Annotated in this window: 113 protein-coding genes and 2 pseudogenes (2 of these 115 running past the window's edge); 70 read left to right on the top strand and 45 right to left on the bottom strand. The window is 71.0% G+C overall.

The genetic code is table 11. From position 1 onward, the window contains the following. On the top strand, positions 1-1,406 hold the 3' portion of the coding sequence (gene miaB, locus CHC05_RS13840) for a tRNA (N6-isopentenyl adenosine(37)-C2)-methylthiotransferase MiaB (protein WP_089248547.1). Its footprint begins 82 nt before the window's first position; only the last 1,406 of its 1,488 coding nucleotides appear in the window; its start codon lies beyond the left edge, outside the window; the stop codon is at positions 1,404-1,406. Between the two features lie 52 nt (positions 1,407-1,458). Here the strand turns inward: miaB and CHC05_RS13835 are convergent, their stop codons facing one another. Beyond that, on the bottom strand, positions 1,459-3,045 hold the full coding sequence (locus tag CHC05_RS13835; RefSeq protein ID WP_089248545.1) for a cellulase family glycosylhydrolase: 1,587 nt from the start codon (positions 3,043-3,045) through the stop codon (positions 1,459-1,461). Positions 3,046-3,180: 135 nt separating this feature from the next. Between CHC05_RS13835 and CHC05_RS13830 the strand changes: the two genes are divergently transcribed. Beyond that, a complete protein-coding gene (locus CHC05_RS13830; protein WP_179266167.1) occupies positions 3,181-4,041 on the top strand; it encodes a DUF4262 domain-containing protein in 861 nt (286 codons plus the stop codon). A 665-nt stretch (positions 4,042-4,706) separates the two neighbouring features. On the opposite strand, the gene CHC05_RS13825 is transcribed toward CHC05_RS13830, so the two are convergent. Then, positions 4,707-5,915, bottom strand: a complete 1,209-nt coding sequence (locus tag CHC05_RS13825; RefSeq protein WP_089248541.1) for a DUF349 domain-containing protein — start codon at positions 5,913-5,915, stop codon at positions 4,707-4,709. Between the two features lie 239 nt (positions 5,916-6,154). Here CHC05_RS13825 and CHC05_RS13820 point away from each other — a divergent pair, with 239 nt between their 5' ends. The 4 genes and pseudogenes from CHC05_RS13820 to CHC05_RS42465 form a co-directional block, all read left to right on the top strand. After that, entirely contained in the window at positions 6,155-6,835 is a 681-nt protein-coding gene (locus CHC05_RS13820; protein WP_179266175.1) for a class III extradiol ring-cleavage dioxygenase family protein, read from the top strand. Continuing rightward, a complete protein-coding gene (miaA, locus tag CHC05_RS13815; RefSeq protein WP_089248537.1) occupies positions 6,832-7,749 on the top strand; it encodes a tRNA (adenosine(37)-N6)-dimethylallyltransferase MiaA in 918 nt (305 codons plus the stop codon). The genes CHC05_RS13820 and miaA overlap by 4 nt, the downstream gene beginning before the upstream one ends. Then, positions 7,746-8,354, top strand: a pseudogene (gene dapF, locus CHC05_RS13810) (diaminopimelate epimerase); the annotation flags it as partial. The gene miaA and the pseudogene dapF, both read left to right, overlap by 4 nt. A gap of 465 nt (positions 8,355-8,819) precedes the next feature. Next, a pseudogene (locus tag CHC05_RS42465) lies at positions 8,820-9,059 on the top strand (diaminopimelate epimerase); the annotation flags it as partial. Between the two features lie 1,231 nt (positions 9,060-10,290). Here CHC05_RS42465 and CHC05_RS13800 read toward each other — a convergent pair. Next, on the bottom strand, positions 10,291-11,718 hold the full coding sequence (locus CHC05_RS13800) for an NAD-dependent malic enzyme (RefSeq protein ID WP_089248535.1): 1,428 nt from the start codon (positions 11,716-11,718) through the stop codon (positions 10,291-10,293). A gap of 169 nt (positions 11,719-11,887) precedes the next feature. On the opposite strand from CHC05_RS13800, the gene hflX reads away from it, so the two are divergent. Beyond that, a complete protein-coding gene (gene hflX / locus CHC05_RS13795) occupies positions 11,888-13,288 on the top strand; it encodes a GTPase HflX (protein ID WP_245870826.1) in 1,401 nt (466 codons plus the stop codon). A gap of 55 nt (positions 13,289-13,343) precedes the next feature. Beyond that, positions 13,344-14,972 carry a hypothetical protein gene (locus CHC05_RS13790; protein WP_089248533.1) on the top strand — a complete coding sequence of 543 codons (1,629 nt, stop codon included), beginning with the start codon at positions 13,344-13,346 and terminating at the stop codon, positions 14,970-14,972. Positions 14,973-15,397: 425 nt separating this feature from the next. On the opposite strand, the gene lexA is transcribed toward CHC05_RS13790, so the two are convergent. Further along, positions 15,398-16,186, bottom strand: a complete 789-nt coding sequence (gene lexA / locus CHC05_RS13785) for a transcriptional repressor LexA (RefSeq protein ID WP_245870825.1) — start codon at positions 16,184-16,186, stop codon at positions 15,398-15,400. A gap of 237 nt (positions 16,187-16,423) precedes the next feature. On the opposite strand from lexA, the gene CHC05_RS13780 reads away from it, so the two are divergent. The 3 genes from CHC05_RS13780 (at position 16,424) to CHC05_RS13770 (ending at position 21,142) form a co-directional block, all read left to right on the top strand. Beyond that, the gene (locus CHC05_RS13780) at positions 16,424-16,702 is read left to right on the top strand and encodes a LysM peptidoglycan-binding domain-containing protein (protein ID WP_179266166.1); all 279 of its coding nucleotides are present in this window, start codon (positions 16,424-16,426) and stop codon (positions 16,700-16,702) included. A gap of 994 nt (positions 16,703-17,696) precedes the next feature. Further along, positions 17,697-18,200 carry a transcriptional regulator NrdR gene (gene nrdR, locus CHC05_RS13775; RefSeq protein WP_089248529.1) on the top strand — a complete coding sequence of 168 codons (504 nt, stop codon included), beginning with the start codon at positions 17,697-17,699 and terminating at the stop codon, positions 18,198-18,200. A gap of 38 nt (positions 18,201-18,238) precedes the next feature. Continuing rightward, positions 18,239-21,142: a vitamin B12-dependent ribonucleotide reductase gene (locus CHC05_RS13770; RefSeq protein ID WP_089248527.1), complete on the top strand. Its 2,904-nt coding sequence runs from the start codon at positions 18,239-18,241 to the stop codon at positions 21,140-21,142. A gap of 363 nt (positions 21,143-21,505) precedes the next feature. Here CHC05_RS13770 and CHC05_RS13765 read toward each other — a convergent pair whose 3' ends face one another. Continuing rightward, positions 21,506-22,243, bottom strand: coding sequence for an SDR family oxidoreductase (locus CHC05_RS13765; RefSeq protein WP_089248525.1), 738 nt, complete (start codon positions 22,241-22,243; stop codon positions 21,506-21,508). Between the two features lie 102 nt (positions 22,244-22,345). Here CHC05_RS13765 and CHC05_RS13760 point away from each other — a divergent pair, with 102 nt between their 5' ends. After that, positions 22,346-23,209, top strand: coding sequence for a LysR family transcriptional regulator (locus CHC05_RS13760; protein ID WP_425426746.1), 864 nt, complete (start codon positions 22,346-22,348; stop codon positions 23,207-23,209). Between the two features lie 56 nt (positions 23,210-23,265). Here the strand turns inward: CHC05_RS13760 and CHC05_RS13755 are convergent, their stop codons facing one another. Continuing rightward, positions 23,266-23,568 (bottom strand): DUF6582 domain-containing protein, encoded by a 303-nt coding sequence (locus CHC05_RS13755; RefSeq protein WP_089248677.1) that lies wholly within the window; start codon positions 23,566-23,568, stop codon positions 23,266-23,268. A 29-nt stretch (positions 23,569-23,597) separates the two neighbouring features. Further along, positions 23,598-23,897, bottom strand: coding sequence for a hypothetical protein (locus CHC05_RS13750; protein ID WP_089248521.1), 300 nt, complete (start codon positions 23,895-23,897; stop codon positions 23,598-23,600). 172 nt (positions 23,898-24,069) lie between these two features. Here CHC05_RS13750 and CHC05_RS13745 point away from each other — a divergent pair, with 172 nt between their 5' ends. The 3 genes from CHC05_RS13745 (at position 24,070) to CHC05_RS41445 (ending at position 27,310) form a co-directional block, all read left to right on the top strand. Further along, positions 24,070-24,249, top strand: coding sequence for a DUF5522 domain-containing protein (locus CHC05_RS13745; RefSeq protein ID WP_089248675.1), 180 nt, complete (start codon positions 24,070-24,072; stop codon positions 24,247-24,249). Positions 24,250-24,258: 9 nt separating this feature from the next. After that, a complete protein-coding gene (lhgO, locus tag CHC05_RS13740; RefSeq protein WP_089248519.1) occupies positions 24,259-25,443 on the top strand; it encodes an L-2-hydroxyglutarate oxidase in 1,185 nt (394 codons plus the stop codon). 1,240 nt (positions 25,444-26,683) lie between these two features. Continuing rightward, a complete protein-coding gene (locus CHC05_RS41445; RefSeq protein WP_089248517.1) occupies positions 26,684-27,310 on the top strand; it encodes a hypothetical protein in 627 nt (208 codons plus the stop codon). 457 nt (positions 27,311-27,767) lie between these two features. Here the strand turns inward: CHC05_RS41445 and CHC05_RS13730 are convergent, their stop codons facing one another. Continuing rightward, positions 27,768-28,451, bottom strand: coding sequence for an iron-dependent transcriptional repressor DtxR (locus CHC05_RS13730; RefSeq protein WP_089248515.1), 684 nt, complete (start codon positions 28,449-28,451; stop codon positions 27,768-27,770). Between the two features lie 90 nt (positions 28,452-28,541). Here CHC05_RS13730 and CHC05_RS13725 point away from each other — a divergent pair, with 90 nt between their 5' ends. Genes CHC05_RS13725 through CHC05_RS13715 form a run of 3 tightly spaced genes read left to right on the top strand, consistent with a single transcriptional unit; the run spans position 28,542 to position 31,186 of the window. Continuing rightward, the gene (locus CHC05_RS13725) at positions 28,542-29,402 is read left to right on the top strand and encodes a sulfurtransferase (RefSeq protein WP_089248513.1); all 861 of its coding nucleotides are present in this window, start codon (positions 28,542-28,544) and stop codon (positions 29,400-29,402) included. 25 nt (positions 29,403-29,427) lie between these two features. Continuing rightward, positions 29,428-30,606 carry an acetoin utilization protein AcuC gene (locus CHC05_RS13720; protein ID WP_089248511.1) on the top strand — a complete coding sequence of 393 codons (1,179 nt, stop codon included), beginning with the start codon at positions 29,428-29,430 and terminating at the stop codon, positions 30,604-30,606. 40 nt (positions 30,607-30,646) lie between these two features. Next, positions 30,647-31,186: a hypothetical protein gene (locus tag CHC05_RS13715; protein ID WP_144022581.1), complete on the top strand. Its 540-nt coding sequence runs from the start codon at positions 30,647-30,649 to the stop codon at positions 31,184-31,186. Between the two features lie 62 nt (positions 31,187-31,248). Here the strand turns inward: CHC05_RS13715 and CHC05_RS40705 are convergent, their stop codons facing one another. The 3 genes from CHC05_RS40705 to CHC05_RS13705 are packed head-to-tail and all read right to left on the bottom strand — an operon-like array spanning position 31,249 to position 33,755. Beyond that, on the bottom strand, positions 31,249-32,358 hold the full coding sequence (locus CHC05_RS40705) for a prenyltransferase/squalene oxidase repeat-containing protein (protein WP_144022580.1): 1,110 nt from the start codon (positions 32,356-32,358) through the stop codon (positions 31,249-31,251). A gap of 27 nt (positions 32,359-32,385) precedes the next feature. Beyond that, entirely contained in the window at positions 32,386-33,066 is a 681-nt protein-coding gene (locus CHC05_RS13710) for a class I SAM-dependent methyltransferase (protein ID WP_089248507.1), read from the bottom strand. Next, positions 33,066-33,755 carry an HIT family protein gene (locus CHC05_RS13705; RefSeq protein WP_179266165.1) on the bottom strand — a complete coding sequence of 230 codons (690 nt, stop codon included), beginning with the start codon at positions 33,753-33,755 and terminating at the stop codon, positions 33,066-33,068. Before CHC05_RS13705 ends, CHC05_RS13710 begins: the two co-directional genes overlap by 1 nt. Positions 33,756-33,949: 194 nt before the next feature. Between CHC05_RS13705 and CHC05_RS13700 the strand changes: the two genes are divergently transcribed. Beyond that, positions 33,950-36,505 (top strand): bifunctional acetate--CoA ligase family protein/GNAT family N-acetyltransferase, encoded by a 2,556-nt coding sequence (locus tag CHC05_RS13700; RefSeq protein WP_425426745.1) that lies wholly within the window; start codon positions 33,950-33,952, stop codon positions 36,503-36,505. A 183-nt stretch (positions 36,506-36,688) separates the two neighbouring features. Here CHC05_RS13700 and sigB read toward each other — a convergent pair whose 3' ends face one another. After that, a complete protein-coding gene (gene sigB, locus CHC05_RS13695; RefSeq protein ID WP_089248501.1) occupies positions 36,689-37,645 on the bottom strand; it encodes an RNA polymerase sigma factor SigB in 957 nt (318 codons plus the stop codon). 196 nt (positions 37,646-37,841) lie between these two features. Between sigB and CHC05_RS13690 the strand changes: the two genes are divergently transcribed. After that, a complete protein-coding gene (locus CHC05_RS13690) occupies positions 37,842-38,630 on the top strand; it encodes a sporulation protein (RefSeq protein WP_089248499.1) in 789 nt (262 codons plus the stop codon). On the opposite strand, the gene dtd is transcribed toward CHC05_RS13690, so the two are convergent. Both dtd and CHC05_RS13680 read right to left on the bottom strand, forming a co-directional pair. Beyond that, positions 38,627-39,049 carry a D-aminoacyl-tRNA deacylase gene (dtd, locus tag CHC05_RS13685; RefSeq protein WP_089248497.1) on the bottom strand — a complete coding sequence of 141 codons (423 nt, stop codon included), beginning with the start codon at positions 39,047-39,049 and terminating at the stop codon, positions 38,627-38,629. The genes CHC05_RS13690 and dtd overlap by 4 nt on opposite strands. Then, positions 39,046-40,506: a DUF7782 domain-containing protein gene (locus CHC05_RS13680; RefSeq protein ID WP_089248673.1), complete on the bottom strand. Its 1,461-nt coding sequence runs from the start codon at positions 40,504-40,506 to the stop codon at positions 39,046-39,048. Before CHC05_RS13680 ends, dtd begins: the two co-directional genes overlap by 4 nt. Before the next feature lie 106 nt (positions 40,507-40,612). Here CHC05_RS13680 and CHC05_RS13675 point away from each other — a divergent pair, with 106 nt between their 5' ends. Beyond that, entirely contained in the window at positions 40,613-41,749 is a 1,137-nt protein-coding gene (locus CHC05_RS13675) for a Fic family protein (RefSeq protein ID WP_089248495.1), read from the top strand. A 39-nt stretch (positions 41,750-41,788) separates the two neighbouring features. Here the strand turns inward: CHC05_RS13675 and CHC05_RS13670 are convergent, their stop codons facing one another. Then, positions 41,789-43,399, bottom strand: coding sequence for a M28 family peptidase (locus tag CHC05_RS13670; protein ID WP_144022578.1), 1,611 nt, complete (start codon positions 43,397-43,399; stop codon positions 41,789-41,791). Between the two features lie 112 nt (positions 43,400-43,511). Then, positions 43,512-43,940 carry a cupin domain-containing protein gene (locus CHC05_RS13665; RefSeq protein WP_089248491.1) on the bottom strand — a complete coding sequence of 143 codons (429 nt, stop codon included), beginning with the start codon at positions 43,938-43,940 and terminating at the stop codon, positions 43,512-43,514. Between the two features lie 59 nt (positions 43,941-43,999). Between CHC05_RS13665 and CHC05_RS13660 the strand changes: the two genes are divergently transcribed. The 4 genes from CHC05_RS13660 (at position 44,000) to CHC05_RS13645 (ending at position 47,012) form a co-directional block, all read left to right on the top strand. Then, on the top strand, positions 44,000-44,635 hold the full coding sequence (locus tag CHC05_RS13660; protein WP_089248489.1) for a PadR family transcriptional regulator: 636 nt from the start codon (positions 44,000-44,002) through the stop codon (positions 44,633-44,635). Continuing rightward, positions 44,635-45,294: a class I SAM-dependent methyltransferase gene (locus tag CHC05_RS13655; RefSeq protein WP_089248487.1), complete on the top strand. Its 660-nt coding sequence runs from the start codon at positions 44,635-44,637 to the stop codon at positions 45,292-45,294. The genes CHC05_RS13660 and CHC05_RS13655 overlap by 1 nt, the downstream gene beginning before the upstream one ends. 588 nt (positions 45,295-45,882) lie before the next feature. Beyond that, entirely contained in the window at positions 45,883-46,455 is a 573-nt protein-coding gene (locus CHC05_RS13650) for an HhH-GPD-type base excision DNA repair protein (protein WP_179266164.1), read from the top strand. Between the two features lie 311 nt (positions 46,456-46,766). Next, a complete protein-coding gene (locus CHC05_RS13645) occupies positions 46,767-47,012 on the top strand; it encodes a DUF7455 domain-containing protein (protein ID WP_089248483.1) in 246 nt (81 codons plus the stop codon). Positions 47,013-47,144: 132 nt separating this feature from the next. Here CHC05_RS13645 and CHC05_RS13640 read toward each other — a convergent pair whose 3' ends face one another. The 3 genes from CHC05_RS13640 to CHC05_RS13625 form a co-directional block, all read right to left on the bottom strand. Then, on the bottom strand, positions 47,145-48,833 hold the full coding sequence (locus CHC05_RS13640) for a DEAD/DEAH box helicase (RefSeq protein ID WP_425426744.1): 1,689 nt from the start codon (positions 48,831-48,833) through the stop codon (positions 47,145-47,147). A 597-nt stretch (positions 48,834-49,430) separates the two neighbouring features. Continuing rightward, on the bottom strand, positions 49,431-50,063 hold the full coding sequence (locus tag CHC05_RS13630; RefSeq protein WP_089248477.1) for a trimeric intracellular cation channel family protein: 633 nt from the start codon (positions 50,061-50,063) through the stop codon (positions 49,431-49,433). 14 nt (positions 50,064-50,077) lie between these two features. Next, a complete protein-coding gene (locus tag CHC05_RS13625; RefSeq protein WP_179266163.1) occupies positions 50,078-50,353 on the bottom strand; it encodes a DUF3039 domain-containing protein in 276 nt (91 codons plus the stop codon). 58 nt (positions 50,354-50,411) lie between these two features. Here CHC05_RS13625 and CHC05_RS13620 point away from each other — a divergent pair, with 58 nt between their 5' ends. Both CHC05_RS13620 and CHC05_RS13615 read left to right on the top strand, forming a co-directional pair. Continuing rightward, positions 50,412-51,311 (top strand): pseudouridine-5'-phosphate glycosidase, encoded by a 900-nt coding sequence (locus CHC05_RS13620; RefSeq protein ID WP_089248475.1) that lies wholly within the window; start codon positions 50,412-50,414, stop codon positions 51,309-51,311. Beyond that, positions 51,308-52,198: a carbohydrate kinase family protein gene (locus CHC05_RS13615; RefSeq protein WP_089248473.1), complete on the top strand. Its 891-nt coding sequence runs from the start codon at positions 51,308-51,310 to the stop codon at positions 52,196-52,198. The genes CHC05_RS13620 and CHC05_RS13615 overlap by 4 nt, the downstream gene beginning before the upstream one ends. 470 nt (positions 52,199-52,668) lie before the next feature. Here the strand turns inward: CHC05_RS13615 and CHC05_RS13610 are convergent, their stop codons facing one another. The 3 genes from CHC05_RS13610 to CHC05_RS13600 are packed head-to-tail and all read right to left on the bottom strand — an operon-like array spanning position 52,669 to position 53,926. Further along, positions 52,669-53,328, bottom strand: a complete 660-nt coding sequence (locus tag CHC05_RS13610) for an NAD-dependent epimerase/dehydratase family protein (protein WP_089248471.1) — start codon at positions 53,326-53,328, stop codon at positions 52,669-52,671. After that, positions 53,328-53,639 carry a hypothetical protein gene (locus CHC05_RS13605; protein WP_089248469.1) on the bottom strand — a complete coding sequence of 104 codons (312 nt, stop codon included), beginning with the start codon at positions 53,637-53,639 and terminating at the stop codon, positions 53,328-53,330. Before CHC05_RS13605 ends, CHC05_RS13610 begins: the two co-directional genes overlap by 1 nt. 2 nt (positions 53,640-53,641) lie before the next feature. Then, entirely contained in the window at positions 53,642-53,926 is a 285-nt protein-coding gene (locus CHC05_RS13600) for a hypothetical protein (protein WP_239083819.1), read from the bottom strand. 73 nt (positions 53,927-53,999) lie between these two features. Between CHC05_RS13600 and CHC05_RS13595 the strand changes: the two genes are divergently transcribed. Then, positions 54,000-54,356, top strand: a complete 357-nt coding sequence (locus CHC05_RS13595; protein WP_089248467.1) for a DUF3099 domain-containing protein — start codon at positions 54,000-54,002, stop codon at positions 54,354-54,356. A 10-nt stretch (positions 54,357-54,366) separates the two neighbouring features. On the opposite strand, the gene CHC05_RS13590 is transcribed toward CHC05_RS13595, so the two are convergent. Next, positions 54,367-55,938: an RNA polymerase sigma factor gene (locus tag CHC05_RS13590; RefSeq protein ID WP_089248465.1), complete on the bottom strand. Its 1,572-nt coding sequence runs from the start codon at positions 55,936-55,938 to the stop codon at positions 54,367-54,369. A gap of 269 nt (positions 55,939-56,207) precedes the next feature. Between CHC05_RS13590 and CHC05_RS13585 the strand changes: the two genes are divergently transcribed. Continuing rightward, positions 56,208-57,017 carry an inositol monophosphatase family protein gene (locus CHC05_RS13585; RefSeq protein WP_089248463.1) on the top strand — a complete coding sequence of 270 codons (810 nt, stop codon included), beginning with the start codon at positions 56,208-56,210 and terminating at the stop codon, positions 57,015-57,017. 28 nt (positions 57,018-57,045) lie between these two features. Here CHC05_RS13585 and CHC05_RS13580 read toward each other — a convergent pair whose 3' ends face one another. Beyond that, a complete protein-coding gene (locus CHC05_RS13580; RefSeq protein ID WP_179266161.1) occupies positions 57,046-57,561 on the bottom strand; it encodes a LytR C-terminal domain-containing protein in 516 nt (171 codons plus the stop codon). Positions 57,562-57,964: 403 nt separating this feature from the next. On the opposite strand from CHC05_RS13580, the gene CHC05_RS13575 reads away from it, so the two are divergent. Next, complete coding sequence (locus CHC05_RS13575) at positions 57,965-58,261, top strand: DUF4193 domain-containing protein (RefSeq protein ID WP_089248459.1); 297 nt, start codon at positions 57,965-57,967, stop codon at positions 58,259-58,261. A 123-nt stretch (positions 58,262-58,384) separates the two neighbouring features. Then, positions 58,385-59,233: a hypothetical protein gene (locus CHC05_RS13570; RefSeq protein ID WP_089248457.1), complete on the top strand. Its 849-nt coding sequence runs from the start codon at positions 58,385-58,387 to the stop codon at positions 59,231-59,233. On the opposite strand, the gene CHC05_RS13565 is transcribed toward CHC05_RS13570, so the two are convergent. Next, complete coding sequence (locus CHC05_RS13565) at positions 59,211-59,687, bottom strand: DUF3093 domain-containing protein (protein ID WP_089248667.1); 477 nt, start codon at positions 59,685-59,687, stop codon at positions 59,211-59,213. The two genes, CHC05_RS13570 and CHC05_RS13565, sit on opposite strands and share 23 nt — an antisense overlap. Before the next feature lie 85 nt (positions 59,688-59,772). Between CHC05_RS13565 and dut the strand changes: the two genes are divergently transcribed. The 4 genes from dut (at position 59,773) to CHC05_RS13545 (ending at position 62,170) form a co-directional block, all read left to right on the top strand. Then, entirely contained in the window at positions 59,773-60,258 is a 486-nt protein-coding gene (gene dut / locus CHC05_RS13560) for a dUTP diphosphatase (RefSeq protein ID WP_245870822.1), read from the top strand. Continuing rightward, positions 60,255-60,983, top strand: a complete 729-nt coding sequence (locus tag CHC05_RS13555; RefSeq protein WP_089248453.1) for a DUF3710 domain-containing protein — start codon at positions 60,255-60,257, stop codon at positions 60,981-60,983. The genes dut and CHC05_RS13555 overlap by 4 nt, the downstream gene beginning before the upstream one ends. A gap of 123 nt (positions 60,984-61,106) precedes the next feature. Continuing rightward, on the top strand, positions 61,107-61,487 hold the full coding sequence (locus tag CHC05_RS13550; protein ID WP_089248451.1) for an OB-fold nucleic acid binding domain-containing protein: 381 nt from the start codon (positions 61,107-61,109) through the stop codon (positions 61,485-61,487). Beyond that, the gene (locus tag CHC05_RS13545) at positions 61,484-62,170 is read left to right on the top strand and encodes a DUF3159 domain-containing protein (protein WP_089248449.1); all 687 of its coding nucleotides are present in this window, start codon (positions 61,484-61,486) and stop codon (positions 62,168-62,170) included. The genes CHC05_RS13550 and CHC05_RS13545 overlap by 4 nt, the downstream gene beginning before the upstream one ends. Here CHC05_RS13545 and CHC05_RS13540 read toward each other — a convergent pair. Both CHC05_RS13540 and CHC05_RS13535 read right to left on the bottom strand, forming a co-directional pair. Then, on the bottom strand, positions 62,167-62,859 hold the full coding sequence (locus CHC05_RS13540) for a potassium channel family protein (RefSeq protein ID WP_179266174.1): 693 nt from the start codon (positions 62,857-62,859) through the stop codon (positions 62,167-62,169). The genes CHC05_RS13545 and CHC05_RS13540 overlap by 4 nt on opposite strands. Then, positions 62,856-63,539: a potassium channel family protein gene (locus CHC05_RS13535; protein WP_342745636.1), complete on the bottom strand. Its 684-nt coding sequence runs from the start codon at positions 63,537-63,539 to the stop codon at positions 62,856-62,858. Before CHC05_RS13535 ends, CHC05_RS13540 begins: the two co-directional genes overlap by 4 nt. Before the next feature lie 99 nt (positions 63,540-63,638). Here CHC05_RS13535 and CHC05_RS13530 point away from each other — a divergent pair, with 99 nt between their 5' ends. From CHC05_RS13530 to CHC05_RS13490, 9 genes are all read left to right on the top strand, one after another. Then, on the top strand, positions 63,639-65,726 hold the full coding sequence (locus CHC05_RS13530; RefSeq protein ID WP_218824528.1) for an APC family permease: 2,088 nt from the start codon (positions 63,639-63,641) through the stop codon (positions 65,724-65,726). Next, on the top strand, positions 65,723-66,928 hold the full coding sequence (locus CHC05_RS13525; RefSeq protein WP_089248445.1) for a class I SAM-dependent RNA methyltransferase: 1,206 nt from the start codon (positions 65,723-65,725) through the stop codon (positions 66,926-66,928). Before CHC05_RS13530 ends, CHC05_RS13525 begins: the two co-directional genes overlap by 4 nt. A gap of 122 nt (positions 66,929-67,050) precedes the next feature. Continuing rightward, positions 67,051-69,012 (top strand): 1-deoxy-D-xylulose-5-phosphate synthase, encoded by a 1,962-nt coding sequence (gene dxs / locus CHC05_RS13520; RefSeq protein WP_089248443.1) that lies wholly within the window; start codon positions 67,051-67,053, stop codon positions 69,010-69,012. Positions 69,013-69,023: 11 nt separating this feature from the next. After that, positions 69,024-70,268, top strand: coding sequence for an outer membrane protein assembly factor BamB family protein (locus CHC05_RS13515; RefSeq protein WP_089248441.1), 1,245 nt, complete (start codon positions 69,024-69,026; stop codon positions 70,266-70,268). 7 nt (positions 70,269-70,275) lie between these two features. Next, complete coding sequence (locus CHC05_RS13510; protein WP_089248439.1) at positions 70,276-71,658, top strand: outer membrane protein assembly factor BamB family protein; 1,383 nt, start codon at positions 70,276-70,278, stop codon at positions 71,656-71,658. Between the two features lie 44 nt (positions 71,659-71,702). Continuing rightward, positions 71,703-72,374, top strand: a complete 672-nt coding sequence (locus tag CHC05_RS13505; RefSeq protein WP_089248437.1) for a response regulator transcription factor — start codon at positions 71,703-71,705, stop codon at positions 72,372-72,374. Beyond that, positions 72,371-73,582 (top strand): sensor histidine kinase, encoded by a 1,212-nt coding sequence (locus tag CHC05_RS13500; RefSeq protein ID WP_089248435.1) that lies wholly within the window; start codon positions 72,371-72,373, stop codon positions 73,580-73,582. The genes CHC05_RS13505 and CHC05_RS13500 overlap by 4 nt, the downstream gene beginning before the upstream one ends. A gap of 31 nt (positions 73,583-73,613) precedes the next feature. After that, on the top strand, positions 73,614-74,000 hold the full coding sequence (locus tag CHC05_RS41440) for a VOC family protein (RefSeq protein ID WP_089248433.1): 387 nt from the start codon (positions 73,614-73,616) through the stop codon (positions 73,998-74,000). 114 nt (positions 74,001-74,114) lie between these two features. Next, complete coding sequence (locus CHC05_RS13490; RefSeq protein ID WP_179266160.1) at positions 74,115-75,134, top strand: hypothetical protein; 1,020 nt, start codon at positions 74,115-74,117, stop codon at positions 75,132-75,134. Positions 75,135-75,189: 55 nt separating this feature from the next. Here CHC05_RS13490 and CHC05_RS13485 read toward each other — a convergent pair whose 3' ends face one another. Both CHC05_RS13485 and CHC05_RS13480 read right to left on the bottom strand, forming a co-directional pair. Then, positions 75,190-77,184: a 3-hydroxyacyl-CoA dehydrogenase NAD-binding domain-containing protein gene (locus CHC05_RS13485; RefSeq protein ID WP_089248431.1), complete on the bottom strand. Its 1,995-nt coding sequence runs from the start codon at positions 77,182-77,184 to the stop codon at positions 75,190-75,192. Further along, positions 77,181-78,374 (bottom strand): thiolase family protein, encoded by a 1,194-nt coding sequence (locus CHC05_RS13480; protein ID WP_089248429.1) that lies wholly within the window; start codon positions 78,372-78,374, stop codon positions 77,181-77,183. Before CHC05_RS13480 ends, CHC05_RS13485 begins: the two co-directional genes overlap by 4 nt. A 105-nt stretch (positions 78,375-78,479) precedes the next feature. Between CHC05_RS13480 and galE the strand changes: the two genes are divergently transcribed. The 3 genes from galE to CHC05_RS13465 are packed head-to-tail and all read left to right on the top strand — an operon-like array spanning position 78,480 to position 80,233. Beyond that, a complete protein-coding gene (gene galE, locus CHC05_RS13475; protein WP_089248427.1) occupies positions 78,480-79,481 on the top strand; it encodes a UDP-glucose 4-epimerase GalE in 1,002 nt (333 codons plus the stop codon). Between the two features lie 51 nt (positions 79,482-79,532). After that, positions 79,533-79,904 (top strand): type II toxin-antitoxin system RelE/ParE family toxin, encoded by a 372-nt coding sequence (locus tag CHC05_RS13470; protein WP_089248425.1) that lies wholly within the window; start codon positions 79,533-79,535, stop codon positions 79,902-79,904. Continuing rightward, positions 79,901-80,233 carry a helix-turn-helix domain-containing protein gene (locus tag CHC05_RS13465; protein WP_089248423.1) on the top strand — a complete coding sequence of 111 codons (333 nt, stop codon included), beginning with the start codon at positions 79,901-79,903 and terminating at the stop codon, positions 80,231-80,233. The genes CHC05_RS13470 and CHC05_RS13465 overlap by 4 nt, the downstream gene beginning before the upstream one ends. Before the next feature lie 5 nt (positions 80,234-80,238). On the opposite strand, the gene CHC05_RS13460 is transcribed toward CHC05_RS13465, so the two are convergent. After that, on the bottom strand, positions 80,239-81,594 hold the full coding sequence (locus tag CHC05_RS13460) for a ribonuclease D (RefSeq protein WP_089248421.1): 1,356 nt from the start codon (positions 81,592-81,594) through the stop codon (positions 80,239-80,241). Between the two features lie 112 nt (positions 81,595-81,706). On the opposite strand from CHC05_RS13460, the gene CHC05_RS13455 reads away from it, so the two are divergent. From CHC05_RS13455 to hemQ, 5 genes are all read left to right on the top strand, one after another. Continuing rightward, positions 81,707-82,876, top strand: a complete 1,170-nt coding sequence (locus CHC05_RS13455) for a S1C family serine protease (RefSeq protein ID WP_089248419.1) — start codon at positions 81,707-81,709, stop codon at positions 82,874-82,876. Positions 82,877-82,944: 68 nt separating this feature from the next. After that, on the top strand, positions 82,945-83,994 hold the full coding sequence (gene hemE, locus CHC05_RS13450) for a uroporphyrinogen decarboxylase (protein ID WP_089248417.1): 1,050 nt from the start codon (positions 82,945-82,947) through the stop codon (positions 83,992-83,994). Between the two features lie 92 nt (positions 83,995-84,086). Further along, a complete protein-coding gene (locus CHC05_RS13445) occupies positions 84,087-84,650 on the top strand; it encodes a DUF3000 domain-containing protein (protein WP_089248415.1) in 564 nt (187 codons plus the stop codon). A gap of 25 nt (positions 84,651-84,675) precedes the next feature. Further along, entirely contained in the window at positions 84,676-86,073 is a 1,398-nt protein-coding gene (gene hemG / locus CHC05_RS13440) for a protoporphyrinogen oxidase (protein WP_089248413.1), read from the top strand. A 15-nt stretch (positions 86,074-86,088) separates the two neighbouring features. After that, positions 86,089-86,790 carry a hydrogen peroxide-dependent heme synthase gene (gene hemQ / locus CHC05_RS13435; protein ID WP_089248411.1) on the top strand — a complete coding sequence of 234 codons (702 nt, stop codon included), beginning with the start codon at positions 86,089-86,091 and terminating at the stop codon, positions 86,788-86,790. Here the strand turns inward: hemQ and CHC05_RS13430 are convergent. The 3 genes from CHC05_RS13430 to CHC05_RS13420 are packed head-to-tail and all read right to left on the bottom strand — an operon-like array spanning position 86,787 to position 87,978. Then, positions 86,787-87,248, bottom strand: a complete 462-nt coding sequence (locus tag CHC05_RS13430; RefSeq protein WP_089248409.1) for a group II truncated hemoglobin — start codon at positions 87,246-87,248, stop codon at positions 86,787-86,789. The two genes, hemQ and CHC05_RS13430, sit on opposite strands and share 4 nt — an antisense overlap. 10 nt (positions 87,249-87,258) lie before the next feature. Next, positions 87,259-87,702, bottom strand: coding sequence for a GNAT family N-acetyltransferase (locus CHC05_RS13425; protein ID WP_089248407.1), 444 nt, complete (start codon positions 87,700-87,702; stop codon positions 87,259-87,261). 15 nt (positions 87,703-87,717) lie between these two features. After that, positions 87,718-87,978, bottom strand: coding sequence for a Prokaryotic metallothionein (locus tag CHC05_RS13420; protein ID WP_089248662.1), 261 nt, complete (start codon positions 87,976-87,978; stop codon positions 87,718-87,720). Between the two features lie 188 nt (positions 87,979-88,166). On the opposite strand from CHC05_RS13420, the gene CHC05_RS13415 reads away from it, so the two are divergent. Both CHC05_RS13415 and CHC05_RS13410 read left to right on the top strand, forming a co-directional pair. Then, complete coding sequence (locus CHC05_RS13415; protein WP_089248405.1) at positions 88,167-88,454, top strand: isoamylase early set domain-containing protein; 288 nt, start codon at positions 88,167-88,169, stop codon at positions 88,452-88,454. A gap of 20 nt (positions 88,455-88,474) precedes the next feature. Then, complete coding sequence (locus CHC05_RS13410; RefSeq protein WP_089248403.1) at positions 88,475-89,383, top strand: aminoglycoside phosphotransferase family protein; 909 nt, start codon at positions 88,475-88,477, stop codon at positions 89,381-89,383. On the opposite strand, the gene msrB is transcribed toward CHC05_RS13410, so the two are convergent. Beyond that, the gene (msrB, locus tag CHC05_RS13405; RefSeq protein ID WP_089248401.1) at positions 89,370-89,801 is read right to left on the bottom strand and encodes a peptide-methionine (R)-S-oxide reductase MsrB; all 432 of its coding nucleotides are present in this window, start codon (positions 89,799-89,801) and stop codon (positions 89,370-89,372) included. The two genes, CHC05_RS13410 and msrB, sit on opposite strands and share 14 nt — an antisense overlap. 68 nt (positions 89,802-89,869) lie before the next feature. On the opposite strand from msrB, the gene CHC05_RS13400 reads away from it, so the two are divergent. The 5 genes from CHC05_RS13400 to CHC05_RS40690 all read left to right on the top strand — a co-directional run bounded on the left by CHC05_RS13400 (position 89,870) and on the right by CHC05_RS40690 (position 93,833). After that, on the top strand, positions 89,870-90,409 hold the full coding sequence (locus CHC05_RS13400) for a hypothetical protein (RefSeq protein WP_144022576.1): 540 nt from the start codon (positions 89,870-89,872) through the stop codon (positions 90,407-90,409). A gap of 110 nt (positions 90,410-90,519) precedes the next feature. Continuing rightward, positions 90,520-91,233 carry a chaplin family protein gene (locus CHC05_RS13395; protein WP_089248397.1) on the top strand — a complete coding sequence of 238 codons (714 nt, stop codon included), beginning with the start codon at positions 90,520-90,522 and terminating at the stop codon, positions 91,231-91,233. A gap of 455 nt (positions 91,234-91,688) precedes the next feature. Further along, entirely contained in the window at positions 91,689-92,744 is a 1,056-nt protein-coding gene (locus CHC05_RS13390) for a hypothetical protein (protein ID WP_089248395.1), read from the top strand. 21 nt (positions 92,745-92,765) lie between these two features. Beyond that, a complete protein-coding gene (locus tag CHC05_RS40695) occupies positions 92,766-93,440 on the top strand; it encodes a hypothetical protein (protein ID WP_144022575.1) in 675 nt (224 codons plus the stop codon). 27 nt (positions 93,441-93,467) lie between these two features. Further along, complete coding sequence (locus tag CHC05_RS40690; RefSeq protein WP_144022574.1) at positions 93,468-93,833, top strand: hypothetical protein; 366 nt, start codon at positions 93,468-93,470, stop codon at positions 93,831-93,833. 202 nt (positions 93,834-94,035) lie between these two features. On the opposite strand, the gene CHC05_RS13380 is transcribed toward CHC05_RS40690, so the two are convergent. Further along, positions 94,036-94,770: a phosphotransferase enzyme family protein gene (locus CHC05_RS13380; RefSeq protein ID WP_089248391.1), complete on the bottom strand. Its 735-nt coding sequence runs from the start codon at positions 94,768-94,770 to the stop codon at positions 94,036-94,038. Between the two features lie 54 nt (positions 94,771-94,824). Here CHC05_RS13380 and ligD point away from each other — a divergent pair, with 54 nt between their 5' ends. Beyond that, positions 94,825-95,859, top strand: a complete 1,035-nt coding sequence (gene ligD / locus CHC05_RS13375) for a non-homologous end-joining DNA ligase (RefSeq protein ID WP_089248389.1) — start codon at positions 94,825-94,827, stop codon at positions 95,857-95,859. On the opposite strand, the gene CHC05_RS13370 is transcribed toward ligD, so the two are convergent. Then, positions 95,856-96,314, bottom strand: a complete 459-nt coding sequence (locus CHC05_RS13370) for a GNAT family N-acetyltransferase (RefSeq protein WP_179266159.1) — start codon at positions 96,312-96,314, stop codon at positions 95,856-95,858. The two genes, ligD and CHC05_RS13370, sit on opposite strands and share 4 nt — an antisense overlap. A 46-nt stretch (positions 96,315-96,360) precedes the next feature. Between CHC05_RS13370 and CHC05_RS13365 the strand changes: the two genes are divergently transcribed. Further along, a complete protein-coding gene (locus tag CHC05_RS13365; protein ID WP_089248385.1) occupies positions 96,361-96,810 on the top strand; it encodes a potassium channel family protein in 450 nt (149 codons plus the stop codon). Here CHC05_RS13365 and CHC05_RS13360 read toward each other — a convergent pair. From CHC05_RS13360 to CHC05_RS13340, 5 genes are read right to left on the bottom strand one after another with little or no spacing between them, the layout of a single operon-like run. Further along, positions 96,764-98,335, bottom strand: coding sequence for an alpha/beta hydrolase (locus CHC05_RS13360; protein WP_425426743.1), 1,572 nt, complete (start codon positions 98,333-98,335; stop codon positions 96,764-96,766). The two genes, CHC05_RS13365 and CHC05_RS13360, sit on opposite strands and share 47 nt — an antisense overlap. Further along, complete coding sequence (locus CHC05_RS13355) at positions 98,332-99,450, bottom strand: ATP-dependent DNA ligase (RefSeq protein ID WP_089248381.1); 1,119 nt, start codon at positions 99,448-99,450, stop codon at positions 98,332-98,334. Before CHC05_RS13355 ends, CHC05_RS13360 begins: the two co-directional genes overlap by 4 nt. A 20-nt stretch (positions 99,451-99,470) precedes the next feature. Further along, entirely contained in the window at positions 99,471-99,971 is a 501-nt protein-coding gene (locus CHC05_RS13350; RefSeq protein ID WP_089248379.1) for a DUF456 domain-containing protein, read from the bottom strand. 40 nt (positions 99,972-100,011) lie between these two features. After that, on the bottom strand, positions 100,012-101,523 hold the full coding sequence (locus CHC05_RS13345) for a deoxyguanosinetriphosphate triphosphohydrolase family protein (protein ID WP_089248377.1): 1,512 nt from the start codon (positions 101,521-101,523) through the stop codon (positions 100,012-100,014). A 9-nt stretch (positions 101,524-101,532) separates the two neighbouring features. Further along, positions 101,533-102,006, bottom strand: coding sequence for a GNAT family N-acetyltransferase (locus CHC05_RS13340; RefSeq protein ID WP_089248375.1), 474 nt, complete (start codon positions 102,004-102,006; stop codon positions 101,533-101,535). Between the two features lie 121 nt (positions 102,007-102,127). Between CHC05_RS13340 and CHC05_RS13335 the strand changes: the two genes are divergently transcribed. The 4 genes from CHC05_RS13335 (at position 102,128) to CHC05_RS42460 (ending at position 104,454) form a co-directional block, all read left to right on the top strand. Next, positions 102,128-102,319, top strand: a complete 192-nt coding sequence (locus CHC05_RS13335) for a hypothetical protein (protein ID WP_089248373.1) — start codon at positions 102,128-102,130, stop codon at positions 102,317-102,319. Positions 102,320-102,325: 6 nt separating this feature from the next. Continuing rightward, positions 102,326-103,021: an alpha/beta fold hydrolase gene (locus tag CHC05_RS13330; RefSeq protein ID WP_089248371.1), complete on the top strand. Its 696-nt coding sequence runs from the start codon at positions 102,326-102,328 to the stop codon at positions 103,019-103,021. Further along, a complete protein-coding gene (locus CHC05_RS13325; RefSeq protein WP_245870820.1) occupies positions 103,018-103,752 on the top strand; it encodes a class I SAM-dependent methyltransferase in 735 nt (244 codons plus the stop codon). Before CHC05_RS13330 ends, CHC05_RS13325 begins: the two co-directional genes overlap by 4 nt. Positions 103,753-103,839: 87 nt before the next feature. Next, positions 103,840-104,454 carry an excalibur calcium-binding domain-containing protein gene (locus CHC05_RS42460; protein WP_245870819.1) on the top strand — a complete coding sequence of 205 codons (615 nt, stop codon included), beginning with the start codon at positions 103,840-103,842 and terminating at the stop codon, positions 104,452-104,454. Between the two features lie 43 nt (positions 104,455-104,497). Here the strand turns inward: CHC05_RS42460 and CHC05_RS13315 are convergent, their stop codons facing one another. Next, positions 104,498-105,415, bottom strand: coding sequence for an AraC family transcriptional regulator (locus CHC05_RS13315; RefSeq protein ID WP_089248367.1), 918 nt, complete (start codon positions 105,413-105,415; stop codon positions 104,498-104,500). A gap of 123 nt (positions 105,416-105,538) precedes the next feature. Here CHC05_RS13315 and CHC05_RS13310 point away from each other — a divergent pair, with 123 nt between their 5' ends. Continuing rightward, on the top strand, positions 105,539-105,964 hold the full coding sequence (locus CHC05_RS13310; protein WP_089248365.1) for an organic hydroperoxide resistance protein: 426 nt from the start codon (positions 105,539-105,541) through the stop codon (positions 105,962-105,964). On the opposite strand, the gene CHC05_RS13305 is transcribed toward CHC05_RS13310, so the two are convergent. Next, positions 105,961-106,896: a hypothetical protein gene (locus CHC05_RS13305; RefSeq protein WP_089248363.1), complete on the bottom strand. Its 936-nt coding sequence runs from the start codon at positions 106,894-106,896 to the stop codon at positions 105,961-105,963. The two genes, CHC05_RS13310 and CHC05_RS13305, sit on opposite strands and share 4 nt — an antisense overlap. 92 nt (positions 106,897-106,988) lie before the next feature. On the opposite strand from CHC05_RS13305, the gene CHC05_RS13300 reads away from it, so the two are divergent. The 4 genes from CHC05_RS13300 to CHC05_RS13285 are packed head-to-tail and all read left to right on the top strand — an operon-like array spanning position 106,989 to position 109,992. Then, positions 106,989-107,918 carry an ATP-binding cassette domain-containing protein gene (locus CHC05_RS13300; protein ID WP_089248361.1) on the top strand — a complete coding sequence of 310 codons (930 nt, stop codon included), beginning with the start codon at positions 106,989-106,991 and terminating at the stop codon, positions 107,916-107,918. Between the two features lie 11 nt (positions 107,919-107,929). Further along, on the top strand, positions 107,930-108,706 hold the full coding sequence (locus CHC05_RS13295) for an ABC transporter permease (protein ID WP_089248360.1): 777 nt from the start codon (positions 107,930-107,932) through the stop codon (positions 108,704-108,706). An 11-nt stretch (positions 108,707-108,717) separates the two neighbouring features. After that, entirely contained in the window at positions 108,718-109,488 is a 771-nt protein-coding gene (locus tag CHC05_RS13290; protein ID WP_245870818.1) for a MerR family transcriptional regulator, read from the top strand. 15 nt (positions 109,489-109,503) lie between these two features. Next, a complete protein-coding gene (locus CHC05_RS13285) occupies positions 109,504-109,992 on the top strand; it encodes a DUF1990 domain-containing protein (RefSeq protein WP_089248356.1) in 489 nt (162 codons plus the stop codon). Here CHC05_RS13285 and CHC05_RS13280 read toward each other — a convergent pair. Together CHC05_RS13280 and CHC05_RS13275 are read right to left on the bottom strand one after the other, a co-directional pair. Then, on the bottom strand, positions 109,989-110,900 hold the full coding sequence (locus CHC05_RS13280; RefSeq protein ID WP_425426739.1) for a DNA-3-methyladenine glycosylase family protein: 912 nt from the start codon (positions 110,898-110,900) through the stop codon (positions 109,989-109,991). The two genes, CHC05_RS13285 and CHC05_RS13280, sit on opposite strands and share 4 nt — an antisense overlap. Next, on the bottom strand, positions 110,897-111,383 hold the 3' portion of the coding sequence (locus tag CHC05_RS13275) for a spermidine synthase (RefSeq protein ID WP_089248354.1). Its footprint extends 386 nt past the window's final position; only the last 487 of its 873 coding nucleotides appear in the window; its start codon lies off the right edge, out of view — the gene reads right to left on this strand; the stop codon is at positions 110,897-110,899. The genes CHC05_RS13280 and CHC05_RS13275 overlap by 4 nt, the downstream gene beginning before the upstream one ends.

Here is a 111,383-nt window from a genome sequence, read left to right as displayed (position 1 = left end):
CCGGGCTGCTCGAGGCGGCCGGCTATGTCCGCGCCGAGGCTGATGACGCCGACGTGGTGGTCTTCAACACCTGTGCCGTCCGGGAAAACGCCGACAACCGCCTCTACGGCAACCTCGGCCACCTGCGACCGACCAAGATGCGCCGGCCCGACATGCAGATCGCGGTCGGCGGCTGCCTCGCCCAGAAGGACCGCGGCGAGATCGTCAAGAAGGCGCCCTGGGTCGACGTCGTCTTCGGCACCCACAACATCGGCTCGCTGCCGACGATGCTGGAGCGCGCCCGGCACAACGCCGAGGCCGAGGTCGAGATCCTCGAGTCGCTCGAGGTCTTCCCGTCGACGCTGCCGGCCCGGCGCGAGTCGACGTACGCCGGCTGGGTCTCGATCTCGGTCGGCTGCAACAACACCTGCACCTTCTGCATCGTGCCGTCGCTGCGCGGCCGCGAGAAGGACCGGCGGCCGGGGGAGATCCTGGCCGAGGTCGAGGCCCTCGTCGCGGAGGGTGTGCTGGAGGTGACGCTGCTCGGGCAGAACGTCAACTCCTACGGGGTCGAGTTCGGCGACCGGCTGGCGTTCGGCAAGCTGCTGCGCTCCTGCGGGTCGATCTCGGGCCTGGAGCGGGTGCGGTTCACCAGCCCGCACCCAAAGGACTTCACCGACGACGTGATCGCGGCGATGGCCGAGACGCCGAACGTCTGCCACTCGCTGCACATGCCGCTGCAGTCGGGCTCCGACGCGGTCCTGAAGGCGATGCGCCGGTCCTACCGCCAGGAGCGCTACCTCGGGATCATCGACAAGGTACGCGCGGCGATGCCCGATGCGGCGATCACCACGGACATCATCGTGGGCTTCCCGGGCGAGACCGAGTCCGACTTCGCGCAGACGCTGGACGTGGTGCGGCAGGCCCGGTTCTCGTCCGCCTTCACCTTCCAGTACTCGCCGCGTCCCGGCACCCCGGCGGCCACAATGGACGACCAGGTGCCGAAGGCGGTGGTCCAGGAGCGTTACGAGCGGCTGATGGAGGTCGTCGAGGAGACGACCTGGGCGGAGAACCAGGCCCTGGTCGGCTCGCGCGTCGAGGTGCTGGTCGCGGTCGGCGAGGGGCGCAAGGACGAGCGCACCGGGCGGATGTCCGGCCGGGCCCGCGACGGGCGGCTGGTGCACTTCGCGACGGGTTCGTTGGACGGCATCCGGCCGGGCGACGTGGTCGAGACCGTGGTCAGCTACGCGGCGCCGCACCACCTCAACGCCGACGGAGAGCCGTTGTCGCACCGGCGCACCCGGGCGGGGGACGCGTTCGAGGCCGGTCGGGCGCCGCGCACACCGGGCGTCAGCCTGGGCATGCCGTCCGTGGGCCGCCCTCCGATCCAGCCGCTGCCGACCGAATCGGCCTGCTCGGTGCAGTGAAGGCCCGGGCGGCGGCGGGCCGTTGGCTACCCGCCGCCGCGGTCCGGTTCCTTCAGCAGGCGACGCCGTTGAGCGCCGGCGCGCCTGGTGCGGCCGCCGTGCCGTTGGCGGTGAAGCCGATCGTGACCGACGCGCCCGGTGCGAGCGCCGGGGACCACGTCGGCGCCGCCGCCGTGATCGTCGTGCCGGACTGGGTGACCGTGGCGTTCCAGCCACTGCCCAGCGTGACGCCCGACGGCCAGGTCCAGGTCACCCGCCAGGGGTTCACCGGCGCGGTGCCGCGGTTGGTCACGGTGAGCTCGCCCTGGAAGCCGCCCTGCCAGGCGTTGGTCTGGCGGTAGGTGGCGTCGCAGTCACCCTGGGCCGGGGGCGTGCTCGGCCCGCCGGTCGGGCCCGTGGTTGGCCCGCCGCCTCCCGTGGGCGCGATCAGATAAGGCGAGATGATCGACTGTTTCGCCTGGTTGATGGTCGTCCAGTCGTCGTTGGCGATGCCGCCCGTGTCACCGGAGTTGGGGTTCCACGACCAGTAGGTGAACGACATGCCGTTGACCCCACTGCCCAGATAGGACATCAGGTTCGTGAGCCAGACGCGGTCCTTGGGATCGGCCAACGTCGTGCCGAACTCGCCCAACATGATCGGGGCGGTGTTCTGCTTGAACAGGTAGCCCCAGTACTTGTCCCAGATCGCCGGCAGGTTGGCGGGGTAGTCCGGCGCGTCGAACCAGCTCTGGTGGTAGACGGAGATCGCGTAGTCGTGCGGCGAATACACCAGCCGGTTGGCCACCGAAAGGCGCACCGGGAACTGGCCGGCCCTGCTCAGGTTGCCGCCCCACCAGCCGCAGTCCTCGTCGTTGCTGGTATCCCCGTCCCACACATTGGACAGTCCGCCGCTCGGGCAGCTCACCCCCTCGACGAAGATCAACCAGTTGGGCTGCACGCCGAGGATCGCGTTGCCGGCCCGCTCGGCGGCCAGCCGCCAGTCGCGGTTGGTGTCACCGCAGCCCCAGCAGGCTCCGGTCGCGGCCGGGTTGGTGCCCTCGGCGTGTGGCTCGTTGTGCAGGTCGGCCCCGATGACGGTCGGGTTGTTGGCATAGCGTTGGGCGAGCATCCGCCAGTCGCTGATCCACGTGCTCTCCGGCACCGCGGCCGTGTACCAGAGCGCCGTCTGCTGCGCGCTCGTCGGCCGGTGGCGGTCGAGGATCACCCGCATGCCCTTGCTTCCGGCGTACGCGATGACCTTGTCGAGGATCTGCAGGGGTGAGTTGCCGACCAGGTCGGGGTTGACGAAGTCGTTGATGCCGGTAGCGGTCGCCCCGGCCTTGAGCGCGTCGTTGGAATAGGGAATGCGCAGCGTGTTGTAACCGAGGTTGGCCATCGTGTCGACCTGGTTGCGCCACGGGTTGCTCGACCACAGGCCGTGGAAGGTCCGGTTGTCGGTCTCCATGCCGAACCAGTTGATGCCGGTGAGCCGCACGGTCGCACCGGTGCTGTCGACGATCTTGTTGCCGCTCGTCCGCAGGTAGCCGGTCCCGGTGCCGGCGGCGAGCGCCGGTCCGGAGGTCAGCCCGACGGCGACGAGGACGGTCGCCGCCGCGACCAGAACCGCAACGAGCGCGGCGCGAACAGGTTTGCGTTGCATGTGCCAGGGCTCCATTTCGCGGGGGTACGAATTCCGCGCGCGCCGTCATCGGCGCCTCTCGCGGTGCGTGCCCTGGCTCCGCCGCCCATTCTGATCGCGATCGATGCGTCTGGTCAAGGGTTGTACGATCCCCGCGTGCAAGATCCCGCCTGCCCGTGCGTGATCTGCGGCGGGGTCCGCCGCGGCCGTGACACGGAAACCATCGCGACCGTCGAGAAGCACGGTTGGTGTTCGCTGCTGGTGCCGGGCACGGTCGACTTCGCGTACACGGTCGGTCTGTGGCACTCCTTCCAGATCCCCGAGATCGTCATGTTCGGCCTGGCCGGCGAACACATGCAGCTGTGGCTCAACACCTGCGTGGAACGCCTGCGCGACATCGGCTGGCCAGCCGCCGAAGCCCCGTTCACCGGCGTCATCGAAGGCCACGAGACGATGCTGCGCCCGGTCGACGAGTCCTGGCGCGCCGCCCTGTTCGGCACGGCCTACAGGTTCTATGGCGGCTGGTCCGTCCCCGTCTGGCAGCTCGTCTGGCCGGATGGTGCAGGCCGGTGGCCGTGGAACGACGAGGCCACCGTGAGCAGCCGCACCCGGCAGGCGTTCGGCTGGCTGCCGGTCTCGGCACACCCGGCTGGAAGCTGGCGCCTCGTAGGCACGTTCGGCAACGACTTCCCGCTGCCGGCCGAGCCGGACAGTTGGGCCCTGACCACACGCTCCCTTCTGGCCGGACGGACCTCGCCGGCCGTGGTCGCCTTCGACGACGGCAGGTTCGACGTGCTGGACGCCCGCGGCTACGCGGCAGACGACCTGTGCCTGGCCTACCTGGGCCACGCCGTCGAACAGCACCCGTCACTGAACGCGCTCTCGGACCTCCCCACCGGCCACGTAGCCACCCTCGCCACCGACGGCACCTGGCAACGCACACCGTCGTCGGACCCGCAACGCACCGAAAGCACCGCAGCCTGGCGCACCAGCCAACCGCTACGCGTCACCAGCTGACGTGCCCCTGCCCGCGTTGCGGCCAACCGCTTGGCGTCGCCGGTTGACGTGGCGTGTTGCGGTGCGGGCAAGCGGTCCGCGTCGCGGCTTGAGGTGCTGCGTTGCGGTGCAGTCAACCGCTTCGCTTCGCGTCGCGTCGCCGGTTGTCGTGGCCTTGCGGTGCGGTCAACCGCTTCGCGTCGCCGTTGGCGTGCCGCGTTTGGTGTGCGGTCGACCGCTTCGCGTTGCCGTTGGCGTGCCGCGTTTGGTGCGATCAACCGCTTCGCGTCGCAGCTTGAGGCGGCGCGTGGGCGGTCCAGCCAACCGCTATGCGTCACGGCTCATAGTGCCGCGCTGCCAAGCGGCCAACCACTACGCGTCACGGCTCGAGGTGCCGCGCTGGCAGGCCAGACGACAGTTGCGCGGTGCCGGGCGGGCCGCGGGTCCGTGCCGCTAAGTCGTAGCTCATGCACGGAGTGTGCCAGCCACCACCGACAATTCTTTGTGGGTCCGCTGACCCACTGCGGACCTGGCAGGGACGGGCCCCCTAGGGCCCGGCCCGTTCTCCGGCGGGAGCAACGGTCCGGGCCACCGCGGACCCGGGACCAAGCCTTAGGTCTGAAATAGACCTTGATCTTGCCTGGCAGATCCCCCTGGGCCCGGGACCAAGATTTGTCCTTAAGGATTTAGCTGGCTTGCTCTGCGAGGTTGAGGAACTGGCGCTTCTGGTTGAGGGCGTTCTCGGCCTCGCGGATGCGCTTGGCGTCGCCGGCGTTGCGGGCGCGTTCGAGGCGCTGCTCGGCCTCGGCGACCTGCTCGCGCATCTGGACCAGCAGCGGGTTGGCGGACGGCTCGGTGCGGCGCCACGCGGAGTCCATCGCGAGCCGGACCTTCTCCTCCACCGCGCGGATGCGGCGGTCGAGTTTGGCGGCGTCGTCGCGGGAAACCCGGCCCGCGTCGTGCCACTGGGCCTGGATGTCGCGGAGCTTCGCCTGCGCGGCCCGCGGGTCGGAGTCGACGTCGATCGACTCGGCCTCGGTGACCAGCGCCTGCTTGCGCTCCAGGTTGCCGCGCTGCTCGGCGTCGCGGGCGCTGAACACGGCGCTGCGGTTGGTGAAGAAGGCGTCCTGGGCGGCGCGGAACCTCTCCCAGAGGCGCTGCTCGGCCTCCTTCGAGGCGCGCGGCGCCGCCTTCCACTCGGTCATCAGGTCCTTGAGCCGGGCGGCGGTGGGGCCCCAGTCGGTTGACTCCTGCAGCGACTCCGCCTCGGTGACCAGGTCTTCCTTGGCCGTCTGCGCCGTCTTGCGCTGGGCGTCGAGGGTCGCGAAGTGCGCGCCGCGGCGGCGGGTGAAGCCGTCCCGGGCGGCCGCGAAACGCTTCCACAGCTCACCGTCGGACTTCTTGTCGACGCCGCGGATCGTCTTCCACTCGTCGAGGATCTCCTTGAGCCGGTCGCCGGCGGACTTCCAGCCGGTGGACTCGGCGGCGATCTTCTCGGCCTCTTCGACGAGTTGCGTCTTGCGGACCAGCGCCTCGGCCCGGGCGGTCTCCCGGGCGGCACGGGCCTCGCCGGCCTTCGCCTCGGCGGACTCGGCCAGCTTGTCGAGCCGGGCGACGAGCCCGTCGATGTCGCCGACGACGTGCGCTTCCGGCAGCGAGGCGCGGATGCGGCGGATCGTGGCGAGGGAGTGCGCCGCGTCGGCGGCCCCGGAGCCCATCCGGGCCTGCACCAGGTCGACCTCGGTGACCACGTCGGCGAACCGCCGGGCGAAGTGGGCCAGGCCCTCCTCAGGCGACCCGGCCTGCCAGGAGCCCACCACCCGCTCCCCATCGGCCGTCTTGACGTAAACCGTGCCCTCCGCGTCCACGCGTCCGAAGGCCGTCCAGTCGCTCATCTGCCCATCCTCGTTCGTCCGACTCCGTCGGGAATGCAAGGAATGCACCCTTCGGGCGTCGCCATAGCGCAGTATTGTTACCGCTGCATTGTCACAGGTCCCACCCCGTCAGCGTCGAGTGCCTATTGGCGACCGTGACCATACGGAGACCGGGGCGGGAATCCGGCGGGTACGGACCGCACCCCCGATACCGTTATGCCGTGACCCTCGTAGCTGTCGCGGTCTGTCCTCATCCGCCCATGATCGTCCCGGAGGTGGCCGGCGCCGCCGCCGCCGAGCTCGACGACCTGCGTTCCGCCTGCGCGAGCGCGGTCACGACGCTGGGCCAGGCCGGTGCGCGGCAGATCGTGGTGTTCGGTGCCGATTCGGCCATGACGTCCTATGACCCGCCCCAGCGCGGCTCGCTGCGCCCGTGGGGCGTCGACCTCGACGTCTCGCTCGGCCCGCACGACCCGCTGGAGAGCCGCGAGTTGCCGTTGAGCCTGGTGATCGGCGCGTGGCTGTTGCGGCAACACCCGCCGCGGCAACCGGTCATGGTCAACATGCAGGGCATCGCCGCCGACGCATCGCCCGACGCGTGCCGCGCCTTCGGCGAATGCTGCGCCCCCGACGGCCCGTGGGGGCTGCTCGTGATGGGCGACGGGTCTGCGTCGCGCGGCGTGAAGTCGCCGGGGTACGACGACCCGCGCGCGGAGCCGTACGACGACGCGCTGGCGGCGGCGCTGGCCGCGGTCGACCTGCCGGCCCTGCACGACCTCGACCCGGCCGTCTCCGCGGAGCTGGGCGTGGCGGGGCGGCCGGCGTTCCAGGCCCTGGCCGGGGCGGTGGGCGCGGCCGGCGGCACGTGGCAGGGCGACCTGTCCTACTACGGCGCGCCGTACGGCGTCGGGTACTTCGTCGCCAGCTGGACCCCGGCATGACCGTTGTCGCTGTGGTCGGCCCGACCGCCGCGGGCAAGACCGCGCTCAGCCTGGCGCTCGCCGAGGAGCTCGGCGGCGAGGTGGTCAACGCCGACTCGATGCAGCTTTACGTCGGTCTCGACATCGGCACCGCCAAGCTGCCTGTCGGCGAGCGGCGGGGCATTCCGCACCACGTCTTGGACATCTGGCCCGTGACCTCGCCGGCGAGCGTGGCCGAGTACCAGCGCCTGGCCCGTTCCGCGATCGACGACATCCTCGCCCGGGGCAGGGTGCCGCTGCTGGTCGGGGGCTCCGGCCTTTACGTGCGGGCGGTTCTGGAGGAGTTCGACTTCCCGGGTACGGACGCCGCGCTGCGCTCGTCCCTGGAGTCGGAGCTGGCGGCGGTCGGTGCGGTGACCCTGCACGAGAGGTTGCGCGCTGCGGACCCTGTCGCGGCCTCTCGAATCCTGCCGACCAACGGCCGCCGGATCGTTCGTGCGCTCGAGGTGATCACCCTCACGGGCCAGCCGTTCGCGGCCGCCCTGCCGTCCGCGCCGGTGCCGTTTTATCCCTCTGTGCAGATTGGGGTCGATGTGGCCGGCGAGACACTTGATGCCCGAGTGGCGTCGCGGGTCTCGGCCATGTGGTCGGCGGGCCTGGTCGCGGAGACCCGCGGCCTGGTCGCGGAAGGCCTGCGCGAGGGCCGCACGGCGAGCCGCGCACTCGGATACCAGCAGGTCCTGGCGTTTCTGGCCGGAGAGTCGACGGAACAGGAAGCGCACGACGAGACGATCCGGGCGACCCGGCGCTTCGTCCGCCGCCAGCGCACCTGGTTCCGCCGCGACCCGCGGATCACCTGGCTGGACGGCGCGGACCCGTCCCTGGTCCCCACGGCTCTGCACGCGGTCCACGCGGAGCGGGCGGGTGCGCCATGATGGTCGGCGTATCTGTTGGGGGGCGGTTCGACAAGGGGGCAGTGGTGCGGTTCGTCAAGGGGCACGGCACCGGCAACGACTTCGTGATCCTCCCGGACCCGGACGGCGTGCTGGGCCTGACACCGGAGACGGTGGCGGCACTGTGCGACCGCCGCTTCGGGATCGGCGCCGACGGCGTCCTACGGGTGGTCCGCGCGGCCAAGCACCCCCACGCGGTCGACCTGGCCGGCGAGGCCGAGTGGTTCATGGACTACTGGAACGCCGACGGCTCCATCGCCGAGATGTGCGGCAACGGCGTACGCGTCTTCGCCCGCTTCCTGGCCACGGAGGCCCTGGTCGACGGAGCGACGTTCCCGATCGCCACCCGCGCGGGCGTGGTCCAGGCCACGGTCACCCCGACCGAGGTCTCGGTGATCCTTCCGCTCCCGCGCGTGGGCCCGGGTTCCACCGCCACCGTCAACGGCCTGACCTTCACCGGCACGTCAGTAGACGTCGGCAACCCCCACCTGGTCTGCGCCCTGCCGTCGGGCATGTCGCTAGGAGACCTGGACCTGACCACGGCCCCGTCGTACGACCGGGCCGCCTTCCCGACGGGCGTCAACGTCGAGTTCGTCGTACCGGGCGGCAGCGAGTCAGCCACCTTCGGCCACATCGCGGTAGACCGCCGCCCCGGCCCAGACCGCGGTCACATCGCGGTGGACTCGCCGCCGGTGGACGGCCCGGATCGCGGTCACATCGCCGTGGACTCGCCGCAGGCGGACCGGCGGGAGCAGGGTCACATCGCGGTGGACTCGCCGCCGGTGGACAGCCCGGACCGTGGCCACATCGCCGTGGACTCGCCGCCGGTTGATCGGCGGGAGCAGGGTCATATCGCTGTCGACTCGCCGCCGGCGGGCCGACCGGAGCGCGGTCACATCGCGATGGACACCCCGCCGGCTGATCGGCGCGAGCAGGGTCACATCGCCGTCGACTCGCCGCCGCCGACTCAGCCGGACCGCGGCCACATCGCCGTCGACCGCCGAGGCGGGGAGTTCGGCCACATCGCCGTCGACAAGCGCCCGGTCCCGGTGGGAGTGGACGCGCACGTCGCGATGCGGGTCTACGAGCGCGGCTCAGGCGAAACCCTGTCCTGCGGCTCGGGCGCGATCGCGGTAGCGGCGGTCGCCCTACGCGACGCGGGCAAGCAGACGGGCGTGGTAGCGGTGGACGTACCCGGGGGCCGGCTAACGGTCGCCCTGGACGGCCAAACCTGCGTCTTCACGGGCCCAGCCGTCCTGGTAGCCACAGGCGAAACCCTTCCGACCGCCTAACCAGCTACCCACGCGAGCCCGTCCGGCCCGCGCCAAATCCGTCGCGCCGCGATGAAGCCACCGACGGACTGCACGGCGCGGGCAGGACCGGCCCAGTGAGGCATCGAACTCCACCCGACAGTTGATCTTGCTCGGGTGAAGCGGCCAGCTGGACACAGACCGATGACACCAACGGCCAAGAACGCGGGAGGTGCGCGCGAGGCGTGCGGACGTAGCCCGCCCGTCGAGCAGAACGTAGGTGCATGGCCGCCGCCGTTACCGCCGCGACGACGAAGGCGAGTGCCAGAAGGCGTCCCGCAGCGCGCGGATACGCCATTGCCGCGCTCCCAGGCCGAGCGAGCTGATCGCACAAACTCGTCGAACCTCGGCCCGCCGACTACCAGCAACGGCTGCTTGCATGGAACGTCGTGGACCAGCTCGACCAGGTGGCTTACACGCATCTCCGACGCCCTGCACGCGCCGCGCCGCCCAGACCCTTTGCCCCGCCCAGCACCCCGCCCGGAGGCGAACGAGGATGCAATCCAAAGTGTCCTCAAACGCGAGCTGAGCCGCGGCAAGCCAACCGGCCGGGCGCCCCGGGTCATCGGCGGCGGGCCAAGCGGAGGGGCCCGCACCGCCGAATCAGTCGTCTCGGCCAAGCGACGCGTGCCGAAGGAAGCCATCCGAACGCCGCCATACCCCAGCCAACAGCATGGTCAACCCCAGCGAAGATCAGCCAATGGACTGTGTCCCACGGCAGAAATCGCAGTCGGCAGGCTGGCGTAGGTCAGGGCGGGGGAGGATGTCGTGCGCAAAGCCATAAGAGGCGCGCCCTTTGCGCCTAGGCACTGCGCACGACATCCTCCCCCGCCCAAGACCGCAACCTACAAATGCGCGACCCCCTGCCACGCGAACGGCAACCGGTCGTGGGACGGCCCAAAGCCGCGCCAACCGACGACCTGGCCGTGTTGATGGTTCGCGGGGGCCGCGTGGCCGAGCGAGGGTGTGGTCGTGGTGATGGTCCGGGTTCGCGGGGGCCGCGTGGCCGAGCGAGGGTGTGGTCGCGGTGATGGTCCGGGTTCGCGGGGGCCGCGTGGCCGAGCGACGGCGTCGCCGCGGCGATGGTCCGGATCCGAGGCCGCGCCCAACCGAAACCTGGCCGTGACCCCGGACCGCGTCCAACGACCGCGACCAACGACGAACAAGGCTTGCCCGGCGGGAGCGACGGTCCGGACCACCGCGAACCCGGGACCTAAGGCGCGGAAGTGTCAACCGCGGCAATAGCCGCACTGCTCTGAGCCGCAGCCCGCACCGCGGCCGCAACAGCCACCGCCACGCGAGCGTCGAACACGCTGGGCACGATCACCGTCGGATTGATCTTGTCCTCGCCCACCACGTCCGCGATGGCACGGGCCGCGGCGATCGCCATTTCCTCCGTGAACTCCTCCGCGTGCGCGTCGAGCATGCCGCGGAAGACGCCCGGGAACGCCAGCACGTTGTTGATCTGGTTCGGCTGGTCGGAGCGGCCCGTGGCGACGACGGCGGCATACTTCCGGGCCTCGCGCGGGTCGACCTCTGGGTCCGGGTTGGCCAGCGCGAACACGATCGAGTTCTCGGCCATGCCCGCGATGTCGTCGCCGGTCAGCAGGTTGGGCGCGCTGACGCCGATGAAGACGTCCGCGCCCCGCAGCGCCCCGGAAAGATCGCCCTGGTAGCCGTCGCGGTTCGTGTGCTCGACCAGCCACTGCCACGACGCGGGCAGATCCTTCAGGCCGGCGTGCAGCACCCCGGGCCGGTCGTACGCGATGATGTCGCCCACGCCCTGCCGGAGCAGCAGCTTCATGATCGCGGTGCCGGCCGCACCGGCGCCGCTGACGACGACCCGGACGTCCTGCATCCGCTTGCCGACGACGCGCAGCGCGTTGGTCAGCGCGGCCAGCACACAGATCGCCGTGCCGTGCTGATCGTCGTGGAAGACCGGAATGTCCAGCAGCTCCCGCAGCCGCTCCTCGATCTCGAAGCAGCGCGGTGCCGCGATGTCCTCCAGGTTGATCCCGCCATAGGCCGGCGCGATCGCCTGCACGATCCGCACGATCTCGTCGGTGTCCTGGGTGTCCAGCACGACCGGCCAGGCGTCGACCCCGCCGAAGCGCTTGAACAGCGCGGCCTTGCCCTCCATCACCGGCAGCGAGGCGGCGGGCCCGAGGTTGCCCAGACCCAGCACGGCCGAACCGTCGGTCACGACCGCGACCGTGTTGCGCTTGATCGTCAACCGGCGGGCATCGGCGGGGTTCTCGGCGATCGCGAGACAGACCCGGGCCACACCCGGCGTGTACGCGCGGGAGAGCTCGTCCCGGTTGCGCAGCGCCACCTTCGGCGTCACCTCGATCTTGCCGCCGAGGTGGAGGAGGAACGTCCGGTCGGAGACCTTGCGGACGTCGACCCCTTCGAGCGCTTCGAGCGCCTTGACCACCGAGTCGGCGTGGGTGGCGTCGGCGGTGTCACAGGTGAGGTCGACGACAACGGTCGTGGGGTCTGAGTCGACGACGTCGAGCGCCGTCACGATGGCGCCGGCTTCCCCGACGCAGGTGGTGAGTCGGCCGATCGCCGACGCGTCGGCGAACACCCCGATCCGGATCGTGATCGAAAAGCCAGCACTGGGCAGGCGGGTCGTCGCCACGTGGTCCTCCGTCGTCCTACGGCGCGGGCCACGGCGCCGGCGCCGTAGCGCATTCTTGCCCACGTAAGAGCGGGTCGGCCAACCGCCTGCGCGATTTGTGGATGCGCTCGCGCTGCGGGCGTGTCACGATCGGTGTTCAAGGAGGCTTGTTTTGCGCACATTCCACGCTGTGGATGATCTTGCCGACATCGAACCCACCACCGGCGAGCTGGAGCTGGAAGACCGACACGCGATGCGTCGTGTCGCAGGTCTGTCCACGGAGCTCACCGACATCACCGAGGTCGAATACCGGCAGCTCCGGCTCGAACGCGTCGTCCTGGTCGGTGTCTGGACCGAGGGCTCCGTCACCGACGCCGACAACTCCCTGATCGAGCTCGCGGCCCTGGCCGAGACGGCGGGCTCCCAGGTGCTCGAGGGGCTGATCCAGCGCCGCGGCCGGCCCGATCCCGCGACCTTCATCGGCCGCGGCAAGGTCGACGAGCTGCGCGCCGTGGTCACGTCGTCCGGCGCCGACACCGTCATCTGCGACGGCGAGCTGTCTCCGTCGCAGCTTCGCAACCTGGAGCAGCGCACCAAGGTCAAGGTCGTCGACCGCACCGCGCTGATCCTCGACATCTTCGCCCAGCACGCCAAGAGCAAAGAGGGCAAGGCGCAGGTCGAGCTGGCCCAGCTCGAATACCTGCTGCCGAGGCTGCGCGGTTGGGGCGAGACGCTGTCCCGGCAGACCGGTGGTTCCGGGCGGGGCGGCGGCGCCGGTGGCGGCGTCGGCGTGCGTGGTCCCGGTGAGACCAAGCTGGAGACCGACCGCCGGCGGATCAACCATCGGATCGCCCGGCTGCGGCGTGAGATCAAGAGCCTTCGCACGGTACGCGCGACGAAGCGCGCCCGCCGCAACCGCAACGGGATCCCGGCCGTGGCGATCGCCGGCTACACCAACGCCGGCAAGTCGAGCCTGCTCAACCGGCTGACCGGCGCGGGTGTGCTGGTCGAGGACGCGCTGTTCGCCACCCTGGACCCGACGACCCGCAAGGCCCGCGACGCCGACGGGCGGATCTACACGCTCTCCGACACGGTCGGTTTCGTCCGGCACCTGCCGCACCAGATCGTCGAGGCGTTCCGCTCGACGCTGGAGGAGGTCGCCGACGCGGACCTGCTGGTGCACGTCGTCGACGGCGCGCACCCCGATCCGGAGGAGCAGGTGCGCGCGGTCCGCGAGGTGCTCGCCGAGGTCGGTGCCGACAGCGTTCGCGAGCTGCTGGTGGTCAACAAGATCGACAGTGCCGACGAGGAGACGCTGCTCCGGCTCAAGCGGTCCTGGCCCGAGGCGATCTTCGTGTCGGCCCGTTCCGGGCGGGGCATCGACGAGCTGCGCGCGACGCTCGAGGCACACCTGCCGCGGCCGGCGGTCGAGCTGCGCGTCGTGGTGCCTTACGACCGCGGTGAGCTGGTTGCCCGGTTGCACCGCCGCGCCAAGGTGCTGAGCACGGCCCACATCGCCGAGGGCACCGCGCTGCACGTCCGCGTCGATCCGGCGCTGGCGGCTGAGCTCGTGCCCTACGTGTCGGCATAGGGCGGAGATCACGAGGGGGAGGCGCGGGGCCGGTACGACGTGCGACACTGGCCCGATGCCGCGCGCTTCCTCTTCGATCACGGTCGTCCTGGGCGTGGTCGCAGCGGCGCTCGGTGCCGGATTTGGCACCGCATGGGCCGCTCCATCCCCCACGCCCGCCGGCGCAGCCGGCGCCGCGGCGGTCGTCGAAGGCAAGAAGGTCTGCGCGATCACCGACTCGAAGCTGGTCGAGCTCTCGGGACTGGTCGCCACCAAGGCGGGCTACGTCACCGTCAACGACAGCACCGACGTGTCGAGCCGCGAGAAGGTCTTCTTCCTCGACAAGAAGTGCAAGGTCACCGACTCCGTCTCGTACCCGGGTGGCGGCCCGCGCGACACCGAAGACCTGGCGCTGTCGCCGGACGGCAAGACCCTCTGGGTTGCCGACACCGGCAACAACATCACCAGCGACGACCTGCGCGAGAGCATCGTGCTCTGGAGCCTCCCGGCCGACGGCAGCAAGCAGCCGACGCTGCACCGCTTCGTCTACCCGGACGACAAGCCGCGCGACGCGGAGGCGCTGGTGATGACCGGCACCGGCGCCGGCACCCCGCTGGTGATCACCAAGTCGGCGGGCCCGGCCGAGCTGTTCGTCCCCGCCTCGGCGATCAAGAGCGGCAACTCGACCGGCGTGCCGATGAAGAAGGTCGGCGACGTCACGGTCCCCAAGACCGAGACGCCGAACCTCCTCAACGCGGCCGGGCGGCTCACGGTCACGGGCGCGGCCCGCTCCGCCGACGGCACGAAGGTCGTTCTCCGCACGTACGCCGATGCCTTCGAATGGGACGTCGCCGACGGTGGTGACGTGGTGGCCGCCCTGACCGGTGGCACCGCGCCGCGGATCACCGGCCTGACCGACCCGTTCGGCGAGGCGATCTCGTACACCACCGACGGCAAGCAGTTCGTCACGGTCTCCGACGGCGGCAACCTGGGCGACGACCCGGAGATCAACATCCTCAGCTACGTGCCGGCGACTCCGACCCCGCCCACCGCGGGCGCGAAGACCGACGGCGCGGCCGGCGGTGGCGGCGGGTCCTTCCTCGACAACCTGTCGCTGAAAGACATCACGACGCTGATCGCCGCGATCGGTGTGATCGGCCTGATCCTGGTCGGCGCCGGCGTCGCGGGCATCATCGTGGCCCGCAAGAAGAAGGCCGCGGGCGGCGGTGCCGAACCGCCGGCGGGTGGCGCGCGGGTCGGCCGCCAGGTGGCGCCGGACCAGGCCACCTGGGACAAAGACGGCAACAGCGGCAACGTGTACGGCGGCCAGCCCGGCGGCGGCGGTGTCTACGGCGGCCAACCGGCCCCGGCCGGCGGCGTCTACGGCGGCCAGCAGGCAGCCCCGGGTGGCGGTGTCTACGGCGGCCAGCCGCAGCGCGGTGGCGGTGGCGGCGTCTACGGCGGCGGCGGCCAGCGCGGTGGCGGCGTCTATGGTGGCGGGCCCGGTGGCCAGGGTGACGGATACGGGCCGCCGCAACAGGGCGGGCAGCCGGGGTACGGGCCGCCGCAGCAGGGCGGGCAGCGCGGGGCCGGCTACGGCCGGCAGCGCAGTGCACCGGACGACTACGACTACGGCCCACAGGACCAGCGAGGCCGAGACGGCTACGACGGAAACGGCTACGTCGGTTCCGGTTACCGGGGCTGAGCTCTCGTTCTTGCTCGCCGTTGCCGCGGTCGTGCCTGTAACGGCTCGGGTCCGCCTCTAAACCCGCAGCGCGGCAGCTTGCGATCGAGGCCCGCCGGCCCCCGACGCGGGCGCCCGCAAACGGGATGCGTCACCTGCCAGCCCGCAGCGGTGTGGATCGCCGCTTGGACGCAGTATTCCGCGGGTCTGGATCAGCTGGCTGGGTGCACGCCGCGTCTCGGTGCACACGCTGTTCCGGTGGGTCTGCTCGGCCGCGCGAACGCCTCGGCCTTGCTTGTGCGTTGCCCTGCTGGCTCGGATCGGGTGGCGCGTACTCCGGCCTTGCTTGTGCGTTGCCCTGCTGGTCTGGATCGGGCTGGCGTGTGCCCCTTGGTCTGGCTTGTGCGTTGGCCCGCCGGTTTGGGCCGGCGGGCCGCGCTGTTTCGTCAGATGCGGCGCAGGACCGCCACGACGCGGCCCATGATGGTGGCCTCGTCGCCGTTGATGGGGTCGAACGCCGGGTTGCGGGGTAGCAGCCAGACGTGGCCTTCCCTGCGCTGGAAGGTCTTGACCGTCGCCTCGCCGTCGAGCATGGCTGCCACGATCTCGCCGTTGTTGGCGGTGGGCTGCTGTCGCACGACCACCCAGTCGCCGTCGCAGATCGCGGCTTCGAGCATGGAGTCGCCCTTGACGTGGAGCATGAAGACCTCACCCTCGCCGACGAGCTCGCGGGGGAGGGGGAAGACGTCCTCCACGGCCTGCTCGGCGAGGATCGGGCCACCGGCGGCGATCTGACCCAGCATCGGCACGTAGGCGGGCGCGGGACGCTGGGTCCGCGCGGCCTCGTCGTCGAGGTCGGCCGGCGGTCGCACGTCGACCGCCCGTGGCCGGTTGGGGTCGCGCCGCAGGAAGCCCTTCCGCTCGAGCTCCTTGAGCTGGTAGGCGACGCTCGACGGCGACACCAGCCCGACCGCCTCGCCGATCTCGCGGACGCTCGGTGGGTAGCCGTATCGCTCCACCCAATCTCGGATGAACTCGAGGATTCGTCGCTGCCGAGCGGTGAGCTCGGAGGCGGTCACATCGGGGAAGCTGCTGACCACGGGCGCGACGGCTCTGACCTCAGACGTCGCGGCGCGTGCCCGCGCTGCGCCTCGCTTGCGCGCGCTCGGCGACGCGGCCTCGGACGCGATCTTCTGCGGTTGGTGCTGCCGGCTCGCCCGGTCGTCGGTCGACACGTCCGTCCTCCCTGGTCGGCTGTGATGCCCTAATTCGCGGTTGGGGTGACCATGACCGTATCGGTGGGTTGAGACAGTTTCAAACATCTGTACGAGATCCGTGTCCGGCGTGTCGCGCGTGCTGGGCTCGACATCCGAACGCCTGTTCTGATACACCATCGTACGTCCGTACTATCGAACTGGCGTTCGATCTTGGGGGTCGGGATGAGCGCGGTAGCGAGCAGACCGAAGCCACGCTTGCGTCTGACGCGGCGTGGCCGGCTGGTCCTGGTTGTTCTTTTCCTCGTCGCGGTCGGTGGGTTGGCCGCGATCCTTTCGCCGGCGTCCCGCGCCGCTGATCACGCACAACCGCCGCCGGTCGCGGTGGTCCAGCCCGGCGACACCCTCTGGTCGGTGGTCGCCCGGCACCGGCCGAGCAACAGCCCGTTCACGGTGATCGCCGAGGTGCGCCGCCTGAACGGCATGGACGACTTCACGGTCCACGCGGGCCAGAAACTCGTCCTACCACCAGACTGAGCAGCGGGCGCCACGCGGCGGCCAGGGGTCGTGGGGTTGGGGGACCCGGCGATCGCGGTGGCGACCGACCCACGTGGCGGTAGACCGGGCTGAACTTGTCGCGCGCTGCGGCCGCGACCCGCGCTCTGGGGGTTGCGCGCCGCAGGCCCCGTGCGGCGGGCTGCGGGTCGCGGGCTGCGGGTCGCGCGCGGCGGCTGCGGGTCGCGGGCTGCGGGTCGCGCGCGGCGGCTGCGGGTCGGGGGCTGCCGGTCGCGGGCTGCGGGCTCCGGGCTGCAGGGCTCAGCGCTGGGGCCCGCGGGCTCTGCGCTGCGGGCGACCCGCAGCGCCGAACCTGGCGGGTCTTCCGCCCGCGATGTGGCTCGGACGGCGGAGCGCTCTTCGCCGGCCTGTCCGGCTGCTCACCCTCGCCATGCGGCGGGTAGCGCTTCGTCGGCGCGTCCCTCTTCCACGAGGGCGCCGCTTGTTAGTTGCCGCAAGGGCGGGGAGGGCGTTGTTCCGGGTGGTCGTTTCGCTGGATTGGGGGTCCGCGTCGCCGGATCGGGTGCTTCGGCCCGATGTTTGCGTCGGCCCGTGGCGCGGGCTCATGATTGGCGGCTTGCGGGCCGGCCGGGCGGTCGGGAACCGCCCCCGGCGGCGACCGCCGGAGGCCCGTGTGGCGAGTCACAGGAGCCACTCCAGCCTCGTTGCGACAGAAACGTGGCAGTCGCGACACGCCCGCCCAACTTGACCCCGGGACGCGGGCGGCCTACGGTCGAACCCCTAGATGTAGTAGTTACAGGCATGTAAGTTGTCCACAGGTAGGGGTAGACTCGACAGAGTTACCCACACCTTGCCCACAAGTTGTGCACAGCGGCATCCCCGACGGGTGGTTCGCCGTTGTCCACAGGCGTGCGCGAGATCGGCTGCGGGAGCGGCCCGTCCGGCGCCGCCAAAAAGTGTCAGAGGGTCGCACTAACGTGACCCGCGAGATCAGTTCAAGAGAGGAGGGTCGGCGATGCGCTGTCCTTACTGCCGACACCCCGACTCGCGGGTCGTCGACTCGCGCGAGGCCGACGACGGCCAGCTGATCCGGCGGCGGCGTTCGTGCACCGAGTGCAGCAAGCGGTTCACCACCGTCGAGGAGGCCGTGCTCGCGGTGGTCAAGCGCAGCGGCGTGACCGAGCCGTTCAGCCGCACAAAGATCGTCACTGGCGTGCGCAAGGCCTGCCAGGGGCGGCCGGTCGATGACGACTCCATCGCGCTGCTGGCCCAGAAGGTCGAAGAGACCGTTCGGGCCAAGGGGGCCGCCGAGGTCCCCAGCCACGATGTGGGGCTGGCCATCCTCGGCCCGCTGCGCGACCTCGACGAGGTGGCCTACCTGCGCTTCGCCAGCGTCTACCGGTCGTTCGAGTCGCTGAGCGACTTCGAGCGCGAGATCGAGACGCTCCGCGCGGCCGCCGCCGCGCGACTGGACAGCACCGCCGTCGCGGCTGTCAACGCGGAAACGCGTACCAAGTAAAGCTTTTGAAGGTGTTCGTTAACGAGGGGGCGGGTGACATGGCGGGCGACGTTGCCGCTGGCAAGAGTCGAGCACGGGCCGTGGGGGCGACCGGGCTCAAGGTCGAGCGGGTGTGGACGACCGAGGGTGTCCACCCTTACGACGAGGTGGCGTGGGAACGCCGCGACGTGGTGATGACCAACTGGCGTGACGGCTCGATCAACTTCGAGCAGCGGGGGGTCGAGTTCCCGGAGTCGTGGAGCGTCAACGCGGCCAACATCGTCACCACGAAATACTTCCGCGGCGCCGTGGGCACCGAGGAGCGTGAGTGGTCGCTCAAGCAGCTCATCGACCGGGTCGTGAAGACCTACCGCAAGGCCGGCGAAGACAACGGCTACTTTGGCAACGCCGCCGACGCCGAGCTCTTCGAGCACGAGCTGACCTACATGCTTCTGCACCAGGTGTTCAGCTTCAACTCGCCGGTGTGGTTCAACGTCGGCACGCCGTCGCCGCAGCAGGTCAGCGCCTGTTTCATCCTGGCTGTCGACGACTCGATGGACTCGATCCTCGACTGGTACAAGGAAGAGGGCCTGATCTTCAAGGGCGGCTCCGGGTCCGGGGTCAACCTGTCCCGCATCCGCTCGTCCAAGGAGCTGCTGTCCTCCGGCGGCACCGCGTCCGGGCCGGTCAGCTTCATGCGCGGCGCCGACGCGTCGGCGGGCACCATCAAGTCCGGTGGCGCCACCCGGCGTGCGGCCAAGATGGTCATCCTCGACGTCGACCACCCCGACATCGAAGAGTTCGTGCAGACCAAGGCCCGTGAGGAAAACAAGATCCGGGCGCTCCGCGACGCCGGCTTCGACATGGACCTGGGCGGCGCCGACATCGTCAGCGTGCAATACCAGAACGCCAACAACTCGGTGCGGGTCACCGACGAGTTCATGCGCGCCGTCGAGGAGAACGGCTCCTTCGACCTGCGCGGGCGGCTCGACGGCTCGGTGATCGAGTCGATCGACGCCAGCAAGCTGTTCCGCACGATCGCGCAGGCCGCGTGGGAGTGCGCCGACCCCGGTCTGCAGTACGACGACACGATCAACGACTGGCACACCTCCCCCGAGACCGGTCGGATCACCGCGTCCAACCCGTGCTCCGAATACCTGCACCTCGACAACTCGTCGTGCAACCTGGCGTCGCTCAACCTCATGAAGTTCCTCCGCGCCGACGGTGGCTTCGAGGTCGAGCGGTTCGTCAAGTCGGTCGAGTTCGTCATCACGGCGATGGACATCTCGATCTGCTTCGCCGACTTCCCGACCGAGAAGATCGGTGAGACCACCCGCGCCTACCGCCAGCTCGGCATCGGCTACGCCAACCTCGGCGCGCTGCTGATGGCGTCCGGCCTGCCCTACGACTCCGACGGCGGGCGTTCGCTGGCCGGGGCGATCACCTCGCTGATGACGGGCACCGCCTACCGGCGCTCGGCCGAGATGGCCGGCGTGGTCGGCGCGTTCGACGGCTACGCCCGCAACGCGGAGCCGCACAAGCGGGTCATGCGCAAGCACGCCGCGGCCAGCGACGACATCAAGGCGTCCGGCACGGTGGCCACCGCGATCACCCGCGAGGCCTCGAAGCAGTGGCAGCAGGCCATCAAGATCGGCGAGAAGTCGGGCTGGCGCAACGCGCAGGCCTCGGTGCTCGCGCCGACTGGCACGATCGGCCTGATGATGGACTGCGACACCACCGGTGTCGAGCCCGACCTGGCGCTGGTCAAGTTCAAGAAGCTGGTCGGCGGCGGCTCGATGCAGATCGTCAACCAGACCGTGCCGCGCGCGCTGCGCAGCCTCGGCTACCCCGAGGAGCAGGTCGAGGCGATCGTGGAGCACATCGCCGACCACGGCCACGTCGTCGACGCGCCCGGGCTCAAGACCGAGCACTACGCGGTGTTCGACTGCGCGATGGGCGAGCGGTCGATCGCTCCGATGGGCCACGTGCGGATGATGGCGGCCGTGCAGCCGTTCATCTCGGGCGCGATCTCCAAGACGGTCAACATGCCGGAGTCGGCGACCGTCGAAGACGTCGAGAAGATCTACTTCGAGGGCTGGAAGCTCGGCCTCAAGGCGCTCGCGATCTACCGCGACAACTGCAAGGTCGGCCAGCCGCTGTCGGTGGCCAAGCCGGCCAAGGCCGCGGCCGAGGCTCCGGCCGAGGTGGCGGTCGTGGCGGAGAAGACGGTCGAGAAGGTCGTCGAATACCGCCCGGTCCGCAAGCGCCTCCCGAAGAAGCGCCCGTCGGAGACGGTGTCGTTCTCGGTCGGCGGCGCCGAGGGCTACCTCACCGCGTCGTCCTACCCCGACGACGGCCTGGGCGAGGTCTTCCTCAAGATGTCCAAGCAGGGTTCGACCCTGGCCGGCGTCATGGACGCGTTCTCGGTGGCGATCTCGATCGGCCTGCAATACGGGGTGCCGCTCGAGACCTTCGTCGCCAAGTTCACCAACATGCGGTTCGAGCCGGCGGGCATGACCGACGACCCGGACATCCGCATGGCCGCGTCGGTGATGGACTACATCTTCCGCCGGCTGGCGCTCGACTTCCTGCCCTACGAGCGTCGCGCCGAGCTCGGCATCTTCACCGCCAAGGAGCGCGCGGCCCAGATCCGCGCCGAGGCGGAGGCCGAGGCCGCGATCGACCTGACCCAGATGGCGTCGTCCGCGCCGATCGAGGCCAAGCCGACCGAAGAGAAGGCGACGGAAGAGAAGACCGATCAGCCGCCGACGGCCCAGGCCGCCGACATCCCGGTCCAGATCGCGGCGCCGTCGCCGCGGGCCGGCTCCTCGATCGAGCTGCTCGAGTCCGTGATCGGCAAGGCCGCCGACGCGCCGCTCTGCTTCACCTGCGGCACCAAGATGCGCCCGGCCGGCAGCTGCTACGTCTGCGAAGGCTGCGGCTCGACCTCCGGCTGCAGCTGAAACCGGGCCGCATCGCGTCGGACGCGATGGTCGGCCTGAGCTAGGCAAGAGCGAAAGCGCAACGAGAAGGGGAGCCGGCCGCCAGCCGGCTCCCCTTCTGCTGTGCGCCGGCATCGCTCAGCGCGGTCAACGATCGGTAGTCGCCTCTGGCCGGCGGCGGGGAGGCGTGGTTCGGCATCGTTGGACGCCGCTGCCGCCTCCCGCGGCATCGCTGCCAGGCGCTGCTGACCCTGGTCGGGGTCGCGGTCTCCTTCGGTCCCGGGGTTGGCACGGGAGGGACCTCGGCCGCCGGCGGCTGAGCGATGGCAAGGCCGGCGGCAACGACCCGGTCCTGTCCGCTTCGGCACGCGGTAGAGATCGTCACTACCAGGGGACGATGCCTTCGTCGTCGAAGAACGCGCCGGACGGGCCGTCGTTGGGCAGCGTGGCGAGCCGGATCGCCGTGGCGGCGCCCTGCTCGGGGGTGCGGGAGCCGTGGAAGCCGTTGAAGGCGGTCGCGACCAGGCCTGGGCAGCTGGCGTTGATCAGGATGTTCGTGTCGGCGAGTCGCCGGGCGTACTGGACGGTCACGGCGTTGAGGAACGACTTCGACGGCGCGTACGCGGCCATCACCGGGCCGATCTCGATGTCCGGGTCGGCTTGCAGAGTCACGGAGCCGACGCTGCTGGAGATGTTGACGATCCGCGGCGACGACGAGCGCCGCAGCAGCGGGAGCATCGCATTCGTCACCCGGATCACGCCGATGACGTTCGTCTCCACGACCGTGCGGACCAGGTCCAGGTCGAGCGTGGTCGGGTCCTGCGCCCAGTCCGCACCCAGCTGGCCGGAGATGCCCGCGTTGTTGACCAGAACGTCCAGCCGACCGGCTTCCCGCGCGATCATCTCTGCGGTCTCCGCGACGTGCCGCTCGCCGGTGACGTCCAGCGGCACGCCGAAGACGTCGGCCCCTGCGGCGCGCAACTTCTCGACGGCGGTCTCGCGCCGGCCCGCGTCCCGCGCTCCGACGGCCACGCGGTATCCGAGTGCGCCGAGCCCGGTGGCGATCGCGTATCCGATCCCCTGGTTCGCGCCAGTGACCAGCGCGATCTTTGCTTCGTTCATGCCGTACAGGCTCGGTCTCAGGTGGGCGCGCCGGCCAACACCGATCCAGTGCGCTGTCATACCCGGTAGGTATCGTGGGCGTACTCTGCGGCAATGGATACCTTGGAGACCCGCGAGCTGAGGTACTTCGTGGCCGTCGCCGAGGAGCTGCACTTCGGCCGGGCAGCCGAACGCCTCGGCATGGCCCAGCCGCCGCTGTCACGCGCCATCCAGCAGCTCGAACGTCGCCTCGGCGTCTGCCTGCTGGAACGCAACCGCAGGGGCGTCGCGCTGACCGCTGCCGGGCAGGTGCTGCTGTCCGAGGGCCGCGCGACACTCGACGCGGCCACCGCCGCCGCCCGCCGTACCCGCCGCGCCGGCGGAGCCGACAACCCGGGTGCTGCGCGCAACCGTCTGGTGCTGGCGGTGAAGACCGCCGCGGTGCACGAGCTGCTCCAGCAGCTCCTCGACGCGTACGCGGCCCAGCCCGACGCCGCCGAGGTCGAGGTCCTGCAGTGCTCGATGACCGACCAGGAGGCACGGCTGCGCGACGGTAGCGCCGACGTCGCACTCATGCACGTGCCGTACAACTCCCTCGCCGGGTTCGACAGCGAGGAGCTCATGTCGGAGGGTCAGCTCGCCGTCCTGCCGGCCGGACACCCGCTCGCCGCACGCAAGACCCTGGCCATGGCCGACATCAGCGACCTCCCCGACCTGCCACGGGCGCGTTGGCCCAGACACGGCGTCTACGCGCCCGGCCCGGGCCCAGAGATCCACGACCAGACGCAGCTGGCCCAGCTGGTCGCCCTGGGCCGCACGGTCGGGGTGGTGCCGGAATCCGCGCGCGCCTGGCTGTGGTCCGAGCATGCCGCGATCCCGCTGACCGACGCGCCCCCTGTCGTCACGCACATCGCATGGCCCACCCACAGCCGCTCACCGGGCGTGGCGAGCCTGATCAGGACCGCCGCACAGCTGGTGCCGCGTTAGCGCGGCAACAGCGAGCGGCGACCGCCGGGTCGGGCGGTCGCCGCTCTGAGACGCTGTCACTGCGTCGGGTTGTCGGTGTGCGGGTGCTTGCCGAGCTGGTGCCAGTCGGTCTCCGACATGTCGATGTCGAAGTGCTTCGCCGCCTTCTTGAGGTTGCCGAACGCCTGCTCGCGCTCCTTGTCCGTGACGCCCTTGACCTGGTCGAAGCGCGCGATCGCGTTCCGCACGTGATCGGCGTCGACCAGCGGCTCCTTGCGCCTGTCCGGAAACGCGAACGCCGAATCCGGGAGGCTGCGCTTCTCGCCGCTCGACAGGGTTCCTTCGTCGCCCTCGTTCACGGGCTTCCAGGTGGTCTCCATGAACCGACGGTTACCCACCCGACCTGGGGCTATGCGGCGCAGGCGGTCCAGTCGACCAGCACCCGATCCGGACGTTGCGGATCAATTCGGGCGGCGAAGGCCAGGCCGTCTTGCGCGCGGCCCAGGAAGGGCTCGGCGATCGGGCCCAGGTACAGCGCCGGGTACGGCGGCCCGCCGTCCACGCGGCGCACCGACATCAGCACCTCGAGCACCGGCTCCCGGTCGACGAACGCGCCGGTCTCCCGCAGGTCGAGCGGCTGGGCCTGGGCCGGCACGCCGATCCGTGCGAGGTCGGTCAGGTCGTCGCGCAGAAGCTCGGTGGTGGTCATGCCGGTGGCGCCCTCTCCTCGTGCGGATGATGCCTCTTGGGATATAACCGGCGAAGGTCATTCAGGCAGCGGACGACCGGTCCGATAGGTCCGATAGGGTACGGGTGGTGGCGTGGCGACAGCCGAGAGTGAGCGTGCGCCGAGGCCGTTGGGTCAGCCGCACGTGAGCCGGATGCCCGCCGATCCCGCGTACCAGGCGGAGATCATCAAAGCCCACGACGCCGCGCTGGCCGCCGGCTCGGCCGGCTACCTCGACCCGCGGACCGGGTTGTTCGTTCTTTCGGCCGGGTTCCTCGCGGCCCGCGGCACGTGTTGCGGTCGAGGCGGCCGGCACTGTCCATATGTGAAATAGGGTCGCGCCATGACTCGGTACGTCGTGATCGGCGCCGGCATCGTCGGCCTGGCGACCGCGCACCGGCTCACGCTGGACCACCCGGACGCGTCGGTCACGGTGATCGACAAGGAGCCGCGGGTCGCCGCCCACCAGACCGGGCACAACTCGGGCGTGATCCACGCGGGCGTCTACTACAAGCCGGGCAGTCTCAAGGCGCGGCTCTGCGCTGCCGGCCGCACCTCCATGGTCGACTTCTGTGCCACCCACGGCATCCCGCACGAGGTCTGCGGCAAGATGATCGTGGCGGCCGACGAGTCCGAGGTCCCGCGCCTGCACGCGCTGCACGAACGGGCGGTTGCCAACGGCCTGCCGGCCCGGCTGGTCAGCGCCGCCGAGGCCAAGGAGCTCGAGCCCGAACTGCGCTGCGTCGAGGCGCTGCGGGTCGAGTCGACCGGGATCGTCGACTTCGCCGCCGTCTGCATCACCCTCGCCGACCTGGCCGGGCGTGCCGGGGCCACGCTCCGGCTGGGCACCGCGGTGACCGGCATCGAGACGCGCGGCCACGACCAGATCGTGCGAACGACAACCGGCGACCTGACCGCCGACGTCCTGGTCAACTGCGCGGGACTGCACGCCGACCGGGTGGCCCGCCTCGCGGGCGTCGAGCCGCCGGCCAGAATCGTCCCCTTCAGGGGTGAATATTACGAATTGACGCCCTCGCGACGCGGCCTGGTCCGCGGCCTGATCTACCCGGTGCCGGACCCACAGTTCCCCTTCCTGGGCGTCCACCTGACCCGCATGATCGACAACACGGTCCACGCCGGACCCAACGCGGTGCTGGCGCTGGCCCGCGAGGGCTACCGCTGGAGCACGATCAACCCAAAAGACATCGCGGACTTCCTGGCGTACGCGGGCCTTTGGCGCCTGGCCCGCCAGCACATCGGGTACGGCCTGACCGAGGTGCGCCGCTCCCTGAGCCGCCGCCTGTTCGCCGAAAGCCTGGCCCGCCTCGTCCCAGCGATCACCGAAGCCGACCTGACCCCAGCCGGCGCCGGCGTCCGTGCCCAGGCGATCACCCGCGCCGGCACCCTGGTCGACGACTTCCTGATCGTCACCCGCGACCGCCAGGTCCACGTCCTGAACGCCCCATCGCCCGCCGCGACGAGCTCCCTGGAGATCGCCAAACACATCGTGGCCCAACTCCCGGCCTGACCGGGACGACGAGGACCACACCGCGCGCTGGCTTCCCTGCGGACGCCTCCGAAGGGTCGCGCATTCTGCGGGGCCGCGCGGCCTCGGGCCTCGCACCGAGCACGCCCCGGCCGACCATCGAAGCGTCAGACGTTGTTCCGCGAGGCCGGCGTCACGTCGGGCCGTTTTTGTGCGGTCTGGGGCACCGCGGGGTCGCACGTGCTTCGGGCACCGGGCGGCGACGGTCCGGACTGCGCACGCACCGGAAGGCGACATTCCGGACCGGGCACCTGGCGGCCTGGGGCGGTCGCCGGGAAGTCGCAGCTGCCGTTCGAGCCGATGCGGCGCAGAAGATCATCCGCGTGGGTTTGTGCGCGTCAGGCGAAGGCGGGCCGCACTGCGGACCGCATCGGGCGGCAGGGGAGGTCGCCGGTGTTTCCGGGTGGCGTGGCCCCACCCCGGACCGTGTACCAGGCGGCGACGCTCCGGACCGCGCAACGGGTGGCGACGCTTCGGACCGGGCACCTGGCTGCCCGGGGCGGTCGCCGGGAAGTCGCAACCGCTGTTCGAGCAGAGGACCATCCGCGTGGGTTGTGCGCGTCAGGCGAAGGCGGGCCGCGCTGCGGACCGCATCGGGCGGCCGGGCAAGGTCATCGGTGTTTCCGGCCGGCGCGGCCTCGACCGTGCATCGGGCGGCCCAACCCGGACGGTGCGCCGCGCGGCGGCGCTCCGGACCGTGCGCCGGGCGGCCTCACCCCGGACCGTGCGCCGGGCGGCGACGCTCCGGACCGTGCGCCGGGTGGCCCCACCCCGGACCGTGCGCCAGGCGGCGAAGCTCCGGACCGGGCACGCGGCGGCCCGGAGCGGTGGCCGGGAGGTCGCAACTGCCGCTGCAGCCGACGCGGCGGAGAAGATCATCCGTGCGGGTTGTGCGCATCAGGCGAAGGTGGCCGCACTGCGGACCGCATTGGGCGGCGGGGAAGGTCATCGGTGCTTCCGGGCGGGGCGGCCCCAACCCGGACCACATACCGGGCGGCTTGGGGCGGTCACCGAACGCTCGCACCTGGTTTCAGCCAGGGTCGCCCCCTCCGACCCCGCACCCGGCGGCCCAGAGGGTGGTCACCGGGAAAGTCATCGGCGCTACCAGACCTGGGCGACCTGGCTCCGGCGGACAACCCGGACTTCCGCACCGTCCGGCGAAGCCGTATGTTTTCGGGCGGCGCACTCCTGTGCTGATCCGAGCGTCGATCGAGGAGTTGTTGTGGTCCTGCCGCGTAGCCGCCACAGCGACCTGGCCGCCCGACCGTCCAGGGTGGATGGCCGACGGGCGTCCCGGCTGGTCTGCCTCGGCGCGGCTCTGAGCCTCGTCGGCGCCGTCGCGGGTTGCGGTGACGAGCCGGTTCCGCAGCAGACGCTCCCGCCGGTCCGGGCCGACTTCCCCGCCGCGACCGCGGGAGGGGCCTGCGTCTACTTCGACTACGAGGCGATCGAGAAAGCGATCGGTGTGCGGTTCGGGATCTCCGCCGCCAGTCGCAGCGGGGAGACCACCACCTGCGTGGTCCAACCGGAGCAGGGCGAGCTGCCCGACCTCGCCCTCACGATCAGCAAGACCACGGCCGACGCCGCCGTCTTCAAGGAGGACGTCGTTCCTGACAAGGGTGCGACGGCGGTCAAAGGGTTGGGGCTGGCGGCCTACCAGGCCCCGTTCGCGGCGACGGAAACGGCTGGGCCGGGGCTCGAGCTCTGCTGGCTCACCAAGGACAAGCGCCTTATGTCGTTGCGCTTCACCGACCTCCTGGACGCCCCGGCGCCGGCGAAGGAGCTCGGGCCGCAAATGGTCGCGCTGGCCAAACAGGTCGAATCGGTGAAGCCGCCCAAGAAGTCCTGATCGACACGGCCGGCGGACGCCTAACGATCGGCCGCGAACGCGCCGCGTCGCGCGCGTGACCGAGCCGTCGTAGGCCAGACGGTAGATCTGGTCGTCGGCAGGTATCGCGCCGACCTCGGGCACGCAGATCGACCTCGAACGGCTTCTGCAGGTTCGGCCACGACGGTGCCGCCCTGCGCGTGTACATCCCTATCGGCGCCAAGGCAGAGCTGCCTCTAGCAGCTCTGACCGGGCGGGACCGTCTCTGGTCTTGGACCGCATAGATCTCGCCCGAAAAGGCAGAATTCACCGCTTGGAGTGACAAGCCGAGCGCGAAGGTCGCACGGTTCGACCTCGCGAGCGCGAGCATCAGGGACGAAGCCCCGGGGCCGCCCCGCCGTGGGCGAAAGCCGGCCGAGCAGGGCCGACCAAACGCGAAGGCCGGCCCCAAAAAAGGGGACCGGCCTTCGAAAGATCGTCAGTGGGCCGCGACGAACACCCGGGACGCGACCTCGCGCGGCAGGCGGACCTGGTCACCCGACCGGTCGATCATGACGCCGTCGCGCTCCTGTGCCACCGTCACCGTCGCGCCGGGGTCGACCCCTGCCGCGTGTAGCTGGCGGAGCACGTCGGCGTCGGTCTGGACGCTCTCGCAGATGCGGCGGACGATGACCTGGCCGGTCAGGCCCGGGAACGCCAGGTTGCGCTCCTTGTTGTCGAAGCCGTCGGCCTCGGCCGGCAGGTCGCCCAGGGCGTCGAGGCCCGGGATCGGGTTGCCGTAGGGGGAGCGGGTCGGGCGGTTGAGCAGGTCGTAGACCTTCTGCTCGACCGCGTCGCTCATCACGTGCTCCCAGCGACACGCCTCTTCGTGGGCCTCCTCGTAGGGCATGCCGATCACGTTGACGAGCAGCAGCTCGGCGAGCCGGTGCTTGCGCATCACGGAGACGGCCTGCTCGCGGCCGAGGCCGGTGAGGTGCAGGTGGCGATCGCCCTCGACGGTGAGTAGTCCGTCACGTTCCATGCGGGCCACCGTTTGGCTGACGGTCGGGCCGCTCTGGTGCAACCGCTCGGCGATCCGGGCGCGCAGCGGTGGCACACCTTCCTCTTCCAACTCGAGGATGGTGCGCAAATACATCTCGGTCGTGTCGACAAGGTGATTCACGGCAGAAGGCCCTCCTAGCTGTCGATATTACCTCGCCACACCGACAACCCGGCGCCACGAAGGGCGTCGGGCGGGTGTTCACTGGAGCGCGTGGTTTCCGCCGATGATCTCACGATCGACCCTGACGGGTTGCGCTCCGGCCTCGAAGGCCCCGAAGGCCGCGAAGGCCTCCCCGGCATAACGGTGCTCGACGCCCGCTGGCGGCTCTCCGGCCGGCCGGGCCGCGCCGACTACGTCGAGGGTCACATTCCCGGCGCCGTCTTCATCGACCTCGACACCGAACTGGCGGGCGAACCCGGGCCCAACGGCCGGCACCCGCTGCCCGACCCGGCCAAGCTCCAGGAGCAGCTTCGGGCCAAGGGCGTCAGGAACGACAAACCAGTCGTCGTGTACGACGCCGGGGACGGTCAAGCCGCCGCCCGCGCCTGGTGGATCCTCCGGTGGGCCGGCCACCGCGACACCAGGGTCCTCGACGGTGGGTTCGCGGCCTGGACCAACCAAGGTCATCCGGTCACCACCGACGAGACAACGCCCACCGAGGGCGATATAGAGGTCAAACCCGGCAACCTGCCCAGCCTGACGGCGGAGGAAGCCGCCGCGCTGGCCGAGCAGGGCACCCTGATCGACGCCCGGGTCGCACCGAGGTTCCGCGGCGAGGTCGAGCCCATCGACCCGGTCGCCGGCCACATCCCGGGTGCCGTCAACCGCCCGACGACAGAGAACGCGAAGGACGACGGCCGCCTGAAGACGGCCGAGGAGATCAGGGCGGGCTTCGCCGAAACAGGGGTCCGCGACGGCCAACCCGTCGGCGCGTACTGCGGATCCGGCGTCACCGCCGCGCACACCGTGCTGGCGTTGCACCGCGCCGGGCGTACCGACGCCGCTCTGTATGTCGGCTCGTGGAGCGACTGGGTGACCGACCCGAACAGGCCGGTGGCGACCGGCGAATAGCAGGACCGCATGGCACGATGGCGCCATGCCGGACGGCGCCGTGGTGGTGTGGGACGAAGACCTGCTCGGGTACGACCTGGGTGATCATCCGTTGAACCCGGTCAGGGTCGAACTGACCATGGCATTGGCCCGTGAGCTGGGCGTCCTCGACCGCGCGGGCGTGAAGGTGGTCAAGCCGACCCCCGCCGACGACGCGGCGCTGGCCCGGGTGCACCGCGCCGACTACATCGACGCGGTCAAGGTCGCCCCGCACGACCCGTTCTTCCGGGGGTACGGCTTCGGCACCCCCGACAACCCGGTCTTCGACCACATGCACGACGCCTCGGCCCTGGTCGCCGGCGCGACCATCGCGGCCGCCGAGGCGGTCTGGCGGGGTGAGGCCCGGCACGCGGTCAACGTGGCCGGCGGCCTGCACCACGCGATGCCGGGCCGGGCGTCGGGCTTCTGCGTCTACAACGACCCGGCGGTCGCCATCGCCCGCCTGCTCGACCAGGGCGCCGAGCGCATCGCGTACGTCGACATCGACGTCCACCACGGCGACGGCGTCCAGGCGATCTTCTACGACGACCCGCGCGTCCTGACGATCTCGCTGCACGAGTCGCCGCTGGCGCTGTTCCCCGGCACGGGCTTCCCGGACGAGATCGGCGGCCAGGGCGCCGAGGGCACGTCGGTCAACATCGCATTGCCACCGGGTACGGGCGATCGCGGCTGGCTGCGCGCCTTCCACGCGGTGGTGCCGAGCGTCCTGCGCGCGTTCGGTCCGCAACTGCTGTTCAGCCAGTGCGGCGCCGACAGCCACCGGCTCGACCCGCTCGCCGACCTACGGCTGACCGTCGACGGCCAGCGGGCCGCACACCTGGCGATGCGCGACCTGGCCGAGGAACTGTGCGAGGGGCGCTGGGTGGCCACGGGCGGCGGCGGGTACGCGCTGGTCGAGGTCGTCCCACGCACCTGGACCCACCTGCTGGCCGCGGCGACGGGCGACCCGCTCGACCCGCTGACGCCGACCCCGCCCGGCTGGCGGGCGCTCGCCAAGACCCGACTGCCCGACCGCGAGATCCCGCTGCGCCTGACCGACGACGGCGACACCACGTTCGAGCCCTGGCAGCCAGCCAGCGAAGACGCGGTAGACCGGGCGATCACCCAAACCCGCACGGCCGTCTTCCCGCTGCTGGGCCTGGACCCACTCGACCCGCGCGACTGAAGTGCCTAGGGGCGAGGCCGGATTCCATTAAAATAGTTAGATGTCTCGGCCGATGGTCTACTTCGCTCGTGCGGTCGACGGACTGCCTCGTGACGAGGTTCTGCGGCTGGGCGAAGAGGTCGCGGACGAACTCGGCAGGCACGGTCTGGCCATGGCGGACCCGGTTGCCGTCTGGACGGACACGTCCGGACCGGTGACCGACTACATCGCGCTGGTGGAATCCGACCTGGCAGTTCTTCGAAAGTGCGACGGTGTCCTCGTTGACATGACGATTCCGCGACGCAGTTACGTGGGATGTGTCGGTGAGTTGATGTATGCCCACCTCTGGCGCAAGCCGGCAGTGGTCTGGGTCGGTGACACGGGCCTCGAGGACCGGCCGTGGCTGCGGTACCACGCGTCGGCCGTGGTGCGTACGCGCGATGAAGCCGTCTCAGCCATCATCCGGCTGCTGGCGTCTGGAGCGCCCGATCGAGAGCTGGAGGACGAGGAGCACGACCGGCACCAGAAGGCCGAAAGCGAGTTCCCGCGGCGCGAGTGCTCCGGTGCCGAGCAGGACGACTCCCGTCGCGATCAGCGCTAGCAACGCGCCCGCCGCCCACCGGCGACGAGCCAACAGCCGAATGCGCTCGCCACGCACACCGATCAGGAGCCGCTCGGGAGCGATCTGGAGATCGGAGCCGCCCTGGATGACTGCCGTGTGCCGGGACAGCGGAGTGATGAGGCGGCCCGCACGCAGCGGCAGGTACGTTCGTGCGTCCGCCAGCGCGTCGAGGAACGGCGCGACACTCCATACGGAGAACGTGGCGGAGCCGTCGGAACTCGGCCAGCGTCCCTCGGCGGATTGTGTCGCTCGCATGGTCGCCAGGGCCTCGGCGACCAGGTCGAACCGGACCGCTCCAGGTTGTCGCACCAACGCCGACAGCACGAAGGGCAGGCGCCCGGGTGCCAAATGGTGCTCTGCCAGGTGAACGGCCTCCCGTCGGGAGCGACGCCGACGACGTTGTAGCTCTCCATCCGAGCTCGATCGTCGTGCACCACGCCCGGGTCGAAGGCCAGCCCGAGCCAGTCGTAGGCAGCATCGATCGCCTCTGCCGCCGCCCTGTTCTCATTGCCGACGCCACTCTCGACCAACGCCGTTAACGCGTACGCGGTGTGTGTGACCGAAGGCGGCTGGCGGTCCACCTCTCCCCACGCACCCGTGGTCGGGTCGCGGGCATTCAGCAACCAGGCGACTGCTGCGGGCAACGCGGCGGATCGCGGGTCGACCGTCGCGACCGCACGTGTCGCCATCGCCGTGAGCCAGACCCGGGAGTCCTGAGCAGCGAGCGGACCCCAGCCGCCGTCGTCGTTCTGGTTCGCGTGGATCCACTCGCTAGCGCGTTTGACGTCGGGTCCTTCAGCGGCAAGGACCAAGCCGCACCGCACGAGCAGCCTGGTCACCAGGCCGGTGGCCTCGATCACGGGTTGACCGAAGCTGGTGTTGACCGCCCAACCACCGTCGAGCCGACGGTCTGCCGAAGCGATCTGACGATGACGAAGGAACCGCAGGCACGCCGTCTCGTGCTCGAACGAGTGGCCATGGACCCGGAAGCCGGCCAGGCCCGATGCGGTAGCCGACGGCCCGGGGTTAGGGCTGTCGAGCCGGTGATACCAGCCGCCGCGGTGCTCGGTCGACGCCTGATAAGTGCGGGTGAGCAGACGCAAACCGCGGTCCACCATCGTCTCGATGACGTTCCCGTCGATTCGCTCCACGTCAGCTCCGAGATCGGTGGGACCGGCTCAGACCGCTGTGCGCGCCACCGCCCGGATGAACGCGCTCGGCTCGGAACTAGCGTAAGTTCCGCCGTAGGCGTCCGTCGATATGTCTGTCCAATCGACGAGAAGTTTCCGAACGTACTCCTCATCGAAGAAGTGTCTTACGTGTCCTTTCCGGGCAAAGATGTGATCGCCCAGTCGTTGGCCCCTGCCGTAGTAGGGATCCTTCGTGGACTTGACCGCGAAAACGAGGACTCCTCCCGGGCGCAGCACGCGTCTGATCTCGTCGAACACGAAAGCGGTCACGTCCGGCTCGAAATAGTGCAGCGCGAGGTGGGAGAAGACACCATCGAAGATATGGCCAGCGAACGGCAGCCCTTGCGTCATGTCATGCTCGCGCAAATCTGGCTTTGTCAGACGCAGTGCTCCGCAACGGGGAACCGTCGCACGGGCGTGTTGGATCGCGACCGCCGAGAAGTCGAGGCCGGTAACGCGATGCCGTGACCTGGCCATGACGGCCAGATCATGACCTTGACCGCAACCGATGTCGAGAACGTCACATCCGCGCCGGCGTCGGGGAAGCTCGGTGAGGAAACGTTCACGGGTTTCCACATGAACTGGGTCCTCGCCGGTGGCGCCGCGATCGCGGTGCCAGCCGTTCCAGAAGGTCAGCTGGTCGGGCAGGCGTTGAATGACTCGTGGCATCAGGCGCTCAGCAGTTCGTCGGTCTCGCGAGCACGCACGAACTGCTGAGGTGCCGAGCCGGACCCGAGCGCTTCCTGTGTGGCACGGAGATTGGCCCAGTCGGGAAACAACGCATAATCCCACTCGTCGGGCCGGCCCAACATCTTGGCGATGTGGCGCCGGAAGAATTGAGAGATTCCCGCGTCAGGTGCGTAGCAGACCATGCCATCCGGCTCGCGGTACATGAGGTAGCCCTGGTTCCTTTCCGTTGGGGGTATGTCCACGATTCCGGTCAGCGTCTCGAAGCGACGAACTGGCAGACCGAGCTGCTCGAGTGCGTAGCGACCCGGCACGAGGTGCACGTGAGAGTGGGAGATACACGCGGAGCGGCGCCGTTCTTCGGACCGGCACGATCCGTGCTCGAATATCGTAGTGGGGCCGAAATGCCGCTCAACCGTGGCATGCACGTCGGCCAGGAAACTCAGGAAGGCAACGGCTGTGGGTCGGGTGAGGGCCTGAACAGAACTCTCGTGCTGGGCGGGTGAGACGAGGAGATAGCCGGGTACGAGGGCACCAACGGCGCAGACCGCCGTCCCCACACCTTCACTTCGCATGATCGGACGGTCATACCAGGCCACGTCCTCGCCTCCGCTTTGGTGCGAGCAAAGGAAGCAGGAATCGTGCGGTGCACTGTGCGCGGCTACGATCATGACATCGCACTCCGTCAGCGGCGGTTGGTGACCAGCATAGTGGAGCCGATGCGCCGGCCATGCACGCCGCTAAATATCAGACCGGTTTGTCGTTGCTTGCGACGACATTATTGCCACACCGAGCCTGCCCGGCGTGTCACCCGGACGGGTCCGATCGCCGGCACGTACGCCTAAGGTGGAGAGGGGTGAAGCACGTGACCGAGAATGCCGCCAAGCGTTCGGCGGACGTCCTGCTGAGTGACGGCACCACCGTCCACGTGCGACAGATCGAGCCCGGCGACGCGCCGGCGATCGTGGAGACGCACGCGCGGTTTTCCGAGCGCACTCGGTATCTGCGCTACTTCTCGCCGTACCCGCGGATTCCCGAGCGTGATCTGCAGCGGTTCGTCACCGTCGATCATCGGGATCGGGAGGCCTTTGTCGTCGAGGTTGGTGGGCGGATCGCGGCGATCGGGCGGTACGACCGGCTCGGCCCCGATGCCGGTGACGCCGAGGTCGCGTTCGTGGTCGAGGACGCGTACCAGGGCCGGGGCATCGGTCCGTTGCTCATGGAGCACCTCGCCGCCGCTGCTCGGGACGCCGGCATCACGCGGTTCGTCGCCGAGGTGTTGCCGGCCAACGCGACCATGCTGCGGGTGTTCAGCGATTTCGGGTACGAGGTCGAGCGCAAGTACGCCGACGGGGTCGTGCACCTCGCCTTCCCGATCGCGCCGACCGAGAGCTCGCTCGAAGTGCAGTGGCGGCGCGAGCACCGCACCGAGGCGCGGTCGATCGCCCGGTTGCTCGCGCCGCGCGGTGTCGCCGTGTACGGGGCCAGCTCCAGCGGTCACGGGGTCGGCGCGGCGGTGCTCGGGCACCTGCGGGACGGCGGGTTCGCGGGGCCGGTCGTGCCCGTGCACCCGAGCGCGCCGCGGGTCGGTGGTCTCGCGGCGGTCAGCCGGGCGTCGGACGCCGGGGTGCCGCTGGACCTGGGCATCGTCACCGTGCCGCCGGAGAAGATCGACGAGGTGGTGGACGACGCGGCGCGGGCCGGGCTGCACGCGCTGGTCGTGGTCAGCGCGGGCTTCGCCGAGGCGGACAAGGCCGGTGCGGCCGCGCAGGCGGAGCTGATCCGGCGGGCGCACGCGGGCGGCATGCGGGTGGTCGGCCCGAACTGCCTCGGCATCGCCAACACCGACCCGGCCGTAAGGCTCAACGCCACGCTGGCGCCGCGGCTCCCGGCGCCCGGGCGGATCGGGTTCTTCAGCCAGTCCGGTGCGCTCGGTGTCGCGCTCCTCGCCGAGGCCGATCGGCGTGGCCTGGGGCTGTCGACGTTCGTCTCGGCCGGCAACCGCGCCGACGTGTCGGGCAACGACCTGCTCCAGTACTGGCGGGACGACCCCGGCACCGACGTGATCCTGCTGTACCTGGAGTCCTTCGGGAACCCCCGCAAGTTCGCCCGGCTCGCCCGTGGCATCGGCCGGAGCAAGCCGATCGTCGCGGTCGCGTCGCCGGTGCGCCCGCCGGGTAGCACCGAGCGCGGGCTCGACCCGGCCTCGGTCGGCGCGCTGTTCGCCCGCTCGGGCGTCGTCCGCGTCGACACCGTCGGCGAGCTCTTCGACGTCGGCGCGCTGCTCGCCACCCAACCGCTGCCGGGCGGCCGGAACGTCGCCATCGTCGGCAACTCGCCTGCGCTGACCACCCTGGCCGGGGCCGCCTGCGTGGCCAACGGGCTGGTGGTCGCCGACGGCTACCCACGCGACGTCGGTCCCGTGGCCGGAGCGCACGAGTTCGGTGACCGGCTCGCCGAGGCCTCCGCCGACCCGGGGGTCGACGCGCTCGCCGTGGTGCTCGCCCCGCCGCTGCCGGGCCAGCTCCGCGCGGACGACAACGACTTCGCCGCGACCATCGCGGGCGTTGCGCTGACCGGGGACAAGCCGGTGGTGGTGACCTCCCTGGTGGACCGGGTGCCGCCGGGGATCCCCGCGTATCCGTCCGTCGAGGAGGCGGCCCGCGCGCTCGGCCGGGTCGCCCACTACGCGCAGTGGCGCCGGCAGCCGCCCGGCACGGTGCCGCCGCTGTCCGGAGTGGACCTCGAAGCGGCGCGAAGAGCCACCACACATGACGACCGGGAGGGCCTGCTCGCCGCGTACGGCATTCGTCTCGTGCCCGATGCCCTGGTCGACTCGGCCCCGGAGGCGGTGGAGGCGGCGCACCGGCTCGGCCTGCCGGTCGCGCTGAAGGCCGCGGGACTGTCCCTGCGGCACCGCATCGACCTCGGCGCGGTCCGGCTGGACCTGCGGGCGGAGGAGGCGGTCCGGGTCGCGTACCGGGAGCTCGCCGAGTCGTTCGGTCCGCAGGTGCTGGTGCAGCCGATGGTCCCGGCCGGGGTGCCCTGCGTCGTCGAGATGATGGAGGACCCGGCGTTCGGCCCGGTGGTCGGCTTCGGCCTGGCCGGGGTGGCCACGGAACTGCTCGGCGACCGCGCCTGGCGCCCGGCGCCACTGAGCGACCGGGCCGCCGCGGCGCTGGTCGACGAGCCCCGGGCGGCCCCCCTGCTGCGGGGCTACCGGGGTGCCGAGCCGGTCGACCGAGCAGCGCTGGTCGACCTGCTGCTGCGGGTCGGTCGGCTGGCGGACGAGCAGCCCAGGGTCCGGTCACTTTCGCTGCACCCGGTGCTCGCCCGCCCGGACGGCCTGTCGGTCCTGCACGCCACGATGACCTTCGGCGATTCTGGCACCCGCCCCGACACCGGCCCGCGCCACATCTGAGGATCAAGCCACCGCGGGGTTTGGGGTTTGCGGGAGCAACGGCGGACATGGCAGGCCCGGGCCGCCAAGGCCCGGGCCGGACTCTGGGAGCAACGGTCGCGCCCACGACGGACCCGAGCAGGAAGCCGTTTCTTGTGTCTTTGCCTTGGCCCCCCGTCACCGCAGCGACGAGGGGCCAACGAGTCAGCAGGCGTACGCCTCCAGGCGCTGCGCCCGCGACGGGTGCCGCAGTTTGAGCAGCGTGACCTTCTCGATCTGGCGGATGCGCTCGCGGGACAGGCCGAACTCGCGGCCGACCTCGTCGAGGGTGCGCTGGCGGCCGTCGTCGAGGCCGAACCGCAGCCGGATCACCGCCTGCTCGCGGGACGACAGGGTCGACAGGACGATCTCGACCTCGCTGCGCAGCATGCCGTTGGACACCTCGTCGGCCGGTTCCTGCCGGGCGTCGACGCCGACGACGAAGTCGCCGAGGGCGCTCTCACCGTCTTCACCGACCGCCTGGTCGAGGCTGACCGGCTCACGGTCGTACGAGATGAGCTCGATGACCTGGAACTCGGGCATGCCGACCGCGGCGGCGACCTCGGCCACCGTGGGCTCGCGGCCGAGCGTGACGGCCAGGTCGCGGCGGGCCCGGACCATCCGGTTGACCTGCTCGACCATGTGCACAGGAATCCGGATGGTGCGTGACTGGTCGGCCATCGCCCGGGTGATCGCCTGGCGGATCCACCACGTCGCGTACGTGGAGAACTTGTAGCCCTTGGCGTAGTCGAACTTCTCGACGGCCCGGATCAGCCCGAGGTTGCCCTCCTGGATCAGGTCGAGAAAGGCCATTCCGCGGCCCGTGTAGCGCTTCGCGATGCTGACCACGAGCCGAAGGTTGGCCTCCAGCAGGTGGTCCTTCGCGGCGTGCCCCTCCAACGCGACGATCTCCAGATCGGCCCGGAGGCCATCGGGTGCGTCCCCCGCGGCGAGCTTCTCCTCGGCGAACAACCCGGCCTCGATCCGCCGCGCCAGGTCGACCTCCTCGACGGCGGTCAGCAGCTTGGTGCGGCCGATACCGTTGAGGTACGCACGTACGAGGTCGGCGGAGACGCCCCGTTCATCGGTGGCGTCAAGGTCGATCTGGTCGTAGTCGTTCATTTCTCGCTACCCCGCTTCCCGGCGACCCTCCGTGGTGCCGTGCGAAGAGCTTCTCGCAATGGGCGTGAAGCGGGGGTGAGGAGAATCGTCGGGTGGCATGAATCCGGGAGGGCCTTCGCCCGACTCGCCCCGTTTGCGAGCCAAGCCGTTGCGGCCGGTCGCTAGTCTGCTCGCAACTCCACCAGAAAGGCACGTCGTGGTCTTCAAGCGAATGATGCAGGCGCTGGGCGTCGGCGGCCCGTCCGTCGAGACGGTGCTCAGCAACCCCAACTGCCGTCCCGGCGGTGTCCTCGAGGGCCAGATCCACGTCGAGGGTGGCGACCACCCGGTCGACATCGAGTACGTGGCCCTCGGCATGGTCACCCGGGTCGAGGTGGAGAGCGGCGACTCCGAGTACGACTCGACCACCGAGTTCCACCGCCAGCGCGCGACCGGTGCCTTCCGCCTGGAGGCGAAGCAGCGTTACGACATCCCGTTCCGCTTCGACGTGCCCTGGGAGACCCCGATCACCGAGGTGTACGGGCAGCACCTGCACGGCATGACGATGGCCCTGCGGACGGAGCTCGAGGTGGCCCGCGCGGTCGACAAGGGCGACCTGGACGCGGTGGCCGTGCACCCGCTGCCGGCCCAGGAGCGCATCCTCGAAGGCCTGCTCCGGCTCGGCTTCCGGTTCGCCCGGGCCGATGTCGAGAGCGGCCGGCTCTACGGCGTGCAGCAGAGCCTGCCGTTCTACCAGGAGATCGAGTTCCACCCGTCGCCGCAGTTCGCGCACATGATCAACCAGCTCGAGGTGACCTTCGCGGCGACGCCGCAGCACCTGCAGGTGGTGCTCGAGCTCGACAAGCGTGGCGGCCTGTTCACCGAGGGGCACGACAGCTTCGGCCACTTCAACGTCGACTACGCGTCGGCCGAGCAGACCGACTGGGCCGCCCAGCTGCACGGCTGGCTGGAGCAGTCGCTCCGCAAGCGCGGCCTGTTCCGCTAGAGCTCCAACAACACGGTTCGCGGGCCCACGTTGACGCTCTCCACGAGCATGTGGGCTCGGAACCGGCCCGTTTCGACATGCGCGCCACGGGTACGCAGGGCGTCGGCGAAAGCGGTCACAAGCGGTTCGGCCACCTCGGCCGGGGCCGCCGCTGACCAGCTGGGCCGGCGCCCTTTGCGCGCGTCCGCGTACAACGTGAACTGGCTGACCACCAGGATCGGGGCACCGACGTCGCTGGCCGACTTCTCGTCGTCGAGGATCCGCAGCTCCCAGACCTTCCGCGCGAGGGTGTCCGCGAGCGCCGCGGTGTCGGTGTGGGTCACGCCGAGGAGCACCAGCAGCCCGTCTGAGATCTCGCCCACGACGGCGCCGTCGACGGTCACCGACGCCCGGGAGACCGTCTGGACCAGCGCCCTCACGCGACCGGCTCCACGATGCCGCGCTCGACCAGGTGCGCGACGATCGGCCCGGCGGCGTCGGCCAGGTCGTCCTCGGCGACCTCGTGCGCGGCGGCCAGCAGGGCGAGCTGGTCGCGCAACGGCACCTGCCCGTCGGCGCCGCTGACCAGCGCGAGCACGAGCGGGTCGACCTCCTCGCTCCACCGCAAGCCCTCCGGCATGACGAGCACCTGGCGGTCCACGGCCCAGCCGTCGTCGCCGAGGGTCGCCTCCTGCTGGAGCTGGAGCCCCGGCGCGGTGCGGTAGCGGGCGGCCAGCAGATCGGCGTCCCGCACGAAGTCCTGCCGGCCGAACCACGCGGCGATCTGCTCGCCGAGCGGCTGCTGGACCTGCTGGCGCAGGTCTTCGACCCGGACCACCGGATCGTCGTGCCCGCCGCGCCGCAGCGTGACCAGGCCGAAGCCGATCGCGGCGACGTCGTTGGCGTCGAACCAGTCGAGCCAGGCGGCGGCCCGGGCCGGGTCGCCGTCCTCGTTGGCGTCGGCCAGCCACAGACCGACGTACGACATCGGGTCGGCGACCTCGCGCTGGATCACCCAGGCGTCCAGGCCGGTGCCGTCGAACCAGCCGGCGACCCGGTCGCCCCAGTCCTCGCCGGCGACGTGCTCCCAGTTGGCCAGGAACTGCATCACGCCGCCCTCGTTGAGCAGGCCCGGCGCGGCGGCGGCGAGCTCGGCGCAGACGGCGTCGCCGGCCCGGCCCGAGTCCCGGTAGGTGTGTGTGGTGGTGCCCGGCCCGATCACGAACGGCGGGTTGCTGACCACGAGGTCGAACCGCCGGCCCTGGACGGGCGCGACCAGGTCGCCGCGGAGCATCTCCCACTCCTGGCCGCTCAGCGCCGCGGTGGTGGCGGCGAACCGCAGGGCCCGCTCGGAGAGGTCGGTCGCGGTGACCGCGTCGGCGTGGGTGGCCAGGTGCAGCGCCTGCACGCCACACCCGGTGCCGAGATCGAGCGCGGTGGCCACGGGCCGCCGGATCGCGGCGCCGACCAGCGTCGAGGAGGCGCCACCGATGCCGAGCACGTGGTCGGGACGCAACGGCTGGTCCGGGCGGGCCGACGAGGGCACGTCGGAGAGGACCCACCAGCTGTCCCCGTACGGCTCGAGGTCGACGCCCTGCCGCACCAGCCCGCCGGGCGCGGCCTCGACCAGCCCGGCGTCGAACGCCTCGGCGAAGCCGAGCGGCGCGAGCGCGGCCGCGACGGCTTCGACCTCCTCGCTCTGCGCGCAGACGAACAGCCGGATCAACGTGGCGAGCGGATCCCGATCCTCGGTGATCCGCAGCGCGGCCCGAAAGTCATTGCGGGCGACCGCGGCCGTAGCCGCCGGCCCCAGCCGTTCGGCGATCCCCGCGGAGGTGAACCCGGCGGCCCGGAGCGCGTCCCGCAACCGCGCGACACCATCGGGAGAGAGGAGCATGTCGGACACGTACGGCATCCTGCCATGGCCGGTTCACCATCAGTTGATCATGGCGATGGAGCGTTGGCGCCTTGCTCCGATGCCCGGATTGTCGTAGCATCGGAGCATGCTCCACGCCACGCCAGCGCTCGACCACGATGATGAGCGCGTGCTCGCCGAGATCGATGCCTTTTACGACGCGTTCGTTCGGTCAACCGGTGGCGCCAGAGCGGGCCAGTGGGTCGGTGGCGTCCGCAAGTGGCTGTTCGCCAACGCGATCCGCGGTTCGAACACCATCGAGGGCTACACCGTCTCGTCGAGCACGGCCACAGCGATCGTTGACCACGTCGCGGTTCCGGCGGATGTGCCCGAAGACTCCCGGGAGGCCGTCCGCGGTTACCGCGACGCTCTGACCTGGGTCACGCTGACCGCGGACATGGAGGCGTTCGCCTACAGCGAGGCGGTTCTGTCGGCGCTGCACTTCATGATGATGCGCTTCTGGCCAGGACGATCGCCCGGCAGATACCGCACGCGCGGAGTCATCGTGACCGGTGGGGACCCGCTGGTCCCGGCATACGTAGGCCCGGATGCCGACCAGGTCCCACTGCTGATGGGCGAGCTGGTCGAGTGGCTCAACGAAGGCGACCTGTCGGCTCCGCTGCTCGTGCGGGCGGCCATGGCCCATCTCAACTTGGTGCGGGTGCACCCATGGCGCGATGGAAACGGCCGGATGTCGCGCTCCCTGCAAACAATGGTGATCGCCCGCGGCGGCCGGTTGGCACCGGAGTTCTGCTCGATCGAGGAGTGGCTCGGTTTCGAGATCAACACATTCGACTATTACCGCACGCTCAGGGAAACGGGCGGCACGTTCGAACCGACGACCGACGCGCATGGCTGGATCCGGTTCTGCCTGCGCGCGCACCACCTGCAGGCACAGGTCGTCGACCGGCGGCTGAGCTACGGACGCGAGGTCTGGACCGCGCTTGCCGGCCTGGCGGGCGAGCGCGGACTTCACGAGCGGACGATCGCCGCGCTCTACGCGGCCGCCACCGACCAACTGCGCCGCGAGGTGTACGCGACGGAAGAGGGGCTGTCCCGCGACCAGTCCGTGCGCGACGTCCGTGCGCTCGAGCGCGCCGGCCTGCTGACGTCGGTGGGCTACGGGGCGACCCTGGCGTACGAGGCCGCCGGTGCCGCCCGGGAGATCGCAAACGATGTTGCTGCCCGGTTGACCGCGCCGGCCCGGGAGCCGTACCCGCGCTGAGGGCCCCGCCCGGTGGACGGGGCCCTCAGGCGGGTGGTGCTAGATCGAGCCTTCCTTGCCGATGTAGGTCGGGCCCGACGAGCGCGCCGTCGCCGCCGCGGTGCGGACCGGGAGGGATGACGTGTCGAGGGCGAACGTGAGGATCGCTGTTGCCATGGCGTCGGCGTTCACGTCCAGGGCTTCGAGGTTGAGGTTGCCGAGCATGTCGTACTGCCGGTCGAGCTCGCGGTACAGGGCCGCGTCCGCGCCGTTGCGGACCGGGAACAGGCTGTCGCACGGCTCGTGGTAGCACGGGTCGTACTGGGCACCCGCCACGCCGCCGTAGTCGATGACGTCCTGGGCCGTCTTCGGGACCTCCGCGCCGGTGAACAGGCCGCCGGCCGGGATGCCGACGCCCGCCGCGATGAACGGGCCGTAGTCGGAGCGGCCGGTGAAGTCGGCCGCCCGGGTGGGCAGGTCACGGTCGGCGAAGAAGTCCTGGAAGACCGCTTCGATCTCGGCCGAGCCGGGCGGGCCCGCGGGTGAGCCCTCGGCCGCCGAGTCGTCGCCGTCGTACACCCCGAGGATGTAGTTGGCCGACGCGATCATGTCGAAGTTCAGGTACAGCGCGATGTCGGCCCGCTGCTCGGGCGTCAGCGCGTTGACGTAGAACGTCGAGCCGATCAGGTTGGCCTCCTCGGCGCCCCACCAGGCGAACCTGGTCTTGTTGGGCGTCTTGGTCTTGGCCATCTGCACCGCGACCTCGAGCAGCGCGGCCGAGCCGCTGCCGTTGTCGTTGATGCCGACGGTGTCGGGCTCCGCGTCGAGGTGCGCGCCGGCCATGACCACGCTGCTCGCGTTGCCCTTCTTCGACTCGGCGATCACGTTCTCGGTCTGGCGTACCTCCGACGTGGTGTCGGCGGTGATCCGCACCGTCAGGCCGGGCGTGTTGGCGAACGCCTCACCGGTCGCGTACGAGACACCGACCGTCGGGATGCCGACCGGCGCGCCGAGCGTGCCGAGCAGCAGGTTGTAGCGGTCGACGTTGGCCACCGGGTCGCCGTTGCCCTGGTTCATCACGATGGCGCCGACCGCGCCGGCCGCCTCGGCGTTGACCACCTTGGTGCCGAACGGGCAGGTGCCGCGCTGCAACAGCGCGATCTTGCCCGCGACCAGGCCGCCCGCGAAGTCCGCGGCCTCACAGCCCGACGTCGAGGCCCGCGGTGGGGTCAGCGCCAGGTCGACCGGGACCACGAGCTGGGTCACGTCGCCCGCGCCCGAGTAGTCCATCAGGTCGTAGTCGGTGCCGCTCACGTACGTCGTCGGTGTCGGCGCGGTCTGCGCGAACGACGAGCCGAACTCTTCGAAGAAGTTGAACGGGAAGGGTTGCCGGGTCACCTGGTAGCCGGCCTTGCGCAGGACGGCCGCCACGTAGTCGGCGCTGCGGTCGTGCCCGGGCAGGCCCGAGCCGCGGTTGCCGCCGCTGAGGCTGCCGATGGCCTGGAAGGCGAGCTCGTGCTTGAGCACGCCGCCGAGCGTGACCGCCTTGGTGAGCTTGCGGACGGAGTGGTTGTTGCCGGTGGCCTGTGCCGGGTTGGCCAGTGCCAGGGCACCCACCAGGCTGGCCGCGCCTATTACAGCCAGGGTTTTGCGGACGGTGCGGAACACCACGATGTGCACTCTCCTCGCCGTTCGCCGCGCCCGGCCTCCTCGCCCCCGTGCCGGGCGCCCCGACCATCGCATAGACAGACGAAGATCGACACGGACCGTTCGGTCGAGCGGATCACACCATCCTGAAATCGGCGAAGTCGAATCCGGGAGCTACTACGCAACTGACCAGGACCGGGTCATCGGTCAATGGAGCCGCGGACTGCCACACGCCACCGGGTACGCGTAGCTGCGGTCGTGCGCCGCCGGTCAGGTCCGGGCCGAGCACCGCGGACTCCACGGTCGTTGCCGGCTCGTCTTTGTCGCCCCCCAGCCTGAGGATCAGCGGGCCGCCGGCGTGCCAGAGCCAGAGCTCGTCCGAGCGGACGACGTGCCAGGCGGACTCCTCGCCGGGGAACAGCGCGAAGTAGATGCCGGTGGCGGCCGAGCGCGGGCCGGCGTACCCGATGGGATCGAAGGTGTGCGCGGACCGCCAGGTCTCGGCGAACCAGCCGCCCTCGGGGTGGGGTGACAGGCCGAGCTCGGTGATCCAGGGATGCGTCATGGGTTCCATGCTATTTACTCGCGTGCGTATAATCGCATGCGAGTAAAGGAGTTCACGTCATGCCGCCGCGCAAGATCACTAACCTGCTCGCGCTCGCCATCCTGGCCACGCTGATCGAGCGACCCATGCATCCCTACGAGATGGCGTCGCTGATGAAGGCCCGCGGCAAAGAGCACGACATGGAGATCAAGTGGGGCTCGCTCTACCGGGTCGTGGAGAACCTGGTCAAGCACGGCTTCGTCGAGGCGGTGCAGAGCGAGCGGCAGGGCGGCCGGCCGGAGCGCACGGTCTATCGGATAACCGACGCGGGGCGCACCGAGCTCGTCGACTGGACCCGGGAGCTCGTGGCGGTCCCCGCCCGCCGGCCCGGCCCGTTCACCGCGGGCCTGTCCGTGCTGGCCGTGCTGGCCCCGTCCGACGTGGCCGCGCTGCTCGGCCGGCGGGCCGACCTGCTGGCCGCCGAGATCGCTTTGTTCGAGCGGGAGCTGGCCGGCTACGACGTCCCGAGGCTGTTCCTGGTCGAGGGGGAGTACGAGCTGGCCATGCGCCGGGCCGAGCTGGCCTGGGTGCGCGGGTTCCGCGCCGAGATCACCGAAGGAACGCTGCCGGGCGTCGCCGACTGGCGCGCCTATCACGAAACCGGCGAGCTGCCGCCTGCTGTGGCGGAGCTGGTCGCCCGAGGCAAGGAGGAGTGATGGAGACCAAACGGCGCAAGATCGTCCCGGAGATGGAAGGGCCGATGGCCCGCTGGTACGCGAAGCAGCGCGGCTCCGAGCCCCAGTTGGCGCAGTGGCGGCGGCAGGCGGTCGCGTTGGGCAGCGGCCTCGCGCCCGGTGCGGCCGTGTTGGAGGTCGCGCCCGGTCCGGGCTACCTGAGCATCGAGCTGGCCCGGCTCGGGTTCGCGGTGACCGGCCTGGACATCAGCCACACGTTCGTCTCGCTGGCCGCCTCCCGGGCGCGGGCCGAGGGCGTCACGGTCGACTTCCGCCATGGCGACGTGGCCGACCTGCCGTTCCCTTCCGACAGCTTCGACCTGGTGGTCTGCCAGGCCGCGTTCAAGAACTTCAGCAGCCCGGTGACCGCTCTTGACCAGATCCACCGCGTGCTGCGGCCGGGCGGGGTCGCGGTGATCCTGGACATGAACCGCGGCGCGACGGGTGCGGACATCCGGGCGGACGTGGCTGGCATGCGGCTCAACGCGTTCAACAGCTCGGTCACCCGGCTGACGCTGAGCTGGCTGCGCAGCCGGGCTTACACGGCGGCCGACTTCGAGCGGGTGGCGGCCGGCAGCGCGTTCCACGGCAGCGCCGCCCACGCCGACGGCATGACCCTGGAAGTGCGCCTGACCAAGTAGGGCAGATCAAATTGAGACCGATCAAGGCGAGAACGATCAAGGCTTGGCGTACTCGGGTCCGCGGTGGTCCGGACCGTTCCTCCCGCGAGAGACCGCTCCGCTTCGCTCCGCTGCCAGGTCCGCGGTGGTCCGGACCAGTTCCTTCTGCGAGACCGTGCCGCTGGGAGGTCCGCGGTGGTCCGGACCAGTTCCTTCTGCGAGACCGTGCCGCTGCCAGGTGCGCGGTGGTCTGGACCGTTCCTCTCGCGAGAGGAACGCTGCGCTTCGCTGCCAGGTCCGCGGTGGGCCCAAGCCAGGCACCGCCCGCCCAGCCGGACAAGCCGGCTGGTCGCCCTGACGCGTCAGCGGTCCAGGTGCGCGGAGGGGCCCGGTCGCGACCGGATCTAGGAAATTCACTGTTGTTGGCACGACAGTCGTTTACCTAGGTCGGCTGGGGTGCGGCGTGGCGTGGCGTGCCACGCCGTGGTGCTCGACGTGGGTCGGGCGAGGGCCGTGATTCGCGAGGCTTGGTCTGGGTGGCTGGTGTCCGGGTGATGCGGGCCGTGGGCGGGTCCGATGAGATCGGGAGGGTGGGCCAAGATGGAGCGCATGACGTTTTCGCTGCCCATCGCTCCGGAGGCCAACGCGCTGCTCGATCGCGACCCGTTGGCGCTGCTTGTCGGAATGGTGCTGGATCAACAGATTCCGCTCGAAAAGGCGTTTTCGTCCCCGTACGTGCTGGCTCAGCGGTTGGGGCACGAGCCGACGGCGCTGGAGCTTGCCGAGTTCGACCCGGACGAGCTGCTGAAGATCTTCGCGACCCCGCCCGCGTTGCATCGGTTTCCGAAGGCGATGGCCGCCCGTACGCAGGAGGTCTGCCGGCAGATCGTGGCCCGCTACGACGGCGACACCGCGCGGCTGTGGAGCGAGGCCGCCGACGGCCGGGACCTGTTCAAGCGGGTCGCCGAGCTACCCGGGTTCGGTCGGCAGAAGGCGCAGATCTTCGTGGCCCTGTTGGGCAAGCAGTACGGGGTGCGGCCGGAGGGCTGGCGTGCGGCCGCCGGGGCCTACGGCGACGAAGGATCCCACATGTCGGTCGCGGATATCGTTGACGAGGCGAGCCTGACGAAGGTGCGCGACTACAAGAAATCGGTGAAGGCGGCTGCGAAGTCTGTCGGGTAACCGCCGGATCCCTCGTTTGGGCGTGTCTGGCCAGTGCCACACAGGCGCTGTCAGGATACCGTGGCAAGGGCGCTTGATCCAACGCTCAGTCATGTTTTCGACACGCAGCGTCAATAGATCCACGTCAGAAGCGGGTTGTCCGACCGAGATCATTGACGCGGACCCCTTGGGTGCCGGCACACTGTCATCAACCAAGGTGTGACCTGGGTCCCCCGGGGGCACAGTGGGAAGGCCGCAGCACCCAAGGGTGTTGCACGATAGGTGAGTAAAGACCGAAGAAGGATGTTCATCGGTGACGAAGGAGGAAGGCGATGACCCCCACTCTCACGCCGCCGCCTGGCACGGTGGTTCCCCCAGCAACCGATGAACGGTGCGATCGGTGCAACGCGGCCGGCAAGCTCCGGATCACCATGGCTGGCGGGGGCGAGCTCGTGTTCTGCGGGCACCACGCGAACAAGTACGCCGACGACCTGGTGAAGATCACCGTCCAGTTCGCGGCGGACCCGGACTTCGAGTGGCGCGGCGCCGACCTCATGGCGTCGAACTCGTCCAACTGATCCGACCACCTACTTAAACCGGCCGGAACCCCCCAGGGGGCTCCGGCCGGTTCCTTTCCGCCACAAGCACTGGCCGGAACCCCGCATGGGGTCCCGGCCGGTTTCTTCAGCTCAGACGGTCTGACAGTGGTCTCAAAGGGTCTGGCAGGTGGCGATCCGCTCCTCGAGCTGCTCGATCGTCGCCTGGGCGCTCGGCGGACCCCCGCAGATTCGCCTCAGTTCCGCGTGGATCTTGCCGTGGGGTTGTCCGGTGCGGTGATGGTGCGCGGCTACCAGAGCGTTGAGCTGACGGCGCAGGACGACCCTTCGCTCGCCGGCCGAGACCGGCCCCGGAGGCGCCGCGGTCATCCCCGCCACCCGCGCCCCACCCGACCCATCCGCCGAAGCGTTGCTGGTCGACCGCCGCTTCTGGGCCGCGAGTTGGTCCGCCTGACGCTTGTTGAGCAGCGTGGCCACCTGGTCGGCCGTGAGCAGCCCGGGCAGGCCCAGGTACTCCTCCTCCTCGGGCGTGCCGGCCAGCGCCCCCGTGCCGAACGAGGCGCCATCGAAGATCACCTGGTCGAGCTCGGCCGTGGCCGAGAGCATCTCGTGCCGCTTCGTCAGCTCGCCGCTGGCGTCCTCGGTCTGCTGCGCCCGTTCCAACAGCGCGTCGTCGAGACCGTCGTCCTCCTTGGGCGCGCCGAGTACGTGGTTGCGCTCGGCCTCCATCTCGCTGGCCAGCCCGAGCAGGTGCGGCACGCTGGGCAGGAACACGCTGGCCGTCTCGCCGGGGCGGCGGGCCCGGACGAACCGGCCGATCGCCTGGGCGAAGTACAACGGGGTCGAGGCGCTGGTCGCGTACACGCCGACCGAAAGCCGTGGAATGTCGACACCCTCGGACACCATCCGGACCGCGACCATCCAGCGTTGGTCGGATGCCGCGAACGCCGCGATCCGGTCGGAGGCTCCGGCGTCGTCGGAGAGCACCACGACGGCCTTCTCGCCGGTCACGCGCTCGATCAGCTTCGCGTACGAGCGCGCGTTCTGCTGGTCGGTAGCGATCACCAGGCCGCCGGCGTCGGGCATCCCGCCGGCCCGCTTGACCTGTAGCCGCGCGTCGGCGGCCCGCAGCACCTGGACCATCCAGTCACCGGTGGGGTCGAGCGCCGTACGCCAGGCCTGGGCGACGAGGTCCTGGGTCATCGGCTCACCGAGCCGGGCGGCGAGCTCGTCGCCGGCGCTGGTGCGCCAGCGGGTCTCACCGGAGTACGCCAGGAAGATCACGGGCCGGACGACGCCGTCGCGCAGCGCGTCGGCGTAGCCGTAGACCGAGTCGGCCCTGGACCGCTGGAGCCCGTCGCCGCCGCGCTCGTACGTCACGAAGGGGATCGGGTTGTCGTCCGACCGGAACGGCGTACCGGTCAGCATCAACCGCCGGGTCGCGTTCTCGAAGGCGGCCTTGACCCCGTCACCCCAGGTCCGCGAGTCGCCCGCGTGGTGGATCTCGTCGAGGATGACGAACGTGCGCCGGGTCATCGTGCGCCGGCGATGCACCTGGGGCGCCATGCCGACCTGGGCGTAGGTCACGACCGCGCCATGGAAGTCGGCCGACGAGTGCAGGTCGGCGTTACGGAACGCGGCGTCGAGCTGGATGCCGACCCGAGCCGCCGCCTGCGCCCACTGCGTCTTGAGGTGCTCGGTGGGCGCGACCACGGTGACGGCGTCGACAGTCCCGGCGACGAGGAGCTCGGCCGCGAGCCGCAGGGCGAAGGTGGTCTTGCCTGCACCGGGCGTAGCGACCGCCATGTAATCCTCGGCCGGGCGCCGCAGGTAGCCGACCATCGCCTTGCGCTGCCACGACCGCAACGGCGGAAACGCCTCGAGCGACGGCTTCGCCACCAACCTTGTCGCCCCCTCGTGTCACGAAAAACGCCCCCGCCGCGAGGCGAAGGCGATCCTCAGCATAACCACGCGCGCACCGTGATCCCCAGCAGACACAAGGGTGATGATTGTCCTGCCGCTCAGCTCAAGCCCGATCAAGGCGAGACCGATCAAAGCGAGACCGATCAAGGCCAGACCGATCAAGGCCAGACCGATCAAGGCTTGGCGTACTCGGGTCCGCCGTGGTCCGGACCGTTCCTCCCGCGAGAGACCGCTCCGCTTCGCTCCGCTGCCAGGTCCGCGATGGCTGCGGCAACGATCAAGACCGTTGGGCCGCAACGCGCTCCTCCGCCGCGCCGATGGGTTGGCTCCTCCGGGAGCCCCAGGCGGTTAGTAAGCGCTCACCACCCAGGCGGTTAGTGAGCACGCACTACCCGGGGCGTTAGCAAGCGCTCACCACCCGCGCGGTTAGCGAGCGCTCCACCCGGGCGGTTGGTAAGCGCTCACCACCCCTGGGTTAGTGAGCGCTTACTAACGGGGTGTCGGTGTGGGGGCGGGTTAGGCCGGGAGTTTGGGGCGGTCGTCTGGGGTTGGGGTCGCGTTCCAGTTGCGGCGTAGGGCTACCAGGCGGATCGCGAAGACCAGGACACCCGCGCCGACCATGGGCCAGCCGGTCTGGTCCGCTCGGTACAGGGCCATCACCAGGACCGCGCCCGCCAAGGCCGCTACCGCGTAGATCTCGCGGCGCAGCACGATCGGGATCTCGCCCAGCAGCAGGTCCCGGGCGACGCCGCCGCCGATGGCCGCGATCATGCCGAGGAGGCACGCACCGACCGGCGGCACCCCGGCGCGCAACGCGACCAGGGTGCCCGTGACGGTGAACAGGGCCAGCCCGGCCGCGTCGAGGACGACCACGACGCGGCGGAGCCGGGCCAGTTGAGGGTGGAAGAAGAAGACCGCGACCGCTGTGAGAGCTGCCACAACCGCGTAGCGCCAGTCGTCGAAGGCCAGGGGTGGGGCCTGGTCGACTACGAGGTCACGGACGATGCCGCCACCGAGAGCGGCTACGAACCCGACAAAGCACACACCGAACAGGTCCAGTCGCTTGACTACTGCGGCGGATGCGCCGGATGCGGCGAAAACAGCGACACCGAGGAGATCGGCGAACAGGAGTGCGGCGGTGGCTGACACCGCCGAACTCTAGATCACCCCTCGGGCTTGGGCTCCTTGTCGTAGAACCGGTTGTCGTCTTCGAAGATCTCTTTGCACTCGGGGCAGACCGGGAAGCGGCTCGGGTCGCGCGAGGGGACCCAGACCTTGCCGCACAGCGCCTTGACCGGGGTGCCGAGGACCATCGCCTCGGTGATCTTGTCGCGGTCGGCGTAGTGCGAGAACCGCTCGTGGTCGCCCTGCTCGAACGGCGTCTCGACCGGACGCTCGAGAATCGTGCCGCTGGTGTCGGGGACGCTAGGACTGGTCACCAATCAAGTCTGCCAGGTAGGTGCGGTTGCCGCACCTGGCCACCCGTACGGTGACAACGTGAACGACTTGGTATTAGCGCCGGAAGTGGCGGAAGCGCTCGCCACCGGAAACCCCGTGGTCGCGCTGGAGAGCACGATCATCGCGCACGGGCTGCCGCGCCCCGAGAACCTCAAGGTCGCCCGCGAGATCGAGGCCACGGTACGGGCGGCCGGCGCGGTCCCGGCGACCATCGCGGTGCTCGGCGGCCGCGTGCACGTGGGTCTCGACGACGAGCAGCTGACCCGGCTCGCGGAGGCCGACGGGGTGGCCAAGCTGTCGGCGCGGGACCTGGCCGTGGCCGCCGCGAAGGGCGTCGACGGCGCCACCACGGTCGCCGCGACCAGCGCGGTGGCGGCGGCCGCCGGCATCCGGGTGTTCGCCACCGGCGGGCTCGGCGGCGTGCACCGCGACGCGCCCTACGACGAGTCGGCCGACCTGGTCACGCTGGCTCGTACCCCCATCGCCGTGGTCTGTGCCGGGGTCAAGTCCATCCTCGACGTCGGCGCGACGCTGGAGCGCCTGGAGACCCTCGGCGTAGCGGTCGCCGGCTACCGCACCCTGCGCTTCCCGGGGTTCTACCTGACCGACAGCGGCTTCCCCGTGGACTGGTCGCTGGACTCGCCCGAGGAGGCCGCCCGCGCGGTCACCGCCCGGGCCGCCCAGGGCGTGCACCGCGGCGCGCTGGTGGTGGCCAACCCGCTGCCGGCCGACGAGCAGCTCGACCCGGCCCTGCACGACCGCACGCTGGCGCAGGGGTTGGCCGCGCTGGAGGAGCAGGGGGTGACCGGCAAGGCGGTCACGCCGTTCCTGCTGGGCTGGTTCCACGAGCACACCGGCGGCGCCAGCCTGGAGGTCAACGTCCGGATCATCCTGCGCAACGCCGACCTGGCCGCCCGGATCGCCGCCGCGGCCGCATGACCCGCGTCGCCGTCCTAGGTGATCTGGTCACCGACGTGGTCGCGGTGCTGGCCGGCCCGCCCGCGCCGGACACCGACACCGCGGCCGCGATCCGGCTCACCGGCGGCGGCCAGGCGGCCAACACCGCGGCCTGGCTGGCGTGGCACGGCGTGCCGGTCACGCTGCTGGCGACCGTAGGCGCCGACGAGGCGGGCGCGGCCCGGCTGGCCGAGCTACGCGCGGCCGGCGTCGACTGCCCGCTCCCGCCGCGCCCGGACGCGCCGACCGGCACGGTCATCGTGCTGGCCGAGGGCGGCCGGCGAACCATGGTCACCGACCGCGGCGCCAACCTGCTCCTCGACCCGGACGAGGTGGCGCTGGCCCTCGCCGCGGCGGGTGTGGGGCACCTGCACCTGTCGGGCTACCCGCTGCTCGACGACCGCTCGCGCCCGGCCGGGCTGCGCGCCCTGGCGACGGCCCGCGAGCTGGGACTGACGGTCAGCGTCGACGCGGCGTCCGCGGCCCCGCTGCGGCAGGTCGGCGGTCCGGCGTTCCGCTCCTGGGTACGCGGCATCGACCTGCTCCTGGCCAACGCCGACGAAGCGGCGATGCTGGCGGGCGGCGGCGACGCGCCCCCCGCCGACCAGGCGCGAACCCTCGCCGCCGACCTGGGCGCGGCTGTGGTGGTCAAACTCGGCGCAGCCGGGGCGGTCTGGGCCGACCCGGACGGCGCGGTGTCGACAGCGGCGGCGGTGGCGGCCGCGGTGGTTGACCCGACCGGAGCCGGAGACGCGTTCGCAGCGGGCCTGCTGGCCACCCGCCTGGCCGGCGGCGACCCAGCGGCTTGTCTCAAGGCGGCGACCGCTGCGGGCGCCCGCGCGGTGATCGCCGTAGGCGCCCGTCCCTGACCCACAACCGTGCGTCAGCACGCGAGGCCCTGTCCACGGCACCGCGCCGTCGTCGTCCGGTCGTCAGGCGGCCTCGTGCGTCGGCGACGAGGCAGCCCCCGCAGTCACCGCTTCGCGGCGTCCGCCGGGGCGGCTGTTGTTCGGCTTGGGCTGGTTGTGCTGCCGGGCTCTGGGCGGGCGGCGTTTCGCGCGGGCCGACCGGCGTGGTGGTTGTCTCGCGGCGGTCGTCCGGGATGGACCGGTGCTGGGCGCCCTCGAGATCTAGGAAATCCGTTGCTGCGCCAGCAGCACTGAATTTCCTAGATCTGCCAACCGGCGGCGTGTCTCGCGGCGACGCGCCGCGGTGGCGGGGCGGGCAAGCGACGCGTGACCGAGCGATCCCCGGCGGCGGGGGGCGTCGCCCGGCGAGCCGCGAGCAGCGCCGTGGCCCCATCGACAGGGCGCCTGGGGCGGGCGGGGCCGGTTCGTGGTCAGGCGCGGGCCAGGGCGCCGATGTCGGGGTTGTTCAGGATGTGTTTGGGGGCGCCCGTGCGGGCCACCGCGAGCATGGCCCGGCCCATGTCTTCCGTGGTGACGACCTGGTTCGGTGCGAGGCGCCGGTAGAGCGGGATCAGGAAGCCGCCCACGGCGAGCGCGATCCGGTAGCCCCGGCTCGACGGGCGGATGCCGTGCAGCGGCTCGATGAAGCCCGGCCGGAACATGTAGCCCTTCGGGAAGCGTTCCATCAGCTCGCGCTCGGTGCGGCCCTTGACCTGGGCCCAGCGCTGCCGGGACGTCTCCGAGGTGCCGGCGCCCGAGACGTAGACGAAGGTCGGGTCGGGGGAGTGCGCGGCCAGTGCGTCGGCGACGGCCATGGTCAGGTCGTGGGTGAGGCGGAAGTACGTCTCGGCGCTCATCCCGACCGACGACACGCCGAGGCAGAAGAAGCAGGCGTCGATGTCGGCCAGCGCGTCGGCGGCGCCGTCGAGGTCGAACAGGTCGGTCACGACGATCGAGCGCAGCTTCGGGTGCTCGGTGTTCAGCGGTGAGCGGCCCAGCGAGACCACTTCGGACACGTCCGGGGCGAGCAGGCACTCGCGCAGCACCCCCTGGCCGACCATCCCGGTCGTGCCAGTGAGCAGGACGCGCATCAGGCGGCGTCGGTGCGGGGCAGGGTGGCCAGCGCGCGGCGCAGGTCGGCCAGCGACACCGTCGCCGAGTCGTCGAGGTCGGCCAGGCCGGCCTCGATCCACTGGCGCATCAGCGTGGTGACGCCGATGCCGCGTGCGTCGGCCGCGGCCCTGACCCGCTCGTACGTGTGCAGCGGGAGCCGCACCGACCGGCTGACCATCGGTTGCTCGGTGTCGGGCACCGGCAGGTCACCGGGCGTGCCCTCGCTGATCAGGTCGGCGAAGTCGTCGCCGCCTTCGTGGAACCGCTTGATGGCCTGGTCTCTGTCCACGGCTATCGCCTCCACCCGCGAAGCACCTCTTCGTAGCGTTTCACTTCGCTGTCGCTCATGTCGCGCGCCGAGAGGATGTCGAAGTCGTGGTCGTCGTGGGCCGGCTCGGCGAGCAGGACCACGAGCCGCCGGCCGCGCCGGCTGACGGCGTAGACCACGGTGAGCTCGCCGAGATGCCGGATGACCCGCCGGGAACCGTGCAGGGCCTCCCAGACCTCGCCGGGCGTCACGTCGTAGACCGCGAGATTGCTCAACGCGTCGTCGGTGAAGCTGTACCGGCGGCCCACACCTGGAAAGTACCACGTACGTAACACGGACCGCGCCGTCGTGCCCACCGCCACCTGGTGAAAGGATGAAGACGTGAAGCGTCCGGCGGATCGACCCGTTCTGATCACCGACGCCGCGCGCAGCCAGGACGACCAGTTGCGTAGCAGGACCCGTCGCTACGTGCTGATGATGATGGTCCGGGCCGTCTGCGTGGTGGTCTTCGCCGTGCTCATCACGACCCGCCCGCCGCTGCTCTGGCTCTGGCTCGTGCTCTGTGGCGCCGGCGCCGTGGTGATCCCGTGGTTGGCCGTGATTCTGGCCAACGACCGCCCGCCAAAGGAAAAGTACCGGCATTTCCATAAAGAAAAGGGAACGCAGCCGAGCCTGCCGACCCAGCCGATGCCGGATGGTTCGGCGCCGCCGCACAAAACAATCGACGCCGAACCGTAATAAAACCCGATCAGTCGAGGTAGTCGCGCAGCACCTGGGAGCGCGACGGGTGGCGCAGCTTCGACATGGTCTTGGACTCGATCTGGCGGATCCGCTCGCGCGTCACGCCGTAGACCTGGCCGATCTCGTCGAGCGTGCGCGGCTGGCCATCGGTGAGACCGAACCGCAACCGGACCACGCCCGCCTCGCGCTCGGAGAGCGTCTGCAGCACCTGCTGGAGCTGGTCCTGGAGCAGCGAGAACGAGACCGCGTCGACGGCCACGACCGCCTCGGAGTCTTCGATGAAGTCGCCGAGCTGGCTGTCGCCCTCGTCGCCGATGGTCTGGTCGAGCGAGATCGGCTCCCGGGCGTACTGCTGGATCTCGAGGACCTTCTCCGGCGTGATGTCCATTTCCTTGGCGAGCTCTTCGGGGGTGGGCTCGCGGCCCAGGTCCTGGAGGAGCTCACGCTGGATGCGGCCGAGCTTGTTGATGACCTCGACCATGTGCACCGGGATGCGGATGGTGCGCGCCTGGTCGGCCATGGCCCGGGTGATCGCCTGGCGGATCCACCACGTCGCGTACGTCGAGAACTTGTAGCCCTTGGTGTAGTCGAACTTCTCGACCGCGCGGATCAGACCCAGGTTGCCTTCCTGGATGAGGTCGAGGAAGGCCATGCCGCGGCCGGTGTAGCGCTTGGCCAGCGAGACGACCAGCCGCAGGTTGGCCTCCAGCAGGTGGTTCTTGGCGCGCTCGCCGTCGCGGGAGATCCAGCCCAGGTCGCGGTGCATCTGGATCGGGAGCTTCTCGTCGCGCTCGTCGGCGGCCCGCAGCTGCTCGGAGGCGTAGAGGCCGGCCTCGATCCGCTTGGCGAGCTCGACCTCCTGCTCGGCGTTGAGCAGCGGGACCTTGCCGATCTGCTTGAGGTAGGCGCGGACGGAGTCGGCGGAGGCGGTCAGCTCCGCGTCGCGGCGGGCCTGCTTGAGCGCCTCGGACTCTTCGTCGTCCCACTCGAAGTCGTTGTCGGTCGCGGTCGAAGCCGCGTCGGTTGCGGCCGCCCGGACGAGCTCGGCCGGCTCCTCGACCACCACGTCCTCGATCTCGGCCGCGAGTGCCTCGGCATCGAGCTCTTCGCCGTCGGGGCCCTCACCGGGCTCGGCGGCGCCCGCCTCGCCCGCCTTGGCCGGTGCCTTGGTCGCCTTGGTGGCGGCCTTGGCGCGGGTCGTCTTGGCCGGGGCGGCGGGCTTCGCGGCCACCGGTGCGCCGTTGGCGGCCGGGGCCTCGTCGGCGGCCGGAGCCTGCTTGGGGGGAGCGGCCTTCTTGGCCGCGGTGGCCTTCGCCGTGGTCGCCCGCGAGGCCGGCGTGGTCGAGCGGGCCGCGGTGACCTTGCGCCGGGTGCTCGCGGAGCCGTCGACCACCACGGTGATGCCGGCATCGACGATCGCGCGGATGATCTTCTTGGCCTGGGCCGGGGTCACATCGGCCGACTCGACCGTGCGCTGGACCTCCGCCGACGTGATGTGGCCGCCTCCGCGCTGGGCGTGGGCGATCAAAATCTCGGTGATCGAGCGTACGTCTGCGCCGGTTTGGCGTGGCTCTGTCACGAATGACCTTCCGGAGGCGATCGAGCGGGCATAGCTGGCAAAAAACCAGCGATGCGGTGGGCCAGGTTTCAAAGGTAGTGGGCCCCCGAGCCACGAACCGGCCTGCGCGGGAAGTTCGTGACAGGTGGGCAGGCGTGAATTGTAACGCCGTCGGCGGCGAAACATCGCGCGGCGCACGCCGTTTGACGGCCTGGCCGCTCGTGGCGGCTGCCGGAGGAAAGCAAACGATGGACTTTGACAAAATCGTAACCGGAGAGAAGGGGGACCAAATGACCGACACGACGGTAGATCCGGCAGGGCTTTTGGCCATCGCCGTGACGGTTGCCCGGGAGGCGGCCGACACCGCCCGGAGCATGCGAGCGGAGGGCGTCTCCGGTGTCACGACCAAGTCGACCGACACCGACGTGGTCACCGCCGCGGACCGGGCGGTGGAGCGCCAGGTGGTCGCCGCGCTCGGCGCGCTGCGGCCCGGTGACACGGTCCTGGGCGAGGAGTACGGGGGCACCGACGGCGACGCCCGGGTCCGCTGGGTCGTGGACCCCATCGACGGGACGGTCAACTACCTTTACGGCCTGCCGCAGTACGCCGTCTCGCTGGCCGCCGAGGTGGACGGGGTGGCTGTGGCCGCTGTGGTGCGCAACGCCGCGACGGGCGACGAGTGGACCGCCACGCTGGGCGGAGGCGCGTTCCGCGGCAAGAAGCGGCTGGCCGCCTCGGCGCAGACCGACCTGGCGCAGGCGCTGGTGGCCACCGGCTTCGGCTACGACGCGAAACGCCGTGCCCACCAGGCAGAGGTGCTGACCCGGCTGATCACCCGCGTACGCGACATCCGCCGGTTCGGCGCGGCCTCGCTGGACCTGTGCCTGGCCGCCGAGGGCGGCGTCGACGCGTACTTCGAGAAGGGGCTCAACCCCTGGGACCACGCGGCCGGCGGGCTGATCGCCGCCGAGGCGGGGCTGGTGGTCGGTGGCCTGGACGGCCGACCGGCGGGCCTCGACATGCTCGTCGCGGCACCGCCGGCGATCTTCGGCCCGCTGGCCGACCTGCTTTCCGAGTTCGACGCGGCGGGCGGCCCGTAGGGAGCCCGCGGCGGCGGCCCGGTGCCCGTCAGGGCGCCGGGCAGGTCTGCGGTGGCAGCTTGGGCTCGCCCTGCGAGGCCAGCTCCACAAGCGACTGGTTGACCTCGGTCGTGGTGGCGAGCTGCTTGAACTGGTCGCCGATGATCACGTCGACGACGTCGTCCTTGCGGGCCGGGTCGTACTCGGTGTCGGCCTCGTCGAGGAAGTAGGCCCGGATCACGTGGGCGCTGGCGACCGCCTGGGGTCCAAAGCGGATCACCGCCACGCCGTCGACCGCGGTCTTCGAGTTGCCCTTCTTGAGCACCTGGAACTTCCGGTTGGCGAAGTCGCTGCCGACCGATCCGGCCCGGCCCACGTCGTCGGTCGCGTTGAAGACATTGATCTTGATGTCTTCGGACTTCTTGAGTGTCAGATCGACGACCGGCCAACCCTCCGGGCACTGGGCCGCGAGCGTGCGGCCCTTCTGCGAGTCGTCGACCAGCGCGTAGACCACAAAGGCCACGGCCAGCACCGCGAGCACGCTCACGACAACGAGCGCTCGCACTCGCGCAAAGGTCATAGTTCGGCTCCCGTGCAGGTGACGGCGGAGGTGCACGGTTGGCATGCCGTCTGGCGTGGCCTCGGTCACCCGGTCTGCGACCGAGGTTAACGGTTGTCCGCTCGGCGCGCGGAAACACCCGGGACATCCCCGGCGCGCCGAACGTGATCCACGGCGTCGGACACCTATCTTCGTGTCGCCTGAGTCACATCGGGAACAACTTCGGGCCAAAGAGCGTCTTAGTGGGCCACGAGGGCGGTATACATGCCTCCCGCAGGGGCAGGTAAGGTACCGCGCTCGCGGGCGCCCGTCGTGCCCGCGCCCGAATGTTTCGCGGCCGACCGGGAACCGAAACACCGTCGTCTGGCGTTACACCTAGGCGACTTATCGATACGGGAGAGTGAGACCGATGGCCACCGACTACGACGCCCCGCGTCGCGACGAGGTCGACCTCGGCGAGGACAGCCTGGAAGAGCTCAAGGCCCGGCGGACCGACGCACAGTCGGGCGCTGTTGACGTCGACGAGGCCGAAGTGGCCGAGAGCTTCGAGCTGCCCGGCGCCGACCTCGCCGACGAGGAGCTGACGGTCAAGGTGCTGCCGATGCAGCAGGACGAGTTCCGCTGTGCGCGCTGTTTCCTTGTCCACCACCGCAGCCAGCTCGCGTTCGAGCGCAATGGCGATCTGATCTGCCGGGAATGTGCCTGACCGGCGATCGATGACACCGAGGCGGCGGCCCGACCGGGTCGCCGCCGCCGACTTCGACCTGCGGGCGTGGCCATGACCTGCTTGACTCGTGAGTAGTCGACACGAGGCTGGAGGCGCACAGAGATGAGCCACGCCGACCGGTCCGCGGGCGAGTCGGACTCCGCGGCCCCGCCGGAGTCCGAGCCGTCACCCGAGGGCCAGCCCACACCCGATGGCGAGGGCCGGCCGAGCGACTCCGAACTCGGCGACACCGTCGCCAAGCTCACCGCCGAAGACCTCGAGCCGGGCCAGCGCAACCGCCTGCTGGGCCGGCTGGTCGCCCAGGTCCGCGCCCGTGGCGTCGGCGACCTGTTCAAGCCCCGCGCGGCGGTGAAGTGGATCGCCGACGCGGTCGGCGACATCGCGCCCTACGTGCCCGTGCGGGACCTCGAGACGCTGCGCCGGCACCACCCCGGCCTCGACGGCGACCGACTGGCCGAACGCCTGGTGCGCAACGCCAGCCGCGCCTCCGCCGGTGTCGGTGCGGCCGGTGGTGGCGTCGCCGCCATCGAATGGGCCGCGACACCCACCCTGTTGTCCGCCCCGGTGCTCCTGGCCGCCGAGACCGTGACCGTTGTGGCCATCGAGATCAAGCTGATCGGTGAACTGCACGAGGTGTACGGCCAGCCGGTGCCCGGCACCGGCGCACAGCGCGCCATCCCGCTGGTGATGGCGTGGTCGCAGCAGCGTGGGGTGAACCCGATGGTGCCCGGCGTCGGCATCGGCGCGGTGCTCGGCACCGCCGCCCGCCGGGAGATGCGCGACCGCCTGCTGCGGCGGCTGGGGCGCAACCTGACCACCCTGGGCCCGTTCCTGACCGGTGCCGCCGTCGCCAGCTACCTCAACCGGCGGGCCACGAAGGCGATCGGCGAGCAGGTGATCGACGACCTCAAGAAGCGTCAGCGCAAGATCATCGAGGGTGAGGCGCGTTGACCGCCGACCGGGCGGTGATGGCCGCGGCCAGCTTCACCGGGTCGCGCGAGCTCACGAGCCAGTAGGGCGTCGGGTCCGCCGGGTCGTCGATGACCACCTGCACCGCGCCGGAGACCCACGGCCGCTGCACCACGAAGGCCAGCTCGTGACTGCCGACGCCGAGCAGCTCCCGCTTGCCGGCCGCGTCCACGGGCACCGCGTCGGTGACGAACGAGAGCGGGATGTGCGCGTCGTCGACGGTCAGCTCCCCGTCTTCGACCGCGACGCGGATCCGGCCGGCCCGCCACAGCCCGAGCACGGCGAGCGGGATCAGCACCACGAACGGGACCCACGCGCGCAGGCCGCCGGCGCCCATCCACAGCTCGAGGGCCAGCAGCACCGCGACGGCGAGGCCGCACAGCCACAGCCACCAGGGGAGCCGTAACCGCTCGGCGTAGTCATCGGTAGCCACGATGTCCGAGGGTACGGCGCGCCGTACCCTCGGCAACCGGCAGGATAGGAGGGGCCGCTCCCGCGGACCCAGACAGAAAGCTGACACCGTGACCGACGCCGCCGTCCGGGTGGCCGTGCGCCAGCTCGACCCGGACCTCCCGCTTCCGTCGTACGCCCACCCCGGTGACGCCGGTGCCGACCTGTCGGCGGCCGCCGACGTGGAGATCCCACCCGGTGGCCGCGCGCTGGTGCCGACCGGCGTGGCGATCGCGCTGCCCGAGGGCTTCGTCGGCCTGGTGCACCCGCGCTCGGGCCTGGCCACCCGAATGGGCGTGACGGTGCTGAACGCGCCCGGCACGGTCGACGCCGGCTACCGCGGCGAGATCCTGGTGAACCTGGTGAACCACGACGCCGCCGCACCGGCGAAGATCTCCCGCGGCGACCGGATCGCTCAGCTTGTCGTGCAGCGCGTCGAGCGGGCAGACTTCCACGTCGTCGAGGAACTTCCCGGATCCGTGCGTGGATCGGGCGGCCACGGCTCGACCGGCGGCGTGGCGTCTTCGGCAGGAACGTTGGAAGGACGGGCGGACTGATGTTCTCGCGAGGCGGATCAGGGCGGCATGCCCGCGACGACCGTGACCGGTCCGAGCGGCCGGCCCGCGGCAGCGCGCGGGTGCCCCAGCCCGACGAGCGGCGCTACGGGCCGTACGACGTGTCGGAGGCACCGTCCGGAGTGGAGCGGCTCGACCTGGGCAGCCTGCAGATCCCGGCGATCCCCGAGGTCGAGATCCGGGTGCAGGCCAACCCCGAGGGCAACGTGCAGCAGGTCGTGCTGGTCAACGGCGAGAACGCCCTGCAGATCGGCGTGTTCGCCGCGCCGCGGTCCGAGGGCATCTGGGACGAGGTCCGCGAGGAGATCCGCAAGTCGCTGTTCGACGAGGGCGTCGCCGCGGAGGAGACGCAGGGCGAGTACGGCGTGGAGCTGCGCGCCCGGGTGCGCACCGCGGACGGCCTGACCGACCTGCGCTTCCTCGGGGTCGACGGCCCGCGCTGGATGGTCCGGGGCGTGTTCCAGGGCCCGGCGGCCACCGAGCCGTCCCGGGCCGGCGTGCTGGTCGAGTGCCTGCACGGCCTGGTGGTCGACCGCGGCCAGGAGGCCAAGCCGGTGCGCGAGCCGCTGCCGCTGCGGCTGCCCAAGGACGCCACCGACCAGGTGCACGAGCAGCAGGCCGAGCCCGCGCCGCCGGCGGCCCCGGCCCCGCCGACCAACGGCTCCGGCCCCGCACCGCGTCGCCGCCCGTCACCGCGGCCTCGCTGATCGCATCGACGCCGCTCTCCGCGCCGGCCCGGCCGGCGTGGGGAGGTGGGTGACCGCCGTCACGCGTACGCTGAAAGGGGCGTGCGCCCGGCCGGGGCGTCGAGAGAGCGGAAGCCGAAGGTCATGGCAATCGACCAGAGCCGCACGTCGTTGCGGCGCTTCCTCGCCCGATTGACGGCTGACGAGGAGACCCTGGAGGCCGAGAGCCTGCAGCGGGAGAGCGCGAAGTCCGGCTGCATGCCGGCCGGGCTGTGCATGCGGGGCCAGCTCGTGACGCTCACCGGGCGCCTCAAGACCGTCGTCTACACCCCACGCACCAACCTCCCCACGCTCGAGGCCGACCTCTACGACGGCAGCGACGTGGTGACGCTGGTGTGGCTGGGTCGCCGGCACATCGCCGGGATCGAGCCCGGGCGACAACTCACCGCGCGTGGTCGCGTCGCGGTGCGGGATGACCGTAAAGTCATCTACAACCCGCACTACGAGCTGGAAGCCACCAGATGACCTCTTCGCAGCGCGCCGCCGACGAGTCCACCCGCGACCCCGACGGCGAGGAGCCGCTGCCTCCCTTCGGGGAGATGGTGTCGCAGCAGCTCGGCGGCTGGCGGGGGCTGGTCGAGTCCAGCATCCCGGTGGTCGTCTTCGTCGTCGTCAACATCGTCTGGGAGCTCAACCCCGCGCTGATCGCCTCGGTCGGCGTCGCCCTGGTGATCGGCGGCATCCGGCTGGCCCAGCGCCGCCCGGTCCGGCACGCGGTCAACGGCCTGTTCGGCATCGGCCTCGGCGCGCTGATCGCCTGGCGCACCGGCGAGGCCCGCGACTTCTACCTGCCCGGCATCATCCAGAGCTACATCTTCGCCGCCGCGCTGCTGATCTCGGCCGCGGTCCGGCAGCCGCTGGTCGGCTGGGGCTGGTCGGTGATCATGGCTGGGGGCAAGGCGGAGTGGCGCGAAGACCGCCGGCTGATGCGCACGTTCATCTGGCTGACGGTGGTCTGGGCCGTGGTCTGGATCCTCAAGGTGAGCGCGCAGGCCTGGCTCTACTGGGACAAGCAGGACGACCTGCTCGGCGTCGCCCGGCTGGTGCTCGGCACGCCGCCGTACGTGCTGCTGGCGCTGTTCACCGTCGCGGTGGTCCGCCGGGTCACCCGCGACCGCCCGCCGGCCGTCGAGAACGCCAACGCCTAGCGCAGCGCCCGGCGCTCGGCCGCGTCCGGGCCCAGGATGACCGCGCGCACCGCGTCTTCCACCTCGGCCGTGCAGACGAAGATGAGCTCGTCGCCGGCCTCCAGCGGGTCGTCCGGGGTCGGCACGAGCACCCGGCGGCCCCGCAGGATGGCCACCAGCGCCGAGTCGCGGGGGAGCGGCACGTTGCGCACCGGCAGGCCGACGTAGGGTGCGGTCGGCGGCAGCGTGATCTCGACCAGGTTGGCCTCGCCCTGCCGGAACGTCATCAGCCGGACCAGGTCGCCGACCGTGACCGCCTCCTCGACCAGCGCGGCCATCAGCCGGGGCTTGCTGACCGAGACGTCGACGCCCCACTGCTCGGTGAAGAGCCACTCGTTCTCGGCGCGGTTGACCCGGGCGACCACCCGCGGCACCGCGAACTCGGTCTTGGCCAGCAGCGAGACGACCAGGTTGACCTTGTCGTCGCCAGTGGCGGCGACCACCACGTCGCAGCTCGCGACGTTGGACTCCTCCAGGCTGGCGAGCTCGCAGGCGTCGGCCAGGATCCATTCCGCGGCCGGCACGCGGTCCGGGCGCAGCATCTTCGGCGAACGCTCGATGAGCATCACCTCGTGGCCGTTGCCGACGAGCTCCGCGGCGATCGAGCGGCCCACGTTGCCCGCCCCGGCGATGGCGACCCGCATGGTCAGTGCCCCCCTTCCGGCGCGGCACCGGCGACCTCGGTCACCGATGTGGAGATGTCGTCGGTGACCAGCATGAACAGCTGGTCACCCTCTTGGATCACGGTCGAGGCGGTGGGCAGCGTGCCGATGCCGAACCGCATGAGATAGCCGGTGCGGGCGCCGACCGCGTCCTCCAGGGAGCGCAGCAGGCGGCCGATCCAGTCCTTGTGCACCGGCACCTCGATGATCGAGACGGTGCTGGTGGGGTCACGGAAGATCTCGGCGTGCCCCTCGGGGACCAGGTGGCGGATCATCCGGTCGGCGGTCCAGCGCACCGTGGCCACCGTCGGGATGCCGAGTCGCTCGTACACCTCGGCGCGCTTCTGGTCGTAGATCCGGGCCGCGACCCGGGACACGCCGAACGTCTCGCGGGCCAGCCGGGCCGAGATGATGTTGGAGTTGTCGCCGCTGGAGACCGCCGCGAAGGCGTCGGCCCGCTCGATGCCGGCCTCCCGGAGGACGTCGCGGTCGAAGCCCACGCCGGCGACGATGACGCCGCCGAACTCGGGGCCGAGCCGGCGGAACGCGTCCGGGTTCTGGTCGATGACGGCAACAGAGTGCCCGCGGTCCTCGAGAGTGTGCGCGAGCGTCGAGCCGACGCGACCACATCCCATGATCACGACGTGCACCGGTGACACCCCTTCCACGGCGGATCGCTGCCGATTGACCGTACCCCCTGGGGGTGGGTCGCCGGTGTCTGCCTACCGGACGACGCGGCTGATCAGCCCGCCGTACCCTTACCCGTTGTGGCCCGCCCCGCCTCGGTGATGAAGCGACTGCTGCTCGGTCGACCGTTCCGGTCCGACCGGCTGCAGCACACGCTGCTGCCCAAGCGGATCGCCCTGCCGGTGTTCGCCTCCGACGCGCTCTCCAGCGTCGCGTACGCGCCCGACGAGATCCTGCTGACGCTGTCGATCGCCGGCGCCTCGGCCTACGTGTTCTCGCCGTGGGTCGCACTCGCCGTGGTCGTCGTGATGCTCACCGTGGTCGCGAGCTACCGGCAGAACGTGCACGCGTACCCGTCCGGCGGCGGCGACTACGAGGTGGCCACCGTCAACCTCGGCCCCAAGTTCGGCATCGGGGTGGCCAGCGCGCTGCTGGTCGACTACGTGCTGACCGTCGCGGTCTCGGTCTCCTCCGGCGTGGCCAACCTCGGCTCCGTGGTGCCCTGGGTCGCCACCCACAAGATCCCGGTGGCGGTCGGCGCGGTGATCGTGCTGACCGCGATGAACCTGCGCGGCCTGCGGGAGTCCGGCACGGCCTTCGCCATCCCGACGTACGGCTTCATGATCGTCATTGTCGGCATGCTGCTGACCGGCTTCTTCCGGATCTTCGTGCTCGGTGAGGACCTCCGGGCGCCCAGCGCCGACCTGCACATCGCCGCCGAGCATTCCGTGACCGGCTTCGCGATGGTGTTCCTGTTACTGAGAACGTTCTCGTCCGGCGCCGCGGCCCTGACCGGCGTCGAGGCGATCTCCAACGGCGTGCCCGCGTTCAAGCCGCCGAAGAGCCGCAACGCGGCCACGACGCTGCTGCTGCTCGGCGTGGTGTCGGTCGGCATGCTGGTCGGCATCGTCACGATGTCGCGGCTGACCCATCTCCAGTTCATGGAGGACCCGGGCCGGCAGATCATCGGCGGCGCGGGCGACTACGTGCAGAAGACGGTCACCACCCAGCTCGGCGAGACGGTGTTCGGCAACGGCTCGATCCTGCTGTACGTGGTGGCCGGCGCCACGGCGTTGATCCTGTTCCTGGCCGCCAACACGGCGTTCAACGGGTTCCCGGTGCTCGGCTCGATCCTGGCCCAGGACCGCTACCTGCCCCGCCAGCTGCACACCCGCGGCGACCGGCTGGCGTTCTCCAACGGCATCCTGTTCCTCGCCGTCTGCGCCATCGTGCTGATCATGGCCTTCCAGGCCGAGGTCACCCGACTGATCCAGCTCTACATCGTCGGTGTGTTCGTCTCGTTCACGCTGTCCCAGGCCGGCATGATCCGCCACTGGAACCGGCTGCTGCCGCGCGAGCGCGACCCCGAGGCGCGTCGCCGCATGCACCGCGCCCGCGCGATCAACACCTTCGGCGCGTTCCTCACCGGCACGGTCCTGGTCATCGTCCTGATCACCAAGTTCCTGCTCGGCGCCTGGATCGCGATCGCCGCGATGCTGGTGATCTACGTCGTGATGCTGGCCATCCGCCGGCACTACGACCGGGTCTCCCGCGAGCTGGCCCCCGACGAGGGCCGCCCGATCCTGCCGGCCCGCAACCATGTCGTGGTGCTGGTCTCCAAGGTGCACATGCCGACCCTCCGGGCGGTGGCGTACGCCCAGGCGACCCGCCCGGACACGATCACCGCGGTGACCGTCAACGTCGACGACAAGGACACCCGGGCCGTGCAGGCCGAGTGGGAGCGGCGCCAGGTGCCGGTGCCGCTGACCGTCATCGACTCGCCCTACCGGGAGATCACCCGGCCGATCATCGACTTCGTCAAGCGGGTGCGCACCGACTCGCCGCGCGACGTGGTCACCGTCTTCATCCCGGAATACGTCGTCGGCCACTGGTGGGAGAACTTCCTGCACAACCAGAGCGCGCTGCGGCTCAAGGGCCGGCTGCTGTTCGAGCCCGGCGTGATGGTGACCAGCGTGCCGTGGCAGCTCGCGTCGAGCCAGGGCCGCGACCTCGACCGGTTGGACGCGACCCTGATCCGGGGTCCGGCGCGCGGTCCGCGCACCCGGGGCTCGGTCAAGCTCGACGCCTCGGGCCTGCCCGGCGCGACCGCACCGGGCCCCGACGAGGGCGAGGTGCCGGCACCGACCGGGCAGGGTGACCGGACATGACCGACCGTCCGGCCGTCACCGAGGAAGAGCTGGTCACCCTCACCGTCGGGCCGCCGGCGCACGGCGGGCACTGCGTCGCCCGCCTCGACGGCCAGGTCGTCTTCGTGCGCCACGCGCTGCCCGGTGAGCGGGTCACCGCCCTGGTCACCGAGGTGCACAGTGGATACCTGCGGGCCGACGCGGTGGAGATCCTCGAAGCGTCGCCCGATCGCGTCGCGCCGCCCTGCCCGTACGCGGGTGCGGGCCGTTGTGGTGGCTGTGACCTGCAACACGCGTCGCCCGCGGCGCAGCTCGACTGGAAGACCGCGGTGCTCCGCGAGCAGCTCACCCGGCTCGGCAAGCTGACCGCCGACGAGGTCGACGCGCTCGGGGTCACGGTCGCGGCGCTGCCCGGCGACCTGACCGGCTGGCGCACCCGCGTCCGCTACGCGGTCGACGCCGCAGGCCGGCCCGGGCTGCTCAAGCACCGTTCGCACGAGGTCGTGCCGATCGACCGCTGCCTGATCGCCCACCCCGCCATCCAGGCGCTGCCGGTGCTCGACCGCACCTGGCCGACGGCCGACGCGGTGGAGGCGGTGGCGACCTCGACAGGCGATGCCACGGCCTGGGAGCTGCCGGGTGAGCACCGGCCGACCGTCCGCGAGCGCGCCGGCGGTCGCACGTGGACGATCGACGCGGAGACGTTCTGGCAGGTGCACCCGGCCGCGCCGGAGACGCTGGTCGGCGCGGCGCTCGACCTGGTCGACCCGCGCCCGGGCGAGCGCGCCTGGGACCTCTACGGCGGTGCCGGGCTGTTCGCGGCCGCCCTCGCCGAGCGCGTCGGGCCGGGCGGCCGGGTGACGCTGGTCGAGTCGGCGCCCGACGGCGTCGCGGCGGCGCGGGACAACCTCGCGGACTTGCCGTGGGTCGAGGTCGTGGCGGCCCGGGTGGAGACCGCGCTGAGCCGCCGCCGGGTGGCCGGGCCGGTCGACGTGGTGGTGCTCGACCCGCCGCGGACCGGCGCGGGTGCCAAGGTCATCGAGGCGCTGACCAGGTCGGGCGCCCGCGCGGTCGGCTACGTGGCGTGCGATCCGGCGGCGTTCGCCCGCGACGTACGCACCTTCCGCGAGCACGGCTGGCGACTCGCGGCCGTGCGCGGCTACGACTGCTTTCCGATGACGCACCACCTCGAGTGCGTCGGACTGTTCACACCCGACGCCTGAGCAGTTGTTCGGCTACCCACGGTGATCGCCGCGCCTTCGCATGCCTTGCGGAAAGGGAGATTCGGTGAAGACGATCTCGGATCGGAGCGCGCCAGGTGGGTACCCCGATACACTTGCCGGTCATGAGCGTTGAAGAGGGTCGGGCCAGTCTGTTGTCCGCGATCCGCGGCCCACAGGACCTCAAACGGCTCTCCGGCGAGGAGCTTGTCCTGCTCTCCGCGGAGATCCGTGACTTCCTCGTTGCCAAGGTCTCCCGCACCGGCGGGCACCTCGGTCCCAACCTGGGCGTCGTCGAGCTGACGCTCGCGATGCACCGGGTGTTCGACTCGCCGCGCGACAGGTTCCTGTTCGACACGGGCCACCAGTCCTACGTTCACAAAATCGTTACCGGCCGCCAGGCGGGCTTCGACCAGCTCCGCCAGCGCGGTGGGCTCTCGGGTTACCCCAGCCGGGCCGAGAGCGAGCACGACATGGTCGAGAACTCGCACGCGTCCACCGCGCTGAGCTACGCCGACGGCGTCGCCAAGGCCTTCGCGCTGCGCGGTGAGGACCGCAGCGTGGTCGCCGTGGTCGGCGACGGCGCGCTGACCGGTGGCATGTGCTGGGAGGCGCTCAACAACATCGCGACCGCCCGCAACCCGCTGGTCATCGTCGTCAACGACAACCAGCGGTCCTACGCGCCCACGATCGGCGGCCTCGCCGACCACCTGTCCTCGCTCCGGCTCAACCCGGGCTACGAGAAGGTGCTCGACCTGGTCAAGGAGTCGCTGGGTTCGACGCCGCTGGTCGGGCGGCCGCTCTACGAGGTTTTGCACGCGGTGAAGAAGGGCATCAAGGATGCCGTGGCACCGCAGGCCATGTTCGAGGATCTCGGCATCAAGTACGTCGGGCCGGTCGACGGCCACGACATCGGTGCCGTGGAGTCGGCCCTGCGCCGGGCCAAGGGCTTCCGCGGGCCGGTCATCGTGCACGCGGTGACCCGCAAGGGCTACGGCTACCGCCCCGCCGAGGAAGACGACGCCGACAACCTGCACGGCCCGAGCAGCGCGTTCGACGTCGAGACCGGCAAGCTGCTGGCCGCGCCGAGCGTCAAGTGGACCCACGTGTTCGCCGAGGAGCTCGTCGCGATCGCCGACGAGCGGCCCGACGTCGTCGGCATCACCGCCGCGATGGCCGAGCCGACCGGCATCTCCGCGCTGGCCCGCAAGCACCCCGAGCGCGTCTACGACGTCGGCATCGCCGAGCAGCACGCCGCGACCTCGGCCGCCGGCCTCGCGATGGGCGGGCTGCACCCGGTGGTCGCGGTCTACGCCACGTTCCTCAACCGGGCGTTCGACCAGGTGCTGCTCGACGTGGCCATGCACAAGCTCCCGGTGACGTTCGTGCTCGACCGCGCCGGCATCACCGGCCCCGACGGCCCGAGCCACTACGGCATCTGGGACATGTCGGTCTTCGGCGTCGTCCCCGGGCTGCGGATGGCCGCGCCCCGCGACGCCGCCACGCTGCGCGACGAGCTCCGCGAGGCGATGGCGGTCGACGACGGCCCGACCATCCTGCGGTTCCCGACCGGCTCCGTCGCCGCCGACCTGCCCGCCGTCCGCAAGGTCGGCCCGGTCGACGTGCTCACCGAGCACCGCCAGAAGGACGTGCTGCTCGTCGCGGTCGGCGCGTTCGGCCACCTCGGTGTCGAGGTCGCGACCCGGCTCGCCGAGCAGGGCTACGGCGTGACCGTGGTCGACCCACGCTGGGTGCGCCCGGTGGCGCCCGAGCTCGTCACGCTGGCCGCCGCACACCGGCTCGTGGTGACCGTCGAAGACGGCGTGCGCACCGGTGGCGTCGGTGACGCGATCGCCAAGGCCATGCGCGACGCCGACGTCCGCGTCCCGCTCAAGGACCTCGGCGTGCCGGTGCAGTGGCACCCGCACGGCAGCCGGGCGCAGATCCTGAGCGACATCGGCCTGACCGCGCAGGACGTGGCCCGCGAGGTCACCGGCTGGATGTCCCGGCTCGACGACACCGCACCGGCCGAGCGCCTCGACGCGCCCACGCCGGCACCGCGCGACAACGTCGGCCCCGCCCGCTAGGCAACACGGCGATGTCCGACCGGCCGGGCGAGTGGGTGGTGATCGACCTCGGCACCGCCCACGGCACGGTCGAGGACGACCGGGCACCCACCGCACGGCTCCGCCGGCGCTCCAAGCGCCGGCGGCTGGCCGTGGCGGCCGCCCTGCTCGTGCTGGTCTGCGGCGGCGCCGCCACCGCCAGCCCGCCGTTCCGGCCCACCGCGGCCGTCCCGGTCGAGCCCGGTTCGAGCGTCTCCGTGGCCGGCGACCTGCTGGTGGTCGCCGACCCGGCGCCATCGCCGGCACCGGCCGGTGGTGGCTCCGGTGGCGCGGCGGTCCTGACCGAGCTGCGCGGGTACGACCTGCCCGCCGGCACCGAACGCTGGCGGCTGCGGCTGCCCGCGGCGATGTCCCAGTACGCCACCCGGGTCGGCGACCTGGTGCTCGTGGCGTCCCGCGACTCGATCCGGCGGCAGACCGGCACCACGGCCGTCGACGCCGGCACAGGCGCGGTGCGCTGGAGCCGGGCCGACGCGGTGCTGACCGCGCCGGGCGTCGCCGCCGGCCTCGCCGTCGACGAGGTCCGCAGCGCGAGCGGGGCGGGCCGGCGGGTCTCCGGGCGGGTCGACGCGATCGACCTGGCCACCGGGCGCTCGCTCTGGCACCAGCGGGTGCCGTCGACCGCCGTGGCGCACGTGCTGGGCGGCGACCCGCCGGTGGCCGTGCTGGTGCTGGACTCGGGGCGCACCGAGGTGCGCGACCTGGCCAGCGGCGCGTTGCGCGGCGCCGGGACGCTGCCGCCGGCCGACTACGCGCCCGACAACCCGCGCCTGACCGAGCACGGTTTCGTGCTCCGCCACCCGGACATCCGACCGGGCCGGCGCTCCGCGCTCAGCGCCTACGACCTCGACGACGTCAACCTGCGGTGGAGCCGCCCGGACCGGGCCGACGAGGTCGAGTGGGCCGACTGCGCCGGCGACCTCTGCGGGCGTACCCCCGACGGGATCTGGACCCTCGACCTCGACAGCGGCGGCCAGGTCTTCGCGACCGGCGACGGGCTGCCCTGGCTGCCCGTCCGGGGCAGCGCCGACGAGCTCGTCCTGCGGCTGCTGCCGGACGAGCGGGTCGCCGTGGCCGACGGCGGCACCAGCACGACGCCGCGGGCGATCGGCACGCTGCCCGCCGGCAGCCGGGACTGCCGGGTCGGCGACACGGCCCTGGTCTGCCGGGGCGCCGACGGCCGCCAACTCGCGATCTTCACCTTGCCGCGGACGTAGGCCCGTCATGCCGGGCGGGACCATCGAGCTCGGGCCGATCACCGTGCCGCCGCCGGACGCGGTCGAGATCGAGGAGGACCTGCCGCGCCGGCCCCCGTTCTGGAGCCTCGTCCTCGTCCTCGCCGCCGCCTCGCTCGTGCTCGCGGGCTCGCTGGTGCCGCGGCCGCCGCTGACCGCGACGGCCACCCGGTTCGGCGGCCCCGGCTCCTCGTTCGCGGTCGCCGGCGACCGGCTCTACGTGGTCCGCCGGGTCAGCGAGGTGGCGCGCACGCTGACCGCGATGCGGTTGCCCGGCGGCGAGGAGCTCTGGTCCGCGGCGTACGCGCCGACCGGCGAACGGATCATCCGAATCGACCTGGCGGGGCCGGTGGTGCTGGTCTCCGGCGGCGAGACGACCGGGCGGATCCGCCGCACCGACGCGTACGACCTCGACACCGGCCGGCGGCTCTGGTGGGCACCGGCGGAGCTCGTGGTCGACGCGGACGCCAACACCGGCTACGCCAGCGACGCCGACCCGCCCCGGCTCCGCGCCCTCGACCTGGCGACCGGGCGCGAGCTCTGGTCGGCGGACGTGGGGGACCGGTTCACCTTCACCGCGATCGGAGGCGCGGCGCCGGTGGCCGGCCGGATGCCGCCGCGGGTGGCACCGGAGTCCGAGTCCAACGCCGTCGGCGGCACCGGGGCGGCGACCGTGGCCACCGGCACGTCCGGGTCCGGCACCGGCGGGCCCGGGCGGCTCGCGGTCTTCGTGCGGTCCGGCCGGATCGAGCTGCGCGACGCCCGCGCCGGCACGCTGCTGCGGCAGGCCGCCCCGCTGGGCGACGAGGTGCTGCCGCTGTCCGGGCTCAGCGTCGGCGGCGCCCTCGTGCTCTGGTACGCCGACCACGGCGGCACCGGCATCGTGGGCCTCGACCCGGAGACGCTCGGCGTGCGCTGGCGGATGCCGTACGACATCGACGGAGGTGGGATCGCACCCTGCCTGGCGCTGGTCTGCGTCAGCAGCCACGGCGACGTGCTGGCGCTGGATCCCGCCGACGGCCGGCTGCACTGGCGGGTCGAGGACGCCAGCTACGTGGTCGAGGCGCGCGGGCAGCTGATCGCCCTCGGCTCGGTGCCCGGCGGGCTCGGCCCGGTGCACACGATCGACCCGGACACCGGTGCCGAGCTCGCCGACCTGCACGGCTGGCGCACCGGCGGCCGGGGCGACCCGGTCGTCACCCGCATCCCGCTCGGCGCACCCCGCACCGTGCTCGCCCTGGTCGAGCCCACCCTGCGCCGCCTCGGCACCGCCCCCGAGGTCCTGCTCACCTGTCAGTCGAGCCCCACGGCCATCGTCTGCCGGACCGCCAACGGCACACTGCGGATCTGGGCCGTCCGACCCGAGCGCTAGTTTTGCTCACACGAACTTGACGTGGGGTGAGGGAGGCTATTTCAGTGCGGGTGCTGGTGGTCGAGGACGAGCGGAACCTGGCCGACGCGATCGCGCGTGGCCTGCGCCGGCACGGGCTGGCGGTCGACGTCGCCTACGACGGCATGTCCGGCCACGAGATGGCGTTCGTGACCCGCTACGACGTGGTCGTGCTCGACCGTGACCTGCCCGGCGTGCACGGCGACCAGATCTGCGCGGACCTGGTCTCCTCGGGCGCCCTGACCCGGGTGCTGATGCTGACCGCGAGCGGCACGGTCGCCGACCGGGTCGACGGCCTCCAGCTCGGCGCCGACGACTACCTGCCGAAGCCGTTCGCCTTCGACGAGCTGGTGGCCCGGGTGCGGGCGCTCGGCCGGCGGGCCACCCCGCCCGCGCCGCCGGTGCTCGCGTTCGCCGACCTGGTGCTCGACCCGGCCCGCCGGGTGGCGACCCGGGCCGGCGCACCGGTCGACCTGACCCGCAAGGAGTTCGGCGTGCTCGAGGAACTGCTCAAGGCCCGCGGCGCGGTGGTGTCCAGCGAAGAGCTGCTGGAGCGGGTCTGGGACGCCAACACGGACCCGTTCACCACGACGGTACGGGTCACGGTGATGACGCTGCGCAAGAAGCTCGGCGAGCCGCCACTGATCGAAACGGTGGTCGGCGCCGGCTACCGCATGCCGGGGGAGCTGGTGACGTGACGGTCTATGCGGCGGCGCGGGGGCGGGCTCCCCGGCCAACCCTTCGACTGCGGCTCACCCTGCTCAACGGGGTCGTAGTGGTGGCCACCGGGCTCGTGCTCATCCTGCTCGCCTGGTTGCTGGTCGGCGAGGCGATCCACCCGGCCGACCAGCTCCAGCCCGGTGCGTTCGTCGACCTCGCCGACGGCCGCCGGCTCGACGCCGCCGCGTGGCAGGCCCAGGTGGTCGACTCGGCGTCGCACGAGCTGCTGGTCAAGGGGCTGCTGGCGCTGCTGGTGACCAGCCTGGTCGGGGTCCTCGCGGCGTACGTCGTGGCCGGGCGGGCCCTGCGCCCGCTGCACCAGGTGACCGCGACCGCCCGCCGGCTCGGCGAGCAGACGATGGACCAGCGGATCCGCTACACCGGCGCCGACGACGAGATCGCCGAGCTGGCCCGCACCTTCGACGCGATGCTCGACCGGATCGGCTCGGCGTTCGAGGCGCAGAAACGCTTCGTCGCCAACGCCTCGCACGAGCTGCGTACGCCGCTGGCCGTGATGCGCACCGAGATCGACGTGACGCTGGCCGACCCGGAGGCCGACGACGAGGAGTTCCGCCGCATGGCCACCGTGGTGCGCGACGCCTCGGAGCGGGCCAACGGCCTGGTCGACGCCCTGCTCGTGCTGGCCCGCAGCGAGTCCCAGCGGGGCCGCCGGTTGGGCCGCAAGGTGCCCGCCGACCTGGCCGACGGGCTGCGCTCGGCGATGTCCGCGATCCGCGGCGAGGTCGACCGGCTGGGCCTGACGGTCACCACCGACCTGGCGCCGGCGCCGGTGGTGGGCGATCCCGGCCTGCTCGAACGGCTGGCCGGCAACCTGGTGGAGAACGCGGTCCGCTACAACCACCTGCACGGCCGGCTCTGGGCCCGCACCGGCACCGAGGGCGACCAGGTGTTCCTGGTGGTCGGCAACACCGGCTTCGAGGTCGACGCGATCGACGTGCCGGGCCTGTTCGAGCCGTTCCGGCGCGGCGGACGGGAGCGCACCGGCGCCCGTGGCTCGGGACTGGGGCTGTCGATCGTGCGGGCGGTGTGCGACGCGCACGGCGGCAGCGTGATCGCCGAGCCGCAGGAGGACGGCGGCCTCGAGGTGCGGGTGACGTTGCCGGCCGCCAGCATCACGCCCGTGGCCGCGGGCACGGCCGCGGTGACCGACGGCAAATCCCGTTGATCACCGCTGGGTCGACTGACATGGTGACGCGATGACCAACCGCATCCACCATCTCAACATCGACAGCCGCGACCCGTACGAGCTGGCGGGGTGGTGGTCGCAGGTGCTCGGCTACCCGCGCTCCGAGGAGGACTTCCCGGGTGACCCGGAGGCCCTGCTGATCGCGCCCGAGGGCGCCGGCCCCGGCGTGCTGTTCTGTCGGATCTCGGACGAGAAGACCGGCAAGAACCGGCTCCACTTCGATCTCCAGCCGACCGAGCGTACGCGCGACGAAGAGGTCGAGCGGTTGCTCGGCATCGGCGCCACCCTGGTCGGGGACCGGCGCCGGCCGGACGGCACCGGCTGGGTGACGCTGGCCGACCCCGAGGGCAACGAGTTCTGCGTCGAGCGCAGCGCGGCCGAGCGGGCCCAGCACTGACCGCAGTCACGATCGGGATACACCTTGTGTCCCTTGGCTGACGCAGGGGACCCGGCGCGTGACTACGCTCGCTACGATCCGGCAGTCCACGTGGAGTAACTCCGGGGAGCCGTGATGTCCGATCCATACGCCCAGCCACCGTCGTACGGCTCCCAGCCGCCGCATGGCCAGCAGCCGCCGCAGCAGCCGCAGTACGGGCAGCCCTACGGTGAGCAGCCCCCGCAGCAGCCGAACTACGGGCAGACCTACGGGTCGCCGCAGCCCGGGACCTACGGCCAGCCGCCACAGCAGCCCGACTACGGCCAGCAGCCCGGCTACGGCCAGCAACCCGACTACGGTCAGCAACCCGGTTACGGTCAGCAGCCGGGTTACGGGCAGCAGCCCGACTACGGCCAGCAGCCGCCCACCTATGGCCAGCCCTCGTCGCCGGCGCCCTACGGCCAGCAGCCGGGCTACCCGCAGCCGGGCTACGGCCAGCCGCCGCAGCAGGCCGGCTACGGCGACGGGCAGTTCGGTGGGCCGCCGATGCCGCCGACCGCGCCGCCGAAGAAGAAGCGCAGCGCGGGCAAGATCGTGCTGATCGTCCTCGCGTCGGTGCTGGTGCTCTGCCTCGGTGGCGCCGCGACGCTCTACTTCGTGTTCAAGGACGACGTGGCCGCGGTCGCCAACACGCGGGTGGCGGCCCCCGAGACGCTCGGCGGCCAGCCCCGCATCCAGGACCCGGAGCTGCAGAGCGCGGTCGACGAGATGAAGACCCAGCTCAACGCCGACGTGCCCGACGCGACCAGCACGGCCGCCGCGTTCTACGGCAACATCGAGAAGCGCGAGCTGATCATGCTGGTGGCCGCCTCCGGCCTGATCGCCAGCCCCGGTGCGGAGCTCGACCGGACTTTCGGCGACCTCAACAAGGCGCCGTTCACGATGAAGAACATCAAGACCGTCGACCCGGGTCCGCTGGGCGGTGAGGCCCGGTGCGCCGACGGCGCGATCGCCGAGGGCGGCGCCTCGATCCCGCTGGGCCTCTGCGCGTGGGCCGACCGGGGCAGCGTGGGCATGATCGGCGTCTACAACGTCGACGGCACCACGGCCTACAAGAACTTCGTGACGATGCGCGGCCAGGTCGAGACGCAGTAGCCCAACGACGCGACAGGCCCCCGGGGTGATCCCCGGGGGCCTGTTCCGCTTTCGGTCAGCGCCGGCCGGTCGCCGCCAGGTACGGCGTGATGCCGCCCAGGTGGAACGGCCAGCCGGCGCCCAGGATCAGGCACAGGTCGATGTCCTTGGCGTCGGCGACCACGCCGTCGGCCAGCATCGTGCGCACCTCGTCGGCGATCGCGTCGAGCGCCCGGTCACGCACCTGCTCGGCGGTCAGCGGCGCGTCGCCGACCTCGAGCAGCGCGACCACGGACCCGTCGATGTTGCCCTCGCGGTCGGTCAGCGACTTCCCGCTCGCGACGATCCGGCCGAGGTTCTCGCTGACCCCGAACCGGTCCGGGAAGGCCGCGTGCATGGTCTTCGAGACGTGCAGCGCGACCGCCGGCCCGACCATCGTGAGCAGCGCGAGCGGCCGCATCGGCAGGCCCAGCGGGTCCAGCGCGGTGTTGGCCACCTCCACCGGGGTGCCGGCGTCGATCGCCGCGTAGATCTCGCCGAGGAACCGGGTCAGCAGCCGGTTGACCACGAACGACGGCGCGTCCTTGACCAGCACGCACGACTTCTTGAGCTGCTTGCCGACGGCGAACGCGGTGGCCAGCGCCGGGTCGTCGGTCTTGCCGGCCCGGATGATCTCGACCAGCGGCATCACCGACACCGGGTTGAAGAAGTGGAAGCCGACGACCCGCTCCGGGTGCTCGAGGTCGGCGGCCATCTCGGTGACCGACAGCGAGGAGGTGTTGGTCGCCAGCACCGCCTCGGGCGAGACGATCTTCTCCAGCTCGGCGAAGACCTGCTTCTTCACGCCCAGGTCCTCGAACACGGCCTCGATGACGAAGTCCGCGTCGGCGAACGCCGCCTTGTCGACGGAGCCGCTGACCAGACCGCGCAGCTTGGCGGCCGTACCCTCGTCGATCCGGCCCTTGCCGTGCAGTTTGGCGATCTCGCCGTGCACGTAGGCGACGCCCTTGTCGACCCGGTCCTGGTCGAGGTCGGTCAGCACGACCGGCACCTCGAGGCGGCGGGCGAACAGCAGCGCCATCTGCCCGGCCATCAGGCCGGCGCCGACCACGCCGACCTTGGTGACGTCGCGGGCCAGCGCCTTGTCGGGTGCGCCGGCCGGCCGCTTCGCGCGGCGCTGCACCAGGTCGAAGGCGTAGAGGCTGTTGCGCAGCTGCGCCCCGGTGGCGAGGTCGCCGAGCGCCTCGTCCTCGGCGGCGGTGCCGGTGGCGAAGTCGGCGTCCTTGGCCAGCGCGAGCAGCTCCAGCGCCTTCTCCGCGGACGCGACCGCGCCGTGCAGCCGCTCGTCGAGCTGCAGCTTGGCGAAGTAGAGCACGCCGTCCCACATGTCGCGGTCGATCTCCGGCCGCTCGACCGTGATCTCGCCCGCGACCACCCCGGCCGCCCACTCCAGCGAGCGCTCCAGGAAGTCGGCCGGCTCCAGCAGCACGTCGGCGATGCCCAGCTCGCGGGCCTGCGGCGGGCGCAGCGTCTTCTGCGTCAGCGGGTTCTGGATGATCACCTGGGCGGCCGGCGCGATGCCGATCAGGTTCGGCAGCAACTGCGTGCCACCCCAGGCCGGCACGAGGCCGAGCGAGACCTCGGGGAGGGCCAGCGCGCCCGCGCCGCCGGACAGGGTCCGGTAGTGGCAGTGCAGCGCCACCTCCAGCCCGCCGCCCATGGCCACCCCGTTGACGAACGCGAACGTCGGGATCGTCGACTCGCGGAGGCGGTTGAACACCCGGTGCCCGTACCGGCCGAGCTCGACCGCCTGCTCCCGTGACGCGATCGCTGGCATGCCGGTGATGTCGGCACCAACGCTGAAGATGTACGGCTTTCCGGTGATCGCGATGAACGCGGGCTCCAGCGCCTGCGCGGCGGTGATCGCCTCGTCGAGGCTGGCCAGGCCGCCCGGGCCGAACGTGTTGGGCTTGGTGTGGTCGAGCCCGTTGTCGAGGGTGATCAGCGCGGCCTTGCGCCCGTTGACGGTGACGGCGCGTACCAGCGCCTTCGTTACGACCTCGCTGCTCACTTGGTGCCCTCCCAGTTCGGGTTCTCCCAGATGACCGAGCCGCCCATGCCGATGCCGATGCACATGGCGGTGATGCCGTACCGCACCTCGGGGTGCTCCGCGAACTGGCGCGCGAGCTGGGTCATCAGCCGCACGCCGGAGGAGGCCAGTGGGTGGCCGACCGCGATCGCACCGCCCCACGGGTTGACCCGCGGGTCGTCGTCGGCGACGCCGAAGTGGTCGAGGAACGCCAGCACCTGCACGGCGAACGCCTCGTTGAGCTCGAACAGGCCGATGTCGGCGATGTCGAGCCCGGCGATCCGCAGCGCCTTCTCGGTCGCCGGGATCGGGCCCACGCCCATCACCTCGGGCTCGACGCCGACGAAGCCGTACGAGACCAGCCGCATGGCCACCGGCAGCCCGAGCTCGCGGGCGGTGTCCTCGGCGGCGATGATGCTCGCGGTCGCGCCGTCGTTGAGACCGGCGGAGTTGCCCGCGGTGACCCGGCCGTGGGGGCGGAACGGGGTCTTCAGCGTGGCCAGCTTCTCCATGCTGGTGTCGCGCGGCGCCTCGTCGACCGTGGCCAGGCCCCAGCCGTTCTCCGGGTCGCGCAGGGCGACCGGCACCAGGTCGTCCTGGAGCTTGCCGTTCGCGTACGCCTTGGCCGTCTTGACCTGGCTCGCGAGGCCGAACGCGTCGGCCCGCTCGCGAGTGACCGCCGGCAGCCGGTCGTGCAGGTTCTCCGCGGTCTTGCCCATCACCAGCGCGGACGGGTCGACCAGCTTCTCGGCCAGGATCCGCGGGTTGGGGTCGACGCCCTCACCCATCGGGTGCCGGCCCATGTGCTCGACGCCGCCCGCGATCGCGACGTCGTAGGCACCCATCGCGATGCCGCCGGCGACGTTGGTGACCGCGGTCATCGCGCCCGCGCACATCCGGTCGATGGCGAAGCCCGGGACGGTCTTGGGCAGGCCGGCCAGCAGGGCGGCGGTGCGGCCGATGGTCAGGCCCTGGTCGCCGATCTGGGTGGTCGCGGCGATGGCGACCTCCTCCACCGCGGCCGGGGGCAGCTGCGGGTTGCGCCGGAGCAGCTCACGGATGCAGCGGATGACCAGATCGTCGGCGCGGGTGTGCGCGTACATGCCACCCGCCTTTCCGAAGGGGGTGCGGACGCCGTCGACGAACGCGACGTCGCGGACAGAACGGGGCACGGAAGGGCCTCCTCGGTACGGGGTCTGAGTCGAATGCTACTCGCCGGTAACCTCGCACGGAGCGTGGAGTGGGACACAAGCACGCGGTTGGTAGGGTCCAACCCCATGAAGGTCTTGATCGCGGGCGGGGCGGGTTTCATCGGCAGCACGGTGGCCTCGGCCTGTATCGACTCCGGCATCACCCCGGTGATCGTCGACAACCTCGTCACCGGCCGGGCGGAGTACGTCCGCGACCGGCTCTTCTACGAGGGCGACATCGCCGACGGCGCCCTGATCGACCGGATCTTCGCGGACCACCCGGACATCTCGGCCGTGGTGCACGCCGCCGCCCTCATCGTGGTGCCCGAGTCGGTGGCCGAGCCGGTGCGCTACTACCGCGAGAACGTGGCGAAGTCGCTCGAGCTGATCTCGCACGTGACCCGCAACGGCTGCGACCGCTACCTGTTCTCGTCGTCGGCCTCCATCTACGCCCCCGGCGCCGACTTCACCGTCGACGAGACGTCGGCGCTGCGCCCGGAGTCGCCGTACGCCCGGACCAAGGCCGTCATGGAGTGGGTGCTGGAGGACTGCACCAACGCGTACGACCTGCGGGTCATCTCGCTGCGCTACTTCAACCCGATCGGCGCGGACCCGAAGATGCGCACGGGCCTGCAGCACGCGCAGCCGACCCACCTGCTCGGCCGCCTGATCACGGCGCTGGAGGCGGGCGAGGAGTTCCGGATCACCGGCACCGACTGGCCGACCCGCGACGGCAGCGGCATCCGCGACTTCATCCACGTCTGGGACCTGGCCCGGGCCCACGTCGAGGCCCTGCGCCGGTTCGACGAGGTCCTGCCCGCCGAGGGTTCGAAGCGTTACGACGTGCTCAACCTGGGCACGGGCACGGGCACGACGGTCCGCGAGTTCGTCGCTGCCTTCCGGCGGGTCGCGGACCGCCCGCTGCGGGTCTCGGACGCCCCCTCCCGCCCGGGCGACGTGGTGGGTTCCTACACCCGCACCGACAAGGCGGCAGCCGCACTCGGCTGGACCCCGGACTACTCGGTCGAGGACGGCATCCGCCACTCCCTCGAATGGGCCGCACTGCGCCCCTCGATCCTGGGCGAGTAGCCGCTCAGAGATCGGGCGACGGTCGATATAAGTTTGGCTTATACTGCGTGGGTGTGGGAAGTGAACCTGCATCCTGCGGTGGAGGCCTGGTTCCTGGATCTCTGCGGCACTGATCCCGAGACAGCTGATCTTGTCGCCGAGGCGATCGAGATCCTGGCGCAGCATGGTCCGGCGCTGGGCCGCCCGCTGGTCGACCGGCTCAAGGGAAGCGCCTACCACCATATGAAGGAGCTACGGCCGGGTTCGTCGGGTGCGACGGAGGTCCGCATGATCTTTGCCTTCGATCCCCGGCGTGAGGCTGTCTTCGTGGTGGCGGGTGACAAGTCCGGCCGGTGGCAGGCTTGGTACCGCACGGCCATTTCGCTGGCAGACGCGAGGTTTTCCGCACACCTGGCGCAGCTGAAGGAAGAGGAACCGTCATGACCGACGCCGTGAGCTGGGAAGAGACCAAGGCGAAGGCGCGTGCGATCGACCCCACGTGGGACAGCGACGAGCGCGTCGGGCGGCGTCGTCAGATGCGGGAGCAGATGCTGGCCTCAGTCAGCGGAGCCAAGCTTGCCGCGATCCGCAAGCAGCTCGGTCTGACGCAGACGCAGCTAGCCGAAGCCAGCGGCCTATCCCAGGCGCGGATCAGCCAGATCGAGCACGGCGAAGCCGTGGGTCTGGACTCGCTCCGCGCCTACGTGGTCGGGCTCGGTGGGCATCTCGACATCGTGGCCCGCATCGGCAACATCCAGCTCGACGTGGCCTGATCCCGTCAGCTCCCTTCCGGCTTCGGTTTCGGGTCGTCCAGGGCTGTGGCCAGGTCTGTGGCGATCAGGCCTACCTGCCACGGGCGGGCGCCGTAGCCGCGGAGGGTGGCCGAGACCGTTTCCGGGGTGACGTCTTCCGGTGGGGTCCAGGCCAGGCGGCGGATCGAGTCCGGGGCGATCAGGTTCTCCGGCGGCAGCTTGTGTGCTCCCGCCGTCGTGGTGACCACCTCGCGGCAGCGGGACAGTCGGCCCGCCGCCACCGGGTCGCGTTCCGCCCAGCGGTGTGGTGGCGGCGGGCCGTCGATCGGCGGGTTGGTCGGCAGGGCGTCGTCGGGCAGGCCGCGGGCCGTGTCCAGGGCGTCGAGCCAGATCCGGGCCAGCCGGCGTACGGACCGTCCGCCGAAGCCCGGCAGCGAGAGCAGGGTGCGCTCGTCCTTCGGGTCGATCTCGGCGGCCGCGATGATCGCCGAGTCGGGCAGCACCCGGCCCGGTGCCGAGTCGCGGCGGGCGGCGACGTCGTCGCGGGCGTACCACAGGGCGCGGACCCGGGCCTGGGCCCGCGCGCCGCGGATGCGGTGGATGCCGGAGGTGCGGCGCCACGGGTCGGGGCGGTTGCGCGGCGGCTGCGCGCCCCAGGCGACCAGCGCGGCGAACTCCTCGGCCGCCCAGTCCTGCTTGCCCTGGGTGATCAGCTCGGCCGCGAGCGCGTCGCGGAGGTCGACCAGCAGCTCGACGTCCAGCGCGGCGTAGCTCAGCCACGAGTCCGGCAGCGGGCGGCTCGACCAGTCGGCCGCCGAGTGGTGCTTCTCCAGCGCGTACCCGAGCAACTGCTCTGTCAATGCCGCCAGGCCGACGCGTTCGAAGCCGGCCAGCCGCCCGGCCAGCTCGGTGTCGAACAGCCGGCGGGGGCGCAGGCCCAGGTCGGACAGGCACGGCAGGTCCTGGCTGGCGGCGTGCAGCACCCACTCGGCGTCGGCGATGGCGGCGTCGAGCGTACGCAGGTCGCCCAGCGGCAGCGGGTCGATCAGCACGGTGCCGGAGCCGCTGCGCCGGAGCTGGACCAGGTAGGCCCGCTGGCTGTAGCGGTAGCCGGACGCGCGCTCGGCGTCGATCGCCACCGGACCCGTGCCGCCGGCGAAGCGGGCCACCGCGTCGGCGAGGTCGTCGGGCGACTCGACGGGCGCGGGCGTGCCTTCCCGGGGCGCGGTGAGCAGCTGCGGCGCCGGGCCGTCAGCAAGGGGCGCGGGAGCCGCCGGGCCGTCGGGGGAGCCGGTGGAGGGGCCGTCCGCTTCGGGGGAGGTGGGCGACTCGTCCCCCGCTCGGCGTGCGGCCCGACGGCGCAGGGGTGGTTCGTCGGTCACCTGCCAACCCTAGTAGGCACGCCGTCACGCATCGGACAGCCGGGTCGGCGCGTCGGGTGGTGCGGTACGGTCCTGCGGGGGTCCAGTCCGGTGCGACGGAGGGGAGCGGAGAATGTCCGCCGGGGACGAACGCACAACCTGGCCCGAAACTTCACCCGGGTACGGCGATCCACCGCCGCCGGAGGGTCCGATCTACCAGCCTGTCGACCGCGGCTTCCCGCCGAGCGACTTCGGACCGCCGGCCGACCTGGGGCCGCCGCACTACGCTCCACCAGGGCCGCGAGGCCCGGTCGAGCCGTCCGTCTCGTGGTCGCCGCCGCCCGACTACGCCCCACCCGCGCCGCGCGGCCCGGTCGACTCGGCGCCTTTCCACCCGGTCAACCCGTTCAGTCCCGTCCCGCCGCGGCCCGGTCCGCCGTTCACGCCGCCGCCACCGCGCCAGTCGGGTGATCCCGCCGCCTTCGCGCCGTTCGCGCCTCCCGCGGCGGACACCCGTAAAGGTGAAAAGCGCCGTTGGGTCGTGGGCGCCACGCTCGGCCTGGTCGTCGTGTTGGCCGGTGTCGTCGCCTACCAGGCGGTGCGCATCGAGCAGATCGGTGACCGGCTCGCCAGCAACGAGCGGGTGCGGGCTGACGAACAGGCCCAGGCCACCGGCCGGCTCGACGGGCTCGACGGCCGGGCGGCGGACCTGGAGAAGCGGCTCGGCGCGGCGTTCAACCCGGAGGCGATCTCCAGCGCGGCGCTGCCCAGCGTGTTCCGCGTGGCGGCCGGCGACGTGACCGGCACGGCGTTCGCGGTGGGCAAACCGGCGAGCGGCGGCAAGACCAACATGATCACCAACTTCCACGTCGTCGAGGACGTGTACGAGGCCGGCGGGCGCCAGGTGTTCCTGGAGCGCGACAGCAAGCGGTACGCGGCCACGATCGTCGCCGTGAACAAGGCGGCCGACGTGGCCCACCTGCGTACCAGCACCAAGATCAATGGTTTGGTGACCGCCAAGGGAACGGTCAAGTCCGGCCAGCAGATCGTGGTGGTCGGTGCTCCGCTGGGCCTGAGCGACTCGGTGACGACAGGTGTGGTGAGCGCGGTCCGCGAGCTTCCGGAGAGCAACGGCCCGATGATCCAGTTCGACGCGCCGATCAACCCGGGCAACTCCGGCGGCCCGGTGATCAACTCGGCCAAGCAGGTGGTCGGCATCGCCACCGCCAAGGCGCAGGACGCCGAGGGCATCGGCCTGGCCGTGCCCATCAAGGTCGCCTGCGACGCCTTCAAGATCTGCTGACCGGCGTGCGGCCGCCGCGATCCCTTCCGCGGCGGCCGCACACGGCGGCGCGATCTCCGCGTGAAACGATGGGCGCGATGACGACGACGACCCACACCGACTCCGCCCTGGTCCGCGCTGCCCGGCGCACCGACGTCCCGCACACGCCCGTCTGGTTCATGCGCCAGGCCGGGCGCTCGCTGCCCGAATACCGGGAGCTGCGCGCGGGCATCGGCATGCTCGACACCATCCGCCGGCCCGACCTGGTCGCGGAGATCACCCTGCAGCCGGTGCGCCGGCACGGGGTCGACGCCGCGATCCTGTTCAGCGACATCGTGGTGCCGGTCGCCGCGGCCGGGGTCGACGTCGACATCGTCGCCGGCACGGGCCCGGTCGTCGCCGAGCCGATCCGGTCCGCGCAGGACGTGGCGCGGCTGCGCCGGCTGGAGCCGGTCGACGTCTCGTACGTCGACGAGGCGGTCCGGCTGACCACCGCGGAGCTCGGCGACACCCCGTTGATCGGCTTCGCCGGCGCGCCCTTCACGCTGGCCAGCTACCTGGTCGAGGGCGGCCCGTCGCGGACCCATGCCAAGACCAAGGCGCTGATGTACGGCGACCCGGACACCTGGCACGCCCTCTGCGCGCGGCTGGCCGAGAACGCGCTGACCTTCCTGCGTGTGCAGATCGGGGCCGGCGTCTCGGCGGTGCAGCTGTTCGACTCGTGGGCCGGCGCGCTGTCCGAGGCGGACTACCGCGAATACGTGCTGCCGCACTCGACCGCCGTGCTGAGCGCACTGGCCGACACGGGGATCCCGCGGATCCATTTCGGTGTCGGGACCGCCGAGCTGCTGGGTGCGATGGGCGAGGCCGGCGCCGACGTGGTCGGGGTCGACTGGCGTACGCCGCTGGATGTCGCCACCCGCCGGATCGGCCCGGACAAGGCCGTGCAGGGCAACCTCGACCCGGCCACGCTGCTGGCGCCGTGGGAGGTCGTCGAGGCGGAGGTGCGCCGGATCCTCGAGCAGGGCCGGGCCGCTCCGGGCCACATCTTCAACCTCGGCCACGGCGTGCTGCCGGAGATCGACCCCGCGGTGCTGACCCGGGTCGTGGAGCTGGTGCACACGCTTACCACCCGATAGGTCGGGTTTGTCGCATCCGGCCAGCCGATCATGCTAGGGCGACCGGCGTGCCCTTCCCCCATGGCGCCCCGCGGAATGCATAGGCTGCGGTCATGGCTCCGACAGCGGTTCCCGACGTCTTCGCGAACGCCGTCGCCAACCTTCGCTCCGCGACCCCGCGCGCCGAGATCCTCCTCGAAGAGGTCGGCGCGCCCCAGCGCCTCGCACCCTTCACGTTCGCCCTCAGCGCCTCGGTCACCAAGCCCGACGACGACGAGATGGCGACCGGCCGGCTGATCCTGCTCTACGACCCGGCCGGCCACGAGGCGTGGGAGGGCACGATGCGCCTGGTCACCTACGTGACCGCCGAGGTCGACGTCGACATGGCCGCCGACCCGCTGCTGCCCACCGTGGGCTGGACCTGGCTCACCGACGCGCTCGACGCCCAGGACGCGCACTACCGGGCCATCGGCGGCACGGTCACCCAGACCATGTCGACCCGCTTCGGCAACCTGGCCGGCCCACCGACCGCGGCCGACATCGAGATCCGCGCGAGCTGGACGCCGACCGACGAGGACCTCGGGGCCCACCTGCTCGCCTGGTCGACGCTCCTGGCCTCCACCGCCGGCCTCCCGCCGCCCGGCGTCACAGCGCTGCCCGGTCGCCGCAGCGCCTGATCCGGCCCGCCATATGGTGGGTGCCATGCAGAAGCGGGTCGCCGTGATCGGCGGAGGGATCGCCGGGTTGGCCGCCGCGGTGCGGATCCACGACGCGGCTCCGGACACGGTCGTCACGATCTTCGAGCAGGGCGCCACGCTCGGCGGCAAGCTGCGCACCGGCGAGCTGGCCGGGTCGCCGGTCGAGCTCGGCGCCGAGGCGTTCCTGGTGCGCGACGCCGCCACCGGCGAGGACTCGCCCGCGGTCAAGCTGGCCCACCGGCTCGGGCTCGGCGACGACCTGGTCAACCCCGCCGTCGGCGCCGCCGCGCTGGCCGTCAACGGCAAGCTGGTGCCGATGCCCCGGGGGACGCTGACCGGCGTACCGGGCGACCTCGGTGCCCTGGCCGGAGTGGCGGCCGTCGACGACCACGACCTCGACGCCGGCGAGCCGCTGCTGGCCGAGGGGGAGGACGTCGCCGTGGGCGCCCTGGTCCGGCGGCGACTCGGTGACCAGGTCGTGGACCGCCTGGTCGACCCCATGCTGGGCGGCGTGTACGCCGGTCGCGCCGACCGCCTCTCGCTGGCCGCCACGATGCCGGCGCTGGCCCGGCAGGCCCGCCGCGAGGGCACGCTCACCGGCGCCGTGAAGGCGGCCCAGGCCGCGTTCCCCCGGGTGCCGGGCGGCGCGGTCTTCGCCACCGTCCGGGGCGGGGTGAGCCGGCTGGTGTCGGCGGCCGCCTCCGCCAGCGGTGCGGAGATCCGGCTCGGTGCCACGGTCCGCGAGCTCGCTCGCACCCCCGACGGCTGGCGGCTGACCGTCGGCCCGACCCGCGACCCCGAGCACGTCGTCGTCGACGCCGTCGTGCTCGCCGTGCCGGCCCGGCCCGCGGCCCGGCTGCTCCAGGCCGTCGCGCCGGGTGCGGCCGAGGCGGTCGGCGCGCTCGACTACGCCAGCGTGGCGCTCGTCTCCCTGGCGCTGCCCCGGCCCGAGCTGCCGGAGCTGTCCGGGTTCCTGGTGCCGGCCGAGAACGGCACCGCGGTCAAGGCAGCCACCTTCTTCTCGACCAAGTGGGCGCACCAGCGCCGGCCGGACGGGGTCGCCCTGGTCCGCGCCTCCGTGGGCCGCTACGGCGACGAGCACGTGCTCCAGCGCGACGACGCCGAGCTCGCCGGCATCGTCCACAGGGAACTGTCCACCCTGGTCGACCACAGCCTGCCGAAACCGTTGGACACCAAGGTGCAGCGCTGGGGTGGCGCGTTGCCGCAGTACGCGCCCGGGCATCTCGACCGGGTCGCCGCGGCCCGGGCCGCGCTGGTGCCGACCCTGGCCCTGGCCGGGGCCGGCTACGACGGCGTGGGCATCCCGATCTGTGTACGTTCCGGCGAGTCCGCGGCCGACGCCGTGCTCGCGGCCCTGCGGGACCGGCCGCAGGCCGGCTGAGAGAGGATGGTTCGCATGACGGAGCAGACCAACGCCGCCCGGATCCGGGAGCTCAACGACACCATCCGCTACACGATGTGGTCGGTGTTCCGGGCCGCCGAGCCGTTGTCATCGTCGCGCGCCGACCTGGCCACCGAGGTCGACGGCCTGTTCGCCGACCTGGCGAGCAAGGACGTCACGGTCCGCGGCAGCTACGACGTCTCCGGGCTGCGCGCCGACGCGGACCTGATGATCTGGTGGCACGCGTCGTCGAGCGACGCGCTCCAGGAGGCGTACGCCCAGTTCCGTCGCACCGCCCTGGGCCGGCACCTGGCCCCGGTCTGGTCGCAAATGGCGCTGCACCGGCCGGCCGAGTTCAACAAGAGCCACCTCCCGGCGTTCCTGTCCGGCGAGGAGGCGCGCGCGTACGTCTGCGTCTATCCGTTCGTCCGCTCCTACGAGTGGTACCTGCTGCCCGACGAGGACCGCCGGGACATGCTGGCCGAGCACGGGCGGCAGGCGCGCGGCTTCCCGGACGTGCGGGCCAACACGGTGGCCTCGTTCGCCCTCGGCGACTACGAGTGGATGCTGGCCTTCGAGGCCGACGAGCTGCACCGGATCGTCGACCTGATGCGCGAGCTGCGCGCGTCCCGCGCCCGCCGCCACGTGCGTGAGGAGGTCCCGTTCTACACGGGCCGACGACGCACGGTCGCGGAGTTGGTCGAAGCCCTGCCCTAAGGCTGGTACGGCGGCGCGACTCCCCAGCCCCAGTGCGGCACCGGGGCGTGCTCGACCGGGGTCGCGCCCGGCTGCGAGTTCTCCATCGCGATCCGGGTGCCCCACTCCAGGTAGCCGACCAGCGCGGCGCGGAACTCCGGGTCGGCGGGCAGCTCGGCGTCGTCGGCGGCGAGGCTCATCAGCGACGCGAACCGGAAGCGGTGCTCGGGCGTGATGCCCAGGTTCTTGTGGTGGGCGAGCATGTTCTCGTAGCCGCCGAGCTGGTCGGTGTAGTCCGCCGGCCCGCCGAACACCTCGGACCACCAGGTCGTCACGTGCTCGCGGTGGGCCACCGTGACACCGCCGGGGAAGAACGGGCTCAGCAGCTCGTCCCGCTCCACCCGGTCGTAGAACGCGTTGATCATGCGAGCGATCGCCGGCCGGCCGCCTGCCCACTCGTACAGCGTCGGGGTCGTCATGATCCCTAAGCTAGCCCCGCGTCATGGGCACGTGCGGGATGCCGTCCTCGAGGAACGTGTCGCCGGCCGGCGCGTAGCCGTAGCGGGCGTAGAAGTCGGCCAGGTGCGCCTGCGCGTCGAGGACCGAGGGCCGCGCGCCGACGATCTCCAGGGCCGCGTCCATCAGCCGGCCGGCCATCCCGGCGCCGCGGGCCTCCTTGGCGACCACCACCCGGCCGATCCGCAGGCCGCCGTCGGGCTCGCCGAGCACCCGCAGGTAGGCGACCGGGACCTCGGACCGGGCGACCCAGACGTGCCGGGTCGCCGGTTCGAGATCACGGCCGTCGAGGTCCGGGTACGCGCACTCCTGCTCGACGACGAACACCGCGCAGCGCAGCTCGAGCAGGCGGTACAGGGTGGTCGTGTCGAGGTCGGCGAAGGACGCGACCCGGAGCTCGTCGGTCTGCGGCTGCATGGCCACCGAGCATAGTCAGCTCGGGTGGGCACCCACCGTGTCGGTGATCGCCGCGGCCTCGGCACCCGCGGTCGCCCGGGCGCAGTGGGCGCAGCAGAAGAACCGGCCGGCGACCTCGACGCCGTGGCCGACGACCTTCACGCCGCAGTGCTCGCAGATCGGAGCGAGCCGCTGGATCGCGCATTCGAAAGAGTCGAAGACGTGCCGGTCGCCACTGATGGTCTTCACTTCGAAGGCCAGCCAGTAGTCGTTGCCACAGGTCTCACACACCGCCATGGTGTCCGCCCCCAATCGGTTACCCCCGCAGCGTCGCCCGGATGCGTACCGATCGGCAACCGAAATGCCCGATAAGAGCGTAATTCGCGACCGATGAATGTCGTGTAACGCGCGGTGTGTCGGTCCGCCCATGTCCGGCTCCGGCAGGGAAGCTCCATGAGGTTGTGTCCTTACCGGGAGGAGCCGACATGATCAAGAAAAGTAAGCTATTCGGCAGCAAGACCCGCGTGACGTTCTGCCTGCCCAAGGACAACCCGGTCGGGCAGGTCAGCGTCGTGGGCTGCTTCAACGACTGGGAGCCCGGCCGGCACGAGCTGCAGCCGAGGCGGGACGGCACCCGCACGGTGACGCTCACCCTCGCCCCGGGCGAGTACGCCTTCCGCTACCTCGCCACCGGCGGCGTCTGGCTCGACGACGAGCAGGCCGACGGGGTCGACGGACGCGGTGGGTTGTTGGTTGTTTCCCAGCACAGCTAGGGCGGTCTAGCCTCACCGGGATGACCGCTGAGGACATCGTCGTACCCCCGGCTCTCGTAGCCGCCCAGGTCCGGTTCCGCGGTGACGCGGGCCGGGCCTGGGTGGACGGGGTCGCCGGCACGGCGGCCGAGTTCCTCGACCGCTGGCAGCTCAGGCGCGACGGCGCCCCGCGGCACGGGGTGGCCGGCCTCGTGCTCCCGGTCGTCACCGAGGACGGCACGCCGGCGATGCTCAAGCTCCAGGACACCGACTGGGACCATCCCGGCGAGGGTCTCGCGCTGCGGACCTGGAACGGCGACGGCGCGGCGCGCCTGCTCCGCGAGGATCCGGAGACCTGGACGCTGCTTCTCGAGCGCCTCGATCCTTCGGTCGATCTTCGGTCCGTGGAGGACGACACGGCGGCGGTACGGGTGATCGCTTCGTTGCTCAACCGGCTCAACGCTGTCCCGGCGCCGCCGTCGATCCCGCTGCTTTCCGACAAGGCCGCGCAGATGATCTCGGACGCGCCGGCGGCGGCGGCGCTGTTGACGGACCCTGCTGAGGGAAAGCTGATCCAGCGCTGGGCCGACCAGCTCGCCGAGGTGGTCGGCGAGGCCGGCGATCGACTGTTGCACTGGGATCTGCACTACGAGAACGTGCTGGCCGGCGGCCGCGAGCCGTGGCTCGCGATCGACCCGAAGCCGCTGGCCGGCGACCCGGGCTTCGAGCTCTGCCCGGCACTGTGGAACCGCTGGGACAGGACGGCGCCGGAACGGACGATCCGGCGCCGGTTCGACGTCATGGTCGAGGCGATGGGCCTGGACCGGCAGCGTGCGGTCGTCTGGACGCTCGGCCGTACGCTGCAGAACTCGATCTGGTCGGTCGAGGACGGCGACCGCGCCCTCGAACCCGAAATGGTGGTGGTGGCCGCCGCGCTTACGCGGGGATGAGCCGCATGCTCACCGAGTTGATGCAGTAGCGCGCGTCCTTGGGGGTGTAGCCCTCGCCGTCGAAGCGGTGGCCGAGGTGCGAGTCGCAGTGCGCGCAGCGGACCTCGACGCGAACCATGCCCAACGAGCGGTCCTCGATGTAGCGGATCGCGCCGGGGATCGCCTCGTCGAACGAGGGCCAGCCGCAGTGTGAGTCGAACTTGGTGCCGCTCTCGAACAGCGCCGCGTTGCAGGCCCGGCAGACGTACGTGCCTGGGGTCTTCGTGTCGACGTACTCGCCGGTGAACGGCCGCTCGGTGCCGGCCTGGCGCAGCACCCGGAACTCTTCGGGGTTGAGGCGGACCTGCCATTCGGCCTCGGTCTTCGGCAACTCGTCGGTGGGGATTTCGGCCACGGGGGAGGGCTTCTCGGGTGCCATGCATCAACCGTACGACCCCCTTCGCGCGGAAGCCGATTACCTGGGTGTGACCTCGTCGTTAGCAGTGCATGCGAACACCGGTCAGGGTGGTCAGCGCGGCTCAGGAGCCCCTTCCAGGGGATCCGCTCTGCTTCCGGCCGACCTGGCGGCAAGCGCTGGGCCGGGGCATGTGGGTGGGCCTGCTGGTGTCGGGCGCGTTGGCGCTGACGGGACTGGCGGCGGTGCTGGCGCCGGTGGTGGCCCACTGGCTGACCGGCGTCGAGCCACGCCGGGTCGTGCCGCACGAGCTCTGGTGGCTGCTGGTGCTACCGGTGCCGGTGGGCGCCGTGCTCGGCCTGCTGCTGCGCCGCCGGGTGGGCGCCGACCTGGACGCCGCGGGCGCGTGGGCGGTGCCGGGCGCGCTGGGTGACTCGGCGCCGTGGCACCGGGTGGTCGAGGTGCGGATGGAGCGCCGGGGCCGCCGAACGGTGGTCGCGCTGCCGCTGCTGGACGGGTCGATCGTGCGGCTCCGGGCGCCCTACGACGGGCACCTGCTGGGACGCGACCCGGATTTCGAGCGCAAGCAGTTCCGTATCCGTTTGCTGTGGGAGACCCACCGGTACGGCTGACCCTGGCTGGGTGATCACACCCGGTCGCTTGGGAGTTTCCGGACATAGCGCTCTACGCTCCGACAAATGCTCCTTTCGACACGATTTCCCCGGACGACAGGAACAGAACGATGACGAACAAACGACGGCGCCGACTGGTCAGCGCCGCAGCCCTGCCGGCGGCGGGCCTGGCGGTGGTGGCCGGCGCACTCGCGTTGAGCGGCCAGGCAGCCAGCGCGGCAGGTCTCGGGGACGCTTCGGTTCCCGACGGCGACGCGGCCACGACCGCCGCGGACCGGGCGGCGGAGATCACCGACAGCGCACTGTCCGACGCGGTCGCCGACGGAGCGCCGCTGGACCTGCCCGACGCGGCTCCGTCCGATGAGACTCCGTCCGATGAGGACTCGGCCGCCGACGAGAAGGGCCCGGCCGACCTGCCGGCGGCGGCGAAGTTCGGCAGCGGCGTCTCACACATCGCCAGCGGCCACAACGCCGGCATCCTGAACGGCACCCAGGTGGTCGTCCCGATCACGATCGACGTGGACGCGTGCGGCAACAGCATCGCCGCGATAGGCAGCGCCGCGTCGGCCTCGTGCGACGACGACGAGGAAGAGCCGCCACCACCGCCGGTCGACGAGGAACCACCGACGGCACAGAACCCGCCGCCACCTCCGGTGGAAGAGCCACCGGTGGCCGAGCCCGAACTGCCAAGGACCGGGCTGCCGGTGGGCTCCATCGCGGGCATCGGCGGCGTCCTCACGGCGGGCGGCGCAGCCATGCAACTGGCGGGCGTGCGCACGAACCGCTACGTCGGCCGCCACCGCCGAGGCCCCCGCCCCTCCTGACGGCTTCGCTTCACCCGAATACGCACCATCCCGTCGTGGGTGGTGCGTATTTTGGCGTGGGGGATGACAACCGCTGCCACTTCTCGATGGACGACCCTGTGCGGCTCGGGTCTTGTGGCCGGACGAATCGAGTAGCGGACGACAAGCCGATAGTCCTTCGGTTGCCTTGCGCCTGCGACAGAAGATCTGCGGCGTCGGACAGAAGGTCCGTCTGATCGCTGGGCGCAGATGCTTCGATGCGATTCATGTCGGCGAGCGTCGCCACGATCAGTCTGGGCCCATGTCGCCCGACGAATGCCTATCAAGGCAGGCCATGGCGTCATCCGACCTAACCTGGCGGTCGGGCGGACCTCCTACGGATGGGCAGAGTAAGGATCGGCAGAAACCGTCCCTGGACATCGACGTTCGCGCTTGGCACAGTGAAAAGACATCGTCGCTCTCCGCAGGGGGTCGCAATGAACAAGCGCCGACTCTCTCTCTTCACCGCGTTCTGCGTCATGTTGGCCTTCGGAGCGGCGATCGCCGCTTTGAGCACAAAGTTGGTACGCCACGTAAATGGCGGCTTCCACGAAGGCATAGTGCGCGGCGCGTGCGCCGTCGCCGCCGGAGTTCTCGGGGTGATCGTTTTCAGGCGGCTGAAGCGCAACCTTGCTGGGGCTTCGGATGCCGATAACACGGCAGCTATGCAGCCAAGCATCGACTATCTTCAGAGCCTTCAAGCGCGGGCGGCCGACCACTTGGAGGACGTCTACACGAAGGAAGCCGTCGTCACCTTCATCTCGCTGATCACCGCGCGAGCACGCCACCGCTCCAGGGTCATCGAATCGATCGATCTAGAGGAGCGCATCGCGACTCAGCACGTAAGTATCGAGTACAACCTCCCTCTTGTCGCTGACGACAAGGGCGAATCACGTTTCATACCACTCCTTCTTCCACCGAAAGGGCAACTGGTCGACAATCTCAAAATAACGGATGCGAGCGGCAAGCCGCTGACGGACCTGTCGTTTGAGGAGTCAACACAACTCGTTGCGGCAGGGCTCCGCATTTTGATGCTCGAAGCGGCTGCCTTGCAGGCCGGGTCCAAGACCGGTGTCGGACAGCTCACGGAGAAGGTGCGGGCTCTAGAGCTGATCTTGCTTGGGCAACTGGCGCGACGCGGCGCGGTCGGGCAGGGCGAGGCGAAGAGGCTTCTGGACAAGGCGTTCAAAGACTACGGCGACTCCATCACAGGCGAAGGCGTCGACGAACTCCGTCGCTACGTAGACGCGTTGACCAGCACGTACCCGATCGTTGCGGTCGTGCCGACCGGGAGCATCTCGAGCCGGCGGGTTCTGTTGAGGTATGAACGAACCCTCATCCCGGCGGCGTTGAACAGGGGCGGTCTCGGCTGGGTCAGGGTGATCTTAGGACTTCGTCCCAACAAGATTGTGGTTCCCTCTAGTTCGGCCCTGACCGCGGGCAGTTTCCATCTCTACGTGGCGGGCCCGCCGAGCATGTATGTGCTCGAGTAGCACTTCAGGTGTCACCATTGTTTGGAGAGGGTTGCCCGTCAGTGGGTCTACCGGGAGCCGACTGACGAAAACAAGTGCTCGCATAAGACTGACGAAAAGTCGGATGTAGAGCAATTCGCCGATGATCGGCAGTACCGCGTGGCTCCAAGACGAGGTCAAAACTTCATACACCTCTACACTCGGGGGTTAGGCGCCACCGCAAAGGATCAGATTCGCGACCTTGAATTCTTCGCTCACTACAAGGAAACGCCACCGGGTTCACGGGCGTCTGCGGTGGTGACAGCCATCGTGGCGACCTTCTTGATTGCGATCATGGGGCGTATCGCGTCGCACGGTAGTCCGCCTGCAGGCGCATTGCCCGGCTTGGTGTTGGCCCTCCCGGCTGCTGCTGCCACATGGTTCGGATTTTCTACCGATAGCAAGTCGCTGGTCGGCACATCATTGCTTTCTCGGATTTCGCAAATCGTTACCGCCGTCGTTTCTGCGATCGCCATTGGTGTCTACTTCACGTCACATCATGGACATATCTGGTTCGGGGTCAGCATCGTTGGCATTACAGAACCAGTCTGGGCCTTGCTGTTCTTGGTATCGGCGTTCAACCTTGCCTATGTGTCCTACCGTTTGACCCTAAAGATCCAGATCTACAACCAGCTCCTTCACAAGGAGCAGAAACATGATCTTGGCACCGTCGGGTAGCGTCAGGTTCAGATGGAGGACCGTCCTATGACACGTCGCGCGGGCTCTGCCCTTGATCTCGAGCTCCAGGATGCCTACTGGGAGCTGCCCGGCGGTGATTACGTGCCACAGGGGTCCGCGCCCAGTCGTTTGTTGGAGGACAGTGATCACCTCGACGCGTCCTGGACCGCCACGGTCGACAGCCTAAAAGGCGAAGCGCAGGTCAGCCCCGAAGCGCGACAGCGAATCAAAAAGGAAGTCGAAGACTTCGAGAAGCAAGAGCGGACCGACATACCCGCACCTACGCACGACGATCTGGCAGTCATTAGTGTCGCCCAACCCGCCGGATCGAAGATCGCACGCTCGCTACTCTCGCTTCTCGATGTGTCCAGGCTTATCTCGCATCGCCACTAGGCCCAACTGTCGCTCGGCCGTGCTGCCCGCCCGCCCCCCGCGTGGCGCGATCCTCGCGGAGTCCCTGTTTTGATTGCCTCGCGTGGCCTCCTGCTCTGCTGGGCCAGCGCCCTCTGGCCGATCTTCGTGCGCGGGCAATTGGCCTTATCGGCAGCGCATTGCCGCGCTCGTCGGCCAACAACTCCGCTCCACGAACCTGTTTTCAGATCGCTCGGACTTCGGCGAGCCGCCTGACCGCATACGAGTCGTCCCAGCAGACCGCGGCCTCCCAGGCCGCCGACGCCTGCGCCGCGGCGTCGTAGGCGTCGTCCGCCAGGTCTGCGGCGTTGTCAGGCAGCGCCAGGTCCAGGTCCGGGACGTCGACGTGTGACTCGTCCCAGTCGATCAGGGCGACCCGGTCCCCGGTCATCCTGATGTTTGCCGGGTTGGTGGGGTTGCCGTGGACCACGCAGGTCGGGCGTCCGGCGAGCCGCGACCACGCCGCTCGGCAGCGGGCGACGCTCTCCGGCGGCATCGCGCCGAGGTCGACCTTCGTGCCGGTCGAGGTGCGCAGGAGGTCGGTCGACGATCGCCAGCCCGGGCGCTGCGGCCAGCCCTTCGTCATCCGGTGCAGCGAGCGCAGCGTGTCCGCCACCCGGCGCCAGTCGGCGCGGGTCTCCGGTGGTCCGCCCTCCAGGTAGGTCATCACCACCAGGCCCTCGGCGAACAGCTGGCCGGACGCCGTCGGGATCGGGACCGGCACGGTCAGGCCCGCGCGGTCCAGGTGCTGGAGAAGCGCCGTCTCCCAGGCCAGGTCCGCGTCGCTCCGCGTGCCGAGACGACCGACCGTGCGGCGTCCTCCGATGCGCACGCTCCACACGTCGTTGGCGACTCCGCCGGTCAGCGGCTCGATCCGGGCCGCGTCCGCACCCCAGTGCCTGAGTGCCTCCCATCCCACCGGACACACCTTACGGGGGCGCGAGCGGCAGGTCAGGGGCATAAGGTCGAGACCATGCCGTCGAAGAAGGCTCCTGCTGTCGAGGTTGAAGTCGCTGGGCGCTCCGTGCGGCTCAGCAGTCCGGATCGGGTGATGTTTCCCCAGGCCGGCTATACCAAGCAGGACGTGTTCGACTACTACCTGGCCGTTGGCGACGGCATCCAGCGCGCGCTCGACCACCGGCCGACCACTCTTCAACGCTTCCCGGACGGGATCGACGGTGAGGCGTTCTACCAGAAGCGGCTGCCGGCCCGCGGCACCCCGGACTGGCTCAACGGTGCCGAGATCACCTTCCCCAGTGGGCGCAAGGCGACCGAGCTCTGTCCGGTCGACCTCGCCCACGTCGCGTGGGCCGCGCAGATGAACACCGTCGTCTTCCATGCCTGGCCCGTGCGGGCCAAGGATCCCGACCAGCCCGACGAGCTGCGGATCGACCTCGATCCCCAGCCGGGCACCGACTTCGGCAACGCGGCCGAGGCCGCCGGTGAGTTGCGCGCGATCCTCGACGAGATCGGCGCGCAAGGCTGGCCCAAGACCTCCGGTGGCCGGGGCGTGCACGTCTACCTGCGGATCCAACCCCGGTGGACTTTCGTCGAGGTACGCCGCGCGACGATCGCGCTGGCCCGCGCGCTCGAGCGGCGCCGGCCCGATCTGGTCACCACGAGCTGGTGGAAGGAGGAGCGCGGCGAGCGGGTGTTCGTCGACTTCAACCAGATGGCCCGCGACCGCACCATCGCCGCGGCCTACTCGCTGCGGGCCAACCAACGGGCTACCGCCTCGACGCCCGTGACCTGGGACGAGTTGCCCGACGTCGAACCCAACGACTTCGACCTGCGTACGCTGCCCGAGCGGTTCGCGAAGGTCGGTGACCCGCACGCCGGGATCGACGACACCCCGTTCGACATCACGCCGTTGCTGGAATGGTCAGCGGCCGACGAGCGCGACGGACACGGCGACATGCCCTACCCGCCCGACCACCCCAAGATGCCGGGCGAGCCGCCCCGCGTGCAGCCGAGCAAGAAGAACCCGGCGAACTGGTCAGACGACTAGAGGGACAGCTTCATGCCCTCGTGCGTCGCCGAGAAGCCCAGCGACTCGTAGAACCGCCGCGCCTCCGCCCGCCGCTTGTCGGTGGTTAGCTGCACCAGCGCACAGCCGGCGGCCCGGGCCTCACCAACGGCCCACGCGATCATCTGCCGACCGAGGCCGGCACCGCGGTGACCAGCCGCGACGCGTACCCCCTCGATCTCCATCCGCAACCCGCCCCGGCGGGTGAGCGACGGGATCAGGACGAGCTGCATCGTGCCGACCACAAGACCGTCGAGCACCGCCACCACCACCGTGTTGCGCGGGTCGCCGTCGAGCGCGTCGAACGCCTGCCAGTAGGCCGCGTCGACCTCTTCGGTGACCACTTCTCGCCCCGAGCCGATCGGGTCGTCTGCCAGAAGGCCGACAATCGCCGGTACATCGGCGCGCAAAGCGGACCGGAAGATCAGATCAGTCACGCGGAAGAGCCTCGCACATCGACAACCAGGTGCATGATGATGCGCCATGAGGGCCTTGCTGCTGCCGTTCAAGGCGGCCTACCGCGGGCTGGTCTACTTCGCCAACTCGCCCCGGACGCTGATGCTGTCGTACGCGTTGATGATCGTCGTCGCGGCGGCGCTCTACAGCATCTTCGAGAAGGTCAACGTCGGCGACTCGCTCTGGTGGGCGGTGGTCACCGCGTCGACGGTCGGCTACGGCGACATCTCGCCGGACACCTGGCAGGCGCGCGCCATCGCCGTCGTGCTGATCTCGACCATGGTGCTGCTGGTCATCCCGCTGATCACGGCGCACTTCGCCAGCCGGCTGATCGTCGACAACGACGCCTTCCGGCACGAGGAGCAGGAGGAGCTGAAGAGCAACCTCCGCGTCGTACGCCAACTGCTGGAGGAGCTGACCGCGCGGGAGGCTACTTCGGCGGGCAGCGCTTCCCCTCTGGCGGAACGGTCAGATTGAGCAGGTACGCGTCGACCGCCTCGGTGACGCAGCTCGTCTGGGGGTAGGCCGTGTGGCCCTCGCCCTCCCAGGTGAGCAGGCGACCGACGCCGAGCATGTTGGCCAGGGCGGGTGCCTGCGCGTACGGCGTGGCCGGGTCACCGGTGGTGCCGACCACCAGGATCGGCGCGGAGCCGGTGGCCGGACCGGTCGGGTACGGGTCGTGCCCGCCCGGCCACACCGAGCAGGTCAGCATGCCGACCGCGAGCGGCGCGCCGAACATCGGGATCTGCGAGCGCCATTGGCCCTGCAGGGTGCGGATCTGGTTGACGTCGGGCACGGACTTCGTGTCGGCGCAGTTGACGGCGATGTTGGCGTCGAACAGGTTGGAGTAGGTGCCGTCGGGGGCCCGCTCGGCGTACGCGTCGGCGAGCTGGAAGACCTGGGCCGGCTTGCCGTCTTCCAAGGCCTTGATCGCGCTGCCCAGGGCCTGCCAGCCCGACTGGGTGTAGAGCGACGAGATCACCGCGTAGAAGACCCAGCCGGAGGTCGCCTTGCGCCCGCCGGCGCCGGTCACGGGTGACACCTCGGCCTTGTCGATCTGGGTGTTCACCGCCGCCTTCGCGTCGGGCGCGATCGGGCACTGGTCGGGTGTCGAGTCACACCACTTGGCGAAGTTGTCGAAGGCCAGCGCGAACCCCTTGGCCTGGCTCTCCGAGCCGGCCACGAAACTCTGCCGCGGGTCGACCGCGCCGTCGAGCACCAGGGCCCGCACGTTCTTCGGGAACAGCTGGGCGTACGTGGCTCCGAGCAGCGTCCCGTACGAGTAGCCGAGGTAGGTCGTCTTCTCGTCGCCGACGGCCTTGCGGATCGCGTCCATGTCCTTGGCGGTCTGCACCGTGGAGAACAGCTTGAGCTTGTCGCCGTACTTGGCGTCGCACTCCTTGCCGATGGTCGTGTTGAGGTCGACCAGCCCGTCGAACTGGGCCTGGGTCTCCGGGTCGGGCACGTAGCCGAAGCTCTCGTCGAGCTGCGCGTCGCTGATGCACTCGACAGGGCTGGACCGGTCGACGCCGCGCGGGTCGAAGCCCACGATGTCGAAGCGCTGGGTCACCTCGTCGGGGATGCCCTGGAAGGCGGCGCCGAACGAAAGGTAGACGGCCAGGTCGACGCCGGACGCACCGGGACCGCCGGGGTTGACCAGCAGCGAGCCGATCCGGTCGTGCTGCTTCTTGTTGCGCACCCGGATCAGGGCGACGTCGAAGGTCTGCCCGTTGCCGGCGTCGGACCAGTCCTGCGGAACCTTGATGGTGGCGCAGTCGTACGTCATGTTCGACGCACCCCGGCCGACGAGCTGGTTCGGCACGTCGGGGCAGGGTTTCCAGGAGGCCTGGCCGGGCGCGGCCGGCGAGGGCGCGGCGTTGTTGTTGTTGCTCGCGTTCGGGGAGATGACCGGAACGGTGCAGCCGGTCAGCACGAGCAGACCGGCGAGCAGGCCGAGCAGGACTAGCCGGCGGAGCTGGCGACGAGGGACGTGCACGTTCAGACTCCCGTTCCGGCGGCCGGGTCGCCGCCGAGCACCTGGTCGACATCGAACCGGACCGGCCGGTCGAGCTGGTCGTAGCCGCAGGAGCGCGGGTCGCGGTCCGGACGCCAGCGGACGAACTGGGCCGTGTGCCGGAACCGGTCGCCCTCCATCGCGTCGTAGCCGACCTCGACCACCAGGTCGGGCCGCAGCGGCTCCCAGGCCAGGTTCTTGCCGCCGGTCCAGCGGCTCACCCCGCCGGGGCGGCGCTGGCCGGTCGCCGAGGTCGGGCCGACCTGCTGCTCGTCGCTGTCGGCGTCGATCCAGGGGTGCTCGGCCGGCTCGCGGTAGTCGGCGAGCTCATCGAGCAGCTCCGCCCGGCGGGCCATGCTGAACGACGACGAGACGCCGATGTGGTGCAGGGTGCCTTCGTCGTCGTAGAGGCCGAGCAGCAGCGAGCCGACCACGGGGCCGGACTTGTGCCAACGGAAACCGGCGACCACGGCATCGGCCGTACGCGCATGCTTGATCTTGAACATCAGCCGCTTGTTCGGTTCGTACGCGATGTCGGCGGGCTTGGCGATCAGCCCGTCGAGCCCGGCACCCTCGAAGATCTCGAACCAGCGCCGGGCGGTCTCGATGTCGTGCGTGGTCGGCGTGACGTGCACCGGCGACGTGACCTTGGCCAGGGCCTTTTCGAGCTTGGCCCGGCGGGTCGAGTACGGCTGGTCGACCAGCGACTCGTCACCGAGCGCCAGCAGGTCGAACGCCACGAAGTCGGCCGGCGTGCTCTCGGCCAGCAGCTTGACCCGGGACGCGGCCGGGTGGATCCGCTGGGTCAACCAGTCCCACTCGAGCTTGGGCTGCTGGCCTTCCTCGCGGTGGATGACCACGATCTCGCCGTCGACCGCGCACCGCTGCGGGAGCTGGGCCTTGGCCTGCTCGACCACCTCGGGGAAGTAGCGGGTGAGCGTCTTGCCGCCCCGGCTGGCCAGCTCGACCTCGTCACCGTCACGGAAGACGATGCACCGGAAACCGTCCCATTTCGGCTCGTAGCTCATGCCGTCGGCCTCGGGGATCTGCGGCACGCTCTTGGCAAGCATCGGCTCGACCGGCGGGTTGATCGGCAGGTCCATCCCACAGAGTCTTCCAGACGTCAGCTGACGACGACGGCCGCGACCCAGATGATCGCGATGGCCAGCGCCGCGCCGAGCTCCACCAGCATCGCCAGACCGGCGGCCTTGATGGCGTGCTTGGTCGACGGCCAGGCCAGTTTCGTGTCGCCGAGGCGGGCCAGCTCGGCCAGCCAGATGCCGGCCACGAACCCGATGATCAGGCCGACCACCGGGATCACGAAGAAGCCGACGATGGCCAGCACCCCGCCGAGCAGCAGCGTCTTGTTGGGTATGCCGCTGCGTTTGAGGTTGCGCCCCGGCCAGGCGTACTTGACGACGATGCCGAGGATCGCGATCAGGGTCACCAGCGCGAGTACGCCCCAGCGGCCGTTGCCCTCGCCCACGAAGATCGCCCAGGCGGTGGCGGCGGCCCAGGTCAGCAGCAGCCCGGGCAGGAACGGGATCACCACGCCGAAGACACCGATCACCATGGCGACCCCGCACAGGATCGTGATGTTGGTGTCCGTCTGCGTCAGATCCATTGGCGCACTCTACTGGCTGGCGGCTCGCCGGCGGTCTCGCCTAGAGCACGAACGCGTCCGTCCAGAGCTGACCCGAACGGCCCGACAACGCATCGAGCAACGCCACCGCCTGCTGGTCGGTCAGCGCCGCGACGAAGTCGACGATCGCCCGCCCCCGGGCCCGGGCGGCCCGGTCGGGGGTGCCCGCGGGAAGCTCGGCCTCGGCGAGCTCGACCAGGTCGTGCAGGCGCTGCGGCAACCGGGCCTCCTCGGCCGGGTCGACGATCCAGGCCAGCAGCGCCTCGACCAGGGTGGCCAGCAGCCGGGCCTGGCCGCGCTGGTGCAGGGCCAGGTCGGGGCGGTCCAGCACGAACCGGTGGTGGATCAGCTTGAGCACCTGGACCTCGTGCCACTGCGGCCGGTCCAGCAGCACGTAGCCGGAGCGGACCGCCGGGCTGTCGGTCAGCCGCACGGCGTCGACCAGCCGGCGGGTCCAGCGGGCGGAGAACCGGGCGACGTACTGCTCGGCCGCGACAGAACCGTCGAACTGGTCGGCCAGCAGCCCGTCGACGAGGTCGTGCCGGACCTGCTCGACGGCGGCGGCGAACGCGTCGTCGTCGCTGACCCACCGGTCCCGGCGGTGCAGCCGGCGGCGCAGCTTCTCGATCGCGACACCGGCCTGGCGGCTGCCCGCGTCGAGCGCCGCGTCGGTGAGCCCACCGAGCCGCTTGGTCTCGCGCTGCCACCCGATCAGCTCGGCCGCCACCGTCCCCTGCTGGAGCACGCCGACCCGATGGAAGTCCTCGACGTCATGGATGGCGTACGCGATGTCGTCGGCGGTGTCCATGATGGACGCCTCGACGGTCTGCTGCCAGTCGGGGATCTTCCCGGCGAACGGCGCGCGGGCTTCGCGCAGGTCGTCGACCTCGGTCGTGTAGGCGCCGAACTTGGCCGACCCGCTGGCCGGATCCCAGTCGGGCGCCGAAGCACCGCGCGGCGGCGGGCTCATCCGGCGCGGATGCGGCTCGGGGTAGCCCAGCCGGGTCCACGGGTACTTGACGATCGCGGCGCGCACGGCGGCCGTCAGGTTGAGCCCGATGGTGGCGGCGCCGCGAATCTCGGTGCTGGTCACGATGCGGTACGACTGCGCGTTGCCCTCGAAGCCGTCGGGCAGCCCGAGCCGCTCGCGGGCCAGCCGGTCGAGCACGGCCTCGCCGAGGTGCCCGAACGGCGGGTGGCCGAGGTCGTGGGCCAGCGCGGCCGCCTCGACCACGTCGGGGTCGCAGCCGCCCAGCTTGTCGAGCAGGGCGAGGTTGCCGGGGTCGGCGGTGAGCCGCTCGGCGATCGCCCGCGCGACCTGGGCCACCTTGAGGCTGTGGGTCAGCCGGTTGTGCACCAGCAGCCCGCTGCCGCCGGGGCTGATCACCTGGGTGACGCCACCGAGACGGGCGAAGAAGGGCGAGGTGACGATCCGGTCGCGGTCGGCCCGAAACGGACTGGCGGCCAGGTCACCCGGCCCGGTGCGCCCGGTATCGAACAGCCGCCGCGCGCGGGGATCGACCGGCTCTGTCATGATCCGACGCTAGCGCACGGCGGGTTTCGCCAGGTAAACGAGGCCCGGTCCCCGCTGCAGCTCGTGGCGGTCGAAGATCGTGTAGCCGTTGCGCTCGTACAGGCGGATGTTGTCGTAGCTCTTGGCGCCGGTGAAGAGCTCGAAGCGTCGTGCGGTCGGATGCGCTTCCTCCACAGCGGCGAGCATCCGCCAGCCGAGCCCCTGGCCGCGCAGGTCGGGTGCGACACCGAGACGGGCGATGTGGCAGGTCTGGTGGTCGTCGATCCGGCCACGACCCATTGCGACCAGCCGTCTTTGCGGGGTGCGGGCGACCAACACGGTGTTTGGGCCGGCGATCACGGCCGCGATCTCGTCCAGCGTCTCCGTGAGCATCGGCAGGTGCGGGTTGTCGTAGCGCTGGGCCTCGGACAGGAATGCGGCGCGCTGGAGGGTGAGCACCTCACCGGCGTCCGCGGGCTTGGCTCGCTCGATCTCGACTGCCATGCCGAGGAGTGCACCGGTCGGCGCTGGGCGGCGCATCGACGCCCGGCGGTCCGTCCCATCGGTTGAGGTTGGTGCTCTCGAAAGACTTGTCTCGAAACAGTTCTTTCGAGAGCATGGCCGCATGGACACCCCCTCTGATCCGGTGGTCGCGGCGATGTCCCGGCTGGTGCCCGCCGGCGTCGCCCGCGGGCGGGCGGGTCATCTCTCCTGGATCGAGGCGGGATCGGCCACCCCGCCAGTCGTCCTCGTCGCCGGCGCCGGCGAGGTCGGGCTCGACTGGGCAGTGATGTTCCCGGACCTCGCCGCACGCTGACGCGTCATCGCGTACGACCGCGCCGGGCTGGGCAGCAGCGACCGGGTCGGCCGGCTGACCCTCGACTCCCAGTTGCGGGATCTCGCCGCGCTGTTGGAGGTGGTCGGCCCGGCCGTGCTGGTCGGTCACAGTTGGGGCGGCCTGCTCGCGGAACTCACCACGCTGGCCCGTCCCGACCGTGTTGTCGGCCTGGTTCTCGTCGATCCGTACCACGAGGAGATGGCCGCCGCCGTGCCCCGCGCCCTGCGCGCCGCGTCGAGCGCGATGCTCGCTGGCATGGTGTTGTCGAAGGTCGTGGGGCTGTTTCCCCGCATCGCCGCGGGAATGGGCCGGTCGCTCGCCGAACGCTGCACGCCGGATCCTGGCGTCCAGACCTTGCTGGTCGACGCCTACCTCGCGTCGTATGCCACCCTTGCGCAGGTCGCCGCCATAGGCGCGGAGAACCGGCTCGGTGACAGCAGCGTCCGCGAGGTCCGCGCGGCGCGCGTGGCAGGCACCGCCCCGGACATACCGATGCGCATCCTGACCGCGTCCACCGGCAAACCGCCCAAGCTGCAGGAGTTGGCCCGCGAGCTCGCTGAACGGTCCGCTGCGACCTTCCCCCGGGGCAAGCACGTCGTCGTTTCTGAAAGCGGCCACTACATCCACAAGGACCAGCCGGCAGCGGTGCTCGCCGCGATCGAAGCCGTGATCGAACAGTGACCCTCGACGCCCACCGGCTGTCTTTCGGCGCCGCCGCAGACTATGACCAGGCTCGTCCGACGTACCCGATGGCCGCGGTGCACTGGACCTTGGGCGCCGACCGGCTGCGGGTCGTGGACCTGGGCGCGGGCACGGGGTCGCTGAGCCGGGTGATCGCGGCCGCCGGGCACGAGGTGATTCCCATCGAACCCGACCAGGACATGCGGACGCGCTTCGACGCGGCGGGCGTCCGCGCCCTCGCCGGGTCGGCCGAAGCCATCCCGCTGCCGGACGCGAGCGTGGATGCGGTGCTCGCGGGAACGGCGTACCACTGGTTCGATCCGGAGCCGGCCCACCAGGAAATGGCCAGGGTGCTGCGCCGGGGCGGCGTGCTCGCGGCGATCTGGAACGACCGCGACAAGACGACGCCATGGGTCGCGGAGCTGTCAAGGCTTATCAGGACCCACCGACAGGTCTCGGGCCGGCGCGCCGCGCTGGAGGAGTCACGCAGCTTCGGCCCGCTGTTCGGTGAGGTGACCAGACAACAGTTCCCGCACGTCGTGGCACAGAGCCCGCAGGGGCTCGCCGCCCTGGTCGCCTCCCGATCCACCTACCTGACCGCGACGCCAGCCGAGCAACGCCTGACCCTCGACCGGATCGCCGAACTCTGCGCCACCCACCCGGACCTCACGGGCCGAGACACCTTCGACCTGCCCTACGTGACCACCGTCTACCGCGCGCTCAGGGTCTAGCTCTCGACCTGACGAGCCCGTTGCGAATGGCAGGCTGACCCAATGCGGTTCCTACCCCCCGAATCCCCAGGGATGGCCCTTAGCTGGATGACGCCGGTCGAGCAATATCTCGGCCGAGTGCGGCGGAACGGGAAGTGGCGGATCCGGTGGGTAAGAGTCGACCCGTACACAGCGTCCGGGATTCTCGTCTCGGTCCACGAGGTCGATCTCGCATGCGAGATCAAACCCGCGGAATCCGCTGAGCATCCCGAGTTGGACCCCGCGTGGCCGTTGCCGGATCCGATGACGATTCGAAGCGAGCGTGATGCGCCTGTCGGTCAGGTCGCCGGCAGCGCCGAGAACGCCGCGTTGCTTCGAGCCGAGCAGGCAACCGGCGCGCGACGTGATCGATGGGTCAACACCAGCGTCAGCGGGTGGAGCGAGCTGAACCGCCTTCGTGGCGACGCAGGCCCGGACGAAGCTGCCCCGTTTCCTCCGGCGGATGCGGATGAATCCGTCGAGGAGTTGGACGTGCCCGAACAGGACGATCCGGAACCTGTCGTCGAAGAAGAGCCCGTCGAGCAGGAGCCGGCCGACGAGGCGTACTACAAGAACTGCACCGAGGCCCGTGCCGCCGGCGCCGCACCACTTCGTAAGGGTGAGCCTGGCTACCGGTCGGCGCTGGACCGGGACGATGATGGCGAGGCCTGCGAAACCGATTGACGCGCTCGGGTTTCCGCCGGGACCCGCGCGTCGACCGTGCGCCTCAGTTTCGCGAGCGCTGGCGGTACTGCCCTGGAGGTAGGCCGTGCTCTCGCTTGAAGGCCTTGGCGAAGGCGAACTCGGACGTGTACCCGGTGCGGTGCGCGATGGCCGGTAGCGGTTTGTCGCTGTCGCGGAGCAGCCGTGCCGCCAGGGTCATCCGCCACCAGGTCAGATAGGCGAGTGGTGGTTGGCCGACCAGCGAGGTGAACCGGCGTGCGAAGGCTGCCCGGGACAGTCCGGCCTTGGCACCGAGGGTCTCGACCGTCCACGGCTGAGTCGGTTCTTCGTGGATGTGGCGCAACGCCGCCGCGACCACCGGGTCCCGCAGTGCCGCGGCCCACCCGGTCACCGGCTCGTCGTCCGCGGTCCGTTGCGTGAGCCAGGCCCGCACGATGTAGAGCAGCAGCACGTCCAGTAGGGCCGACACGACGGCCTCGGTTCTGTGCTCGGGATTGGCGACCTCGTCACCGAGCAGGTTCACGGCGGCGTGCAGCGGTCCGCGGTGATCGGCCCGAGCCGGCAGATGGATCACCTCGGGCAGCTCCGCGAACAACGGATGTGGCCGCGTCCGGTCGAGCGTGTAGGCGCCGCACAGCAGGACCGCCGCTGCCCCGGCGCCGTCGTCGGTGACCGGCGCGAGCTCCGGCAGGAGGGCCGAGGACGCACCGGCCGCCGGCGTCGACGGGCTGTCGGCCAACGTGTGCCCGCTGCCGTGCGGCAGGCAGACGACATCGCCCGCACCGAGCGCGACCGGCGCGCCATCGGGTGGAAGCAGCCAGCACGTCCCTTCGAGGACCACGTGGAAGCCGGCGCCGGAGAACGGCTCGGCGCGCACCCGCCACGGTGCCCGCTTGCGGATCTCGGTCGAGTGCGGCCGCCCGACGCGCATGGCCCCGATGGCGTCACTGAGCGGATCCATCGCCCGATCGTATCGTCCACAATGCCCGTGCAAGACGATCAGACATAGAAGCAAGACTCTCCGCCATGGAACGCCCGTGCTGCCGTTCATACGCTGAGCGGACGTCCAGCCGGAAGGAACGTCATGCTCAAGAAGGTTCTCTACAGCGCCGAGGCCGTGTCCACGGGTGACGGCCGCAATGGTCACGTCGCCACCGCGGACGGCCGCGTCGACCTCGACCTGGCCATGCCGCCCGAGCTCGGCGGGACAGGCAACGGCGCCAACCCGGAACAACTGTTCGCGTCGGGCTACGCCGCCTGCTTCCACAGCGCGCTGCGCCTGGTAGCCCGCCACACCGACGCGGACCTGACCGGCTCCACGGTCACCGGCCGGGTCGGCATCGGAAACGCGGAGGACGACGCTCTCGGTCTGGCGGTCACCCTCGTCGTCCACCTGCCCCACGTCGCACCCGGCACGGCCAAGGAGCTCGCCGACGCCGCGCACCTGGTCTGCCCCTACTCCCGGGCCACCCGCGGCAACATCCCCGTCGAGCTTCAGATCGCGGATTAGGGTGCGGTGCGGCGTACCGACGCGATGGCCAGGGCGATCGTGCAGGTCACGACGGCGGCCAGGGCGATGACCGTCAGGGCGTCCGGGTGGATCAGTGACTGGCCGCGGCCCGCCTGCCAGGTGACCGTGGCGAACACCCCGGCGTAGCCGAGGGCGGCGACGCCGACGAGCCGGGTGCGGACCTGCTCGCTGCGTAGCCAGGCGACCCGCGTGGCGAGCGCGCCGAGCACCGCCGCGACCAGCAGCAGGGCCTGGATGCCGTGCAGCCCGACGAAGTGGGGCACCCGGTAGTCGCCGCCCGTGGTGCTCCAGTGGGTGATCGGCATGCCGTGGCCGTCCGGGTCGCCGATTCCGTGGCCTTGGTACATCGTGATCTGCCGGCCGTTGGCGTCGACGACCGTGCGTCGGTCGAGCTCGGTGACCATCCAGTAGATCGGGACGATCATGCCGAGCGTGGACAGGGTGATCCCGGCGCGTACGGCCCGGCGGAAGGCCCGGTCACCGGCCCGCTGGACCAGCAGGACGGCGGCGATCCCGAGCTGCATGAGGAACAGCGCGGCTACGCCGGTGGTGAGGGCCTGCGTCGCCGCCGCGGTGATCGGGTCCGCGACGTCGGTGTTGAAGTGGCTGAACGTGCCGCGGGCCGCCTGCACCGTGATGCCGGCGACCTCGATCGTGGCGGACACCGCGAACAGGGTGCCCAACCACCAGCCGAACCGCCGCGCCCTTTCCAGTCGGGTCAGCAGCCAGGCGAGCGTGCCCGAGTAGAGCGCGAACGCGATGCCGAACTTCATCGGCTTTATCCACACCGACTCGCCCAGCAGCATGCGTTGGTCGACGAGCACGCCCACTCCCGCGACCAGCGCGAGTCCGATCATGAGGGTCACGTTCGTGATCAGGGGGCGGTGCCACTGCTTCCACGGCTTCAACATGCCGCCATGCTCGAAGGCTGACGCGGCGTCATGGTCAAGCCCGAAAGTCAGGGCTGGACCTTGACCCAGCGTCAACCTTCGAGCATGGCGGCATGACGGAAACGAACTCCCACGCCGTGGCGGTCAGCGGCCTGCGCAAGTCGTTCGGCGACAAGAAGGTCCTCGACGGTATCGACGTGAACGTCCCGGCCGGCACGGTCTTCGCGCTCCTCGGCCCCAACGGCGCCGGCAAGACCACGACGGTGCGGATCCTGTCCACCCTCCTGCGCGCCGACGCTGGGCATGCCCGGGTCAACGGCCACGACCTCGGGCAGGACCCCGACGCGGTACGGGCGTCGATCGGCGTCACCGGCCAGTTCTCCGCGGTGGACAACCTGCTCACGGCGACCGAGAACCTCGTCCTGATGGCCGATCTGCACCATCTCGGTCGCCGAGCCGGCCGCCGGCGGGCCGCGGAGCTGCTCGATCGCTTCGGACTCGCCGACGTGGCGGGTCAACCGTTGTCCACGTTCTCCGGTGGGATGCGCCGGCGCCTGGACCTGGCCATGACCCTCGTCAGCCGACCAAAGCTGATCTTCCTGGACGAGCCGACGACGGGGCTGGACCCGCGCAGCCGGCGGGACCTGTGGCAGATCGTGCGCGAGCTGGTCGCCGACGGCGTCACCATTTTCCTCACCACGCAGTACCTCGAGGAGGCCGACCAGCTCGCGGACCGGATCGCCGTGCTGGACGGCGGCCGGATCGTCGCCGAAGGCAGCGCGGCCGAGCTCAAGCGACTGGTGCCCGGCGGACACATCCGGCTGCGCTTCACCGATGCCGAACAACTGGCGGCCGCCGCGCGCGCACTCGGTGCCGACCAGCTCGACGCCGACGCCCTCACCCTGCAGGTTCCCAGCGACGGCGGCCAGGCCGCGCTGCGTTCCGTCCTGGACCGCCTCGACGCGGAGCGGATCTCCGCGGCGGAGCTGTCGCTGCACACTCCCGACCTCGACGACGTCTTCCTCGCCCTCACCAGCCGCTAAGGAATCCGGCCATGAAGAAGCACACGTTCGCTGACACCGCCACCATGCTGCGCCGCAACGTCCGCCACACCCTGCGCTACCCGTCCATGACCATCGGGTCGGTCTTCGGCCCCGTCATCATGCTGCTGCTGTTCGTGGGCGTGCTGGGGCGCACCCTCGGCGCCGGGCTGCCCGTCGGCACCGGCGGGTACATCGGCTACCTCGCACCCGGGATCATCATCACCGCGGTGGCGTCGGGCAGCATGGCCACCGCGGTCGCCATCTGCGTCGACCTGACCGAGGGCATCGTCGACCGGTTCCGGACGATGCCGATCTCCCGGGTCGCGTTCCTGTCGGCCCATGTCGTCAACAGCATGCTCACCACCGTGGCGAGCACGGCGGCGGTCACGCTCGTCGCCGTCCTGCTGGGATTCCGTCCGCACGCCACGGCGGGCGCCTGGGTCGGCGCGATCGGCCTGCTCCTGGTGCTGACCTTCGCGTTGACCTGGCTGGCCGTCGCCTTCGGGCTGGTGTCGGCGACCCCCGAGGCGGCCAGCAACGCACCCATGCTGATCGTGTTCCTGCCCTTCGTCGGCAGCGCGTTCGCCCCGGCCTCGGCGATGCCGGCCGGCGTGAGCCAGTTCGCCGAGTACCAGCCGTTCACGCCGGCCATCGAGACGGTCCGCGGACTGTTGACCGGCACGCCGATCGGCCACAACGGCGTGATCGCCGTCGCCTGGTGCGTGGTGATCGCGGCGGGTGGCGCGACCTGGGCGCTCTCCGCCTTCCGCCAGGGCCGTGCACAATGAGCCGGTTGAACATGAGCCGAGGAGGACCCGCGTTGCTCACCATCAAACGGCTCGCGGAGTACGTCGGCGTGACGGTCCGCGCGGTGCGCCACTACCACCAGACGGGCCTGCTGCCCGAGCCCGAGCGGGACTCCTCCGGCTACCGCCGCTACGACGCCCAGGCGATCGTGGACCTCATCCGGATCAAGACCATGGCCGAGGCGGGTACGCCGTTGCCGCGCATCCAGGAGCTGATGACGGCCGACCCGGCTCACTTCGCCGAGGCGGTGGCGGAGATCGACGCGGCGCTGGAGCGGCAGATCGACGAGCTCCGACAGCGCCGGACCCGACTCGCCGATCTGGTCGGCGGCGATCGCCTGTTCCTGCCCGCCGAGATCGCCGACTACCTCCAGCAGCTGCGCGAGCTCGGGGTGAGTGAGCGCGGCGTACGCATGGAGCGCGATGGTTGGATCATGCTGACCGCGAACTATCCGGACACGGCACTGGAGTGGATCGCCCTGAAACGCGAGCAGTTGGCCGACCCCGCGTTCCGGGAGTTCTACCTGACCTACGATCGCGCGTACGACTGGCGTCCCGACGATCCGCGGCTCGACGCCCTGGCCGACGTGATGGCCGAGCGACTGCGCCAGGAGGCCCGGGCCACCGGGGTCGAGACGGCCCGCATGACCATCCAGGAGACGGTGTCCAAGGACGAGCAGGCGCTGCTGGCCACGCACGTGAGCGAGTACTCACCAGCGTGGATCCGCCTCAACGAGCTGCTCCGCCAGCGAGTCAGCGCCTAACCGGACGGAGACGACGTGACGCCCCTGACCTACGCCGAAGTCGGCGCCACCGAGACCGGCGAGTTGCCGCCCGGCTACCGGCACCTGCGCTACCGCACCGCGATCGGGCGTGACGTGTTCGCGGTCGCCGCGGAGGCGGTGTTGACCTGGCGGATGCACCGGGCCGCCGGCATCAAGGTGGACACGGCCTCGGCAAAAGCCGCACCGGGTGTCGACGTGACCATGCACATCGGGCCGCTGCCCGCGCCGTGTCGCGTGGTGTGGGTCGTCGACGAGCCGAACAAGGCCGGCTGGGGGTACGGGACGCTGCCCGGGCATCCGGCGCGGGGCGAGGAGTCGTTCGTCGTCAGCCAGGGGGAAGACGGGGTGACCTGGTTCGAGGTGACCGCGTTCAGCGTGCCGGCCGGGTTCCTGATGAAGGCGGCCGGTCCGGGAGCACGGCTCTTCCAACGGACCTACGCGGCGTGGTGCGCCCGAGCGCTGAGAAGACTGGTGAAGAGCTAGAACCGCGCGAACGACCGGATCGGCATGCGCGGGCCGAACTTCGGGGCCATGACTCCCGTGGCTTCCAGGAGCATGCAGACCCGGCCGCGGTGGCCGCGGAACGGCTCCAGCAGCTCCAGCATTCGGGCGTCGTCGGCGCGGGGCTCGCGGGCCAGGTGCCACGCCACCGTGTTCGGGATGTGGAAGTCGCCGACGCTGACCGCGTCCGCGTCGCCGTACGCGATCCGGACCACCTCGGCCGCCGTCCAGGGGCCGATGCCGCGGATCGCCCGCATCCGGGTCGTCGCCTCTTCCGCCGTCGCGCAGCGCTCGATCCGGGCGGCCTCGGCGGCGGCCCGGCGCAGCGTGTCGGCCCGCTTCTGCTCGACGCCGAACGGGTGGAAGACCCAGTAGGGCTGGGCGGCGATCACCTCGGGCAGGGGCGGCAGCAGCAGGCCTTCGAGCGGGCCGGGCGCGGGCGTTCCAAAAGCACGCAGCGTCCCGGCGTAGCCCTTGGACGCCTCCTTGCCGGTCACCTTCTGCTCGAAGATGGCCCGCATCAGGCGGGGGAAGACGACCCCGGTCGCGGGGATGCGCCGGCCGCGATGGACGCGGGCCAGCTCGCGGACCACCGGGTGGGTCGCCGCCAGCTCCGCGAAACCGGTCAGGTCGTCCCGCAGCCCGGCCACCGCGTCGGCGCGCGCGACCACCCACTCCCGGCCCGGCCCGTACCCGGTGGCGGTCAGCTCCTGACCAGCGCGGCTCAAAGCGAGCGAGGCGGGCCCGTCCGGGGTGTGGGTCGCCCACCAGAACGTGTCGCCGACGAACCTGGCGCACGGGTCCCAGTGGCGCATCACGATCGGACCGACCGAGCCGCCGAGGTGGTAGTGCTCCGGAAGCCGCATCACCCGCCGCACGTCGGCCATCATTCCTCGATCTTCGGACGGGGGCCGAACATGCCGACCGGGGGCGGGGCGGACGGGGTGGCGGCGGCGTCCGTGACCACCGTCTCACCACCGGCGAAACGGGTCAGGTCGTCGCCGGTGAGCAGCCGGCCCGGGAACCAGTCGCCGGCCACCCGGCGGGCGAGGGCGGCGGTCGGCAGCGGGGTGTTGGCGGCGGTCAGCACCAGGTTGCCGAACCGCCGTCCGCGCAGCACCGACGAGTCGGCCACCAGGGCGACCTGCGGGAACACGTCGGACACGGTGGCCACCTGGGCGCGGGCCAGGACGAGCGGCGGCCCGTCGGTCATGTTGACCAGGTAGCGGCCGTCCGGGTGCAGCACCCGGGCCGCCTCGTGGACGAACTCGACGGAGCGGACGCTGGCCGGGGTGCGGGCGCCCGAGAAGACGTCGACGATCACCACGTCGAACTCGTCGTCGCGGGCCTTGGTCAGCTCCGTGCGGGCGTCG

Origin of the sequence: Asanoa hainanensis (assembly GCF_900188485.1) — a bacterium.
In the GTDB taxonomy this organism is placed as follows: Bacteria; Actinomycetota; Actinomycetes; order Mycobacteriales; family Micromonosporaceae; genus Asanoa; species Asanoa hainanensis.
The sequence above is the reverse complement of the archived record's forward strand: the minus strand, read 5'-3'. Positions and strand labels throughout refer to the sequence as shown.

Bases quoted from the DNA above. Each gene is read 5' to 3' on its own strand.
- CHC05_RS13835 (WP_089248545.1), bottom strand. From the start codon at position 3,045: ATGCAACGCAAACCTGTTCGCGCCGCGCTCGTTGCGGTTCTGGTCGCG.
- CHC05_RS13825 (WP_089248541.1), bottom strand. From the start codon at position 5,915: ATGAGCGACTGGACGGCCTTCGGACGCGTGGACGCGGAGGGCACGGTT.
- CHC05_RS13820 (WP_179266175.1), top strand. From the start codon at position 6,155: ATGATCGTCCCGGAGGTGGCCGGCGCCGCCGCCGCCGAGCTCGACGAC.
- miaA (WP_089248537.1), top strand. From the start codon at position 6,832: ATGACCGTTGTCGCTGTGGTCGGCCCGACCGCCGCGGGCAAGACCGCG.
- CHC05_RS13790 (WP_089248533.1), top strand. From the start codon at position 13,344: ATGCCGCGCGCTTCCTCTTCGATCACGGTCGTCCTGGGCGTGGTCGCA.
- nrdR (WP_089248529.1), top strand. From the start codon at position 17,697: ATGCGCTGTCCTTACTGCCGACACCCCGACTCGCGGGTCGTCGACTCG.
- CHC05_RS13770 (WP_089248527.1), top strand. From the start codon at position 18,239: ATGGCGGGCGACGTTGCCGCTGGCAAGAGTCGAGCACGGGCCGTGGGG.
- CHC05_RS13765 (WP_089248525.1), bottom strand. From the start codon at position 22,243: ATGAACGAAGCAAAGATCGCGCTGGTCACTGGCGCGAACCAGGGGATC.
- CHC05_RS13755 (WP_089248677.1), bottom strand. From the start codon at position 23,568: ATGGAGACCACCTGGAAGCCCGTGAACGAGGGCGACGAAGGAACCCTG.
- CHC05_RS13750 (WP_089248521.1), bottom strand. From the start codon at position 23,897: ATGACCACCACCGAGCTTCTGCGCGACGACCTGACCGACCTCGCACGG.
- CHC05_RS13745 (WP_089248675.1), top strand. From the start codon at position 24,070: ATGCCCGCCGATCCCGCGTACCAGGCGGAGATCATCAAAGCCCACGAC.
- lhgO (WP_089248519.1), top strand. From the start codon at position 24,259: ATGACTCGGTACGTCGTGATCGGCGCCGGCATCGTCGGCCTGGCGACC.
- CHC05_RS13720 (WP_089248511.1), top strand. From the start codon at position 29,428: ATGCCGGACGGCGCCGTGGTGGTGTGGGACGAAGACCTGCTCGGGTAC.
- CHC05_RS13715 (WP_144022581.1), top strand. From the start codon at position 30,647: ATGTCTCGGCCGATGGTCTACTTCGCTCGTGCGGTCGACGGACTGCCT.
- CHC05_RS13710 (WP_089248507.1), bottom strand. From the start codon at position 33,066: ATGCCACGAGTCATTCAACGCCTGCCCGACCAGCTGACCTTCTGGAAC.
- CHC05_RS13705 (WP_179266165.1), bottom strand. From the start codon at position 33,755: ATGATCGTAGCCGCGCACAGTGCACCGCACGATTCCTGCTTCCTTTGC.
- sigB (WP_089248501.1), bottom strand. From the start codon at position 37,645: ATGAACGACTACGACCAGATCGACCTTGACGCCACCGATGAACGGGGC.
- CHC05_RS13680 (WP_089248673.1), bottom strand. From the start codon at position 40,506: ATGCTCCTCTCTCCCGATGGTGTCGCGCGGTTGCGGGACGCGCTCCGG.
- CHC05_RS13675 (WP_089248495.1), top strand. From the start codon at position 40,613: ATGCTCCACGCCACGCCAGCGCTCGACCACGATGATGAGCGCGTGCTC.
- CHC05_RS13665 (WP_089248491.1), bottom strand. From the start codon at position 43,940: ATGACGCATCCCTGGATCACCGAGCTCGGCCTGTCACCCCACCCCGAG.
- CHC05_RS13660 (WP_089248489.1), top strand. From the start codon at position 44,000: ATGCCGCCGCGCAAGATCACTAACCTGCTCGCGCTCGCCATCCTGGCC.
- CHC05_RS13655 (WP_089248487.1), top strand. From the start codon at position 44,635: ATGGAGACCAAACGGCGCAAGATCGTCCCGGAGATGGAAGGGCCGATG.
- CHC05_RS13650 (WP_179266164.1), top strand. From the start codon at position 45,883: ATGACGTTTTCGCTGCCCATCGCTCCGGAGGCCAACGCGCTGCTCGAT.
- CHC05_RS13645 (WP_089248483.1), top strand. From the start codon at position 46,767: ATGACCCCCACTCTCACGCCGCCGCCTGGCACGGTGGTTCCCCCAGCA.
- CHC05_RS13640 (WP_425426744.1), bottom strand. From the start codon at position 48,833: ATGGTCGGCTACCTGCGGCGCCCGGCCGAGGATTACATGGCGGTCGCT.
- CHC05_RS13615 (WP_089248473.1), top strand. From the start codon at position 51,308: ATGACCCGCGTCGCCGTCCTAGGTGATCTGGTCACCGACGTGGTCGCG.
- CHC05_RS13610 (WP_089248471.1), bottom strand. From the start codon at position 53,328: ATGCGCGTCCTGCTCACTGGCACGACCGGGATGGTCGGCCAGGGGGTG.
- CHC05_RS13585 (WP_089248463.1), top strand. From the start codon at position 56,208: ATGACCGACACGACGGTAGATCCGGCAGGGCTTTTGGCCATCGCCGTG.
- CHC05_RS13575 (WP_089248459.1), top strand. From the start codon at position 57,965: ATGGCCACCGACTACGACGCCCCGCGTCGCGACGAGGTCGACCTCGGC.
- CHC05_RS13570 (WP_089248457.1), top strand. From the start codon at position 58,385: ATGAGCCACGCCGACCGGTCCGCGGGCGAGTCGGACTCCGCGGCCCCG.
- CHC05_RS13550 (WP_089248451.1), top strand. From the start codon at position 61,107: ATGGCAATCGACCAGAGCCGCACGTCGTTGCGGCGCTTCCTCGCCCGA.
- CHC05_RS13545 (WP_089248449.1), top strand. From the start codon at position 61,484: ATGACCTCTTCGCAGCGCGCCGCCGACGAGTCCACCCGCGACCCCGAC.
- CHC05_RS13525 (WP_089248445.1), top strand. From the start codon at position 65,723: ATGACCGACCGTCCGGCCGTCACCGAGGAAGAGCTGGTCACCCTCACC.
- dxs (WP_089248443.1), top strand. From the start codon at position 67,051: ATGAGCGTTGAAGAGGGTCGGGCCAGTCTGTTGTCCGCGATCCGCGGC.
- CHC05_RS13515 (WP_089248441.1), top strand. From the start codon at position 69,024: ATGTCCGACCGGCCGGGCGAGTGGGTGGTGATCGACCTCGGCACCGCC.
- CHC05_RS13510 (WP_089248439.1), top strand. From the start codon at position 70,276: ATGCCGGGCGGGACCATCGAGCTCGGGCCGATCACCGTGCCGCCGCCG.
- CHC05_RS41440 (WP_089248433.1), top strand. From the start codon at position 73,614: ATGACCAACCGCATCCACCATCTCAACATCGACAGCCGCGACCCGTAC.
- CHC05_RS13490 (WP_179266160.1), top strand. From the start codon at position 74,115: ATGTCCGATCCATACGCCCAGCCACCGTCGTACGGCTCCCAGCCGCCG.
- galE (WP_089248427.1), top strand. From the start codon at position 78,480: ATGAAGGTCTTGATCGCGGGCGGGGCGGGTTTCATCGGCAGCACGGTG.
- CHC05_RS13465 (WP_089248423.1), top strand. From the start codon at position 79,901: ATGACCGACGCCGTGAGCTGGGAAGAGACCAAGGCGAAGGCGCGTGCG.
- CHC05_RS13455 (WP_089248419.1), top strand. From the start codon at position 81,707: ATGTCCGCCGGGGACGAACGCACAACCTGGCCCGAAACTTCACCCGGG.
- hemE (WP_089248417.1), top strand. From the start codon at position 82,945: ATGGGCGCGATGACGACGACGACCCACACCGACTCCGCCCTGGTCCGC.
- CHC05_RS13445 (WP_089248415.1), top strand. From the start codon at position 84,087: ATGGCTCCGACAGCGGTTCCCGACGTCTTCGCGAACGCCGTCGCCAAC.
- hemG (WP_089248413.1), top strand. From the start codon at position 84,676: ATGCAGAAGCGGGTCGCCGTGATCGGCGGAGGGATCGCCGGGTTGGCC.
- hemQ (WP_089248411.1), top strand. From the start codon at position 86,089: ATGACGGAGCAGACCAACGCCGCCCGGATCCGGGAGCTCAACGACACC.
- CHC05_RS13430 (WP_089248409.1), bottom strand. From the start codon at position 87,248: ATGACGACCCCGACGCTGTACGAGTGGGCAGGCGGCCGGCCGGCGATC.
- CHC05_RS13425 (WP_089248407.1), bottom strand. From the start codon at position 87,702: ATGCAGCCGCAGACCGACGAGCTCCGGGTCGCGTCCTTCGCCGACCTC.
- CHC05_RS13420 (WP_089248662.1), bottom strand. From the start codon at position 87,978: ATGGCGGTGTGTGAGACCTGTGGCAACGACTACTGGCTGGCCTTCGAA.
- CHC05_RS13415 (WP_089248405.1), top strand. From the start codon at position 88,167: ATGATCAAGAAAAGTAAGCTATTCGGCAGCAAGACCCGCGTGACGTTC.
- CHC05_RS13410 (WP_089248403.1), top strand. From the start codon at position 88,475: ATGACCGCTGAGGACATCGTCGTACCCCCGGCTCTCGTAGCCGCCCAG.
- msrB (WP_089248401.1), bottom strand. From the start codon at position 89,801: ATGGCACCCGAGAAGCCCTCCCCCGTGGCCGAAATCCCCACCGACGAG.
- CHC05_RS13400 (WP_144022576.1), top strand. From the start codon at position 89,870: ATGCGAACACCGGTCAGGGTGGTCAGCGCGGCTCAGGAGCCCCTTCCA.
- CHC05_RS13395 (WP_089248397.1), top strand. From the start codon at position 90,520: ATGACGAACAAACGACGGCGCCGACTGGTCAGCGCCGCAGCCCTGCCG.
- CHC05_RS13390 (WP_089248395.1), top strand. From the start codon at position 91,689: ATGAACAAGCGCCGACTCTCTCTCTTCACCGCGTTCTGCGTCATGTTG.
- CHC05_RS40690 (WP_144022574.1), top strand. From the start codon at position 93,468: ATGACACGTCGCGCGGGCTCTGCCCTTGATCTCGAGCTCCAGGATGCC.
- ligD (WP_089248389.1), top strand. From the start codon at position 94,825: ATGCCGTCGAAGAAGGCTCCTGCTGTCGAGGTTGAAGTCGCTGGGCGC.
- CHC05_RS13365 (WP_089248385.1), top strand. From the start codon at position 96,361: ATGAGGGCCTTGCTGCTGCCGTTCAAGGCGGCCTACCGCGGGCTGGTC.
- CHC05_RS13355 (WP_089248381.1), bottom strand. From the start codon at position 99,450: ATGGACCTGCCGATCAACCCGCCGGTCGAGCCGATGCTTGCCAAGAGC.
- CHC05_RS13350 (WP_089248379.1), bottom strand. From the start codon at position 99,971: ATGGATCTGACGCAGACGGACACCAACATCACGATCCTGTGCGGGGTC.
- CHC05_RS13345 (WP_089248377.1), bottom strand. From the start codon at position 101,523: ATGACAGAGCCGGTCGATCCCCGCGCGCGGCGGCTGTTCGATACCGGG.
- CHC05_RS13340 (WP_089248375.1), bottom strand. From the start codon at position 102,006: ATGGCAGTCGAGATCGAGCGAGCCAAGCCCGCGGACGCCGGTGAGGTG.
- CHC05_RS13335 (WP_089248373.1), top strand. From the start codon at position 102,128: ATGGACACCCCCTCTGATCCGGTGGTCGCGGCGATGTCCCGGCTGGTG.
- CHC05_RS42460 (WP_245870819.1), top strand. From the start codon at position 103,840: ATGACGCCGGTCGAGCAATATCTCGGCCGAGTGCGGCGGAACGGGAAG.
- CHC05_RS13315 (WP_089248367.1), bottom strand. From the start codon at position 105,415: ATGGATCCGCTCAGTGACGCCATCGGGGCCATGCGCGTCGGGCGGCCG.
- CHC05_RS13310 (WP_089248365.1), top strand. From the start codon at position 105,539: ATGCTCAAGAAGGTTCTCTACAGCGCCGAGGCCGTGTCCACGGGTGAC.
- CHC05_RS13305 (WP_089248363.1), bottom strand. From the start codon at position 106,896: ATGTTGAAGCCGTGGAAGCAGTGGCACCGCCCCCTGATCACGAACGTG.
- CHC05_RS13300 (WP_089248361.1), top strand. From the start codon at position 106,989: ATGACGGAAACGAACTCCCACGCCGTGGCGGTCAGCGGCCTGCGCAAG.
- CHC05_RS13295 (WP_089248360.1), top strand. From the start codon at position 107,930: ATGAAGAAGCACACGTTCGCTGACACCGCCACCATGCTGCGCCGCAAC.
- CHC05_RS13290 (WP_245870818.1), top strand. From the start codon at position 108,718: ATGAGCCGAGGAGGACCCGCGTTGCTCACCATCAAACGGCTCGCGGAG.
- CHC05_RS13280 (WP_425426739.1), bottom strand. From the start codon at position 110,900: ATGATGGCCGACGTGCGGCGGGTGATGCGGCTTCCGGAGCACTACCAC.